At 31.5% G+C, this 115,343-nt stretch carries 102 protein-coding genes, 2 tRNA genes and 1 pseudogene (1 of these 105 running past the window's edge); 63 read left to right on the top strand and 42 right to left on the bottom strand.

Annotated elements, in window-relative coordinates:
- Both ABD771_RS12715 and ABD771_RS12710 read right to left on the bottom strand, forming a co-directional pair.
- A protein-coding gene (locus ABD771_RS12715) for a GNAT family N-acetyltransferase (RefSeq protein ID WP_345095149.1) crosses the window boundary here: on the bottom strand, nucleotides 1–37 show its 5' portion. It extends 434 nt beyond the left edge of the window; only the first 37 of its 471 coding nucleotides appear in the window; its start codon is at nucleotides 35–37; the stop codon falls past the left edge of the window.
- Between the two features lie 90 nt (nucleotides 38–127).
- Nucleotides 128–991: pseudogene (locus tag ABD771_RS12710) on the bottom strand (M48 family metalloprotease).
- A gap of 135 nt (nucleotides 992–1,126) precedes the next feature.
- Here ABD771_RS12710 and fbp point away from each other — a divergent pair.
- The 5 genes from fbp (at nucleotide 1,127) to ABD771_RS12685 (ending at nucleotide 4,967) form a co-directional block, all read left to right on the top strand.
- Nucleotides 1,127–2,137 carry a class 1 fructose-bisphosphatase gene (gene fbp / locus ABD771_RS12705; RefSeq protein WP_345095147.1) on the top strand — a complete coding sequence of 337 codons (1,011 nt, stop codon included), beginning with the start codon at nucleotides 1,127–1,129 and terminating at the stop codon, nucleotides 2,135–2,137.
- 95 nt (nucleotides 2,138–2,232) lie between these two features.
- Nucleotides 2,233–2,595, top strand: a complete 363-nt coding sequence (locus ABD771_RS12700) for a fructose 1,6-bisphosphatase (RefSeq protein ID WP_345095145.1) — start codon at nucleotides 2,233–2,235, stop codon at nucleotides 2,593–2,595.
- A gap of 9 nt (nucleotides 2,596–2,604) precedes the next feature.
- Nucleotides 2,605–3,396 carry a cell envelope biogenesis protein OmpA gene (locus ABD771_RS12695; protein WP_345095144.1) on the top strand — a complete coding sequence of 264 codons (792 nt, stop codon included), beginning with the start codon at nucleotides 2,605–2,607 and terminating at the stop codon, nucleotides 3,394–3,396.
- A complete protein-coding gene (locus tag ABD771_RS12690; protein WP_345095142.1) occupies nucleotides 3,389–3,883 on the top strand; it encodes a Rab family GTPase in 495 nt (164 codons plus the stop codon). The genes ABD771_RS12695 and ABD771_RS12690 overlap by 8 nt, the downstream gene beginning before the upstream one ends.
- A complete protein-coding gene (locus ABD771_RS12685) occupies nucleotides 3,876–4,967 on the top strand; it encodes a sensor histidine kinase (protein ID WP_345095139.1) in 1,092 nt (363 codons plus the stop codon). Before ABD771_RS12690 ends, ABD771_RS12685 begins: the two co-directional genes overlap by 8 nt.
- A 52-nt stretch (nucleotides 4,968–5,019) precedes the next feature.
- Here the strand turns inward: ABD771_RS12685 and ABD771_RS12680 are convergent, their stop codons facing one another.
- Nucleotides 5,020–5,451, bottom strand: coding sequence for a tellurite resistance TerB family protein (locus ABD771_RS12680; RefSeq protein WP_345095137.1), 432 nt, complete (start codon nucleotides 5,449–5,451; stop codon nucleotides 5,020–5,022).
- Between the two features lie 144 nt (nucleotides 5,452–5,595).
- Here ABD771_RS12680 and ABD771_RS12675 point away from each other — a divergent pair, with 144 nt between their 5' ends.
- The 3 genes from ABD771_RS12675 (at nucleotide 5,596) to ABD771_RS12665 (ending at nucleotide 8,476) form a co-directional block, all read left to right on the top strand.
- Entirely contained in the window at nucleotides 5,596–6,189 is a 594-nt protein-coding gene (locus ABD771_RS12675; protein WP_345095135.1) for a HupE/UreJ family protein, read from the top strand.
- Nucleotides 6,190–6,375: 186 nt separating this feature from the next.
- Nucleotides 6,376–6,804: a deoxycytidylate deaminase gene (locus ABD771_RS12670; RefSeq protein WP_345095133.1), complete on the top strand. Its 429-nt coding sequence runs from the start codon at nucleotides 6,376–6,378 to the stop codon at nucleotides 6,802–6,804.
- A 91-nt stretch (nucleotides 6,805–6,895) separates the two neighbouring features.
- On the top strand, nucleotides 6,896–8,476 hold the full coding sequence (locus ABD771_RS12665) for a S41 family peptidase (RefSeq protein WP_345095131.1): 1,581 nt from the start codon (nucleotides 6,896–6,898) through the stop codon (nucleotides 8,474–8,476).
- A gap of 23 nt (nucleotides 8,477–8,499) precedes the next feature.
- Here ABD771_RS12665 and ABD771_RS12660 read toward each other — a convergent pair whose 3' ends face one another.
- Genes ABD771_RS12660 through ABD771_RS12650 form a run of 3 tightly spaced genes read right to left on the bottom strand, consistent with a single transcriptional unit; the run spans nucleotide 8,500 to nucleotide 9,928 of the window.
- On the bottom strand, nucleotides 8,500–9,108 hold the full coding sequence (locus tag ABD771_RS12660; RefSeq protein WP_345095129.1) for an FAD-dependent oxidoreductase: 609 nt from the start codon (nucleotides 9,106–9,108) through the stop codon (nucleotides 8,500–8,502).
- 4 nt (nucleotides 9,109–9,112) lie between these two features.
- Nucleotides 9,113–9,313, bottom strand: a complete 201-nt coding sequence (locus ABD771_RS12655; protein WP_345095127.1) for a hypothetical protein — start codon at nucleotides 9,311–9,313, stop codon at nucleotides 9,113–9,115.
- Nucleotides 9,314–9,349: 36 nt separating this feature from the next.
- Entirely contained in the window at nucleotides 9,350–9,928 is a 579-nt protein-coding gene (locus tag ABD771_RS12650) for a MarC family protein (protein WP_345095125.1), read from the bottom strand.
- A gap of 172 nt (nucleotides 9,929–10,100) precedes the next feature.
- On the opposite strand from ABD771_RS12650, the gene ABD771_RS12645 reads away from it, so the two are divergent.
- Nucleotides 10,101–10,673 (top strand): DUF3109 family protein, encoded by a 573-nt coding sequence (locus tag ABD771_RS12645; RefSeq protein WP_345095124.1) that lies wholly within the window; start codon nucleotides 10,101–10,103, stop codon nucleotides 10,671–10,673.
- Nucleotides 10,674–10,717: 44 nt separating this feature from the next.
- On the opposite strand, the gene ABD771_RS12640 is transcribed toward ABD771_RS12645, so the two are convergent.
- The 3 genes from ABD771_RS12640 to ABD771_RS12630 form a co-directional block, all read right to left on the bottom strand.
- Nucleotides 10,718–10,791 (bottom strand) — tRNA-Ala (locus ABD771_RS12640).
- Between the two features lie 5 nt (nucleotides 10,792–10,796).
- On the bottom strand, nucleotides 10,797–12,545 hold the full coding sequence (locus tag ABD771_RS12635; protein WP_345095121.1) for a DUF6029 family protein: 1,749 nt from the start codon (nucleotides 12,543–12,545) through the stop codon (nucleotides 10,797–10,799).
- 2 nt (nucleotides 12,546–12,547) lie between these two features.
- Nucleotides 12,548–13,024 (bottom strand): TlpA family protein disulfide reductase, encoded by a 477-nt coding sequence (locus ABD771_RS12630; RefSeq protein WP_345095119.1) that lies wholly within the window; start codon nucleotides 13,022–13,024, stop codon nucleotides 12,548–12,550.
- 102 nt (nucleotides 13,025–13,126) lie between these two features.
- On the opposite strand from ABD771_RS12630, the gene ABD771_RS12625 reads away from it, so the two are divergent.
- The 4 genes from ABD771_RS12625 to ABD771_RS12610 all read left to right on the top strand — a co-directional run bounded on the left by ABD771_RS12625 (nucleotide 13,127) and on the right by ABD771_RS12610 (nucleotide 15,492).
- On the top strand, nucleotides 13,127–13,969 hold the full coding sequence (locus tag ABD771_RS12625; RefSeq protein WP_345095116.1) for an Omp28-related outer membrane protein: 843 nt from the start codon (nucleotides 13,127–13,129) through the stop codon (nucleotides 13,967–13,969).
- Between the two features lie 87 nt (nucleotides 13,970–14,056).
- Nucleotides 14,057–14,230, top strand: a complete 174-nt coding sequence (locus ABD771_RS12620; RefSeq protein WP_345095114.1) for a hypothetical protein — start codon at nucleotides 14,057–14,059, stop codon at nucleotides 14,228–14,230.
- Nucleotides 14,231–14,263: 33 nt separating this feature from the next.
- Entirely contained in the window at nucleotides 14,264–14,716 is a 453-nt protein-coding gene (locus ABD771_RS12615; RefSeq protein ID WP_298308923.1) for a 6-pyruvoyl trahydropterin synthase family protein, read from the top strand.
- Between the two features lie 17 nt (nucleotides 14,717–14,733).
- Nucleotides 14,734–15,492 carry a UDP-2,3-diacylglucosamine diphosphatase gene (locus ABD771_RS12610; RefSeq protein WP_345095111.1) on the top strand — a complete coding sequence of 253 codons (759 nt, stop codon included), beginning with the start codon at nucleotides 14,734–14,736 and terminating at the stop codon, nucleotides 15,490–15,492.
- Here the strand turns inward: ABD771_RS12610 and ABD771_RS12605 are convergent.
- The 7 genes from ABD771_RS12605 to ABD771_RS12575 form a co-directional block, all read right to left on the bottom strand.
- Nucleotides 15,481–16,140 (bottom strand): peptidoglycan-binding domain-containing protein, encoded by a 660-nt coding sequence (locus ABD771_RS12605; protein ID WP_345095109.1) that lies wholly within the window; start codon nucleotides 16,138–16,140, stop codon nucleotides 15,481–15,483. The two genes, ABD771_RS12610 and ABD771_RS12605, sit on opposite strands and share 12 nt — an antisense overlap.
- Before the next feature lie 60 nt (nucleotides 16,141–16,200).
- Nucleotides 16,201–17,892: a single-stranded-DNA-specific exonuclease RecJ gene (gene recJ, locus ABD771_RS12600; RefSeq protein WP_345095106.1), complete on the bottom strand. Its 1,692-nt coding sequence runs from the start codon at nucleotides 17,890–17,892 to the stop codon at nucleotides 16,201–16,203.
- A gap of 455 nt (nucleotides 17,893–18,347) precedes the next feature.
- Nucleotides 18,348–18,668 carry a HopJ type III effector protein gene (locus ABD771_RS12595; protein WP_345095103.1) on the bottom strand — a complete coding sequence of 107 codons (321 nt, stop codon included), beginning with the start codon at nucleotides 18,666–18,668 and terminating at the stop codon, nucleotides 18,348–18,350.
- 16 nt (nucleotides 18,669–18,684) lie between these two features.
- Nucleotides 18,685–19,131 carry a hypothetical protein gene (locus ABD771_RS12590; protein WP_345095100.1) on the bottom strand — a complete coding sequence of 149 codons (447 nt, stop codon included), beginning with the start codon at nucleotides 19,129–19,131 and terminating at the stop codon, nucleotides 18,685–18,687.
- A 32-nt stretch (nucleotides 19,132–19,163) separates the two neighbouring features.
- On the bottom strand, nucleotides 19,164–19,601 hold the full coding sequence (locus ABD771_RS12585) for a hypothetical protein (protein ID WP_345095098.1): 438 nt from the start codon (nucleotides 19,599–19,601) through the stop codon (nucleotides 19,164–19,166).
- A 42-nt stretch (nucleotides 19,602–19,643) separates the two neighbouring features.
- The gene (gene rsmI, locus ABD771_RS12580) at nucleotides 19,644–20,315 is read right to left on the bottom strand and encodes a 16S rRNA (cytidine(1402)-2'-O)-methyltransferase (RefSeq protein WP_345095096.1); all 672 of its coding nucleotides are present in this window, start codon (nucleotides 20,313–20,315) and stop codon (nucleotides 19,644–19,646) included.
- Entirely contained in the window at nucleotides 20,316–21,269 is a 954-nt protein-coding gene (locus tag ABD771_RS12575; protein WP_345095094.1) for a hypothetical protein, read from the bottom strand.
- A 103-nt stretch (nucleotides 21,270–21,372) separates the two neighbouring features.
- Between ABD771_RS12575 and ABD771_RS12570 the strand changes: the two genes are divergently transcribed.
- From ABD771_RS12570 to ABD771_RS12545, 6 genes are all read left to right on the top strand, one after another.
- Nucleotides 21,373–21,999 carry a thymidine kinase gene (locus ABD771_RS12570; RefSeq protein WP_298116606.1) on the top strand — a complete coding sequence of 209 codons (627 nt, stop codon included), beginning with the start codon at nucleotides 21,373–21,375 and terminating at the stop codon, nucleotides 21,997–21,999.
- 6 nt (nucleotides 22,000–22,005) lie between these two features.
- Nucleotides 22,006–24,450 carry a bifunctional UDP-N-acetylmuramoyl-tripeptide:D-alanyl-D-alanine ligase/alanine racemase gene (locus ABD771_RS12565; RefSeq protein WP_345095092.1) on the top strand — a complete coding sequence of 815 codons (2,445 nt, stop codon included), beginning with the start codon at nucleotides 22,006–22,008 and terminating at the stop codon, nucleotides 24,448–24,450.
- A gap of 91 nt (nucleotides 24,451–24,541) precedes the next feature.
- Complete coding sequence (gene mscL / locus ABD771_RS12560) at nucleotides 24,542–24,943, top strand: large conductance mechanosensitive channel protein MscL (protein ID WP_345095091.1); 402 nt, start codon at nucleotides 24,542–24,544, stop codon at nucleotides 24,941–24,943.
- Nucleotides 24,944–25,178: 235 nt separating this feature from the next.
- Nucleotides 25,179–26,168, top strand: a complete 990-nt coding sequence (locus tag ABD771_RS12555; protein ID WP_345095090.1) for an aspartate-semialdehyde dehydrogenase — start codon at nucleotides 25,179–25,181, stop codon at nucleotides 26,166–26,168.
- 93 nt (nucleotides 26,169–26,261) lie between these two features.
- On the top strand, nucleotides 26,262–26,615 hold the full coding sequence (locus ABD771_RS12550; RefSeq protein ID WP_345095089.1) for a hypothetical protein: 354 nt from the start codon (nucleotides 26,262–26,264) through the stop codon (nucleotides 26,613–26,615).
- Between the two features lie 58 nt (nucleotides 26,616–26,673).
- On the top strand, nucleotides 26,674–28,881 hold the full coding sequence (locus ABD771_RS12545) for a TonB-dependent receptor (protein WP_345095088.1): 2,208 nt from the start codon (nucleotides 26,674–26,676) through the stop codon (nucleotides 28,879–28,881).
- A 45-nt stretch (nucleotides 28,882–28,926) separates the two neighbouring features.
- Here the strand turns inward: ABD771_RS12545 and ABD771_RS12540 are convergent, their stop codons facing one another.
- A complete protein-coding gene (locus ABD771_RS12540; protein WP_345095087.1) occupies nucleotides 28,927–29,730 on the bottom strand; it encodes a TIGR00266 family protein in 804 nt (267 codons plus the stop codon).
- A 175-nt stretch (nucleotides 29,731–29,905) separates the two neighbouring features.
- On the opposite strand from ABD771_RS12540, the gene ABD771_RS12535 reads away from it, so the two are divergent.
- The gene (locus tag ABD771_RS12535) at nucleotides 29,906–30,280 is read left to right on the top strand and encodes a DoxX protein (RefSeq protein ID WP_345095086.1); all 375 of its coding nucleotides are present in this window, start codon (nucleotides 29,906–29,908) and stop codon (nucleotides 30,278–30,280) included.
- A 32-nt stretch (nucleotides 30,281–30,312) separates the two neighbouring features.
- Here ABD771_RS12535 and mtgA read toward each other — a convergent pair whose 3' ends face one another.
- The gene (gene mtgA / locus ABD771_RS12530) at nucleotides 30,313–31,035 is read right to left on the bottom strand and encodes a monofunctional biosynthetic peptidoglycan transglycosylase (RefSeq protein WP_345095085.1); all 723 of its coding nucleotides are present in this window, start codon (nucleotides 31,033–31,035) and stop codon (nucleotides 30,313–30,315) included.
- Between the two features lies 1 nt (nucleotide 31,036).
- Nucleotides 31,037–32,149: an NAD(P)/FAD-dependent oxidoreductase gene (locus tag ABD771_RS12525; protein ID WP_345095083.1), complete on the bottom strand. Its 1,113-nt coding sequence runs from the start codon at nucleotides 32,147–32,149 to the stop codon at nucleotides 31,037–31,039.
- Nucleotides 32,150–32,303: 154 nt separating this feature from the next.
- Here ABD771_RS12525 and ABD771_RS12520 point away from each other — a divergent pair, with 154 nt between their 5' ends.
- The gene (locus ABD771_RS12520; RefSeq protein WP_345095082.1) at nucleotides 32,304–34,205 is read left to right on the top strand and encodes a S9 family peptidase; all 1,902 of its coding nucleotides are present in this window, start codon (nucleotides 32,304–32,306) and stop codon (nucleotides 34,203–34,205) included.
- 23 nt (nucleotides 34,206–34,228) lie between these two features.
- Nucleotides 34,229–34,669 (top strand): hypothetical protein, encoded by a 441-nt coding sequence (locus ABD771_RS12515; RefSeq protein WP_345095081.1) that lies wholly within the window; start codon nucleotides 34,229–34,231, stop codon nucleotides 34,667–34,669.
- 66 nt (nucleotides 34,670–34,735) lie between these two features.
- Here ABD771_RS12515 and ABD771_RS12510 read toward each other — a convergent pair whose 3' ends face one another.
- Both ABD771_RS12510 and ahcY read right to left on the bottom strand, forming a co-directional pair.
- Complete coding sequence (locus ABD771_RS12510; protein ID WP_345095080.1) at nucleotides 34,736–35,113, bottom strand: hypothetical protein; 378 nt, start codon at nucleotides 35,111–35,113, stop codon at nucleotides 34,736–34,738.
- Nucleotides 35,114–35,340: 227 nt separating this feature from the next.
- A complete protein-coding gene (gene ahcY / locus ABD771_RS12505) occupies nucleotides 35,341–36,657 on the bottom strand; it encodes an adenosylhomocysteinase (protein ID WP_345095079.1) in 1,317 nt (438 codons plus the stop codon).
- Between the two features lie 128 nt (nucleotides 36,658–36,785).
- On the opposite strand from ahcY, the gene ABD771_RS12500 reads away from it, so the two are divergent.
- The 6 genes from ABD771_RS12500 (at nucleotide 36,786) to ABD771_RS12475 (ending at nucleotide 43,796) form a co-directional block, all read left to right on the top strand.
- On the top strand, nucleotides 36,786–37,436 hold the full coding sequence (locus ABD771_RS12500; RefSeq protein WP_345095078.1) for a 4'-phosphopantetheinyl transferase family protein: 651 nt from the start codon (nucleotides 36,786–36,788) through the stop codon (nucleotides 37,434–37,436).
- Nucleotides 37,437–37,470: 34 nt separating this feature from the next.
- Nucleotides 37,471–38,184, top strand: a complete 714-nt coding sequence (locus tag ABD771_RS12495; protein ID WP_345095077.1) for a phosphoglycerol geranylgeranyltransferase — start codon at nucleotides 37,471–37,473, stop codon at nucleotides 38,182–38,184.
- A gap of 32 nt (nucleotides 38,185–38,216) precedes the next feature.
- The gene (gene pnuC / locus ABD771_RS12490) at nucleotides 38,217–38,834 is read left to right on the top strand and encodes a nicotinamide riboside transporter PnuC (protein ID WP_345095075.1); all 618 of its coding nucleotides are present in this window, start codon (nucleotides 38,217–38,219) and stop codon (nucleotides 38,832–38,834) included.
- Entirely contained in the window at nucleotides 38,798–40,918 is a 2,121-nt protein-coding gene (locus ABD771_RS12485; protein WP_345095074.1) for a DUF4301 family protein, read from the top strand. The genes pnuC and ABD771_RS12485 overlap by 37 nt, the downstream gene beginning before the upstream one ends.
- Nucleotides 40,911–41,312 (top strand): alternative ribosome rescue aminoacyl-tRNA hydrolase ArfB, encoded by a 402-nt coding sequence (gene arfB / locus ABD771_RS12480; protein ID WP_345095072.1) that lies wholly within the window; start codon nucleotides 40,911–40,913, stop codon nucleotides 41,310–41,312. Before ABD771_RS12485 ends, arfB begins: the two co-directional genes overlap by 8 nt.
- 267 nt (nucleotides 41,313–41,579) lie before the next feature.
- Nucleotides 41,580–43,796, top strand: a complete 2,217-nt coding sequence (locus tag ABD771_RS12475) for a TonB-dependent receptor (RefSeq protein ID WP_345095070.1) — start codon at nucleotides 41,580–41,582, stop codon at nucleotides 43,794–43,796.
- Nucleotides 43,797–43,858: 62 nt separating this feature from the next.
- Here the strand turns inward: ABD771_RS12475 and ABD771_RS12470 are convergent, their stop codons facing one another.
- On the bottom strand, nucleotides 43,859–44,278 hold the full coding sequence (locus ABD771_RS12470) for a Rieske (2Fe-2S) protein (RefSeq protein ID WP_345095068.1): 420 nt from the start codon (nucleotides 44,276–44,278) through the stop codon (nucleotides 43,859–43,861).
- 240 nt (nucleotides 44,279–44,518) lie between these two features.
- Between ABD771_RS12470 and greA the strand changes: the two genes are divergently transcribed.
- The 3 genes from greA to ABD771_RS12455 all read left to right on the top strand — a co-directional run bounded on the left by greA (nucleotide 44,519) and on the right by ABD771_RS12455 (nucleotide 46,608).
- On the top strand, nucleotides 44,519–44,995 hold the full coding sequence (gene greA, locus ABD771_RS12465; RefSeq protein ID WP_345095066.1) for a transcription elongation factor GreA: 477 nt from the start codon (nucleotides 44,519–44,521) through the stop codon (nucleotides 44,993–44,995).
- Between the two features lie 2 nt (nucleotides 44,996–44,997).
- Nucleotides 44,998–45,387, top strand: coding sequence for an HIT family protein (locus ABD771_RS12460; RefSeq protein ID WP_345095063.1), 390 nt, complete (start codon nucleotides 44,998–45,000; stop codon nucleotides 45,385–45,387).
- A 69-nt stretch (nucleotides 45,388–45,456) separates the two neighbouring features.
- The gene (locus ABD771_RS12455; protein ID WP_345095061.1) at nucleotides 45,457–46,608 is read left to right on the top strand and encodes a transglutaminase domain-containing protein; all 1,152 of its coding nucleotides are present in this window, start codon (nucleotides 45,457–45,459) and stop codon (nucleotides 46,606–46,608) included.
- Here ABD771_RS12455 and ABD771_RS12450 read toward each other — a convergent pair whose 3' ends face one another.
- A complete protein-coding gene (locus ABD771_RS12450) occupies nucleotides 46,609–47,754 on the bottom strand; it encodes a sensor histidine kinase (RefSeq protein ID WP_345095445.1) in 1,146 nt (381 codons plus the stop codon).
- Between the two features lie 151 nt (nucleotides 47,755–47,905).
- On the opposite strand from ABD771_RS12450, the gene ABD771_RS12445 reads away from it, so the two are divergent.
- The 3 genes from ABD771_RS12445 (at nucleotide 47,906) to aat (ending at nucleotide 49,934) form a co-directional block, all read left to right on the top strand.
- Nucleotides 47,906–48,781 carry a flavin reductase family protein gene (locus ABD771_RS12445; RefSeq protein ID WP_345095059.1) on the top strand — a complete coding sequence of 292 codons (876 nt, stop codon included), beginning with the start codon at nucleotides 47,906–47,908 and terminating at the stop codon, nucleotides 48,779–48,781.
- Between the two features lie 11 nt (nucleotides 48,782–48,792).
- Nucleotides 48,793–49,173, top strand: a complete 381-nt coding sequence (locus ABD771_RS12440) for a DUF3127 domain-containing protein (protein WP_345095057.1) — start codon at nucleotides 48,793–48,795, stop codon at nucleotides 49,171–49,173.
- 125 nt (nucleotides 49,174–49,298) lie between these two features.
- Complete coding sequence (aat, locus tag ABD771_RS12435; protein ID WP_345095055.1) at nucleotides 49,299–49,934, top strand: leucyl/phenylalanyl-tRNA--protein transferase; 636 nt, start codon at nucleotides 49,299–49,301, stop codon at nucleotides 49,932–49,934.
- On the opposite strand, the gene ABD771_RS12430 is transcribed toward aat, so the two are convergent.
- The 8 genes from ABD771_RS12430 to rplM all read right to left on the bottom strand — a co-directional run bounded on the left by ABD771_RS12430 (nucleotide 49,931) and on the right by rplM (nucleotide 58,697).
- Nucleotides 49,931–50,662 carry a YoaK family protein gene (locus ABD771_RS12430; protein ID WP_345095053.1) on the bottom strand — a complete coding sequence of 244 codons (732 nt, stop codon included), beginning with the start codon at nucleotides 50,660–50,662 and terminating at the stop codon, nucleotides 49,931–49,933. The genes aat and ABD771_RS12430 overlap by 4 nt on opposite strands.
- Before the next feature lie 62 nt (nucleotides 50,663–50,724).
- Nucleotides 50,725–51,285, bottom strand: coding sequence for a DNA-3-methyladenine glycosylase I (locus ABD771_RS12425; protein WP_345095051.1), 561 nt, complete (start codon nucleotides 51,283–51,285; stop codon nucleotides 50,725–50,727).
- Nucleotides 51,275–51,925, bottom strand: coding sequence for a queuosine precursor transporter (locus tag ABD771_RS12420; RefSeq protein ID WP_345095049.1), 651 nt, complete (start codon nucleotides 51,923–51,925; stop codon nucleotides 51,275–51,277). The genes ABD771_RS12425 and ABD771_RS12420 overlap by 11 nt, the downstream gene beginning before the upstream one ends.
- A 15-nt stretch (nucleotides 51,926–51,940) precedes the next feature.
- Nucleotides 51,941–55,705 carry a TraB/GumN family protein gene (locus ABD771_RS12415; protein ID WP_345095047.1) on the bottom strand — a complete coding sequence of 1,255 codons (3,765 nt, stop codon included), beginning with the start codon at nucleotides 55,703–55,705 and terminating at the stop codon, nucleotides 51,941–51,943.
- A 178-nt stretch (nucleotides 55,706–55,883) separates the two neighbouring features.
- Nucleotides 55,884–56,708 (bottom strand): translation elongation factor Ts, encoded by an 825-nt coding sequence (gene tsf, locus ABD771_RS12410; RefSeq protein ID WP_345095045.1) that lies wholly within the window; start codon nucleotides 56,706–56,708, stop codon nucleotides 55,884–55,886.
- Between the two features lie 139 nt (nucleotides 56,709–56,847).
- Nucleotides 56,848–57,678 carry a 30S ribosomal protein S2 gene (gene rpsB / locus ABD771_RS12405; RefSeq protein WP_345095043.1) on the bottom strand — a complete coding sequence of 277 codons (831 nt, stop codon included), beginning with the start codon at nucleotides 57,676–57,678 and terminating at the stop codon, nucleotides 56,848–56,850.
- A 177-nt stretch (nucleotides 57,679–57,855) separates the two neighbouring features.
- Complete coding sequence (gene rpsI / locus ABD771_RS12400) at nucleotides 57,856–58,242, bottom strand: 30S ribosomal protein S9 (RefSeq protein WP_298307776.1); 387 nt, start codon at nucleotides 58,240–58,242, stop codon at nucleotides 57,856–57,858.
- Complete coding sequence (gene rplM / locus ABD771_RS12395) at nucleotides 58,242–58,697, bottom strand: 50S ribosomal protein L13 (RefSeq protein WP_298307779.1); 456 nt, start codon at nucleotides 58,695–58,697, stop codon at nucleotides 58,242–58,244. The genes rpsI and rplM overlap by 1 nt, the downstream gene beginning before the upstream one ends.
- A 277-nt stretch (nucleotides 58,698–58,974) precedes the next feature.
- On the opposite strand from rplM, the gene ABD771_RS12390 reads away from it, so the two are divergent.
- Together ABD771_RS12390 and ABD771_RS12385 are read left to right on the top strand one after the other, a co-directional pair.
- Nucleotides 58,975–60,000, top strand: a complete 1,026-nt coding sequence (locus ABD771_RS12390) for a LacI family DNA-binding transcriptional regulator (protein WP_345095040.1) — start codon at nucleotides 58,975–58,977, stop codon at nucleotides 59,998–60,000.
- Between the two features lie 137 nt (nucleotides 60,001–60,137).
- Nucleotides 60,138–62,771 carry a DUF5916 domain-containing protein gene (locus ABD771_RS12385; protein ID WP_345095038.1) on the top strand — a complete coding sequence of 878 codons (2,634 nt, stop codon included), beginning with the start codon at nucleotides 60,138–60,140 and terminating at the stop codon, nucleotides 62,769–62,771.
- Here ABD771_RS12385 and ABD771_RS12380 read toward each other — a convergent pair.
- From ABD771_RS12380 to ABD771_RS12365, 4 genes are all read right to left on the bottom strand, one after another.
- Entirely contained in the window at nucleotides 62,763–63,494 is a 732-nt protein-coding gene (locus tag ABD771_RS12380; RefSeq protein ID WP_345095035.1) for a nicotinamide mononucleotide transporter family protein, read from the bottom strand. The genes ABD771_RS12385 and ABD771_RS12380 overlap by 9 nt on opposite strands.
- A 38-nt stretch (nucleotides 63,495–63,532) precedes the next feature.
- On the bottom strand, nucleotides 63,533–64,081 hold the full coding sequence (locus ABD771_RS12375) for a hypothetical protein (RefSeq protein WP_345095033.1): 549 nt from the start codon (nucleotides 64,079–64,081) through the stop codon (nucleotides 63,533–63,535).
- Nucleotides 64,082–64,162: 81 nt separating this feature from the next.
- The gene (gene polA / locus ABD771_RS12370; RefSeq protein WP_345095443.1) at nucleotides 64,163–67,027 is read right to left on the bottom strand and encodes a DNA polymerase I; all 2,865 of its coding nucleotides are present in this window, start codon (nucleotides 67,025–67,027) and stop codon (nucleotides 64,163–64,165) included.
- 6 nt (nucleotides 67,028–67,033) lie between these two features.
- Nucleotides 67,034–67,540 (bottom strand): hypothetical protein, encoded by a 507-nt coding sequence (locus tag ABD771_RS12365; protein WP_345095031.1) that lies wholly within the window; start codon nucleotides 67,538–67,540, stop codon nucleotides 67,034–67,036.
- A gap of 122 nt (nucleotides 67,541–67,662) precedes the next feature.
- Between ABD771_RS12365 and ABD771_RS12360 the strand changes: the two genes are divergently transcribed.
- Nucleotides 67,663–68,898, top strand: coding sequence for a metallophosphoesterase (locus ABD771_RS12360; RefSeq protein ID WP_345095029.1), 1,236 nt, complete (start codon nucleotides 67,663–67,665; stop codon nucleotides 68,896–68,898).
- 74 nt (nucleotides 68,899–68,972) lie between these two features.
- Nucleotides 68,973–69,269, top strand: coding sequence for a thioredoxin family protein (locus ABD771_RS12355; RefSeq protein ID WP_298116634.1), 297 nt, complete (start codon nucleotides 68,973–68,975; stop codon nucleotides 69,267–69,269).
- On the opposite strand, the gene ABD771_RS12350 is transcribed toward ABD771_RS12355, so the two are convergent.
- From ABD771_RS12350 to ABD771_RS12335, 4 genes are all read right to left on the bottom strand, one after another.
- Nucleotides 69,266–69,898 (bottom strand): polysaccharide deacetylase family protein, encoded by a 633-nt coding sequence (locus ABD771_RS12350; protein WP_345095026.1) that lies wholly within the window; start codon nucleotides 69,896–69,898, stop codon nucleotides 69,266–69,268. The genes ABD771_RS12355 and ABD771_RS12350 overlap by 4 nt on opposite strands.
- 68 nt (nucleotides 69,899–69,966) lie before the next feature.
- A complete protein-coding gene (locus ABD771_RS12345; RefSeq protein WP_345095024.1) occupies nucleotides 69,967–73,515 on the bottom strand; it encodes a protein O-mannosyl-transferase family in 3,549 nt (1,182 codons plus the stop codon).
- Nucleotides 73,516–73,627: 112 nt separating this feature from the next.
- Nucleotides 73,628–74,314 carry a response regulator transcription factor gene (locus ABD771_RS12340; protein WP_345095022.1) on the bottom strand — a complete coding sequence of 229 codons (687 nt, stop codon included), beginning with the start codon at nucleotides 74,312–74,314 and terminating at the stop codon, nucleotides 73,628–73,630.
- 4 nt (nucleotides 74,315–74,318) lie between these two features.
- Nucleotides 74,319–75,719: a sensor histidine kinase gene (locus tag ABD771_RS12335; protein ID WP_345095020.1), complete on the bottom strand. Its 1,401-nt coding sequence runs from the start codon at nucleotides 75,717–75,719 to the stop codon at nucleotides 74,319–74,321.
- A 195-nt stretch (nucleotides 75,720–75,914) separates the two neighbouring features.
- On the opposite strand from ABD771_RS12335, the gene ABD771_RS12330 reads away from it, so the two are divergent.
- Nucleotides 75,915–75,985, top strand: a tRNA-Gln gene (locus tag ABD771_RS12330).
- A 90-nt stretch (nucleotides 75,986–76,075) separates the two neighbouring features.
- Here ABD771_RS12330 and ABD771_RS12325 read toward each other — a convergent pair.
- Nucleotides 76,076–76,900 carry a universal stress protein gene (locus tag ABD771_RS12325; RefSeq protein WP_345095018.1) on the bottom strand — a complete coding sequence of 275 codons (825 nt, stop codon included), beginning with the start codon at nucleotides 76,898–76,900 and terminating at the stop codon, nucleotides 76,076–76,078.
- A 178-nt stretch (nucleotides 76,901–77,078) separates the two neighbouring features.
- Here ABD771_RS12325 and rimP point away from each other — a divergent pair, with 178 nt between their 5' ends.
- Genes rimP through infB form a run of 3 tightly spaced genes read left to right on the top strand, consistent with a single transcriptional unit; the run spans nucleotide 77,079 to nucleotide 81,632 of the window.
- Complete coding sequence (gene rimP / locus ABD771_RS12320) at nucleotides 77,079–77,546, top strand: ribosome assembly cofactor RimP (protein ID WP_345095441.1); 468 nt, start codon at nucleotides 77,079–77,081, stop codon at nucleotides 77,544–77,546.
- Between the two features lie 8 nt (nucleotides 77,547–77,554).
- The gene (gene nusA / locus ABD771_RS12315) at nucleotides 77,555–78,796 is read left to right on the top strand and encodes a transcription termination factor NusA (protein ID WP_344815561.1); all 1,242 of its coding nucleotides are present in this window, start codon (nucleotides 77,555–77,557) and stop codon (nucleotides 78,794–78,796) included.
- Between the two features lie 40 nt (nucleotides 78,797–78,836).
- Nucleotides 78,837–81,632 (top strand): translation initiation factor IF-2, encoded by a 2,796-nt coding sequence (gene infB, locus ABD771_RS12310; RefSeq protein ID WP_345095016.1) that lies wholly within the window; start codon nucleotides 78,837–78,839, stop codon nucleotides 81,630–81,632.
- Between the two features lie 48 nt (nucleotides 81,633–81,680).
- Here infB and ABD771_RS12305 read toward each other — a convergent pair whose 3' ends face one another.
- Nucleotides 81,681–82,073 carry an SPOR domain-containing protein gene (locus ABD771_RS12305; RefSeq protein ID WP_345095014.1) on the bottom strand — a complete coding sequence of 131 codons (393 nt, stop codon included), beginning with the start codon at nucleotides 82,071–82,073 and terminating at the stop codon, nucleotides 81,681–81,683.
- Nucleotides 82,074–82,289: 216 nt separating this feature from the next.
- Here ABD771_RS12305 and ABD771_RS12300 point away from each other — a divergent pair, with 216 nt between their 5' ends.
- From ABD771_RS12300 to queG, 11 genes are all read left to right on the top strand, one after another.
- Complete coding sequence (locus tag ABD771_RS12300; RefSeq protein ID WP_345095011.1) at nucleotides 82,290–83,639, top strand: c-type cytochrome; 1,350 nt, start codon at nucleotides 82,290–82,292, stop codon at nucleotides 83,637–83,639.
- 32 nt (nucleotides 83,640–83,671) lie between these two features.
- Nucleotides 83,672–86,758: a TAT-variant-translocated molybdopterin oxidoreductase gene (locus ABD771_RS12295; protein WP_345095009.1), complete on the top strand. Its 3,087-nt coding sequence runs from the start codon at nucleotides 83,672–83,674 to the stop codon at nucleotides 86,756–86,758.
- Between the two features lie 37 nt (nucleotides 86,759–86,795).
- Entirely contained in the window at nucleotides 86,796–88,205 is a 1,410-nt protein-coding gene (nrfD, locus tag ABD771_RS12290) for an NrfD/PsrC family molybdoenzyme membrane anchor subunit (RefSeq protein WP_345095006.1), read from the top strand.
- Between the two features lie 8 nt (nucleotides 88,206–88,213).
- Nucleotides 88,214–88,738, top strand: a complete 525-nt coding sequence (locus ABD771_RS12285; RefSeq protein ID WP_345095003.1) for a DUF3341 domain-containing protein — start codon at nucleotides 88,214–88,216, stop codon at nucleotides 88,736–88,738.
- Nucleotides 88,739–88,744: 6 nt separating this feature from the next.
- The gene (locus tag ABD771_RS12280) at nucleotides 88,745–89,308 is read left to right on the top strand and encodes a c-type cytochrome (RefSeq protein WP_345095001.1); all 564 of its coding nucleotides are present in this window, start codon (nucleotides 88,745–88,747) and stop codon (nucleotides 89,306–89,308) included.
- Between the two features lie 27 nt (nucleotides 89,309–89,335).
- Nucleotides 89,336–90,826, top strand: coding sequence for a quinol:cytochrome C oxidoreductase (locus ABD771_RS12275; protein WP_345094999.1), 1,491 nt, complete (start codon nucleotides 89,336–89,338; stop codon nucleotides 90,824–90,826).
- A 19-nt stretch (nucleotides 90,827–90,845) separates the two neighbouring features.
- On the top strand, nucleotides 90,846–92,024 hold the full coding sequence (locus ABD771_RS12270; protein WP_345094997.1) for a cytochrome c oxidase subunit II: 1,179 nt from the start codon (nucleotides 90,846–90,848) through the stop codon (nucleotides 92,022–92,024).
- A gap of 24 nt (nucleotides 92,025–92,048) precedes the next feature.
- Nucleotides 92,049–93,854, top strand: a complete 1,806-nt coding sequence (locus tag ABD771_RS12265) for a cytochrome c oxidase subunit I (RefSeq protein ID WP_345094995.1) — start codon at nucleotides 92,049–92,051, stop codon at nucleotides 93,852–93,854.
- Nucleotides 93,855–93,935: 81 nt separating this feature from the next.
- Entirely contained in the window at nucleotides 93,936–94,958 is a 1,023-nt protein-coding gene (ruvB, locus tag ABD771_RS12260) for a Holliday junction branch migration DNA helicase RuvB (protein WP_345094993.1), read from the top strand.
- 103 nt (nucleotides 94,959–95,061) lie between these two features.
- The gene (locus ABD771_RS12255) at nucleotides 95,062–95,415 is read left to right on the top strand and encodes a four helix bundle protein (protein ID WP_345094991.1); all 354 of its coding nucleotides are present in this window, start codon (nucleotides 95,062–95,064) and stop codon (nucleotides 95,413–95,415) included.
- 1 nt (nucleotide 95,416) lies between these two features.
- Complete coding sequence (queG, locus tag ABD771_RS12250; protein ID WP_345094989.1) at nucleotides 95,417–96,352, top strand: tRNA epoxyqueuosine(34) reductase QueG; 936 nt, start codon at nucleotides 95,417–95,419, stop codon at nucleotides 96,350–96,352.
- Here the strand turns inward: queG and ABD771_RS12245 are convergent.
- Entirely contained in the window at nucleotides 96,336–97,361 is a 1,026-nt protein-coding gene (locus tag ABD771_RS12245) for a LacI family DNA-binding transcriptional regulator (RefSeq protein ID WP_298307876.1), read from the bottom strand. The genes queG and ABD771_RS12245 overlap by 17 nt on opposite strands.
- A 157-nt stretch (nucleotides 97,362–97,518) precedes the next feature.
- Here ABD771_RS12245 and ABD771_RS12240 point away from each other — a divergent pair, with 157 nt between their 5' ends.
- The 10 genes from ABD771_RS12240 to ABD771_RS12195 all read left to right on the top strand — a co-directional run bounded on the left by ABD771_RS12240 (nucleotide 97,519) and on the right by ABD771_RS12195 (nucleotide 115,188).
- Nucleotides 97,519–100,155 carry a TonB-dependent receptor gene (locus tag ABD771_RS12240; RefSeq protein WP_345094987.1) on the top strand — a complete coding sequence of 879 codons (2,637 nt, stop codon included), beginning with the start codon at nucleotides 97,519–97,521 and terminating at the stop codon, nucleotides 100,153–100,155.
- Nucleotides 100,156–100,252: 97 nt separating this feature from the next.
- Entirely contained in the window at nucleotides 100,253–100,582 is a 330-nt protein-coding gene (locus tag ABD771_RS12235; RefSeq protein ID WP_345094985.1) for a glutaredoxin family protein, read from the top strand.
- A gap of 3 nt (nucleotides 100,583–100,585) precedes the next feature.
- Complete coding sequence (locus tag ABD771_RS12230; RefSeq protein ID WP_298307885.1) at nucleotides 100,586–101,896, top strand: MFS transporter; 1,311 nt, start codon at nucleotides 100,586–100,588, stop codon at nucleotides 101,894–101,896.
- 1 nt (nucleotide 101,897) lies between these two features.
- A complete protein-coding gene (locus ABD771_RS12225; protein ID WP_345094981.1) occupies nucleotides 101,898–103,073 on the top strand; it encodes a glycoside hydrolase 100 family protein in 1,176 nt (391 codons plus the stop codon).
- Entirely contained in the window at nucleotides 103,074–104,000 is a 927-nt protein-coding gene (locus ABD771_RS12220; protein ID WP_344815547.1) for a carbohydrate kinase family protein, read from the top strand.
- 159 nt (nucleotides 104,001–104,159) lie between these two features.
- Nucleotides 104,160–106,457, top strand: coding sequence for an NADP-dependent malic enzyme (locus ABD771_RS12215; RefSeq protein WP_345094979.1), 2,298 nt, complete (start codon nucleotides 104,160–104,162; stop codon nucleotides 106,455–106,457).
- Nucleotides 106,458–106,523: 66 nt separating this feature from the next.
- Complete coding sequence (gene ruvA, locus ABD771_RS12210) at nucleotides 106,524–107,105, top strand: Holliday junction branch migration protein RuvA (RefSeq protein ID WP_298307896.1); 582 nt, start codon at nucleotides 106,524–106,526, stop codon at nucleotides 107,103–107,105.
- A gap of 36 nt (nucleotides 107,106–107,141) precedes the next feature.
- Nucleotides 107,142–114,374 (top strand): T9SS outer membrane translocon Sov/SprA, encoded by a 7,233-nt coding sequence (gene sov / locus ABD771_RS12205; protein WP_425556496.1) that lies wholly within the window; start codon nucleotides 107,142–107,144, stop codon nucleotides 114,372–114,374.
- A 78-nt stretch (nucleotides 114,375–114,452) separates the two neighbouring features.
- On the top strand, nucleotides 114,453–114,833 hold the full coding sequence (gcvH, locus tag ABD771_RS12200) for a glycine cleavage system protein GcvH (protein WP_345094976.1): 381 nt from the start codon (nucleotides 114,453–114,455) through the stop codon (nucleotides 114,831–114,833).
- Nucleotides 114,826–115,188, top strand: a complete 363-nt coding sequence (locus tag ABD771_RS12195) for a VanZ family protein (protein ID WP_345094974.1) — start codon at nucleotides 114,826–114,828, stop codon at nucleotides 115,186–115,188. The genes gcvH and ABD771_RS12195 overlap by 8 nt, the downstream gene beginning before the upstream one ends.
- The last annotated feature ends 155 nt before the right edge of the window (nucleotides 115,189–115,343 follow it).

The raw sequence follows: 115,343 nt of genomic DNA, 5'->3' as shown, positions 1-115,343 counted from the left end.
ATGGCATGTCGTTAGGAGTTCCTTTTCTTATTATCATAGCAAAAATAGTATTTCCCAAAAATACAAATTCCAAATTCCAACTGCAATAGTGGAATTTGGAATTTTAAAAAATATCAGTTTTAAGAAGTTATTTCTTTTTCTTCTTAGTAGTAGCTTTTTTAGTAGTAGTTTTTGTTACAACCACTTTGTTATTGATTGGTTTTTGAACATATGCTTTGTATAGTCCATCAGTAATTGCTCTCTGTTTAGCAGTTTCTGCTCTATCTTTTGGATCTGGGTGTGAACTCATCATTCTTGATAAAAAATCGGCTGATGCACCACCACTTTGAGAAGCTAATAAATTAAAAGCCTATTCAACTGCGTTTACATCATAACCATGTTTCTTCATAAAATCATATGAAAAAGTATCTGCTTCAGATTCTTGTTTTCTGCTGTGTTTACTGTCTAACATTGCGTTTCCAATTTGACCTAATTGGCTGTCTGTTAATTTGGCAACTTTATCAGATTGCGATGAAACAGCATCAATCAATGCAGCTTTTCTTAACGCAGCTTTCATAGCATCTTTTGTATCTTCATTGGCAACGTGACCAATTTCGTGACCAATAACGGCAAGCAATTGATTGTCATCCATAATGTCCATTAAACCTGAATAAACACGAACACTTCCATCTGCAGTTGCAAATGCATTTACATCTTTTGTTAGATATACTTTATAGTTTAATGCTAATCCGTTTTCGCTTGCATGTTTTCCAAAAATTCTGTTTAGTCTAAGGGTATAACCATCTTTTGGTCCAGCTACAACATTAGTTGAATCCATTTTTCTAACAGCTTCTTTAGATAATTTTGCTGCATCTTCATTTGAAAATGTAAAGCTTGCAACTCCATTTTGTAAAGCACCAAGAGCTTTTTCTCCTAAGTTAATTTGAGCATTTGCTGTAGAAATGTTTAAAATAACTAATAAGGCAATTGCTAAAAATGATTTGATTTTCATTGTATTATGATTTAATAAATTAAAGAACAAAGATAAAATAAGTTTGATAATAAATTTGTAGTATTAATTCGTTTAATTGATTTGAAATTTAATAAAATAAACGATATTTGCACAAATAACTACAACGATTTCGTAATGGAAGAACGCAATAAAACCTTAGGTGAATTTATCATTGAAAATCAGAATGCTTTTCAGTATTCTTCAGGTGAATTATCAAGAATTATAAACTCAATTCGACTAGCAGCAAAAGTTGTTAACTACAAAGTAAATAAAGCTGGATTGGTTGATATTGTTGGAGCTGCTGGAGAACAAAACGTTCAAGGTGAAGACCAACAAAAGCTAGACGTTTATGCCAATGAAGTTTTTATTCAAACGCTAATTAATCGTGAAATTGTGTGCGGAATCGCCTCTGAAGAAAATGACGATTTTATCACGGTTGCAGGTTCTGATAATTCACACAGTAATAAATATGTAGTTTTAATGGATCCTTTGGATGGCTCTTCTAATATTGATGTTAATGTTTCTGTTGGAACTATTTTTTCTGTTTTTAGAAGAAAAACACCTGTTGGAACACCTGTAACAAGCGAGGATTTTCTTCAACCAGGAACACAACAAGTGGCTGCAGGATATGTTATTTATGGAACTTCAACCATGTTGGTTTATACAACTGGTCACGGTGTAAATGGTTTTACTTTAAATCCAGCCATAGGGACTTTTTACCTTTCACATCCAAACATGCAATATCCAAAAGACGGAACAATTTATTCGATAAACGAAGGAAATTATGTGCATTTTCCCCAAGGAGTGAAAGATTATATAAAATATTGTCAGCTAGAAGAAGGTGACAGACCCTATACATCGAGGTACATTGGAAGTTTGGTTTCAGATATGCATAGAAACATGATTAAAGGTGGAATTTACATTTATCCAACAAGTTCAAAAGCTCCAAATGGTAAACTTAGATTGTTGTATGAATGTAATCCAATGGCTTTTATTGCTGAGCAAGCTGGCGGAAAAGCAATTGATGGTTATAGAAGAATAATGGAAATTCAACCAACAGAATTACACCAAAGAGTACCTTTTTTCTGCGGTAGTTACAACATGGTTAGCAAGGCAGAAGAATTTATGAAAACTTCTGATTCGTAGTACAAATTCTACAAACATAAATACTGAAAAGTAGTGTAGTTGAAAGAAAATTATTAGATTTGCAAACATTTTTTCCAACAAAACTACTTACTTATATGTCTAAAAATCAATCAAAAGAAACAGAAACTCCAGCAGTAAACCCACTAGAATCTGCTCAAAGATTGGAAGCTATCAAAAATCTGATTTTTGGTGAAAACATTCAGCAAATCGATCAGGAATTTCAGGCGATTAAAAATCACATTGAAAAAAGAAAAGAGGAATTAGAAGACTTCATTGCTGAAACTCGTAAGGATTTAAACAGCACTATCGATAATTTAGCTACCGATTTAAATATCAGAATTACTGATTTAGAGAACAGTATGAATGATAAAACGGACGAATTAAACCACAAAAAAGTCGATAGAAACTTACTAGGAACACTACTAGTTTCTGTGGGTGAAAAGATAATGAAGGACTAATTCATTATTATGACAGATTCAGAGAAATTAATTAAGCTCAAAGAACTTCTTCTTAGTGAGGACAGAGATTTTGCGCAAAATATTCTACAAAAATTAGATTCTCTAGAAGATACGGTTAACACACACGAAAAACTTTCTGAAAAAGTAAACCCAATTATTGATAAAAAAATAGACACTTTTGTGGATGAAATTCCAACAAAATTAGGTCCAGTTATTGCTGATGCTTTGACCAAATCCCAGGATAAAGTTGTTGAAGCATTATTCCCTATCATTGGTAAAATGATTAAAAAATACATTCAGCAAGAAATAAAAGCACTTTCAGATTCTATTAATAGTCAAGTTCAAACCACTTTTTCAATTAAAACTTGGCAACGAAAAGTGAAAGCTATTTTCATAGGAGTTTCCGAAAAAGAAATCATTTTGAGCGAAATGAATCAGACTTCTGTTGAACAGATTTTTGTTATAGAAAAAGGTTCAGGACTAATCATTTCAAGTGCATCCAAACAAGAAAGTATCGATGAAGATATGATCGCTGGAATGTTAACCGCAATTAAAAGTTTCGTTGAAGATGCTTTTAAAAAAGACCAACAAAGCTTAGAATTAATTCAATATGAATTATTTGAAATTCACATTCAAAATTTCACTGCGTATTATTTTGCTGTAGTAATTTCAGGTGGATTTGATGCTTCTTTCAAAAACAAATTAGAAAATAAATTGTTCGACTTTGCATCACAGATTAAAACAGACGCCATTGATAAAGAGCAAATTACAATAAAATTAACTGAGTTTATAAATGAATAGTTCGAAAAAAGTTGTTTTAGTAGGACATTTTGGTGTTGGTAAATCTTCGTTGATGAGAAGATTTGTTCAAAATACTTTTTCAGATAATTATATAGTTACTATTGGTGTTCATATTCTCAAAAAAGAAATTAAAATTGAAGAACTAAATCTAACTTTAGTAATTTGGGATATTGAAGGAAAAGACGATATTCAAAAAGTACGTTCGTCATATCTTTTAGGTACTTCAGGATTTATTTATGTTATTGATCCAACGCGTTCACAAACCTATGAACGATTTAATGAAGAGATTGATTTTATAAAAACAACCTATCCAACTTCAAAAATTGTTTCTGTTGCCAATAAATCAGATTTAATTGACATTGAGGAATTTAAAAACTTATTAGAGCAAGAAAACATTTCAATTGACTATTTTGCTAGTGCTAAAGAAGGAATTGAAGTTGAAAATTTGTTTCAAAAAATTGGACTGAAAATGGTAAAAAATGTTTGAGCAAATTAGAAATAAATATCTCTATAATAAAACTCAAATTGTAGTTTTAGACAAGCAAGGAATTGTTTTACATTCCGATGATTTGCTTTATAAAATTCAGAAACAAACTTCAATTTCTAATTTTCATCCTTTTTTTGAGACCATTATTTTTTTGATTGATTCAGAATACAACGAGTTTACATTTAGCTGTATTCACATTGATTATGAAGGTGTTAAAAAAACTATTGACATCATTTTCAATTCAGGTTCAAAGAATGAAAATCATTTTCTGATTTTTATAGATTTCACAGATCACTACGATAATTTTCAAAGCATTGCTCAAGAAAAAAACGAATCTGTTTTGAATTTTCATCTTTCAGAATTGAGAAATCAACAATTAGAATCGGAGAAGAATTTTAAAAATAAATTCTTGGCGAATGTTAGTCACGATTTGAAAACACCAATTTGGGGTTTGAAGTTTTTTTTAAATTTTTTAGAAAAAACAAATCTTACAGACGAGCAATTAGATTACGTTAAAACACTAAAAGACACAACAAGTCACATCCATCATTTGGTTCAAGATTTATTAGATTTATCTAAAATTGAATCAGGACAAATGAATATTGTCTACGAAAAATTTTCTCTTAAAGAAGGTATAAATAATTTACTATCAGTAATTAAACTTAAAGTTGAAAAGAAAAATTTAGAGTTTAGAGTTAATATTCAAGAAAAAATTACTGATGAATTAATTGGAGACAAAATTCGATTGAATCAAATTCTAATTAATCTTTTAGATAATTCGATTAAGTTTACAAAAAAAGGAAGTATTACATTCGAGATGAATTTAAAAAGTAGTGATTCAGATTTTTTAACGTTGCAAATTATAGTAAAAGACACAGGTTCTGGTATTGAAGCACCTCAAAAATCAGATGTTTTTAAAAGTTTTAAAAAACTCCACAATTTCAAAAAAATAGAAGGTTTAGGACTTGGTTTATCTATTGTTTCAAACTTAGTAGAACTCATGGATGGTAAAATCGACTATCAAACAGAGCCCGGAAAAGGAACTACATTTGAAGTCATTCTTCCTTTTGAAATTGCTAAATAAAAAAAGTCCTGATTTCTCAAGACTTTTTTTTCTATAAATTTATTTTTTGAAATTATTTATTCATGTGCGTCATTTCAAAAGTAAATGTGTCTAAATCAACACCCATTACTAATAATGACAATGCTTTATCAACGATGTGATTTACATTTCCAGGAGTAAATCCTAATGCTAAAGCAAAACGAGTTAAAATTTCTTTTTGTTTTGGTCCAAGAACGTGATCTGCATAAACCATTCTCGATAAATCATACAAACGTTCCAATCTGTGCGCATAAGAATAAGGCGGATTGATAGGGTATTTCAATGGGTTTTCAAGAATTTCTTCATATTCAGCTTTTGAAATTTCTAATCTCACAGCTAGTTTATCTAAAAATTCTTTTTCTTCTTTGCTCAAATCTCCGTCAGAAGTGGCAACACGAACTATAGCCGAAAAATGACCCTTATTTCTCGTTTTAAATTCGCTATCAAATAAATCTGAAAATGACATAATTATAATGGTTTTATTATGCAAATATAATTCAAATTCCTCAAAAACCGAAAATGTTTTTCATCGAATTTAAGAGAATCTTTTCTGCCAAATTCAAAATAAATTGTAAGTTTACATTCCTAAAAGTTGCTAAAAACACAACCTATGTCAGATTTTTGGATTTATTTCAAAATTGGTCTCAACCATGTTTTAGATATCAATGGCTACGATCACGTTTTATTTCTAATAGCTCTAACCGTTCCTTATGCTTTCAAAGATTGGAAAAGAATACTCTTGATGGTAACTATTTTTACTATTGGGCACACACTGGCATTGATGCTTTCCGTTTTTAATATTATAACAGTACAAGCCAATATTGTAGAATTTCTGATACCAATAACAATTCTAATAACAGCATTTTTCAACCTTTTTACCGTTGGAAAATCCTCCAAACAAGAAAGTATAACCTTCATTGGAGCAATAACTATATTCTTTGGAATCATTCACGGATTAGGATTTTCTAACTATTTTAAAGAAATTCTTCCCGGAAAACCAACCGACAAATTATGGCCATTACTTGAATTCGCAACTGGAATTGAATTCGCGCAAATCATTGTAGTATTAGTAGTTTTAATTTTATCATTCATCGTTCAGACCCTATTCCGATTCAGTAAACGCGATTTTACATTAACCATGTCAGCATTCGTTATAGGCGTTGTAATTCCGTTAATCATTGAAAGTCCAATTTGGAAAAGATAAAGTTTGATTTGGCGCGAATCAGTAGCTATATTTGTAATTGTAATTCCTGCTTTCCTCTAGTCTCAAAAGACGAAATAAAATCAGGGCTAAATTATATACCATCTAAATAGAGCTCAGAATTTAATAAAAAAAACTTTGTGCCTTCGATAAATAATAAAAAGATACTGAAACAAGTTCAGCATAAACATGAAAGACAAGAAACAAAATAAATACGATAAAGCTTATTTAAGAATCGCTTCAGAATGGAGCAAACTTTCTTATTGCAAACGCAAGCAAGTAGGCGCAATAATAGTTAGAGACCGAATGATAATTTCCGATGGATACAACGGAACACCATCAGGATTTGAAAATTGCTGCGAAGATGACGAAGGATTAACACAATGGTATGTGCTTCATGCTGAGGCAAATGCTATTTTAAAAGTGGCACGTTCTACACAATCTTGCGATAACGCTACTTTATATATTACGCTTTCTCCTTGCAAGGAATGTAGTAAACTAATTCACCAATCAGGAATCAAACGAGTGGTTTATCAAAATGGTTATCGCGATACATCAGGAATTGATTTCCTTGTAAAAGCAGGTATTGAAGTTTCTCAAATTGAAGAATTAGAGTAGGTCTCATTAAGTTTTAGGAAATAATAGGATATGTTTAACGTTCCTATACTATAAACCTTTGTAATTTTGACAAGCTAATTAATTGTTTTTAATGAAAATTAATAAAATCTACATACCAATACTTTTTTTCTCGTGCGTGGCGCTAGGCATTGTCATTGGGGGTTTGATTAATTATCCTGTGGCAAAACCTTCTTTATCTAAAAATGATTACAAAACAAAACTCAATAAATTAATCAATTTCATTGATAATGAGTATGTTGATGATGTAAAAACCGATTCCATTGTAGATTTAACAGTCAATAATATTTTAGCTAATCTTGATCCACATTCGGTTTATGTTCCGCCAAGTGAGCAAACTGCTGTTGCTGAGAATATGAAAGGAGATTTCGTGGGAATTGGAGTAAATTTCTATAATTATAACGATACCATTGCTGTAATAAAACCAATAGAAAATGGTCCTGCAGAAAAAGCTGGAATCAAGTCAGGAGATAGAATTTTGTATGCTAATAATTTCAAACTTTTTGGTAAAAAACTAAAAAACGAAGTGCTTTATAGCAAATTAAAAGGCGAAAAAGAATCGGAAGTTACCTTGACAGTTTACAGAAAATCGGAAAATAAAAATCTGAAGATTAAAGTTATACGTGATGTTATTCCAATAAAAAGTGTAGACATTGCAATTCTATTAAATAAAACAACAGGTTATATAAAAATCAATCGTTTTGCTGAAACTACAGCCGATGAATTTCATACAGCATTATTAAAATTAAAGAAAAGCGGCATCAATTCACTTGTAATAGATTTGCGTGAAAACGGTGGTGGATTTATGGAAATGGCAGTTGAAATAGCCGACGAATTATTAAAAGATAAAGAATTAATAGTTTTCACTAAAAACAAAAAAGGAAGTATCGACAAAACTTTTGCTACCGAAGAAGGCAATTTTGAAACTGGGAAAGTAGCTGTTTTAATAGATGAAAATTCAGCTTCAGCAAGTGAAATTCTAGCAGGTGCCATTCAAGACAACGATAGAGGTTTAGTTTACGGAAGACGTTCTTTTGGAAAAGGATTGGTGCAACGCGAAATGGGTTTTGATGACGGTTCAGCAGTGAGATTGACCATTGCTAGATATTACACACCAAGCGGAAGAAGCATTCAAAAGCCTTATGTAAAAGGTCATACAGAGGAATATTACAAAGAATCTCAAACGCGTTTTGAAAGTGGCGAATTATATGAAAAAGGTAAAATAAAAATTGCGGATTCCTTAAAATTCAAAACCAAAAAAGGAAGAACAGTTTATGGCGGTGGCGGAATTGTTCCAGATATTTTCGTACCTCTAGAAGTAGAACACGGACAGGAAAGTTTAGAATACATACTTCAAACAGGAATTGTTGGACATTTTGTTTTTGAACAGTTAGATCAAAACAGAAATGCTTTCAAAGGTGATGATTTTCAAAAGTTTCAAGCTAAAATGCTAAACAATGAAACCTACATTAGTTTGTTTGAAAAATACCTTTCTAAAGCTGGTTTAGACATTAGTTTGAACAAAAGTAGAGCATTAGTTAATCGTTACATCACTGCAGAATTTGCTCGTCAATTGTTTGGAGAAAATCAATATTATCAAATTATTTTGAAAGAAGATAAAATGGTGAAAACGGTTTTGAATGGTAAAAATTAATTTTTCACATTAAAAGGAAAATACTACTTCCTTATAGAATCATGCGCTTGACTCGAAATCCCATCATTCCATAACGTTAGAATATCGGTTGCTACTGAAGCGCCACTTCCGGCAGCGATTGCTAATTGGCTTCTGTGTCCGGCAAGAGTTCCGGCTACATAAATTCCTTCAGTAACTTTGTGGTCATCGTTTTTTAATTGGATGCGTTGTTTTTCAGCAATTGTTTTTTTGTGAGGTTCTACAAAGTGCATTAAACCTTCAATTGCAAACGTATTTGCAGAACCAATTCCAACAACAATATTTTTAGTTTGATACGATTTTTTGTTTGTAATCACATTGAAATTTGGATATTCACCTTCAATTTTTAAAACTTTTTCGCCTTCAATTTGCGTAACATGAGGATATAAATCTTGAAGTTGTTCCAAACTTTCAGTTAAAAGTTCAGAGCCTAATTTTCCAGCGGGAATTCCGTAAGCGTTATTGAATAAGGCTTCTTGTAAAGAAGAGGTTTTTTGATGAGTAATAATCCCGATTTTTTTATCTTGAGCAAAGGCTTTTTTGTAAGCCGAACCTAATACTAGTGCACAAGAAACTCCAGAAACGCCACCGCCAATTATTAAAACATCAAACATGAATTTATTGATTTTTTAATTTTTCTTCAATTTTTTTAGACATTTTGAAGATAAGTAAAATTAATACAGCGCAAAAAGCAGCAGCAATTCCAACTAAAGCAATCAAACTATCACCTTCAAATGGATTTTGAAAATCAAGCAAAGTAATGTTGAAAGCGATTAATCCAACTGCAACCAAAATCAATATAGTAGTAAAAATTTTCATTGATAAATATTTGATACAAAAATAGTAAAAATCAGATTAAATGAATAATCCTTTAACATTAGCTGCAAATAATTTAACAGCAATTGCTAGAAGCACTACACCAAAGGTTTTCCTAATAACACCAAGTCCATTTTTGCCTAATAATTTTTCAATTTTAGCTGAAGATTTTAAAACAGCGTAAACCAAAATGATGTTTAATACTATTGCAATTATGATATTTATCGTTGCGAATTGCGAACGTAATGAAAGTAATGTAGTCATTGTACCTGCTCCTGCAATTAATGGAAATGCTAAAGGAACAATAGATGCTGATGAATTAGCTTCTTCTTTGTAAATACGAATTCCGAGAATCATTTCTAATGCTAAAAAGAACAATACAAACGAACCTGCAACGGCAAAAGAGTGGACGTCAATTCCAATTAATTTTAATAATTCTTCTCCAACAAAAAGGAAAACAATCATAATAACTCCAGCAACAATCGAAGCTTTTTCGGATTCAATATGACCAAATTTTTGACGTAATTCTACAATAATCGGAATTGTTCCTACAATATCAATTACTGCAAAAAGCACCATTCCAATGGTAATAATTTCTTTAAAATCTAATCCAAACATAATTTCTCCCTTTAGAAAGTGCAAAACTACTCCTTTCCAAATTCTTAAAATCAAAACGTTACGTTAATTTTAGGATATTTATCAAAACCATAAAATCATTTGTACCTTTGCCCAAAATTTCAGATAAGAGAAAACATCTAATATCTAAAATTTAATATCAAATATTTGACATATGTTTCAGTTAGGAAAAACGATAGTTTCGGAAGATATTTTAGAAAAGGATTTTGTTTGTAATCTTTCAGCGTGTCATGGTGCTTGTTGTGTTGATGGAGATGCTGGTGCGCCGTTGAGCGAAGAAGAAACTAAAATATTGGAAGAAATTTATCCAAAAGTAAAACCATTTTTACGCAAAGAAGGAATTGCAGCCATCGAAAAATTAGGAACTTGGGTAAAAGGTACTGAACAAGATTTAGAAACACCTTTAATAGATAATAAAGATTGCGCTTACGTAATTTTTGACGGAAAAACTGCTTTGTGTGGAATTGAACAAGCTTACAATCAGGGAATTATTTCTTGGAAAAAACCAGTTTCTTGTCATTTATATCCAATTCGTGTAAAAGATTTCACCGAATTTGCTGCTGTAAATTATGATCGTTGGGATATTTGTGATGATGCTTGCTCACTTGGAAAAGAACTACAAGTACCAATATATAAATTTGTAAAAGAAGCTTTGATTAGAAAATTTGGCGAAGATTGGTATCAAGAACTAGAAAAAGTTGCAGAAGATTTAAAAAATGGAAAATAAAATAAAGAATGCCTTGATATCAAGGCATTCTTTATTTTTAAAAGTGGAGAATATCGGAGTCGAACCGATTACCTCTTGCCTGCCAGGCAAGCGCTCTAGCCAAATGAGCTAATCCCCCAAAAATTAAAATGAAGTTGACAAAGATAAAGTAACTCCTGTACTTTGTGGCACAAATCTACATACACCTCCAGCACATACTAAGCCTCCTCTTTGACGGCCGTAGTTTAAAGCAATTCTTGAGCTCCCTTTTTTATATGAGCCACCAAGATTATAAAAATGAATCTTAAAAGCATCAACACCTCTAGAAATCTGTTCTTCATTTATATCATATCCATAATTGTACATATCATTTAAGTACACAGACCAATTAGCATTGTGATTGTATTCTATTGATGAAGAAAACCAATTTTTTCTATCAGTATCAGCCCACATATGTTCTAAACCAAAAGTTATAGATTTAGATTTACCAAATTTAACTGTTGATTCTGCTGCTATGATATTAGTCTTGATTAATAAGTTTGCTGCTCCAGTAATGTATCTATTATTATAATATTGATTTATATAAGACAAACTTCCATTGACTTTAGAACTAAACTTTTTAGAAATTTCGATATTATAATCAGAGTAATATTTTTGTTTGGATGATAAAAAATCTGTTTTGTAATTTGGTGCGTAGTTTCCAAATTGATCTTCAAAAGTATATGTACCACCTAAATTATACCAGTTTGAAAAGTTCAAAGCGATTTTAGTACCATATTTTCCTCCTAATAAAGACCCTTTTTTCAAATCATAGAAAAAATCAACTTGGCCTCCAATTTCTCCTGCTTTTGCAATACCATTAGTTGGATCGATATTAACACCTCCTTGTGCTTGGTATACATAAATATTTGATAGGTTGGAGTGATTTTGTTTTGTTAAACTAGGTAAAAAATTCATTATTCTGTCGTTAAAAAACAAACTAGTTCTTTCAATTCCAATAAATTGAGGTTCTCTTTCCGACAGAAAAGTCATGTTTTCTAATCTTCTTAAAGTGGTGTCAAAGCCTAGTCCTTTTTTGGAGTAACCAAAATTTATTAAAGCAGCTGAGCCTGGCTTTATTATGTCATTAGTGATTTTATTAGTTGCAACGATTAATAAGGCATCTTTTGATTTAATGTTGTATTCTCCATTAATGTAAAAATTACTTTTGCTGAAATTTATTCTACCAGAGTAAGCATTAGTTAATTCTGAGAAATTTGGTTTTGCAAAATAACTTTCTTCATATCTTCCAACATAACTTAAGCCAAAAGATAACTCATAGTTAGTTTTTTTTAACAATGAGCTGACATTAATATTAGAATCAAATCCAAAAACACTTCCTTTACTAACATCAAAACCACTTCTTTGTTTTCCATACAATGCAGTTAGTGAAATATTATCATTTGGCCTGAAATTAATTTTTCCACCTCTAAGAGCATTATTTATTCCCAAAGAACGATCTTCAAAACTTCTCAATAATAATCCACTACCAAATTGCTCATAAAAGTGACCTAAGGTAGCATCAATTTTTTTTGTTTTATAATTTAAAAAATAAATTCCTAAATTGGTTTTGGTAAATTTAGGGTTATAATTCAATAATGCTTCTGAAGTGTATGATTCTGCTTGAACTCCAGCTGTAAAACTACCATAGTTATAATTTAATGAAAGATAACTATTAGAACGTAATGGTATAGAATCTTGTTCTAAATTTCTTTCTTTATCGTTTAAGTACCATTGACCTGTAGATTCAAAAGAACCAGATAATAGACCTTTAATTGGTGCTTTTTCTTGTTCTTGTGCTTGAAGAAGTGAAGAGAAAAATAAAGAAAATACGACTAATAAATAGTTTTTCATGACTATAAGCTTTTTAATTTTTCAAATAATTTATCTTCATTTCCTGGAGTATGACCATTCTCAGTAAAGACAATTTTACCGTTTTTAATTACAATTAAATAAGGAATATTTGAAATACCTAAACTTCTTTTAAACTCTTGATTAGTGTCTAATAAAATAGTATAGTTCCAACCTTTTCCGTTTACCAAAGGCTTTACTCTTTTTTGAGTTCTAGAATCATCAGTAGAAACAGCAATTAATTCAACATTTAGATTTTTTTTCCAATCTTCATAGACCTCATTTATTGCATCTAATTCTTGAATACAAGGTGAACACCAAGTTGCCCAAAAAGAAAAAAGATATAATTTATCTTTTTCTAAAAAATCTGTTTGAATTGAAACGGTTTTACCATCAATACTTGTGGTCTTAATATTTGGAACATTTTGTTGGGAATAGCTTAAGAAGCCAAATAATAAAAGTAGTAAATGTAGTTTTCTCATTTTTTCTTAATTTGTTGTGCAAATAAATAAAAATTAATGTATTGTTTTGTGTTTTTTTTTATTTATTTGCATTACTATTAAACAAACCAACATTTTTTAATTATGAAGAATTTCAAATTTTTAAGTTTTCTTTTAGCTGCAAGTTTTTTTATTTCTTGTAGTAAAGATGATTCATCTGACTCTGGATCTAATCAACCACCTGCTGTAGACAATACACCAATATCTGGTCAATTTCAAAAAAGAGTTTTAGTTGAGGATTATACAGGAGCATGGTGTGGATATTGCCCAAGAGTTGCTTATGGTATAGAGAAAGTATTAGAGCAATCAACAAAAGTCGTTCCTGTGGCTATTCACCAACAATCTGGTAGCGGTTATGATCCTTATCATTTTGCTGGAGCTACTCCACTAAAAACACTAATCGATTTACAAGGGTACCCAACAGGTAAATTAAACAGAATGTTAACTTGGAGTTATCCAGAAAATTCAAATATCAATCAAGTAAAAAATTTAGCTCTTAACAATGTTGGACTTGGACTTGCTTTAAACTCTACAGTTTCTGGCGGAAATATTAATCTTGATGTTAAAATTAAATTTGCTAAAGACTATACTAATTTAAAATTAGTAGTTTATGTTCTTGAAAATAATTTGATTTACGATCAAGTAAATTATACAAGTTTTTATGGTGGAGGAAGTGTTATTTCAAATTTTGAACATGATAATGTTTTGAGAGATTGTCGAACTAATATTTTAGGTGATGCTATTACTGAAAACACAACTAATGGACAAACCATTACTAAAAACTTTACGTTTCCAATTCCAGCAAGTGTTTCTAATGCAGCAAATTTAAGCTTTGTTGCTTTTGTAGTGGATGGAGCTGATAATAAAGCCATCAATGTGAGAGGTGCTTTACCTAACGAAAATCAACAGTTTGAGATTAATCCATAAAGAAAATAAATATAAAATTTATACAGGTCGCTCGAAAGGCGACCTTTTTTTTTCAGTAAATTTGTGTAATAATTTAAAATATTTGAAATGAAATTTATTTCTTTAATTCAGCAAGTCAATATTGATGATAAAATCAAGAATGCACCAGATAATGGTTACTTAATTGGCGTATGGATTGGTTATGTTTTGCCATTTGTAGTGCTAATAGGACTTGCTTATTATATGTATTATCGTGCAAAAAACAGAAAAGACTTAGAGTAAAATTCCTTAAATTTGCATTCTAAAATCTAAATGATGAGTAAAATCAGAATTACCAAACAGTTTTCTTTTGAAACAGGTCATGCGCTTTATGGCTACGATGGAAAATGTAAAAATGTTCACGGACACAGTTACAAACTCTCTGTAACCGTAATTGGAACACCAATATCCGACTCGAATAATGTAAAATTCGGAATGGTAATTGATTTTTCTGATTTAAAAAAAATTGTACGCGAAGAAATAGTTGATGTTTTTGATCACGCCACAGTTTTTAACAAGAATACACCACATGTTGAATTAGCTGAAGAACTAAAAAATCGTGGTCATCATGTGATTTTAGTAAATTATCAACCTACAAGTGAAAATATGGTGATTGATTTTGCTAAGAAAATTCAAGACAGATTGCCAAATAATATTCAATTACATTCTTTAAAATTACAAGAAACAGAAAGCTCGTTTGCCGAATGGTATGCTTCTGATAATATGTAATTTACTACTTTTACAAAATGTCAAACAAAAAAATCTATTTTGCATCCGATCAACATTTTGGAGCTCCAACGCCTGAAGCTAGTTTTCCACGTGAACAAAAGTTTGTAGCTTGGTTAGATGAAGTAAAAAAAGACGCTGAAGCCATTTTTCTACTTGGTGATTTGTTTGATTTTTGGTTCGAATATAAAACCGTTGTACCAAAAGGATTTATAAGAGTTCTAGGAAAGTTAGCAGAAATTCGTGATAGTGGAATTCCTATTTACTTTTTTGTTGGAAACCATGATTTGTGGATGAATGATTATTTTCAAAAAGAACTAAATATTCCGGTTTATCACGATAATAAAGAGTTTACTTTCAACAATAAAACGTTTTTAATTGGTCATGGCGACGGAAAAGGACCTGGTGATAAAGGTTACAAACGAATGAAAAAAGTATTCGTTCATCCGTTTTCAAAATGGTTGTACCGTTGGCTTCATCCAGATATTGGAATGAAATTAGCACAATATCTTTCTGTAAAAAATAAATTAATTTCTGGAGCAGAAGATGTAAAATACCTTGGAGAAGACAACGAATGGTTAATTTTATATGCTAAGAAAAAATTAGAAACCAAGCACTATAATTACCTAATTTTTGGTCACAGACATTTACCAATGACTTTAAAAATTGGTGAAAACTCGGAATACGTAAATTTAGGTGATTGGATTGGCTACTTTACTTACGGAGTTTTTGACGGAGAGAATTTTGAATTGAAAAAGTTCGAATACTTATCTAAGTAAATAATCTAAAGTTACAGCATCTAGTTTTCCATCAGGAAACAAACCATTTTTTTGTTCAAATGCACCTAATGCTTCAATAGTTGTTTGTTTAAAAAGACCATCAACAGGAATATTGTAACCTTTTTTAACCAAAATCTTTTGCAATTCATACACGAAAGAACTGAAATCGCCTACTTTCAAACTATACTTTTCCGGATTGCTTTTAAAAGTTTCCATCAGGAATTTTCTTTTGATGAATTCGTTGTAATCTTTTGCTTTATAGCCACTTTCTTCAAAGGCAATTACATCTTTATCGTTTAATCCTTCACTTTTCATTTTGGCAGATTGAATCAAACGTTTTTCATACATTTTAACGACACCTAATTTTTTAGCGTATTCGTTTACCAATGCTTTTGTGTCATCATCGTCATCATCAGGATTTCTTACATCAACATCATTATTTACCCAAGATAATCTAACAAAACCATTCACATCTTCAATGGCTTGATGGTAATTCTGCAAAATCGTTTCATCATGATAATTCAAATCAATCTTTTGATTACTAACATAATCACTTCCTGGAGAATGAAAACGATGGTAGTCACTATATAAATTATAGCCCAAAATCAATACAATAGCTGCTAAAAGCACAATGATAATCTGCTTCATAATAAGTAGAGGTTATTTTGTAGACAAAAATAGACAAAATTCACGTTACAATTTGTAGTATTAATTCTTCAAATCTTTCAAACGTAATTGAATGGTTACATTTCCATTAAACTCATTTTCATCAATACAATAGACTGCATCAAATGGTTTCTGATTTTTAGTAGATTCAAGTTTATTTCCTAATCCAAAACCAATTGCGCCAAAACCTTCACTTCCATTTTGCTTTACAAATAACTTCAAATGTTCATTGTCTTTACCTAATGGCTTTGCATAACCCGTGTCTTTTACATTTTTAGTCATAAAAACAGGTGTCATATTTTGGGGTCCAAAGGGTTCAAATTGACTCAATAATCGAATCAACTTCGGATTAATATCTGAAAAATTGATTTCCAAATCCACAGAAATTTCAGGAATTAATAAATCAGGGTGAATCGTTTTTTGAACTTCCTTTTCGAAAGCATCTTTGAATTTTTGGTAATTCTCTTCTTTCAAAGTCATTCCTGCTGCATACATGTGTCCGCCAAATTGTTCCAAATGTTCTGCGCAAGCTTCTAAAGCATTGTAAACATCAAAATCTTTTACCGAACGCGCCGAAGCTGCTAGTTTATAACCACTTTTTGTAAAAACAATAGTTGGTCGATAATAAGTTTCGGTTAATCTAGAAGCTACGATTCCGATTACGCCTTTGTGCCAATTTTCTTGATAAAGTACTGTTGTAAAGTTCTCTTTTTCGTTATTGTTTTCAATTTGAGCCAACGCTTCAACTGTGATTTGTTTGTCTAAATCTTTTCGGTCGGCATTGTGTTGCTCAATTTCGGAAGCAAAAATTTCGGCTTGTTCCAAATCAAATTCGGTTAATAAGGCAACTGCTTCGTTTCCGTGTTTGATTCTTCCTGCAGCGTTAATTCTCGGAGCGATGATAAAAACGACATCCGTTATGGTCAATACTTTTTTCTTCACATTTTGAACCAATGCCTTAATTCCTGGACGTGGATTTGAATTAATCACTTCCAAACCAAATTTGGCTAAAACTCGATTTTCACCTGTAATCGGAACAATATCTGCGGCAATAGCTGTGGCTACCAAATCTAAATAAGGAATTAAATCAAAAATAGATTGATTTCTGTTTTCGGCTAATGCTTGAATGAGTTTGAAACCAACGCCACAACCGCAAAGTTCGTCATAAGGATAAGTACAATCATCACGTTTTGGATCTAAAACCGCAATAGCATTGGGCAATTCATTTCCAGGGCGATGGTGATCGCAAATGATAAAATCGATGTTTTTTTCGTTTGCGTAAGCGACATGATCGATGGATTTTATACCACAATCTAGCGCAATTATTAAAGAAATTCCGTTGTCGTCGGCGTAGTCAATTCCTTTATAGGAAATTCCGTAACCTTCGTCGTAACGATCTGGAATGTAAGTTGCAATATTCGGATAATAACTTTTTAAATAGGAGGAAACCAACGAAACAGCAGTTGTTCCATCGACGTCATAATCTCCAAAAATTAGAATATTTTCTCCGTTTGCAATAGCTTTTTCAATACGTGAAACCGCTTTGTCCATATCTTTCATCAGATACGGATTATGCAAATCGTCTAAAGTTGGCCTGAAAAATGTTTTGGCTTGGTCGTAGGTTGTAATACCTCTTTGTACTAATAAAGTCGCAATGATTTCATCGACTAGAAGTTCGTTTTGTAGTTTCTGAACTTGTTCTTTTTCTGGCTTCGATTGTAATGTCCAACGCATAGGATATTAGATATTAGATTTTTAATATTAGATTTTGGCTTGTAAATGTTTTGCAAATATATGAAAAAATATTTTTTATTTTAAAATTTTATATACTGAAAATCAATACATTGTAATTTAATTTAAAAAAACATTAAAATATTTTGCAAAACATTTAATGCTTTTCGTTATATAATTGTAGATAAATTTTTAAAACAGAAATATGGAATATTTGTACTTAATAATCATAATTGGTTTGCCTTCAATATTTTTAATTATTAAGGCTTTCGTCTTAAAAAAGATTTTTCCTGAAATGAAAATAAAAGATTTTATAGAATATGTCAAACATTCAAAGAAAGTTAACATAAATGTATCCATATTTCCAGAAAAGAAAAGTAATGAATGATAACTACTTTATATTGTTTTCATAAACAAAAGCATAAAAAATATTTTTTTAACTTTTAATCTACAGTGTACTAGAACTTCAACTCCAAAGCTTCACCATCAAATGAAATTCCATCCCAACCAAATGTCATAAAATTTCTGATATTTTGATGATCATTTCCCTCAGGATTTTTTAAAACATCATCAAAATAATAACTTCCAAAAAGTGATAAAGTTTCATCTTTTTCTAAATTATTTATTTTAGCGAAAGCGAAAATTTTGCAAGAACCATTATTTTCGTTTGCATTGTTAAATTGATTTCCATTTTTAAAAGCGGTTGGCGTGAAATTATATTTTTCATCGATATAGACGATGGTTGCTTGAAACGATTTTTGGTTTATTAAGTCTTGCATAATTTAATTATTCATTTTATAATGGTGCTTTTCTATCGTAAATTCTCGTATAATGAAAATATTCTCTTAAATTTAAAATTTCTAGTTCCATTTTTATTTTAAAAATACTATCATTCAAAATTTTATTATCATCTTCTCTTATAAATTTTAAAGGAACTCCAAACAAAACTGCAACTGAATCTCTAAATTTTAAAACTTTTTTATGATTAGAAAAATCTAATTTTTTTAATTTACTATCTACAGAAACAGATATTTTATATAAGCTATCAAATCTTTTTTGTTTAGTAACATCATTTTTAATTTTATAATAGTTTTCTAGATATGTTCCAACTGCAGCACTATGATCTCTTTTTGACAATTGATCAAGTTTGTTATATAAATAGTTATAACTATCATCTTTCTCCTCTTTTTTACAAGAAAATAGGATTATAGATATTACGAAAAGAATGAAATATTTTTTCATAAAGAAATTACATTAATTAAAATATTACAATATTATTTAATTGTATAAAGATATCTACCACCTTCTTTTAGCTCAAAACTTGTACTTATTTCAAGGCCTTTTATTTCTGTTATTTGATTGTTCGAATTAATAATTTCTATTTTTTCAATTTCATTAAAATCTTTCAACCGAAATACGCCACCCCAAATTACAAAAGAATCTTTAGGACTTAATTTAATTAATGTTGATTTTTCAATTGAATCATTGATTAAATCTTTTTTGAAATTAAAATTGTTATATTTTATGATAAATTTTGAAAAATTTTCGAAATTTTTGTGCTGGACTATATAATCTTTTACTGTTTCAGAATCGGCATTATAATAAATCTTTAGATTGCAAAGTTCATTTTTTTGATTTGTTACAGATGCAGATATTGCTCTATCACAAGATGAAAATGATATCATAAAAAGTAATAAAACAATTTTTTTCATTTACTTATAATTAACTGAACACTGACAACCGAACACTGAACACTATTTCTTCCCACCAACTACAGCCACAATCTCACCTTTCGGAGCTTTTGCTTCAAAGTGTTTTAAAACTTCTTCGGCTGTTCCACGAATGGTTTCTTCGTGTAGTTTTGATAATTCTCTTGAGATAGAAACTTGGCGTTCGGCTCCAAAATATTGTACAAATTCGGCTAAAGTTTTTACCAATTTGTGTGGCGAAACGTAGAAAATCATCGTTCGCGTTTCTTCTGCTAAAGCTAAATATCTTGTTTGTCTTCCTTTTTTTTCTGGTAGAAATCCTTCAAATATAAATCTATCGTTGGGCAAACCACTGTTTACTAATGCTGGTACAAAAGCAGTTGCGCCTGGCAAACAATCGACTTCAATATTATTTTCAACACAAGCTCGCGTCAATAAAAAACCAGGATCAGAAATGGCTGGTGTTCCTGCATCAGAAATTAAAGCAATGGTTTCACCACCTTTTAATCGAGCAATCAAATTGTCAACGGTTTTGTGTTCGTTGTGCATGTGATGACTGTGCATGTGTGTGGAAATTTCGAAATGCTTCATTAGTTTTCCACTGGTGCGTGTGTCTTCAGCTAGAATTAAATCGGCTTCTTTTAAAACTTTTATGGCTCTAAAAGTCATGTCTTCAAGATTGCCAATAGGCGTTGGAACTATATAAAGTTTAGACATTTATAAAAACTTTTTCTCAACCAATTCAATAAATCTATCAGCATAATCGTCAGCGCCAACCCAATTGTTATAATCGGGTTTGATGATTTCGTCAATAAAATCTTTCGCCTCTCTAAAAGTGCTGAACGTATTTAATTGTGATAAAACACGATTGTAATCTTCATTGCTGTCAGCAAAAAGGAATTTTACAAATCCCATTCTGTCGTTCAATCCAATATTGATGGTTTTAGAAAGTTTATCATTCAACGAAGGTGTTTTTCCTTCAAATCTATCTACAATAATATCATCCGATTTTTCAAAAACCTCTTTTTTAGAAGTTGGAAGCGTTACATCATTTGGTTTTACAAAAACAGGTTCAGTATAATTTTGACCTAATAAATCTTCAAAAGAAATTTGCTGTGTTTCTTTCTTAGGTTCTTCTACTTTTGGTTCTTCAATTTCTTCAGTTTCAACTGGAGTTTCTGCTGCTAATTCAAAAATAGGTTCAAAATCTAAGTCGCTTTTAGCTTCACCAACAGGAACTTCTTCCTCTTCAATTTCCTCTTCTTCTTCAAGCGTGATTTCGCCAACAATAACAGGTTCTTCTTCAATGGCTTCTTCTTGAACTTCTGTTTCTTCAGATGCAGTAACAATTTCTTGTTCAACAACTTCTTCAACTTTGGCTACAATTTCTTCCTTTTGTTCTTCAACTTCTGAAGCAATTTCTTCAACAACTACTTTTGGGGTTGAAACAACCGTTTTATTTTCAACAAAACTTTCAATTTTTTCTTCGATATCTTCGTTAGAAATATCCGATTTTACTTGTTCATAATTGTCGCCATAAAACTTCAAAACCGTTAATGCTTCGTATAATTTTTGGGTTTCATGATACAATTGATCGATTTCCGATTTGTTTTTTAGCTTCAAAACTCGATGTGCAATGCTGATTAATTCGGCTTCCAATCTTTTTTTCATAACTTTTTGAAATTATAGTGACTAGCTTATCTTATTTTATAATAAATTTGTTTCGATACAAAGTAATAAAAACAATTCCTTTTTTAAGGTCTAAAAATACAAAATGTTTCTCGAAAATACAGTAAATCATAAAGAACAATTTGGTTGGATTGAAGTAATCTGCGGTTCGATGTTCTCAGGAAAGACCGAAGAACTCATCAGAAGACTCAAAAGAGCGCAATTTGCAAAGCAAAAAGTGGAGATTTTCAAACCTGCCATCGATACTCGATATGATGAAGAAATGGTGGTTTCTCACAATAAAAACGAAATTCGCTCAACGCCTGTTCCTGCTGCGGCTAATATTGCAATTTTGGCACAAGGTTGCGATGTGGTTGGTATTGACGAAGCACAGTTTTTTGATGATGAAATTGTAAAAATTTGTAACGATTTAGCCAATTCAGGAATTCGCGTTATCGTTGCTGGTTTGGATATGGATTTTAAAGGAAATCCTTTCGGACCAATGCCTGCGCTGATGGCAACCGCTGAATATGTTACTAAAGTTCATGCTGTGTGCACGCGTACAGGAAACTTAGCACATTATAGTTTCAGAAAAGCAGATAGTGATAATCTAGTTTTGCTTGGTGAAACGGAAGAATACGAACCATTAAGTAGAGCTGCTTACTACAAAGCGATGCGCGAAAATATGGAAGTAAAAGATGCTGAACATTTGTCGGAAGACACAAATCCATAGTCTAAATTGACACTTTCCATAAGAAATATCATCCCAATCATTAAAGCACAATTTGTTGGCGTTAATGAAATAGCTGTAATCGATTCGGTTTCTATTGATAGTCGTTCGCTTCAAAATTCTGAAAGCACTTTATTTTTCGCTATTGTTGGTCCAAATCACGACGGACATAATTATATTTCTAATTTAATTTCAATTGGTGTTTCTAATTTTGTGGTTAATCATGTTCCAAAAGAATTTGAAAACAAAGCCAATTTTTTATTGGTTGAAAATACGCTAGAAGCACTTCAAAATTTTGCATCAGCCTATAGAAGCAATTTCGATTTTCCAATAATAGGAGTTACAGGAAGTAACGGAAAGACCATCATCAAAGAATGGTTGAACTTTTTGTTAAGTCCGGATTATAATATTATTCGTTCTCCTAAAAGTTATAATTCCCAAGTTGGAGTGCCACTTTCGGTTTTAGGGATCAATGAAAAACACAATCTTGGAATTTTTGAAGCTGGAATTTCTACCATAAATGAGATGGAAAATCTTCAGAAAATTATCCAACCAACCATCGGAATTTTATCTAATATTGGTTCGGCTCACGATGAAGGTTTTCATGATATTGGGGAAAAAATCAAAGAAAAACTAAAACTTTTTACCTCGGTTGAAGTTTTGATTATGAATAAAAATAAAACCATTGAAGCTTTTTTAAATCCAAAAATAAATACATTTTCTTGGAGTTCTGAGGATGGAAAAGCAGATGTTTTTGTGATTGCAAAAGAATATTCAGATCAAACGGAACTCAAAATAACTTACCATAAACTTTGTTTTAAAATAACAATTCCGTTCAACGATCAAGCGTCTATTGAAAATGCTATTCAATGTTTGATGGTGCTTTTGTATTTCAAATACGATCAAGATACTATTCAAAATCGTATGCAGTTGCTTTATCCAGTTGAAATGCGTTTGAAAGTTAAAAACGGAAGCAACAATACAACACTTATTGATGATAGCTATAGTTCTGATTATCAATCGTTAAAAATAGCATTAGATTTTCTTGAAAGTCAGAAACAATACAAAAAGAAAACTTTAATTCTGTCGGATATTTTTCAATCAGGATTGGTTTTGGAAGAATTGTATTCTAAAGTTTCTCATTTAATTGTTTCCAACAAAATAAATCGTGTTATTGCTATTGGAGCAACAATTTCAACGTTTAAAAATAAGTTTCCAAATTGTATCGCATTTGAAACAACCGAAAAATTTATTCAAAATATCGATACCATTTCATTTGAAAATGAGACTATTTTGATAAAAGGTGCACGTCATTTTCACTTCGAAGAAATCGTTTCTTTATTGGAAGAGAAAACACATGAAACAGTTTTAGAAATCAATCTGAATGCCATTAGTCATAACTTGAATTATTTTAAATCCAAATTAAGTCCAAAGACCAAATTGATGGTTATGGTAAAAGCTTTTGGATATGGAAATGGTGGTTATGAAATTGCCAAATTGCTGTCGCATCATAAAGTAGATTATCTCGGTGTGGCTTTCGCCGACGAAGGGATTTCGCTAAAAAATGCAGGAATTGACTTGCCGATTATGGTTTTGAATCCTGAAAACACCAGTTTTTCTGCGATTATCCAACATCAATTGGAACCCGAAATTTATTCGATAAAAGGATTGAATGCTTTTTTGAAAATTGCGGAACAAAAAAAGTTGAAGCATTTCCCAATACATATAAAATTGGACACCGGAATGCATCGATTGGGATTTGAAGAAGAAACGATTGATGAATTAATTGCCAAACTAAAAGACAACAAAACGGTTGAGGTAAAAAGTATCTTATCACATTTGTCAGCAAGTGATGATAGGATGTTTGTTGACTTTACACTTTCGCAAATTAAGTTATTTGAAAAATTATCTTCCAAATTAATTTCAGAATTACAAATAAATCCGATTCGTCATATTTTGAATACCTCAGGAATTTCTAATTATTCTCAGGCACAATTCGATATGGTTCGATTAGGAATTGGACTTTATGGAGTTTCCAACGATGAAGAGGAACAAAAATTATTAGAAAATGTTGGTACATTAAAGTCTATAATTTCTCAAATCAGAACTATTGAAGAAGGAGAAAGCGTTGGTTACAGCCGAAGATTTATGGCAACCAAAACCACAAAAGTAGCAACGATACCAATTGGATATGCTGATGGAATTTCAAGACATTGGGGCAATGGAGTAGGTTATGTAACCATAAAAAATAAAAAAGCACCGATTTTAGGAAGTGTTTGCATGGATATGCTAATGGTTGATATTTCGGATATTGAATGCAAAGAAGGAGCTGAAGTCACTATTTTTGGAGACAATCCAACAGTAAGTTTTATGGCAAAACAACTAGGAACAATTCCGTATGAAATTATGACAAGTATTTCACAAAGAGTGAAGCGAGTTTTTTATAGAGAGTAGTAATAATTCTACAAAATGTTAAATATTATGTTAAAATTTTATTTATCTTTGAAACTCAAAACAAAAATATAACCTTAAAAACTAATCAATTATGTTAAAAGAGTTTAAGAATTTTATAATGACAGGAAATGTTATTGAATTTGCTGTCGGTGTGATTATGGCAGGCGCTGTTGGTGCTGTTGTAAACGGATTTGTTGCAGATATCGCAATGCCTTTAGTAGGAATGTTAACTGGAGGAGTTGATTTTTCTGCTTTAAAGTATGTGTTATCTCCAGAAGTTAAAGATGCAGCTGGAGTTGTAACAAGCCCAGAAAATGCATTGAGATATGGTGCATGGATTAACACTTTAGTAAGTTTAGTGGTAATCGGTTTTGTAATGTTTATGATTATTAAAGCATACAACAAAATGAAAAAACCAGTTGAAGCTCCAGCTCCAGCAGGACCATCTCAAGAAGAATTGCTTACTCAAATTAGAGATTTATTGAAAAAATAATAAACCGCTACAGTATATATTCTAACCAAACCGCTTCTTAATTGAGGCGGTTTTTCTTTTTCAAAAAACAACTTCAACTTCAAAAAACAATTTCAACTTCAAAATTTTCTCAAATCTGTGTTTCAAAAATAATCAAATTCAATTTAAAAATTTTAATTATTAATTCATAATTTTTAATTTAATTTCTACCTACTTTTGTACTTCCAAATTTTTATTAAAATTTAAATATATTTATATGAGAGTTGCTGTAGTTGGTGCAACCGGAATGGTTGGCGAAGTAATGCTTCAAGTTTTAGCAGAGAGAAATTTTCCTGTAACTGAGTTAATTCCTGTTGCTTCAGAGAAATCTGTTGGTAAAGAAATTGAGTTTAAAGGAACGAAATATAAAGTAGTTGGTTTGCAAACTGCTGTAGAAATGCGTCCTGATATTGCTTTGTTTTCTGCTGGAGGTGAAACTTCTTTAGAATGGGCTCCAAAATTTGCCGAAGTAGGAACAACGGTTATCGACAACTCATCAGCTTGGAGAATGGATCCAACTAAAAAATTAATAGTTCCAGAAATCAATGCGTCTGAATTAACTAAAGAAGATAAAATTATTGCTAATCCAAACTGTTCAACAATTCAAATGGTTTTGGTTTTAGCACCTTTACATAAAAAATATAAAATCAAACGTGTTATTGTTTCTACTTATCAATCTATTACAGGAACAGGTGTAAAAGCAGTGCAACAATTAGAAAATGAGTATGCTGGAATTCAAGGTGAAATGGCTTATAAATATCCAATTCACAGAAATGCAATTCCTCAATGTGATAGTTTTGAAGAAAACGGTTACACTAAAGAAGAAATGAAATTGGTTCGTGAAACTCAGAAAATTATTGGTGATAAAACGATTGCCGTTACAGCAACAGCTATTCGTGTGCCAATTGTTGGTGGACATAGCGAAGCAGTGAATATTGAATTCGCAAACGATTTTAATGTAAGCGAAATCAGAGATATTCTTCATCACACCGATGGAGTTGTTGTTCAAGATAATACTGATACTTACACTTATCCAATGCCTTTGTTTGCTCAAGGGAAAGATGAGGTTTTTGTAGGTAGAATTCGTCGCGATGAAAGTCAGCCAAATTCCTTAAACATGTGGATTGTAGCTGATAATTTAAGAAAAGGAGCTGCAACAAATACTATTCAAATTGCAGAATATTTAGTTGCTAATAAATTAGTTTAATTAAATTCAAGTATACAAACCATTTGAGTTTACAAATCTTAAAATTTGTTAATTCAAGTGGTTTTTCATTGTTACTAGTATATATTTGCCCTAATGAAAGGAAAATACTCTGTAGTTAGTTTGTTTTTTGGTTTGGCAATATTGTTAGCAATATTGTTACAATCGTTGCATTCTTATCACCACATAGAAGTTGCACTTTCAGAAAAACATTGTAATCACAAATACGCTGTTAACAAGACTGAAATAAGTCATAGTCATCACGATTCTGACCATTGTTTTGTTTGTGAGTTTACTTTTAGTACTTCCATAAAATCAGATTTTTATACTTTTAATTTCAAGAAAGTTGAGATTCCTGTTTATTATTCTTATTTCTATTCCAGAGAAATAACCCAATCCTTTAGAGGAAGTCTTTTTGCGCTTCGAGCACCACCGAGTTTTATTGTTTAGCCATTATTTATCCGAAAAACATTCGGATTATATTCTATTAACAATAAAATCATTTTACATGAAATCATTTTTTATAGCCCTATTTTTAGGGTGTTCTATATTTGCCAGTGCGCAAAACAAAGTCGTTGGAGTTGTATCTGACAAACAAAACTTTCCAATTTCTGCAGTGAATATTTCTATTCCTGAGCTTCACAAGGAAACAATATCTGATGAAAACGGAAAATATTTTTTTAGCAACTTACCATCAGGAAATTTCAGGATTGTTTTTTCATTTATTGGATATGAAACTCAGTCAAAACCATTTTCTGTCAACCAAAAAGAAATTAGAATAGATGTAACTCTTGAAGAAACTATTCACCAAATGGATGAGGTTATTGTTTCTACAGCATTCAACAAATTACAATCTCAGAATGTAATGAAGGTTGAGCACCAATCGGTGAAATCACTTCAACAAAAAGGAACTTCTACATTGATTGAAGGTTTAGCAACAATTCCTGGAGTATCTCAAATTTCTACAGGAACTTCTATTGGAAAACCTGTAATTCGAGGTTTAAGTGGAAATAGAGTTTTAGTTTATTCTCAAGGTGTGCGTATGGAAAACCAACAATTTGGAGAAGAGCATGGATTGGGCTTGAACGATGCTGGTGTAGAAAGTGTTGAGGTCATCAAAGGACCAGCTTCGTTGTTGTATGGTTCTGATGCTATTGGTGGTGTTTTATATTTTAATCCAGAAAAATTTGGTAAACCCAATACTTCACAATTAAATTTTAATCAAAAATATTTTTCAAATACAAACGGAACTAATACTTCGCTTGGATATAAATTATCTGGCGAAGATTTAAAGTTTTCTACTCGCATAAGTAATAACAGACATGCAGATTATAAAATTGCAGATGGTGATAAAGTTACCAATACAAGATACAACGAATTGGATTTTAAATCAGGTTTAGGGTATTCCAATTCCAATTTCGCAACAACTTTTAGGTATAATTACAATAAGTTATCACTTGGAATTCCTGAGGAAGGCATTGCAGAACAATCGAATTCAAAAAAACCAGAGTTTCCTAGTCAAGGTGTTATAAGTCAGATATTGAGTTTAAATAATACAATATTTTTCAAAAACTCTAAGTTGGATGCCGATTTGGGTTACATCAATAACGACAGAAGTGAATATGAAGATAGTGATGTTGCAATTTTACAAATGAAATTGAAAACGTTGAATTATAATGTGAAATATTATTTACCAAAATTCGGAAAATTTGAATCTATAATTGGAACGCAAGGAATGCATCAAACCAACAAAAATTCTGGTGAAGAATTGTTAATTCCGGATGCTACAACTACTGATTTTGGCGTTTTTGGAACTATAAATTATGAATGGAATAAAAATGTAATTCAAGCTGGAGTTAGATTTGACAACAGAAATATAACATCTGAAACTAATGGAACAGAAGGTGATGAAGGTTATTTTGCAGCCATTGATAAGAAGTTTCAAAGTTTTAATTCTTCTTTAGGATTCAAAACTAATTTGAAAGAAAATGTTATTTTAAGATTAAATGTAGCTTCTGGATTTAGAGCGCCAAATTTGGCTGAATTAACTTCCAACGGTGTTCATGAAGGAAGCAATCGCTACGAAATTGGAAACTCAAATTTAGAAAACGAACAAAATTTTCAAACGGATTTGAATTTAGAATATAGAAATCCGCACTTTGAATTGTTTGTAAATGGATTTTATAATCACATCAATAATTATATTTTTATTTCACCTAACGGAACTTTAATTGATGGAAACGATGTTTATGATTACGTTCAAGCTAATGCTAACTTGTTTGGTGGTGAAGCCGGAATTCATTTTCATCCACATCCTTTAGATTGGTTGCACGTAACAAGTAGTTTTGAAAGTGTTACTGGGAAAAGACAAAATGGCGATAATTTACCATTGATTCCTGCTAACAGATGGAACAATGCTTTAAAGACAGAGTTTAAATCATCCAAATATTTTAAAGATGGTTTTGCTGTTTTAAATGTTGAATATACTTTACGTCAAAATAATCCAAGTCAATTTGAAACAATGACTAATGATTATACATTATTAAATATTGGTTTTGGTGGAAAAGTCACACTAGGTAAAACCATTTTTGAAATTAATTTGAATGCAAATAATATTTTTGATAGAAATTACGTGTCTCATTTATCAAGACTAAAAACAGATGGAATTCCTAATATTGGAAGAAATATTGTTTTAGGAATCAATTTTAATATATAGATTTATAAACCAGACAGACTTGTAAATCTGTCTGGTTTAATTTTTTTAAAATCGATTATCTCCGTCTAATAATCTGCCAATTCCGCCAAGCAAACTTCCTTCTTCTTTAGAACTTCCTCCAGCTCTAGGTGCTGAAGCAATAATTCTATCGGCAAGACGACTAAAAGGCAATGACTGAATATAAACTGTTCCAGGTCCACGAAGTGTTGCGTAAAACATTCCTTCTCCTCCGAAAATCGTATTTTTAATTCCGCCGATAAATTCAATATCGTAGTCAACATCTTTTGTAAATCCTACAATGCAACCTGTATCAACTTTTAAAATTTCTCCAGCAGCTAATTCTCTTTTTGCTAAAGTTCCGCCCGAATGTACAAAAGCCATTCCGTCTCCTTCTAGTTTTTGCATAATAAAACCTTCACCACCAAAAAGACCACGGCCAAGTTTTTTAGAAAATTCAATTCCAACAGAAACACCTTTTGCAGCACATAAAAAAGCATCTTTTTGACAAATGAATTTTCCTTGAAATTGTCGTAAATCTATCGGAATAATTTTCCCGGGATATGGAGAAGCAAAACAAACTTTACTTTTAGCATTGTTCTGATTTAAATATGCCGTCATAAAAAGACTTTCGCCAGTCAAAACTCTTTTTCCTGCAGAAAGTAATTTTCCAAAAACACCACCTTGATCTTGACCTGAACCATCGCCAAAGATAGTTTCCATCTTGATTCCGTTGTCCATCATCATAAAACTTCCAGCTTCTGCAACGACAATTTCTTGCGGATCGAGTTCTATTTCTACATATTGCATTTCTTCACCAAAAATTTGGTAATCTATTTCGTGAGCTTGCATAATTTCAATTTTTAAGATTATTACTATTAGATAATTATTTAAACAAAAAGTTACAATGAAGATACTAAAAACACATCAAATACAGAAATGTTTAAAAAATTAAGTTTTAAAATATTTATTATATAAAAAATTAATTATATTTTTACCATATTACTAACCAATAAAATAAATATTTATGAATTCAATGTTTACAAAAATTGTTAGAATACTGTTAGGAATTATACTTGTTTTATTTGGTACGAATAAGTTTCTTGGCTTCATTCCCTTACCAGAATTACCAGATCAAGCAAATAGTTTTATGACTTCTCTTGGCTCAACTGGTTACGTGTTGAAAACTGTTGGCGTATTAGAAATTGTTATTGGAGCTTTACTTCTTATGAAAAAATGGGTTGCTTTTGCATTAACATTATTAGCGCCAATATCAATTAACATTCTATTATTTCATTTGTTTTTAGATGTGAATGGGATAGGAGGAGCACTATTAGTGGCCATTTTAAATGGAATTTTAATTTATAAATATTGGACACATTATAAATCGTTATTTCAATAAATTAAAAAGCTTCCATTTATTGGAAGCTTTTTTTAGTACTCTAGTTTACCAACATGATTCATTACCCTTACAATTTTCCCTTTTCTTTTTTCAATGTAAGAAGAAGAATTCGTGGCTTTATATTTTCTTGGATTTGGTAAAATGGCTGCAATTCCAGCGGCTTGAATTTTAGTTAAGTTTTTTGCGTCTGTTCTGTACCAATGTTCGGCTGCAGCTTCTGCACCATAAACACCTTTGCCCATTTCTATTGAGTTTAGGTAAACTTCCATGATACGTTCTTTTCCCCATACAATTTCAATCAAAAATGTGAAATATGCTTCCAAACCTTTTCTGATATAACTTCTACCTTGCCACAGAAATACATTTTTTGCGGTTTGTTGTGAAATGGTGCTTCCTCCTTTAAGTTTTTTTCCACGATTATTGTTTTTAAAAGCTTTTTGCATCGCTTTAAAATCAAAACCATTGTGTTTTAAAAAGTTACCATCTTCACTTGCAATCACAGCTTTTTGAAGATTAATAGAAATATCCTCTAAAGGAACCCAATCATGACTGCAAGTCATTTCTTGCCCATCTATTTTTTGTTCAATTGCTCTTGTAATCATTAATGGAGTGAAAGGAACAGGAATCCATTTAAAAAGAACAACCAATAAAATGGATATTCCAAAAAACCAAAGCATAGATTTCCAGAGAAATGTTTTAAGCTTTTGAAAGAAGGTTTTGTTTGTAGATTTTGAAGTGTTCTTTTTTGTTGCCATTTTATATTAATTCTGCTAATTCTTGTCCTATTAAACTTCCAATTGCCACACCCATTCCGCCAAGACGAACACCACAATAAACATTTTCAGAAAGTTGAGAAACAATTGGGTTTTTGTGTGAGCCAATTCCCATAATTCCACTCCAACGATGTGCGATTTGAAATTCTTGATTTGGTAAAATTACATTTTTTAATAACTCTTCCAATCGATTTTGAATTTTTTCTGTTTGAGATAAATCGGTTGTAGTTTCTCCATCAAAATCTAAATTCCTCCCGCCACCAAGTAGAATTCTATCTTCAAAATTTCTAAAATAATAATAACCTTTATCTAAATGAAAAGTACCGCGAATGTCTAAATTAGGAATTGGCTCCGTTATTAAAACTTGTGCCCTTGCAGGTTTTACTGCATTATTTGTTAATTGCGATGCAAATCCATTTGTTGCAAAAAGTAATTTTTTAGTTTCAAATGAATAATCATTTACAACAATTTCTACAGAATTATTTTTTTCAATATGTGAAGTAACTATGGCTTGATTCAGAATTAAAATTTCTTTAGAAATGGCTTCCTTAATAAGTGCTTGCATCATACTTCCGGTATCAATCTGACCTTCATAAGGATTGAAAATAGAATATTCATGTATATTTTGAAAATTGAATCGATCAAATTCTTTAGAAAAAACGTCTGATTTAAAAAGTGGTTTTATGACATCATTTATAAATGGTAATTTTTGTAAACATTCATTATAAGTGTTTTCATCTCCTTTCAAAAATAATTCATAACCTCCATAGGGTTTGAAATCAATGGCTTCATCACCAAGTCGTTTTCTTAAAAGTTGCAATCCATTCCAACGTTTTTGAATCAATTGAATGACTTCTTCTTCTGAATGGGATTTTAAGTCGTCAATAATTTCTGATAGACTACCAAAACAAGCAAATCCGGCATTTTTTGTACTTGCACCTTGAGGAAGAATCCCCTTTTCAAGAATTAAAATCTTACTTTTTGGAAATCGTTCACGAAGATTTAAAGCGCAATGTAAACCTACAATTCCACTGCCTACGACAGTTAAATCAATATTTGAAAACCAATTTTTTATTTCCCAATAACTTAATTTCATTTTCTAAAATTTCTATAAAAATAATTTTTTTTAATCAAATATTCTTTCTCATAAAATTAATAATTACTTTTAACGAATCATTAAATAAATTATTTCAGTATTCAAAGATACTGAACTCTGAAATAAATTCAGAGAAATCTAAATTCACAATAAAATGAAGAAAATATTTTTTATAATCGTTAGTACAATGAGTATAGCAGCATCAGCGCAACAAGTTTTATCTCCAGAATTACTTTGGAAATTAGGAAGAGTTTCTGTTTTAGGAATTTCAAAAGATGGAAAATCGGTAGTTTATAAAGTTGTCATTCCATCAGTAGAGGAAAATAAATCGAATTCTAAATTTTATACCATTCCAGTAAATGGAGGAAATGCAACCGAAGTAAATGACACTAAAGATTTAGTTTACAATAAAAATGTTTCTCCAGATGGGAAATACATTTTGTCTTCTCAAGAAGTAAAAATCAACAAAGTTTTAGGTAAAGATATTTATCCAAACCTTGATAAATCAAATGCACAAGTATACAACTCGTTAGATTATCGCCATTGGGATACTTATAACGATGGAAGTCACAACCACGTCTTTTATGCTGAAAATAAAGAAAGTGCTACACTAATTGATATTATGCCAAATGAACCTTACGATTCACCCCAAAAACCTCACGGTGGTGATGAAGATTTCATTTGGTCACCAGATTCAAAAAGCATTATTTATGTTTCTAAAAAGAAATTCGGAACAGAATATGCTATTTCTACAAATACTGATTTGTATGAGTACAATTTAGAAACAAAAACTACCAGAAATTTAACAGAAGCAAACAAAGGATATGATACCAATCCAACGTTTTCTCCAACAGGAAATCTAACTTGGTTGCAAATGAAACGAGACGGATATGAAGCCGATAAAAATGACATCATCGTTCGTTTCAAAGGAGTGGACTTGAATCTTACAGCCAATTGGGACGGAAGTGTAGATAATTACTCATGGAGCGCCGATGGTAAAAAAGTATATTTTGTTGCTGCTGTTGACGGAACCAAACAATTATTTGAAGTAAATTTTCCAGGTTTAACCAAAATTGCTCTTATGGTTACTCAGGTTACTAATGGTGATTTCGATGTATCGGATATTGTGGCGTTCTCTGGCGATAATGTAATCGTTACAAGAACCGATATGAATCATGCAGCTGAGGTGTTTTCATATAATTTAAAGAAAAAAACTTGGTTGCAATTGACTAAAATCAATGATGAAACTTACAGCAAACTAGTTTTACCAAAATACGAAAGAAGATATGTTACCACAACCGACGGAAAGAAAATGTTGGTTTGGGTAATTTTACCTCCAAATTTTGATAAAAATAAAAAATATCCAACACTTTTATATTGCCAAGGCGGACCACAATCGCCATTGACTCAAAGTTATTCTTTCCGTTGGAATTTCTCTTTGATGGCTTCACAAGGTTATGTTGTAGTTGCTCCAAACCGTCGTGGAATGTACGGTCATGGACAAGAATGGAACGAACAAATCTCTAAAGATTGGGGCGGACAAGTAATGGACGATTATCTTTCTGCAATTGATGATGTGGCTAAAGAAAGTTATGTTGACAAATCAAGACTTGGTGCTGTTGGAGCAAGTTATGGTGGCTATTCTGTGTTTTACTTAGCAGGAATTCACAACAACAGATTTAAAACATTTATTTCGCATTGTGGTGTTTTCAATTTAGAAAGCATGTACGGCACAACCGAAGAAGTATTCTTCAACAATTGGGATCATGGTGGCGCATATTGGGAAAAAGACAACGCTGTAGCACAAAAAACTTATGCCAAGTTTAACCCAATCAATATGGTTGATAAATGGAATACTCCAATATTAATTATTCAAGGAGGAAAAGATTACCGTGTGCCAATAGGACAAGGACAAGAAGCCTTCCAAGCTGCACAATTACGCGGAATTAAAAGTAGATTTTTATTATTCCCAGACGAAAACCACTGGGTGCTAAAACCACAAAACGCTCAAGTATGGCAAAGTGAATTTTATAAATGGTTGAAGGAGACGTTGTAGTTTTATTTGGTAAAAAAATATTTATGAAAGTAGTTTTTATTAAATTTTTTTCGATTTTGATATTTATTTGTTGTATTTCATGTGATACACCTTATGTTTTATTTGTAGAAAATAATACAAATAAAGATGTTGAAGTGTTTGTGAAATCTAAAATAAAAATCAACTTTGATTCATTACGATATAGTGAACGGAAAATATCAAGAAAAGAGGTAAGTTTATTTAATCTCAGAAAAACAGAATCGCTTAATTTTATACATAAAAGTAAAATTAAAAAAATAGACAGTCTATCTTATTCTTTAATAATAAAATCAGGAACAACTTCAATCATTGGACCAAATCCATTGAAGAATCCATTTGAAACAATCCATTATTATAATTCAAAAAAGAAAATTTACTTTTCAAGTAGTAAAAGTGATTCAACAGAAATTCTCTATCCTAGAAGAACGATATTAGAAATAAAGTAAGTTTCTATTCCAAACAAAAACCCCGACTTCAATTGAAATCGGGGTTTAAATTTTATTAAGTAAATCCTATTTGAAATACTCCTCAAAACAAGCAACAGTATCGTCATCACTCATTTTAGTAGAAGTACTATCAGACGATTCAACGTTTTTATATTGCGCTGTATCGGCTAGAAACTTCATAAATTGCTCCTGAATTTGTCCAGTTCCGGTAATATGAATTTGGTCAATATTCGGCATTTTCATAGCAATTTCCTTAAAGAACTTTTGCGTTAAAGTAATCTCCTGATTATTCTCGGCATTTTCACTAGTGTTTTTATCGGGACCATTATTTGTAACGTGATCTAGCACCACAAATTCGCCTGTATCAACATCTTCTCTTCCAATAATTGTAGCGTTATGCGTATCCATCCAAACACCAAACTGTTTTTTGTTTTTTTGTGACATTTTTTTTAGTATTTAATATTTCATTAAAAGTTATTATCTCATTTTCTTTAAAATCAGAGATAAACTAGTTTGTAAAATTCACTCTTTCCTACTAAAATAAGTTACATATTTTAAAAATAATATTACATAGTAAACACATTTATAAAATCAACAAAAAACCCCGACTTCAATTGAAATCGGGGTTTAATTCTTAAATCAAAAATCGTTATTCAACAATCTTCAATCAATTAATATCTGTAATACTCAGGTTTGAATGGTCCTTGAACTTCAACACCTATGTAATCTGCTTGGTCTTGACGTAAAGTTTCCAATTCAACTCCTAACTTTGCAAGGTGTAAAGCAGCAACTTTTTCATCTAAATGTTTAGGTAACATATAAACTTCATTTTTGTAAGCTGCGCTGTTAGTCCATAATTCAATTTGAGCTAACGTTTGGTTTGTAAAGGAATTACTCATTACAAAACTTGGGTGACCAGTTGCACAACCTAAGTTTACTAAACGACCTTCAGCTAAGATAAGAATATCTTTTCCAGCGATAGTATATTTATCAACTTGTGGTTTGATTTCAACTTTAGACACACCATGGTTTTTGTTTAACCAAGCCATATCAATTTCGTTATCGAAGTGACCAATGTTACAAACGATAGTTTTGTCTTTCATTTGCTCAAAGTGAGAACCAAGAACGATATCTTTATTTCCTGTAGTTGTGATGATAATATCAGCATTAGCAATAACTGTGTTTAATTTTTTTACTTCGAATCCGTCCATTGCAGCTTGTAAAGCACAAATTGGATCAATTTCAGTTACAGTTACAATTGAACCAGCACCACGGAAAGAAGCCGCAGTTCCTTTTCCAACGTCTCCATACCCACAAACAACAACTCTTTTTCCAGCTAACATAATATCTGTTGCTCTTCTTACAGCATCAACAGCCGATTCTTTACAACCGTATTTGTTGTCAAATTTCGATTTAGTAACCGAATCATTTACGTTAATTGCCGGCATGAACAAAGTTCCGTTTTTCATTCTTTCATACAAACGGTGAACACCAGTTGTAGTTTCTTCTGATAAACCTTTAATTCCAGGAATTAATTCTGGGTAACGGTCAAAAACCATATTTGTTAAATCACCACCATCATCAAGAATCATGTTCAATGGTTTTCTATCTTCACCAAAGAATAAAGTTTGCTCAATACACCAGTCAAACGACTCTTCGTCAAGACCTTTCCAAGCATAAACTTGAATTCCAGCAGCAGCAATAGCAGCAGCAGCTTGATCTTGAGTTGAGAAAATGTTACAAGATGACCAAGTAACTTCGGCACCAAGAGCAATTAAAGTTTCAATTAAAACAGCAGTTTGAATAGTCATGTGAAGACATCCTGCAATTCTTGCACCTTTTAAAGGTTGAGTTGCACCATACTCAGCTCTCAACGCCATTAATCCTGGCATTTCAGCTTCAGCCAATTCAATTTCTTTTCTTCCCCAAGCTGCAAGGTTAATGTCCTTAACTTTGTAAGCTACAAATGGTAATGTTTGTGTACTCATCTATTATGTATATTTGTGTTTTTAAAATTTGGTGCAAAATTACAACATAGGTTTTGATTTTAATAATTTATTTTAAAATTTGTGAAATGTTTAAATGTTTAATCTTTTGAAAAACAACAAAATACTAAATGCCATTACTTAAAGTAGTCTATTTGTCTAACAATACTAAACTGTATCTTTGGAAGATTACAGAAGATTTTGATATGCTTTTCAGTCAAGTAAAATTGAAAGATTCATCTTTAGCACGATTGGAAAGTATGAAATCTGAAAGTCATCAAAAAGGATTTTTGGCTGTTCGAATGTTGTTACAACACAATGATTATTCGGATTTCGATTTATTTTATGATGAATTCGGAAAACCGCATTTAAAGCCGCAAGGTTGTAGTATTAAAGATGTCGAAATTTCGATTTCTCATTCCAATGATTTTTCCGCTATCGCAATTAGTGATTCAAAAGTTGGATTAGATTTTGAACGATTAAAAGAAAAAACACTCCGAATTGCACCAAGATATATGGATGTTTCGCATTTAAAAAATCTATCCGAACAAGAAAAAATCAAAAAAGCAACGGTCGTTTGGGGAATTAAAGAAAGTATTTTCAAAATCAAAAACGAAGAAGGAATAAGTTTTCTAAACCATATTTTTGAAGAAGATTTTTCTTTTGAAGATAAAAAAGCAACAGCAAAACTAATATTTAATAATAAAGAAGAAAAGTTCCAAATTCAATTCGATTCCGTAGAAGATTATATCTTTGTTTGCGCCTTTGAAGATGTAAAATAGATTTCTTAAATTTCTAAAATCTGTGTTCAAAAAAATGTCAATATACCAACAAATATTAAATTCAAAAGCTAAAGGTGAAAAACTCCTTGCCATTCTTTTCGATCCAGATAAGTTAGCGGTTGAAAACCTTTCGGATTTGATTCAAAAAATAAACCATTCACCAGCAACACATATTTTTGTCGGTGGAAGTTCCTTTGATGGAACACATTTAGATGAATTGATTATCGAATTAAAATCAAAAATCAACTTACCATTTTTATTGTTTCCCGGAAATCCATCACAAATTTCAGATAAAGCCGACGGAATTTTATTTTTAACTTTATTATCAGGCAGAAATCCAGATTATTTAATTGAACACCAAGTAAATGCTGTCCCAATTATTAAGAAAACAAATTTAGAAGTTATTTCAACAGGATATATTTTAATAGAAAGTGGAAATGAAACGGCTGTTGAAAGAGTAAGTCAAACCAAACCATTAGATAGAAACAACCACGAATACGCATTGCAAACCGCACAAGCAGGCGAATTTATCGGGAATAAATTAATTTATCTCGAAGCTGGAAGTGGAGCAAAATTATCCGTTCCCAAAGAAATGATTACATTAGTTTCGCAAAATATAAACGTTCCTTTAATCGTTGGTGGAGGCATTCGTTCCAAACAAGAAATCGAAAATGCTTACAATACAGGTGCAGATTTAGTTGTAATCGGCACTGCATTTGAAAATGACACTGATTTTTTTAATTTATAATCAAGCTTTGGAAATCAACAACCGTTAATTACATGCTAGACTTTTTAATATCACAATATAAAAACGCCACATCCCTTCAAATTATATTGGAGTCATTCGCATTTGTATTTGGAATTTTGAGCGTTTATTTTGCAAAAAAAGAAAACATTTGGGTGTATCCAACAGGATTAATCTCAACAATTATTACGGTTTATTTGTTGTATCAAGCCAAATATTTTGGCGATATGACTATGAATTTTTACTATTCTATAATGAGTATTTATGGTTGGTATAAATGGGCTTCTAAGGACAATGAACCCGAATTGGAAATCACTAGAACTTCAAGAAATGAGAAAATTATTGGTGTAGGATTATTCATTTTAACAATGATAATTACTTATTTAGTATATCTTTTTTTCGATTATAAACTTGAAATTCCTAATTATATTGATATTTTTACATCAGGAATATTTTTTACAGCTATGTGGTACATGGCCTTAAAGAAAATAGAAAATTGGACCTTGTGGATTATTGGTGATTTGATAGCTGTTCCTTTATTTGCCCATAGAGGCTTAGGTATGTTGTCATTACAGTATTTAATTTTCACAATATTAGCTATTTTAGCATACATTCAATGGAAGAACATCTTAAACAAGAACATACAGAAATAATAAAAATTGCTTTTGTAGGACCTGAATCGACAGGGAAAACCACATTAGCATCGCAACTTGCAGAAGAATTCAATACCAATTGGATTCCAGAGTTTGCACGCGATTACCTTCAGGACAAATGGGATTTAAAACAAGAAATTTGTGTTAAAGAAGATTTAATGCCAATTGCAATTGGACAAACACAACTTGAGAATAACGCTCTGAAGAATGCTAATAAAATCCTTTTTTGTGACACTAATGTTTTGGTTACCAAAGTGTTTTCCGATATTTATTACAAATCTTGCGATGCTCTAATTGAGAAAGCGGCCAAAAAACACAAATATGATTTGATTTTTCTTACCGACATTGACGTTCCTTGGGAAAAAGACGATCTAAGAGATAAACCAGACGATAGGGAAGAATCAATTGCTATTTTTGAACAAGCTTTGGTTGAATTCAAAAAACCATATATTAAATTATCGGGAACTAAAGAAGAGCGTCTCGAAAAAGCAACCAAAATAATTTCAGATTTTCAAAAAGCAAAAGAATTAGGTTTAAACTCATTAGACTTTATAAAAATTTACCAGAGAAATACTAATTTAGATATTATTGAAGAACAATTTCAAATTTTAAAAAGCGGAATTCCAAAGATAAATTTGGAACGACCAGCCATAATTAATGACGGAATTCTAAGAATAACAGATGACGAAGCTAAGTATTTTTCAAATTTTTTTGATGAAAAGAAGAATAATCTCAAATTGAAAAAATTTGTGCCAGCTTCTGGAGCAGCAAGTAGAATGTTTAAGTTTTTAAACGAATTTTTGAATGAATTTAAACTGGGTGAAGAAAGTATAAACGCCTACATAAATAGAAAAAAGGATAAAAATTTACCTATTTTTTTGGTTGCCAAAGAAAAACTTCCATTTTACAAAGAAATTTTAGAGGCAGCTAAATCTTCATTGCCAGAATATGAAACTTGGGAAAAAGACACGCAAGATTTTGGTTTTATAAAAACAATGCTTTCGCCAAAACAGTTTGATTTTTCAAACAAACCAAAAGGCGTTTTACCTTTTCATAAATACGATAATCATACTGCTACAGCAATTGAAGAACATTTAAATGAATGTGCATTTTATACTACTTCAAACGGAAAATCTAATCTTCATTTTACGGTTTCAGAGGAACATCAAAATGATTTTGAAACCATTATCAATGAAGTAAAACCTAGAATTGAAAAGCAAACCAATACAGAAATTAATGTAAAATATTCTTACCAAAATAAAGCTACAGATGTTATTGCAGTTGATTTGGAAGGAAATCCTTTTAGAGATGAAAATGACAATATTGTTTTTAGACCCGGCGGACATGGTGCATTGATTGAAAATTTGAACAACTTAATTGCAGACGTAATTTTTATTAAGAATATTGATAATGTAATTCAAAATCATATTCAAGAAATAGCACTTTATAAAAAAGCTTTGGCAGGAATTTTAATTCAATATCAAGAAACTATTTTTAAGTATATGAAAATGCTTAATTATGAAAATGTTTCTAACGAAGATTTGAATGAAATTGTAAATTATATAAAATCAAAATTGAATATTGATATAAAAGATGATTTTTCAAAATTCACCAAAGAAAGTAAAGTAGATCATTTAAAAACGATTTTAAACCGTCCAATTCGTGTTTGTGGAATGGTTAAAAATGAAGGCGAACCTGGTGGTGGACCATTTTGGGTAATCGATAAAAAAGGAAAGACATTTTTACAAATAATAGAATCTTCTCAGATTGACTCGAAAGATACAAGGCAAAAAGAAATCTTTGAAAGCGCTACACATTTTAATCCAGTTGACCTTGTTTGTGGAATAAAAGATTACAATGGACAAAAATTTGATTTAATGAAGTTCATAGATAAAAATTCAGGCTTTATTGTTGAAAAAAACAACAAAGGAAAATCATTAAGAGCATTCGAACTACCGGGACTTTGGAATGGAGCAATGGCAAAATGGTTGACAATTTTTGTTGAAGTGCCACTTATTACTTTCAATCCAGTAAAAACCGTAAACGACTTATTAAAACCTGCTCATCAATCAACTAATGGATAAGGAGAAAATCATTTCAGAACTTACCTATAAAGCAGTAAGAAGTTCAGGTGCTGGCGGACAAAACGTAAATAAAGTTTCGTCTAAAGTGGTTTTGACATTTGATTTAACCAATTCACAATCACTTTCTGAAGAAGAAAAAGAATTATCTCAAAAGAAATTAAAATCTAAATTAACTACAGAAGGAATTCTAATTCTAAATTGCGACGAAGACAGAAGTCAATTAAAAAACAAAGCAATTGTAACAAAAAGATTTTTTGAAATTATAGAAAAATCATTAATCGTACCAAAACCCAGAAAAGTCACAAAAATTCCCAAATCAGTGATCGAAAAACGATTAAAAGAAAAATCCACAAATTCTGAAATAAAACAAAACAGAAAAAAACCAGAGTTGTAAAACTTTTTGATCGAAATTGAATTTTGATATTGCAATTGTCATTTATATTGACTTACCTTTGTAATGTCTCAAAAGGGGTGCAATTATTAATTTATTAATGAAAGCTGAGATTATACCCAATGAACCTGGGCAGGTAATGCTGCTAAGGGAAAAATGACAGATTATTTTGTGGTGTGTACGCTACAAAAATGTCATAGGAAACAACTAATTAATTTTTTAATCCAAAAGAATAATTACCTCTTTTTATTCGTATAATTTATTTTACGAATGGAAATTTTATTAGCTACGCTCAGTTCGCCAAAAGCTCGAGTCAAACAAATTTGCCACAAAGGCACAAAGACTCGAAATGTTTCGCTGTCTATTTTCTTTTCTCTATTTTCTTTTTTCTCTGTCAGTCAAGAGAAACCCAAGGACACAACAAAAGTTACAACTCTTGATGAAGTTTTAATTGCAGGAGTTCGAGCCCAAAAAAACAATCCAGTTACTTTTACCAATGTAAGCAAAGAAGAAATTGCTCCTAGAAATCTTGGGCAAGACATTCCGGTGCTACTTAATTATTTACCTTCTGTAGTCTCAACAACCGATGCTGGAAACGGAATTGGTTACACTTACATGAGAGTAAGAGGAACAGATGGTTCTAGAATCAATGTCACTTTAAACGGAGTTCCATTCAATGACAGCGAAAGCCAAGGGACATTTTTTGTAAATCTACCTGATTTTGCATCTTCACTGCAAAGTATTCAATTGCAACGAGGAGTTGGAACATCTACAAATGGTGCTGGTGCTTTTGGAGCAAGTTTGAACATGCAAACCAAATCTTTTCAAGAAAAATCTTATGCAGAAATTGCTAATTCTGTTGGAAGTTTCAACACAAGAAAACACACATTAGCTTTCGGAACAGGTTTACACGATAATTTTGAATTTAACGGAAGAATTTCTCAAATCGCTTCTGATGGTTATGTCGATAGAGCTGCTACCAATATGTTTGGTTATTTTTTCAATGCCAATTATATTTATAAATCAACTCAAATTAAGGCATTGTTTTTTGGAGGAAAAGAAAAAACCTATCAAGCATGGTATGGAATTGAAGATTTGGATAAATTAAAAAACGATAGAACTTTCAATCCAGCAGGAATGTATTTTGACGCTGATGGAACAATGCTTTTTCACGATAACGAAACCGATAACTATTGGCAAAATCATTTTCAGTTGCATTGGTCAGAAAATTGGTCAGAAAATTGGTCTTCTAATGTTGCTCTTCACTATACAATTGGTAAAGGATATTTTGAACAATATAAAGAAGACGAAACTTTATCTGATTATTATTTACCCGATTTTCAAGGAAATTCAACTTCAGATTTAATTAGAAAACGATGGTTGGATAATGATTTTTTTGGAACAACATTTACATTAAATTACAAAAAAAATAAAACAAATATTTTATTTGGTGGTGCTGCAAATCGATATTTAGGAAAGCATTTTGGTGAAGTCATTTGGACACAATATTATGTTCCAAATTCAAATAGATACTACAATAATATTGGAAACAAAGATGATGTGAATGCCTATGTAAAAGCATCACAAACTTTTGGAAAATTGAACTTATTCGCAGATTTACAATATAGAATGGTTTTTTATGAAGCCAATAGTGTACGATTTGATGATGTAAATGATACGTTTAGATTTTTTAATCCAAAAGTTGGTTTAAATTATCAATTGAACAGCAAAAATGCTTTTTACACTTTTGCTGGAATCGCAAATAAAGAACCAAGAAGAGACGATTATGAAAACGGAAGCACAAAATCGGAGCGCTTATTTGATTTTGAATTGGGTTGGAAATATACTTCCAAAAAAATGCTTGTCAATGCAAATGCTTTTTACATGCGATATAAAAATCAATTGGTCTTAACAGGGGCTTTGAATGATGTAGGTTCGCCAATTTTTACAAATAGTGGTTCAAGTTACAGATTGGGATTGGAGTTAGAATCTACCTTAAAATTGGGAAGCAAGTTTACGCTTCAACCTAATGTGACTTTAAGTCAAAACAAGAACGAAGATTTCTTTTTTCAATGTAATGGAGTTCTTCAAAACTTAGGTAATACTAATATTGCTTTTTCACCAAATCTTGTAATTGGTAATGCAATAACCTATTCGCCAAAAAAGAATTTGAATCTAACAATCCTAAATAAATTCGTTGGAAAACAATATATGGGAAATATTGATACGGAAAAATCTGTATTAAAAGCTTACAATGCACACGATTTGAATATTACTTATCTGTGGACCATTAACAAAGGACTTAAATCAATTCTATTCTCAGGATTGATTAATAATGTTTTGGATAATAAATATGAGTCGAATGGCTATTTCTATACTTATGATGATGATTTTTCAAATCCAGGAACTATTACAACAATTGAAGGTGCAGGATATTTTCCGCAAGCAACAAGAAACTTTTTAGTCGGTGCAAAATTAACTTTTTAATGATAATCTAATTCTTAATAAAAAAGCCAAGATAGAATTTTTCCGACTTGGCTGTTTTTTTATTAGTTGTAAACTCTTATCACATCTCCATTTACTTCAACACGATATTTTTTTAAATCATAGGATTGTCCTGAAGATTGTCCTGTAAATAAATTGTAGTTTTCACTTCCACATGAGCAATTAGCATTGGATCCACTAATGTTTAAAGTAGAGCAAGTCGTTAAATCCTGATTTGGACATGCACCATCATAAGCATTAAATCCGCTTCCAGTATTAAATACAATGATTCCTCTTGAAGGACCTGAAGGATAAGCTTTTACAGCATTTCCTGTGAATTTTAAACTAGCATAAGTTGGCAAATTTGTATTCAAATCTATAGAGAAATTGTAATTTGGAAGATAAGGATTGTCATTATTAAACCGGTCTTTACTGCATCCAAAAATGAAAGTAGCGAAAAGAATTAATAGAGTTGTTTTTTTCATTTTAAAAATTTTACAAAAAGATTAGTTCAAAAAAAATTAAATTAGTTAACTTTGTACAACATTACTAGACAAAAATAGGAATTTAATAAACAAAAAAATATATCTTTGAAAAAAGAAATCCCGTTCCGATGGGATTTTTTCTATTTTATGATAACGATGAAATAGTAACTTTCGGTATAAAATTAACAGAAAAATAACTTCATTTAAGTTAAAAAGTGAAGCTTAATAAAGAATAAAATTATGAGTACAGTATCGTATTATACAGCTGAAGGATTAAAAAAATTAAAAGAAGAATTAGATCACTTAAAAAGTGTGATGCGCCCAAAAGCATCAGCAGATATAGCAGAAGCAAGAGATAAAGGTGATTTGTCTGAAAATGCAGAATATGACGCAGCCAAAGAAGCTCAAGGAATGTTAGAAATGCGTATTTCAAAATTGGAAGAAGTATATTCTAATGCAAGGTTAATTGACGAAAGTAATTTAGACTTATCTAAAGTGCTGGTTCTTTCTAAGGTGAAAATTAAAAATCAAGCCAACGGAATGGAATTGAATTATACATTGGTTGCTGAAAGTGAAGCCGATTTAAAAACAGGAAAAATCTCAGTGACTTCTCCAATAGGAAAAGGATTACTTGGTAAATCTGTTGGAGAAATAGCAGAAATCACTGTGCCTAATGGGACTATAAAATTTGAAATTGTGGAAATTTCACGTGATTAATTATGAGCAGTATTTTCACCAAAATAGTAAACGGAGAAATTCCTTGTTATAAAATTACGGAAGACGAGAATTTTTTAGCTTTTTTAGACGTAAATCCAAATGCTAAAGGACACACTTTATGTATTCCCAAACAAGAGATCAATAAAATATTTGATATTGAAGATGATTTATATTTAGGATTGATGGCTTTTTCAAAAAAAGTTGCCGTTGCTCTAGAAAAAACGGTTCCTTGCAAAAGGATTGGAATGGCTGTTATTGGTTTGGAAGTTCCTCATGCGCATGTTCATTTGATTCCTTTAAACGAAATGGATGAAATGCGTTTTCAAAACAAGGTTTCGCTAACTAAAGATGAGTTTGAAGATTTAGCGAAAGCGATTCAAAACAATTTATAAAGCAATTTATCGTTTCTTAAATACAAACCTGTTACGTTTATGGCTTAACGGGTTTTTTATTTTTATACTATGAAATTTAATTATCATATAATATTCTTATTTTTTTTCTCATCTGTAGTAGCTCAAGTAAAAAATGAATATGCTACAATTGATGCAGTTATGAATAAAATTCCAGCTGAAAAAACAACATCCACGACAGATATAGCTGATTATATCAACCTTAATTTTAAATCAGAATCGGATAAAATTAGAGCCGCATTTTATTGGACAGCTACCAATATTAGTTATGATATTGAGAATATGAATGAACCAAATTTTGTTTATTCCTCTTCAGAAAAGATTGCAAGTGCTTTGCAAAACAAGAGAGGCGTTTGTATTCATTATGCTGAGGTTTACAATGAAATAGCAAACAAACTGGCTATAAAAACTGTAATTGTGGTGGGTTACACCAAACAAAATGGTGTTGTTTCTCCTATTGGTCACGCATGGAATGCTTCTAAAATTGAAGGTAAATGGTTTCTTTTTGATCCAACTTGGGGTGCAGGTTACGTCAATAATTTGAAGTTTTATAAAAAACTAAATAATAATTTTTTTAAAACATCAGCTGCTAAAATGATTCAAACGCACATGCCATTTGACTATTTATGGCAATTTTCTAATGAGCCGATTACAAACCATGAGTTTTTTAGTGGAATTGTGCAAAAAGACAAACCTAAAATGAATTTTAATTTCGATTCAGAAATTGAAAAATATGAAACACATCCTAAGGAAGAGCAAGCATTTGAAGCAGCTGAACGCATCGAAAAAAATGCTGTAATTAATAATCTAATTGCTGAATATTTAGCTTCAAAAAAAGAGGAATTTAATGTGATTCGTCAAAATAAAAACATTGAAAAAGTAGCACAAATTGTATTAGACTACAATAGTGCGGTGGCTTCTCTAAATGATTTTATATTGTATAGGAATAAGAACTTCAGACCACTTTTCTCTGACGAAATTATTAGTGAAATGATAAATACACCTTTGGATGCATTAAAAAAATGTCAAGATGCCATTTATGGTGTAGGTTCTGTTGGAAAAGATAACACATCCAACTTGAAAACGCTTAAATCACAAATGGCTCAAAACATTAAAATAGCAACAGAACACGCACAGTTTGTTAAAGATTATTTGAGTAAAAACAAAGTGCAAAGAAAATTGATGTTTACAAAAACTAGATAATTATTTAGCTTTTTTATAAAGAATTTGCATTGTAGTTCCTTTATCAATCTCTGAATGGGCAACTTTTATTTTTCCATTATGATATTCCTCAACAATTCTTTTGGTTAGTGATAAACCCAATCCCCAACCACGTTTTTTAGTAGTAAATCCTGGTTCAAAAACACGTCTGTATTGATTTTTTGGAATACCTTTTCCAGAATCAATTACATTGATTTTTATGTTTTGACCTTCTTTTTCAATCAAGATTTTCAATTTGCCTCTGCCTTTCATAGCATCAATAGCATTTTTCATCAGATTTTCAATAGTCCAACTGTGTAAAGCCGGATTGATAGAAACCAAAATCGGATTTTTTGGAGCAGAAAAGGTAAAATCAACTTGTTTCGAAAAACGTGATTTTAAATAATCAAACGAATTTCTAGTTTCTTCAACAATATCTTTAGTTTCTAAAACAGGTTCTGAACCAATTTTAGAAAATCTTTCGGTTATAGTTTGCAATCTGTTGATGTCTTTTTCAATCTCAGAAACAGTGGTTTCGTCAACATTATCGGCTTTCATTATTTCTAACCAACCAATTAAAGAGGATAAAGGAGTTCCAATTTGATGTGCGGTTTCCTTCGCCATCCCTGCCCAAAGCTTATTCTGGGTGGCCATTTTAGTGCTTTTATAAAAATTGTAAACAACTGCTCCAAACAAGAAAATGATGAACAATAAAGCGATTGGGTAATACTTTAGTTTATTCAATAAAGAGGAATCACCATAATATAAATTGTGCGTTCGACCTTCAGAAATTTTCATCACAATTGGATCATTCTGGTTTTTTAGTCGCTGCAAAAAGTCTCTTAATTTGGTTTTGTCATTTACAATATCATCATCAATATTTATCTTATTTATAATAGAATCCTTTTCGGTAACTATGATAGGAATATTGGCAGTTTGAATAATTTGCAAAGGCAATTCCAAATCGGCATCTAAATCATCTGTATTGATTTTTTTTTGAGATAATGCCCAATGTTGCATTTTGACACGCTCTTCTTGCTTAAAAATTTGGAAAAAAGAATACGTATTCCACAAAATAAGAGAAACAATCACAAATGAAGTGATGATGATAATCCAACGCGTTGTGTTTCTTCTATCGGAGAATTGCATATTTAAAATTTGTTTAAAAGTAATGATTTTTTTCAAATTGAAATTGATTTTTGCACTTCGACAAGCTCAATGTGACAATTGCCTTTTGAAGTTGCCTTTTGAAATTGACTTTTGTCTTCGAATTCTTATCTTTGTAAAAATTCCAAATTTTATGCTAACAATTGATCCAAAAGAACTTTCTCCTATGAAATTGCAAGGTTATTTGCAAAGTGCTATTGCGCCAAGACCAATTGCATTTGCAAGTACAATAGACAAAAACGGAAAACCTAATTTATCACCGTTTAGTTTTTTCAATATTTTTAGTTCTAATCCACCAATTTTGGTTTTTTCACCAGCGCGAAGAGTTAGAAATAACACAACGAAGCACACTTTAATTAATTGTGAAGAGACACGTCAAGTAGTTATAAATGTTGTGAATTTTGATATTGTGCAACAAATGTCTTTATCAAGTACAGAATATCCTGATGGCGTTAATGAGTTTGCAAAATCGGGTCTGACTCCAATCCCATCAGAAATGGTAAAACCTTATCGCGTTGCCGAAAGTCCGGTGCAATTTGAATGTAAAGTCAATCAAATTATTCCATTAGGAACTGAAGGTGGAGCCGGAAATATGATTATTTGCGAAGTGGTTAAAATGCACATTAATGAAGCTGTTTTAGACGTTGAAGGTAATATTGATCCAATGAAAATTGACTTGGTTTCAAGATTAGGAGGAAATTGGTATTCGAGAGCCAATCAAGGACTTTTTGAAGTAGAAAAACCATTGGCAACTTTAGGAATAGGAGTAGATGTAATTCCAGAATTTGTGAGAGAAAGCCCTATTTTTAATGGGAATGATTTAGGAAAATTAGGAAATGTAGAAGCATTGCCAACCAATGAAGAAATTACTATATTTGTAAAACAAAATTTTGAAGTGAAAGGTGTTTTGAGTGCTGATGATGAGGTTAAAAAACACCAATTAGCCAAAGAATATTTAGATAAAAACGAGGTGCTTACCGCTTGGAAAGTGCTTTTAGCAAAACAATAAACAATAATATTATGGAAGTTTCAGGAAAAGTAAAAGTAGTAAGCGCAGAAATTCAAGTTAGTGCTACTTTCAGAAAAAGAGAATTAGTGGTAACTACAGATGAGCAGTATCCACAACACATTATGATTGAATTTACTCAGGATAAAAGTGATTTATTGAATAATGTTGCCGTTGGTGATGCGGTAAAAGTATCTATTAATTTAGGTGGAAGAGAATGGGTGAATCCTCAAGGAGAAACTAAATATTTTAATTCAATAAGAGGTTGGAGAGTTGAAAAAATTCAAACAGAAGCTCCAGCAGCCGCTCAACAAATGCCTCCAATGCCTGCAGCAGAAGCATTTGCTCCAGCAACTGATTTTAAAGAAGAAGAACACGACGATTTACCTTTCTAATAAGAGAATAGAGTAAAGAGAAAAGAATAAAGACTGCCATTCTAATTTTATATAAATTTTAGAATGGCTTTTGCTTATTTTATCTTTTCTCTTTCTTCTTTTTTCTATATTCTATTCTCTAAAAAATGTATTTCCTAACCAAAGAACTTTATTTTCCACCAGTTGAAGAAGCTTCCTATGAAGGAATTCTTGCTGTTGGTGGTGATTTGTCAATAGAACGATTATTACTTGCCTACAATAATGGAATTTTTCCTTGGTTTGATGTAGACGAACCCATTCTTTGGTGGTCGCCAAGTGATCGAATGGTTGTAAATCCAAAGGATTATAAAGTTTCTAAAAGTCTTCGAAATATTATTAATCGGAATATTTTTGAAGTTACTATCAATAAAGATTTCGAATCGGTTATTAAAAATTGTCAAGAAATTGAAAGAAAAGATCAAGATGGAACTTGGATTTCTAATGATATAATCGAATCTTACACAAAATTACATCAATTAGGAAAAGCAAAATCATTTGAAGTCTGGCAAAATAGTGAACTCGTTGGCGGATTGTATGGCGTCGATTTAGGTCATGTTTTTTGTGGTGAAAGCATGTTTTCTAAAGTTCCAAATGCTAGTAAAGTAGCTTTTGTAAAATTGATTGAATACTTAAAACAAAACAACTACAAACTTTTGGATTGCCAAGTTCATAACGACCATTTAGAAAAATTAGGAGCTTTTGAAATTTCAAGAAATGCTTTTATGATGATTTTGAAGTCTTAGTTTTCTTCTTCATGAAAACTTGATTTTATTTTTCTTTTTGTAAGATGATAGTAGATAATAATATTATCGAATAGCAGCGCAATTATTAGTGAAAGTGCTGCGAAAAGAAGGATTTTCAGTTCATATTTTTTATAGAAAATTCCTCCAAGAACACCTCCAAGAAAAAAGCATAAAATAATTGAAAGTCTAAGAAAAATACTTCTACGCAATCGCGATTTTTCTACTGGTTTTCTATAGAAAAAAAGTTGCGATATTTCAATTCCTAAATCAGTAAATAATCCTGTAAGATGAGTTGTTCTTACTACAGATTGTGATATTTGAGTTACCAAAGCATTTTGAATTCCCATTGAAAAAAGTAATAAATAAGCAATGTATTCTTGATGTTTTACAAATCCTATTCCAATAAGTAGCAAAATAGCAACTTCAATTATCATTGGAAACGCATGTGCAATTTTAGGTTTTCTTAACGAAGTGATTTCGATTAATGCATTACAAGTAAAAGCTCCAACTAAAAAAGATAAAATGAATAGGAGGAAAGTAATTGCTTTTGAATAGTTTTTCAAAGAAATTTCTTCTGCAAAAAAAGCAAAATGACCAGTTACATTAGTTGTTAAAGTCGCTACAGAAAGTACGCCTGCAATATTCACAATTCCAGCAATAAATGAAAGATTGGATGCAAGTCGTAAATTGTGTATAAACGTTCTTCTACTTCCTTTGTGACGAAACATGTTTTTTGTTTTAACTAAAGGTAGTGATTTTAATCATCAAATAGCGAAAATAGTTTAGTAATCTACTTCTGCGTCCAACAATCAGCAACGTGATCATTTACCATTCCTGTAGCTTGCATGTGAGCATACACGACAGTTGAACCTACAAATTTGAATCCGCGTTTCTTTAAGTCTTTACTAATTTCATCGGAAAGTGGCGTAGTTGCTGTAACTTCTTTTAAGGATTTTCTGTTGTTTTCAATGGGTTTTCCGTCAGTGAAATTCCAAATGTACTTAGAGAAACTTCCAAATTCTTTTTGCACTTCCATAAAGGCAATGGCGTTTGAAATTGTTCCTCTTATTTTCAATTGGTTTCTAATAATTCCGGCATCTTGAAGTAATTCTTGCACTTTTTCTTCACCATAATTTGCAACTTTTTTGTAATTAAAATTATCAAAAGCAGCTCTGAAGTTTTCTCTTTTCTTCAAAATGGTATACCAACTCAATCCTGCCTGAAAAGTTTCTAGAATTAAAAATTTAAATAATTTATCGTCATCGTAAACAGGTTTTCCCCATTCATTATCATGATAATCTCTATATAAATCGTCTTTTTCGCACCAGGCGCAACGTACTTTATTTTCCATCTTTGGCTAAATATTGTTCTATCAAATAATGTCCTAAATAGATCATTGGCGTCATCAAAATTGCAATCACTAATTTAACAGAATATCCAGTGAATCCTGAAATAATATAGGTTTTTCCATCCATAATTCCAGGTAAGTAAAACGCAATTCCGAGTACAATAAAACTATCAAACAGTTGTGAAATTACAGTAGAACCAGTACTTCTCAACCAAATCATTTTGTTGCCAGTTCTGTTTTTTACAAAATGAAAAATGGTTACATCAATTAATTGTGAAACCAAAAAGGCTGCAATACTTCCAATAATAATCAATTGACTTTGTCCAAAAACTGCTTGAAATTGCTCAGTAGTAACCGAACTAATTCCTGTTGAAGGAATTTTGATTGCAAAAAATAAAATGATAAAGGTATATGCAATTAATCCTGCAGTAATAAGCGAAAGTTTCTTAACGCCTTTTTCACCAAAGTATTCGTTGATTAAATCGGTGGTGATAAAAACAATAGGCCAAGGCAGAATTCCAATACTCATCGGAACACCAAAAACGTCAATCAATTTTCCGCCAGTTAGTTCAGCAACAATAGCATTAGTGATAAAAATTCCTGCTAGAATTACATAAACAATATCTTTTCTTTTTTGAAACATAGTTTTTCTTGAAGTTTAGTATTCATCATACAAATGTAAATTCATACGATCAATATTTTTTTCAAATGTTGCTCTTCCGTGCTCTTCATTCAATGCTTTGTTTGTTATAGCATCGATACGTTTTGTTATATCCTCATCGTCCTCAAGCTTCTTTTTGTCATAAATTTTGTATGCTAAAGGATTGATTTTTCCTTTTTCACTTATAAAAGCTATAGTGTAGATATAGGTGTTTTTAATTTTTTGATAACCACTTGTTTTATCAAATTTATAAAAATAAAGGCTAATCTCCTTGTTGTTTTTAGTTTCAATTCGTTTTTCAATAAATTCAATAGAATCTTTGGTTTTAAGATTTTCAAAACTTAAAATTGCAGATTCAACAATTTCTTCATCTTTTAAGGTAGGTAGCAGATTGAATTTGTCTTTGAAATTTAACAATAGAATTGTAGCAAATTTTGTCTTTTCATTTTCTAATGTTAATAAAATTTCTTCTTTGCTAATTTTATCGTTTACAACACCTAAACGTAATAATTCGACATTTAATTCTGGTATATCTAATCCTTTTATTTTCTGAAATAAAGCATCGGTGTCTTTATCTGATTGAAAATTGTATAATAAATCAATATAGTTTATCAAGTCATCAACAGGAGCTGAAGTTTCCTCGGAATTGTAATCTTCTTCCTCTCCATCTATTGCAACTGCAACAGTTGTATCAACAGCGGTTTCATAAGAGATTTCATCTGCTAAATCTATTTCTTCTTCTGGTTTGATGTTTTTTTCTTTCCAGCTCACGACTCTTTTGTATTCTAACTTGGCATTTGTTAATACCATTTTCTTGAAAGAACTGATTTTCTTTGGAGAAATTAAATTTTTGTCAAATAATGAGTTACATAAACTCAATGTAGGTTTGTTGTATTCCTTAATGCTATAAAATTGGAATATTTTCGGGAACAGTTCTTTACTATTTTCTAAATCTGAATCAAATAGGCTGAACAAACTAGTAATATCATATTGCTTGTCGGTTATAGGTAAATCATATTCTAATAATTCAATTATTTTCTGATAAGCAGCTTTAGATTTTTGACGAGTTAGAGCTTTTAAAATTTCAATTTGAGTATTGGTTTTTGTTTTTTCGTCTTTATATTTTGTTTCCAAATACGGAATTGTCTTAGGATTTTTTAAGGAACCAATACGCATCAATAAACTCGAAGGTGCTTCTTTTTCAGATTCTTTAAACTTGAATGTGTCTATGAAATTAGTTACAGCATCAAAATCTTTATCGGCAATTTTTAATTCATCAATAGATTCCATTGCTGAGAATCGAATAGTGTCTTTTTTACTATTGATATCATTCAAAAACAAATCGAATTTGTCTTCAAAAATAGAAGTAGTATCTTTAGAAGTAGGTTCTAAGGAATTAAATGTTTTTTCTATAAACGTATCGTCATTTTTATATTCCCTTTCAATTAAAGTTTCCATTTTGTAGTAGGCATTCCCTTTAACCAAGGTCTTGTATTTAATGGCTTGAGTTGCATTTGCCTTGGATACAACGGCTTCAAAAATATGAGTATTATCTTCTTTATTGAAATTGTAGGATTTTGATAGAAATTCATATTTTTCATCATTTTTCTCTAATAAATCAAACCACTTTGAATTTGAAAATCCTTTTTTGTTAATAAAATTATAAATCAAGGATACATTAGATTGATAATCATAGTCTTCATCATAATCTGGAACATAATCATCTTCATAATTATTAAATCTACCCTTTAAGTCCATCAATGAGTTATAATCTTTAGTATAACCTTTAAAAAAGTAATTTTTAAGTGAATCTAAACTTTCAAAAGATTCATATTTGTGAAATTTATTGTATTCCAAATCAATAGCTTTACCATTGTCAGTATAAAAAGTGTAAATTTTGTTTTTCGACATAAATGAGTTTTTGGTTTTAAACTCATAATCTTCAAGATTTAAAAATGTTTTTTTATTTATTTTTTCTGGAATCTCAACTTTAAAATCGTTTACAGTATCGTTATAAACTTTATTAATTACAATTCGTCCATTTTTAGTAAAATCAAATGATTGGAAGTAATTATCTGTGTTTTTGTCTGACGCATTTACAGTTCCAAGAAGGAAATATTTGTTGCCTTTAATAAAGGTTTTTAGTCTAATTTTTTTTTCGCCAATCTTTGAAGATGATTCGTTTGTTGTTGCGTTGTGTGTTACATCATCTAGCTCATTTTGCATGTAAAACTCTGCTTGTATTTGTTCGTGTTCATAGTCAGTATTTTCAAGCTCTGCAGTTCCGTTAAACGATTCTTCGGTTAAAAAATAAAAAGCATTTTCAGATTTATCATAAGATTGAATCGTGATATCGTTATCAATTTTATCAACTTCATTACCATGTATAACGCTATAAGAAGGTATTTTTATACTAAATCCACCCTTTAACGGAGTAAAACTATCCCATGAGCTTTGTAGATTTTTAATTTCAATTTTGTCAAATAGTTGGTTTTCATATTGTCTTACATATTCACCAGTACCTGTCATTGAAACAGCAATAATTTCTAAAGGTGTAATGTAATATCTATAGCGTTGTGCATTTCCAGATTTTGTTTTGTTTTTTATGTCGTATCCTTTGTAGTTTTCTGTTTCAAAAAACTTTTTTTCAATGATAGTTCCTGCAATATTCTCAAAGAAAAGGCTGTCTAATGCTTTTGGATTGAAAGTGTCATCTTTTTTCTTTAAAAAATAATTCAGTGGTAATCTGTTTATATTGACAGAGCCACCATTTGTCAAATCAATACATGCTGTTACTTCGTTTATAGTTCTCGGATTTTTAAAAAGAGGCATTTTTAAAATTCCATCTTTAGTAGTAAAAGGATTCAATACTGGATTTGGAAAATACTCTTCAATTGTTTTTTTCTGTTTTTCTCCGAAAGGTGTTAGCACATCTATTATTGGTTTTACACTATATCCTTTTTTGATTAAAAGTTGTAAAACACCTTCATTTCCTGCCAAATGCGCAGCACCAACAGCAGCAAATAAACTTCCAGTTTTAGCAATTGAATCAATGCTGTTTGCCATAGTAACATTTCTTTCGGTAATTAAAATGCCATGCGATTTTTTAGAGTAAATCAATTTATAAATAGAGTCAAGCATTACGATGTCTTTCTCTCTATAAAAATCATTTGAAACTGTTTGGAAGTTTCTATTTTTTAATATTTTCATTAAAGCCATTCTCACTTCTTCTTTTGGCTCTTCCATATCGTTTTGCATTTTCATCACTTTAAGAAACGACTCTTGAGCATCTTCTAAACCAGTTACTTTTTTGTTGTATTTTTTACCAGTTTGATGTATAAACATATCAAGAACTGTGTTTTCCTGAAAATCAGCTTGTTCGCTGTTGTTTCCAGAAGTCATCGTGTTGTAGATATTTACATTTGAAAACAACGGATACAATGCTTCTTTTTTTAATGGAGCTAAATTGAAACGACTATAAAGTTTTTGTGAATTGCCATTTTCTTGGTTGGTCATCAAATCAAATAGTACTTCCCAGCTTTCAGGATTACTTTCATTACTTACAATATCAGCTTCTAGTAAGTGTTTATAAAAAGCGTCGGAGAGATGATAAGAAATCTTTTCATTTACATGCATGGTGCCATATAAATAAGACTTTTTAGTCAAACCGTTTCCAGAAATTTCCCAAAGCAAAGTTTTTTCAGTTTGAGCAATAGAAGTAAAACTCAATAATAATAAGAAGGCAGCGAATATCTTTTTCAAAGTGTGTGATTTTTAAACAAATATAATTAGAAAATAATCATTTTAACACAACGACTAATTTTTTCATATATTTTTTGTGAAGATAAATAAAATAAAAAAACCTCGATTCAATTAAGAACCGAGGTTTATATTGTTTGAATTACTTTGTACTTCGTACTTCGTAAATCGTACTTTATATTTATCCTAAAGCAACTCTTCTGAAACCTATAACAGTTAAACCACCGTCAACAGATTTAATGTAAGAAGCAACGCTCATAGAACCATCTTTAATGTAATCTTGGTTTACTAAAGTGTTGTCTTTGTAGAAACGTTGGATTTTACCTTTAGCGATATTGTCCAACATAGCTTCTGGTTTTCCTTCTTGACGTAATTGATCTTTAGCGATTTCAATTTCTTTTTCAATGATTGATGCATCAACACCAGCTTCATCTAAAGCAATTGGATTCATTGCAGCAGCTTGCATTGCTACGTTTCTTGCAGCTTCTTCAGCGCCTTCAACATTAGCAGATAATGCAGTTAAAACAGCAATTTTGTTTCCAGCGTGAATGTAAGAACCAACGAAAGCACCACTTAATCTTTCGAAAGAAGCGATTTCGATTTTTTCTCCAATTACACCAGTTTGCTCAATTAATTTGTCAGCAACAGTGATACCATTAAAATCTGAAGCTAAAAATGCTTCTTTAGTATCATAGTTTAATGCTTGGTTAGCTAAATCAGTAGCTAATTTTACGAAACCTTCATTTTTTCCAACGAAGTCAGTTTCGCAATTTAATGTGATAACAACACCAGATGTTTTGTCAGCGTTAACAACTGCGATTGCAGCTCCTTCAGTAGATTCTCTGTCAGATCTGTTAGCAGCAACTTTTTGACCTTTTTTTCTAAGGTTTTCGATTGCTAAATCAAAATCTCCATCAGCTTCTACTAATGCTTTTTTGCAGTCCATCATACCTGCACCTGTGATTGTTCTTAATTTATTTACGTCTGCAGCAGTAATTGTTGCCATTTTGTTTTTATTTTAAGATTAAAAATTCTTGTAAAAAAAGAAATTCCAATTGACAAATCCCAAATTCCAATTTTAATAAATTATCAAATTTTGATAATTATTTGGAACTTGGAATTTACCTATTGGAATTTAAGTTTATTTATTCTTCTGATTTAGTTTCTTCTGTAGCTTCAACTTCTGCAACTGGAGTTTCTTCAACAACAGCAGCTTCTGGAGCAGCAACAGCTTCAACAACTTCAGCAGTTTCAACTTCAGCAGTATCATCACCTTCTTTTTCAGAAGTTCTGTTAGCTAATCCGTCTTTTACAGCGTCAGTTACTAAAGTTAAAATTTTATCAATTGATTTAGAAGCATCATCATTTGCAGGGATAACGTAATCTACCTCACGTGGGTCAGAGTTGGTATCAACCATTGCGAAAACTGGAATGTTTAATTTTTGTGCTTCTTTGATTGCGATGTGTTCAGCTTTGATATCAACTACAAATAATGCAGCTGGTAATCTAGACATGTCAGCGATAGAACCTAAGTTTTTCTCTAATTTAGCACGAAGACGATCAACCTGAAGTCTTTCTTTTTTAGAAAGCGTCATGAATGTTCCGTCTTTTTTCATTCTATCGATTGTTGCCATTTTTTTAACAGCTTTACGGATAGTAACGAAGTTTGTTAACATACCACCAGGCCATCTTTCTGTGATGTAAGGCATGTTACAAGCTAATGCTTTTTCTGAAACGATATCTTTTGCTTGTTTTTTGGTAGCTACGAAAAGTATTTTTCTACCTGATGCTGCAATTTTTTTCATAGCTTCACCAGCTTCTTCAATTTTTGCAGCAGTTTTATATAGGTTAATGATATGAATACCATTACGCTCCATATAAATGTAAGGAGCCATGTTTGGATCCCATTTACGAGTCATGTGTCCGAAGTGAACACCTGCTTCTAATAATTCTTTAACGTCAATTTTGTTTGCCATTGTGTAATAGTTTACGTTCCGTGTTATAGCAATTTTCAAGTAGTCACTTTCGGTATGTCTTGAAAATTTAGATGCTAAACTAATTCCCTTTTTATAAGGAATATCGACAACTTTGTTTTAAATTCAATTTTAATTGTAAAAATGTATCTGAAAAAATATTCTGATAAATATCGAATATTAACGTTTCGAGAATTGGAATCTCTTTCTCGCTTTTTTCTGACCGAATTTTTTACGTTCTACCATTCTTGGATCTCTTGTAAGTAATCCTTCTGGTTTTAAGATAGCTCTGTTTCCTTCGCCAACTTCACACATTACTCTTGCTAAAGCCATTCTTACAGCTTCTGCTTGTCCTGTTGAACCACCACCGTAAACATTTACTTTTACGTCAAAGTTGTTTACATTTTCTGTCATAGACATTGGTTGTAATACTTTGTACTGTAAAGTAGCCGTTGGGAAGTAAGTTGCAAATTCTTTTTTGTTTACAGTGATTTTACCTGTACCTTCAGTAACATAAACACGTGCAACTGCACATTTTCTTCTACCGATTTTGTGAATAACTCCCATTACTTTAAGTCGTTAAGGTTAACGGTTTTTGGTTGTTGAGCGCCATGTTTGTGCTCAGTACCAACATTTACATCTAAATTACGGAATAATTGTGCTCCTAATTTGTTTTTAGGCAACATTCCTTTTACAGCTTTTTCTACTAATAATGCAGGGTTTTTTTGTTGCATTACTTTAGCAGTTAAACTTCTTTGTCCTCCTGGATAACCTGTGTGTCTGATGTACGTTTTGTCATCTAACTTGTTTCCAGTTAAATTAATTTTCTCTGCGTTGATAACAATTACGTTATCTCCACAGTCAACGTGTGGTGAATAACTTGGCTTGTATTTACCTCTTAAAAGCATCGCGACTTTTGAAGCAAAACGACCTAAGTTATGACCTTCAGCGTCTACAACAATCCACTGTTTTTCAGCTGTGGCTTTGTTGGCAGAAACTGTTTTGTAGCTTAATGCGTCCATAATATTATTTTAATTAAACATTCCATTCCCAATTAAGGGAGTGCAAAAGTACAATTATTTATTATATATGCAAAAAGGATTTTGAATTTTAATTATTATTTTGAATTATAACGATTTATAGTATCCAAATTGATGGCTAATTAGCCCTGATTGTAGAGGAAATCCTTGTCTTTTTAGACAAGATTGGAACGTAAAGCAGGAAAATGGATTACAAAAATGCGCAAACCATTCGCTACTATCCATAATTTTCTTAAATTTACACCTTATATATAGTAAGATGAAATCGAAAGCCACTTTAAAACAAATTGCTAAGGAGCTAGGAGTCTCTGTTTCGACAGTTTCTAAGGCGTTGAATGATAGTCCGGAAATTAGTGAACCAACAAAGATCCGTGTTCAAGAATATGCGAAGTTGAAAAATTATAAACCAAATGTTATTGGGTTGAACTTAAAAAATCGTTCTACCAAAACGATTGGTGTAATTATTCCGAATATTCTAAATCAGTTTTTTGCAAAGGTTTTTACCGGAATTGAAAAAGTTGCCGATGAGAAAGGTTATAAAGTGATTACCTGTATTTCTAACGAATCTATAGAAAAAGAAATTAGTGCCTTAGAAATGTTGAGTAATGGTACGATTGATGGATTTATTTTATCCATTTCGGAAGAAGCTCAAAAGTTGCAACAATTTGGTCATTTCAAATCGATTATCAACGAAGGTACGCCAATTGTGATGTTTGATAGAATTGCAGATGAAGTAAATTGCGATAAAGTTATTGTTGACGATTTAGATTCAGCCGTAAACGTAACAGAACATTTGATTAAAACTGGATGTAAAAAAATCGCCTTATTTTCATCTATTGATAATTTGAGTGTTGGAAAATTACGTGCTAAAGGTTTTTACAAAGCACTAGAAAATAACGGAATTAAAATCAATGAAAATTTAGTCATTTTAACAGAAACTGCTGAAGATTTTGATGCCAACTCGGCAAATTTCTTTGATAAAAACAAAGTGGATGCTGTATTTGCACTAGATGAACACGCTTCTGTTATGGCAATGAAACTAGGAATTAAAAAAGGATTGAAAATTCCGGATGAACTTTCTATTATTGGTTTTGCTGATGGTGTTTGGTCAAGAAGATTAACGCCAAGTTTATCAACCGTAAGTCAGCATGGTCCTGAAATTGGTGAAGTAGCTACAAAAATGCTTATTGAGAAATTGGAAAGTAAAGAGGAAGTTTACAGTCACAAAACAACCATAGTAAAAACAGAATTACGTCAAAGAGAATCGACTAGGAAGATTAAATAGTTTTTAAATTATATTTATAAAGCCATCATTTAAAGTGATGGTTTTTTTATGTCTAATTGTTAAAGTTTGAAATAAGTGTAACAATTGTTAAAATTCGATGTCTATTTATATAATCATCAATCAAAAAACGAACAATCATGCACTTACACAGACTTTTACCAATGCTTTTTGGTGCTTTATTCTTTTGTAGTTCTTATGCTCAAGAGAATGAAAGTTTAACTAAGAAAGTGTACACAACAAAATTCCTAAATGAAAACGAAGCTCCTACCATTGACGGAATAATAGATGAAAAAAGTTGGGATATTGTAGATTGGACTGGTGATTACATTGAAAATGAACCCGACGAAAATACACCACCAACTGAGCAAACGAAATTTAAGGTGGTTTATGACAAAAACTACTTATATTTTGCTTTTAAATGCTACGATAAAGACCCGAAAGGAATAGTAAAGCGATTGTCTCGTCGAGATGGTTTCGAAGGTGATTGGGTTGAAATCAATATCGATAGTTATAACGACAAACGAACAGGTTTTTCCTTTACAATTTCGGCATCTGGTGTGAAAGGCGATGAGTTTATTTCAGACAACGGAAACAATTGGGATGGAAGTTGGAACCCAATTTGGTATGTAAAAACAAATGTTGATGATGAAGGTTGGACAGCCGAAGTAAAAATTCCTTTTAGCCAATTAAAATTTGGAAATAATAAAGAACAAGTTTGGGGTTTACAATCTACTAGACGTTATTTTCGTGCAGAAGAACGTTCGGTTTGGCAACGTGTAAAGCGTGACGCACCTGGTTGGGTAAGTGAGTTTGGAGAATTAAGAGGTTTGGTTGATATCCAACCGCAAAAGCAACTTGAAATTCAACCTTTTGTTGTAACACAATTAGAAACGTATGAGAAAGAACCTGGAAATCCTTTTCGTGATGGTTCAGACGCTAAAATTAATGGTGGTTTAGATGCCAAAATCGGATTAACCAATGACTTAACTTTAGATTTAACCATTAATCCTGATTTTGGTCAGGTTGATGCCGATCCTGCTGCTATTGCTTTGGATGGTTTTCAAATATTTTTTCAAGAGCGAAGACCATTTTTTGTTGAAAATAAAAATATTTTTAATTACCAATTTGCCGATGGACAAGACAATCTGTTTTATTCTAGAAGAATTGGAAGAAGTCCACAAGGTTATCCAAATACTTCTAATGGTGAATTTGTTGATGTTCCAAATAACAGTACAATTCTTGGCGCAGCAAAGTTTAGTGGAAAAACTAAAAACGGATGGTCTATTGGAATTTTAGAAAGTTTAACCGACAATGAATTTGCCAAAATTGATGACAATACCAATACAAGAGAAGCACTTGTAGAACCACTTACCAATTATATTGTAACACGTGCTCAAAAAGATTTTAATAATAGAAATAGTTTTATTGGTGGAATTTTTACAGCAACCAACAGAAATCTTCAAGGTGATGAATTGAATTATCTGAGAAAATCTGCCTACACGGCTGGTTTTGATTTTATGCACAATTGGAAAAATAGAAAATATTATTTTAGTGGAAACATAGTTGCGAGTCATGTAACAGGTAGCAAAGAAGCTATTGCAAATACGCAACAAGAATTAACGCATTTATTTCAAAGAGTTGATGCTGGTCATGTGGAAGTTGATCCCAATAGAACTTCATTGACAGGAACAGGAGGAAAGTTTGAATTAGGAAAAAACAGCATTGGAAATTGGCGTTATTATGGAATTTTCACTTGGCGTTCACCTGAATTAGAATTGAACGATGTTGGTTTTTTAAGACAAGCAGATGATATTAGACAAATCGGAATTTTGAGCTATCAAACCTTAAAACCAATAGGAAGTTTTAGAAGAATCAATGCTCGTTTCGAACAATTTACGTCTTATGATTTTGATGGAAATCACAACAGAACACAATATTCTATAAGTTCAAATGCTAATTTTAAGAGCAATTGGGCAATTTATTATCAGTTTACGCACAAGCCAAAAATATTTACTAATACTATTTTACAAGGTGGACCAAGATTTAGATATTCTGAAGAAGTTATAAATACTTTAAATTTTGCCACGGATTCACGAAAAAAATTGCGTTTTGATTCCGGAATTGTAGTTTCTCAAGGGAAAGATAATTCGTTTTCTTACACCGAATTTACCACCGGAATTACGTATCAACCCATAAATGCCTTTACGGTTTCGTTATATCCTGGTTATACTATCAATAAAAGCAAAACCCAATATGTAACCGAAACGAGTTTTGGGTCAACTCCTAGATATATCATGGCCAATATTGATCAAAGAACCTTAAGTGCTTCAATCAGAATGGATTTTAATATTAATCCAAATTTGACCATTCAATATTATGGAGAGCCTTATATTTCTAGAGGAAAGTATAAGGATTTCAATAGAGTAACCAATCCGATTGCTAAATATTATGGTGACAGAATTTCGATTTTTGATAGTAATCAAATAGCTTTTGATGCTTCAAATGATTCTTATTCAATTGATGAAGACGCCAATGGCACTGTAGATTATAGTATTGGAAATCCTGATTTTGCGTATGTTCAATTTCGTTCGAATTTGGTTGTTCGATGGGAATATATTCCAGGTTCTGAAATTTTCTTGGTTTGGTCACAAGGAACAACAGGTTTAGGGAATCCAAATGATGATTTGTTTAGGAGTTTAGATTCCCAAATATTGGGCAAAAAACCCGAAAACATCTTTTTGATAAAAGCTACTTATAGATTTTTATTTTAATGCTCTTTTCTTATCATCATCCCAAGTGATATAACCAATAATTGCATTAAAAAGATAAAAAACATATTTAGCAGTATTGGCTATATTCATTTGCAATATGTTTTGAACTAATTTAGTGATGTTGTAAAACTGCCACATAAACCAGTTGTCAGGATACATTCTGGCGGTATTGAAAGTAGCACCAAAAGTTATTCCGGCAGGAATTGCTATAGCAAAAAACAATCTCCAATCAATTGGTTTTTCAGAAAGATATTTGAAAGCAATATAATTAAGAACCAAAGAGAATACAAAACCAAGAACTAAATTGCGGTAAAATATAAAGTCGATAGAACGCAAAACGGTGCTTTTTTTCCAAGCTTTGAAAACCAAATAATTTCCAATAAAAGTTACAGGATAAGTTAAAATCGCACCAACATTTCCAAGTAAATAATCAATTGAACCACTCAAAAATGTATTGCAAGTTGCTAGAAAATTACCAAAGTTATTTTTCTTAGTAACCAATCGATTACCAATCATTGACAATCCTGTGTTGATAATTGAAACGTAACCCAAAAAGAAAACATAGTTTTTGCCTTTAAAAGTAAATTTGTATTCGGTGTTTTGGTAGCCTAAAACAATTGAAGCCGTGATAACGATTATCAATCCAATAATATCTAAATAGGTACTATTTGTTATTGATTTTATGGTTTTTATAGTTTTTTCTGAAAGCGAAAGTATTGACATTCAAATAAATTTCGACAAAGATAGATAAATTTAAAAGATTACTTGTTTTCGAGACAACTTAAACACCACAATCCACTTTGACCAAAACATTGAAAAGTAATATTTATTATTAAATCTCTTTTTGTTAATAAAAGGGCATACAAGTTTTCTTTAAAATTCATATCTTCTAAATCTAAAAACCAATTTTTTTTAGTTTTTATATCGTTAACAATTTTATCAATATTTACATTTTTTTTAAACTCATTGATTTCATTTTCAGAATAATAATATTTGTTTAAAATAGTAATTGCATCTATATTCTTAAACTCAAAATATCGAGATTTATAATTTTCTAATTTTGTGTGAGCTTCATTTTCAGAAATAGTATGTTCATAGGCTAAAGCATCTCTTAAATCACTCTTCTGAATACATATTTCTTTAGTCAAACTACTATTCAAATCTTTAAAATTAATTAAAAGATAAATGTGTTCTTCTCCATTCCAAGTATTTACAGATGTAATAAAATTATTATGCAGAGTTTTTTCATCTACTTGACTATAAATCAAATTTGACAAACTAAAAAAGAGGAAGAGAATTATTTTCTTCATTTAAAACTATTTATTTCGATATTCCCACAGAATGACAAAGTTCCTTAAATGCCAACTGCAACTGCCAACTGAATACTAAAATCAATGCGCTTCCAACCAATTTTTTCCAACGCCAATTTCAACATCTAATGGAACATCCATTTTGAAGGCGTTTTCCATTTCGTGTTTTATCATTGGTTTGATTTTTTCTAATTCAGAGTTGTGAACGTCAAATACAAGTTCGTCATGAACTTGCAATAACATTTTTGATTTCCAATTCTCGGAAGTTAGTTTTTTATGAATATTAATCATTGCAATTTTGATAATATCGGCTGCGGAACCTTGAATTGGTGCGTTAACGGCATTTCGTTCAGCACCACTTTTTACCATCATATTAGCTGAATTGATGTCTTTTAAATAACGTCTTCTTCCTAAAACCGTTTGAACATAACCATGTTCTCTAGCAAAATCAACTTGATTTGACATATAAGATTTCAATTTTGGATACGTAGCATAATACGCATCAATCAACTCGGCACTTTCTTTACGAGAAAGCGATGTTTGATTAGAAAGTCCGAAGGCTGAAACTCCGTAAATGATTCCAAAGTTCACGGTTTTGGCATTACTACGTTGTTCTTTTGTAACTTCTTCCAAAGGAACATTGAACACTTTTGCAGCCGTACTTCTATGAATATCTTCGTTATTTTGAAACGCTTTAATCATGTTTTCTTCACCAGAAAGTGCTGCTATAATTCGAAGTTCTATTTGCGAATAATCGGCAGAAACCAAGGTATAATTTTCATCACGAGCAATAAATGCTTTTCTAATTAATCTTCCGCGTTCGGTACGAATCGGAATATTTTGCAAATTTGGATTATTAGAACTCAAACGACCAGTTGCAGCAACAGTTTGCATGTAATCGGTGTGCACGCGACCTGTTTTTTTATCAACTTGGTTAGGTAAAGCATCAATATAAGTACTTTGCAATTTCACCATTTGACGCCAGTCCAAAATATCTTTTACAATTTGATGTTCGTTTGCTAAGTAACTTAAAACTTCTTCGCCAGTGGCATATTGACCGGTTTTGGTTTTCTTTTGTTTTGTTCCGCCAATTTTCATTTTGTCAAATAAAACGTCGCCCAATTGTTTTGGTGAAGCCAAATTGAATTTCTCGCCAGCGGTTTCGTATATTTTTTGTTCCAATTCAGAACTTTCTTTTGCCATTTCCACCGACATTTCTTTCAAAAAAGGCACATCGAGATTGATTCCTTCCAATTCCATTGCGGCCAAAACTGGAATTAACGGAATTTCGATTTCGTCAAACAACTTTTTGGTCTCGGCTTTGTCTAAAATCGGACTGAAATTTTGTTTCAATTGAAACGTCACATCGGCATCTTCGGCAGCATATTCTTTAATTTCTTCCAAAGCAACATCGCGCATTGACTTTTGATTTTTACCTTTTTTACCAATTAAATCTTCAATAGATTTTGGTGAATATTTTAAGTATGTTTCACTTAAAACGTCCATATTGTGACGCATATCTGGATTTATCAAATAATGCGCAATCATCGTATCGAATAATTTTCCTTTAATTTGAACTCCATAATTGGAAAGAATTTTCAAATCATATTTAATATTTTGACCAATTTTTTCGATGGTTTCACTTTCAAAAAATGGCTTGAATTTATCTACCAAAATCTGCGCTTCTTCTTGATTTTCAGGAATCGGAACGTAAAATGCTTCGCCTTTTTGCCAAGAAAATGATATTCCAACCAATTCGGCATTCAAAGCATCAATTCCAGTTGTTTCTGTGTCAAAACAGACCGAAGTTTGATTGTTTAAATTTTGCAAAAACAATTTTGTACCCAAATCACCTTGAATTATTGTGTAATTATGATTGGTGTTTTCTAACGTTGCATAATTAGAATTGGTTTTTACTTCACCACTTTCTTCATCAGAAAATCCGAACAAATCAAATTGGTCTTCGTTAGATTTTTTAGTGATTTGCTTTTTTAAAGTAGTTTGACTTGCACTTGCTTCATTTGAATTTCCATTCGTATCGATTTCGTCGTATTCTTTTCCAGTTCCAAAGTATTTGTCAAACTGTGCTTTCATTTGACGGAATTCCAATTCTTGAAATAAAGCATCAGTTTTTTCAACATCAGGTTTGGAAAGTTCAAAATCTTCAGCATTAAATTCAACTGGACAATCGAGTAGAATAGTGGCTAATTTTTTAGATAATAATCCCAATTCGGCATTGGCTTCAATCTTATCTTTAATTGCACCTTTTAATTGATGAGTATTTGCTAAAAGATTTTCCATCGAACCATATTCTGCCAAGAATTTCTTCGCTGTTTTTTCGCCAACGCCAGGTAATCCCGGAATATTATCGGCTGCATCGCCCATCATTCCTAAGAAATCTATAACTTGTTCTGGTCGTTCGATTTCAAATTTTTCTAACACTTCTGGAATTCCCCAAATTTCAATGTCATTACCCATTCGTGCCGGTTTGTACATAAAAATATTTTCGGAAACCAATTGAGCAAAATCTTTATCTGGTGTAACCATGAATACTTGATAATTCTCTTTTTCGGCTTGTTTTGCCAAAGTTCCGATTAAATCATCAGCTTCAAATCCTGCTACTTCTATTATAGGTATGTGCATCGCCTTTAATAATTCTTGAATATAAGGAACGGCAATTTTTATCGCTTCTGGAGTTTCATCACGATGTGCTTTATATTCTTGGTACATTTCGTAACGATACGTACTTCCGCCTTTGTCAAAAGCCACGGCTAAATGATCGGGTTTTTCACGTTTGATAACATCCATTAAGGCATTCATAAATCCCATGATGGCCGAAGTATCCATTCCTTTAGAATTGATTCTTGGATTTTTTATAAAGGCAAAATAACCGCGAAAGATTAGTGCGTAAGCATCAAGAAGGTAAAGACGTTTTTGTGACATGATTATTGTTTAAAATGTAATAGAAAATCCAACTCCATTAGAATTAGAAATAAATGAGGTTGATTCGATATTAAAACTAGTTTTTGGAGTTTTTAAATCTTCATTCATAAGTAAAACTGCTTTTTTTATTTTTCTAGAAAAACCGATTTTTATTGGAATTGCTATTAAAACAGCACCAGCTCCAATAAAATATAATGCATTACTAGTTTTTTTTATTGTTGGATATCCATATTGATTGTTTACTATATTTGAATCACTAATGTTAACTAAATGCTTTGTTATAACGGTAGACAAGCCTCCATAAAGTAAAATATTCCCAATAGTTTTTTTTGTCATTCCAACATTATACAATTTCAATGCTTCTGGATTAGTTGCAAATAAATCACGAACTTCTGTTGAAGTAAGCTTTACATTATCAGAGTTAAAAACTCTACTGGTGCTTTTGAAAGTAAGAACGTCTTGGCTAAAACAAAAAAATGAAGATGTCAATAATAGTAACAAGATAATATGTTTCATGGTTTAAAATTTATATTCAAAACAAAAATAGTTTTATTATAATTAATATTAAAGGAAAGATTAACTAAAATTTATGCTTTATCGAATCATTAGATTTTTACTTTTGTTAAAAATTTTTAAAAATGGCTTTTCGCTGGGTTGTCCTTCTTTTAATAATTCTAATCATTGAAATTTATGCATTTCAAGCTGTTAAAACATTTACTAAAGTTAGATGGGTGCAGCTTACTTATATAGTAATTTCTTTTGCTGCAGTTGCTTTTGTTTTTTATGGTTTTTCTAAATTTGACAGAGGTGTTGGTCAAACCCAAATGTTTATGATGACCATTGGAGTTATGTTACTAGTTTTAGTTCCAAAATTATTGATAACTTTTATAATGCTTCTTGAAGATATTCTTAGATTGTTGTTAGGAACTAAGAATTATTTTGCAAATTATGGCAATGATACTTTTTTGCCTGAAAGAAGAAAGTTTGTTAGTCAAGTTGCGCTTGGGATTGCCGCCGTTCCATTTTTATCATTGATTTATGGAATGACGATTGGAAAATACAATTATAAAGTTTTAAGACAAACGTTATTTTTTGATGATTTACCAGATGCTTTTGACGGTTTTAAAATCACTCAAATATCAGATATACATAGTGGTAGTTTTGACAACCCTGAAAAGATAAGTTATGCAGTTGATTTAATCAATGAACAAGAATCAGATTTGTTATTGTTTACTGGTGATATTGTAAATACTCATGCTACAGAAATGCATCCATGGATTGATACTTTTAAGAAGATTAAAAATTATGAGTTTGGGAAATACTCTATACTTGGAAATCATGATTACGGAGAGTATGTAGATTGGAAAAAAGATGATGCGGCAAAAAATAAAAATTTTGAAGATATTAAAGATTTGCACAGACAAATAGATTTTAAATTAATGTTGAATGAAAACACGAAAATCAAAAAAGGAAACGACGAAATTGCATTAGTTGGTGTTGAAAATTGGGGTGTGAAATTCAAAAAAGTGGGAGATTTGAATAAAGCTTCAGAAAATTTGAATAAAGATGATTTCAAAATTTTAATGAGTCACGATCCAAGTCATTGGGATGCTGAAGTAAAAGACCATCCTAAAAATTTCCATTTAACGCTTTCTGGACACACACATGGTTTTCAATTTGGGATAGAAATTCCAGGTATAATTAAATGGAGTCCTGTGGAATATGTTTACAAACAATGGGCTGGTTTATATGAAAATGTAGGTAAATATATTTACGTAAATAGAGGTTTTGGGTTTCATGCTTACCCTGGAAGGGTAGGAATTATGCCTGAAATTACTGTAATTGAACTAAAAAAAGGCAAAAATGTAGTATAATTAGTTAAAAATGCTACATTTGTATTACTAATACTTTCTTTTTTATAAAAAGAATATATAAATAACTAGGTTTTATGTCAAAATTTGGCGAACTTATAAATGCTCAAGTTCCTGTGTTAATTGACTTTTACACAGAGTGGAACGAGTCATCAGTCTCGATGCATCCAGTTATTAGAGATGTTGCGGCAGCGCTTGGCGATAGAGCAAAAGTGATTAAAATTGATGTGGATAAAAACCAAGAATTAGCAGAAGCACTTCGAATAAAAGGTTTACCAACACTTATGATTTATAAAGAAGGTCAAATGGTGTGGAGACAATCAGGTGAATTGGACGCTAATACTATAATTGGTTTAGTTCAAGAGCAGGTTTAATCAATTTTTTCACAAACATATCCTTTTTCTTTTAAGAATTCTAGCGTTCTCGGAAGTACATACTCCAAGTTTGCAAACGCTTTTTTGCTATCGTGAAAAACGATAATACTTCCTGGTTTTACATTTTTTAAAACATTTTCTAAACAGTGTTCTTTAGAAATTTTAGTATCAAAATCGTAAGCAATGATGTCCCACATTATTATTTTGTATCCAAATTTTCGAAGAATTTTTGATTGCGTAGGTTTTATTTTACCATAAGGTGGACGGAATAGTTTGCAGTGTTCAGTGTTCAGTTTGCAGTGTTCAATTTCGTATAATTTGACATTTTCAATATAATCTTTTGTAGATGTTTCCCATCCATTTAAATGATTGAAGGTATGATTTCCTATAGAATGTTCTTCGTTGATTACTTTCTGAAAAATTTCCGGATATTTTCTAACGTTATCTCCTATGCAGAAGAATGTTGCTTTGGCATTGTATTCTTTCAATTGATTTAGAGTCCATTCTGTGATTTCTGGTGTTGGTCCATCATCAAATGTTAAATAGACTTTATTCTCATTGTTAGGAAGATCCCAAATATAGTTTGAAAATAGTTTCTTAATTATCCAATGTGTTTTTACCCAATTCATAATTCAAATGTAAATAAAAAGTGCCGATAAATTACTCTATCGACACTTTGTTCTATTTATAAAATCAATTATTCCATATCGCGTTGAAATCTTGGGAATCGATTATTATAACTATTAAATTCATTTCTGTTTTTGTTATAAAATTCAATATCACCATTAGCTTTCATTACTTTTAACAAACTTCTATAACGTTCTATATCAGTAACAATATCTGTAGCCATAAAACTCTGGTCAGAAGAATTGAAAGTACTATAATATTTTAAATTGTCTTTGTATTTAGCGGTAAGTTTAGTTATTAAATCTCTAGCTTTTTGTTTTTCACCTGTTTTATAATAACCACCAACAAATGGTTCAAGTGTTAAATAATAACCATAGTAATCTATCGGTGTCTTAGTAATTGCCAAATCAATAACTTTTTTAGCCTTATCAATTTTACCTTCTTTTATCAATAATTCCATTAATCTAGAAAGATTAGTTCTGTATGAAATACTATTTCTTCTGGTCTCAGGATCATGATATATTTTAGTGCTTTCTCCATTACCCCATTTCCAATTGGTTGCAAGTTTATACATTTTTTCTGTATCGATTTGCCCCATATCTGGATAGTTTTCTTCAATTACTGGAGTTTTTATTGGCACTAATTTATAAACCATACCATCAAGCTGAAGATAATCTTTCATCCATAGGTAATCATCATCTCCAAAACTTCCTGGGCTAAAATAAATAGGTCTTTTCCAATTATTGTTGTTTAAAATGTCAAACATAATTAAACGGTTTTTGTATAAAGCACCACCTTTTAAGTCTATATCAATATAAGGAACAATTGAATCATTTAGAGCCGGATTAACAACCTTATTTGCAATCACAGCATTTTTATCAATAGGAATTCTAACTTTATTTGTTGGAAAGAAATGAAGTTTGTGTCCGCTTTGCATCTCAACAGTGGTTATTGTGTCTTCACTTTTTGCAAAGTTTATAAAATCTTTAAGTAACCATCTGTTTTCAGTTTGCTTATTAAATAGAATAGCGTCTCTGTTGTCTGCTACATATTGTTGATGTTCGAATGAAATTGGTAAACCATCTGATTTATAGGTTTTAAGTTTCATTTGATCAATATACCAATCGGTCATTAATAAGCTAGTATTTACAATTTTCACATCGGTTCTGTATCCTTCAATCTCTTGTGCATACCATAATGGGAATGTATCATTATCACCAATTGTAAATAGTATAGCATTTGGATCACAAGAGTCAAGATAATTTTTAGCCATTGCTAAAGCTGTATATTTTCCTGAACGATCATGGTCGTCCCAGTTTTGTGATGCCATTAAGACAGGAGCAGCCAATAAACTTGTAGCAACTACTATTGGTCCAGCAATTTTTGCAGCTACTTTTTCTTTTATCATTTCATAGATTGCATAAACTCCAAAACCAATCCAAATTGCAAATACATAAAATGATCCCACTAAAGCGTAATCTCTTTCACGAGGTTCAAATGGTCTTTCATTAAGATAAATTTTTAATGCTAAGCCAGTGAATAAGAACAAAGCTAGCAAAACGTAGAAACTTTTTAAATCTCTTTGTGCATGGTACATCAAACCAATCAAACCTAAAAATAAAGGTATAAAATAGTATAAGTTTCGACCTTTATTATTTTCAATATCTTTAGTTAAATTTTCTTGAGAACCTAAATGAATTTCATCAATGAATTTTATTCCACTTAACCAGTTTCCATCTAAATTGTCATATCTACCCTGATTGTCGTTTTGTCTTCCAACAAAGTTCCATAACAAATAACGACCGTACATATAACCAAATTGATATTCAATCATAAAACTAAGATTGTCAAAAGTTGATGGTTTTTCAATGTCAAGATAATCACCATAAGCTTTTAAGAAAGATACATAACCATCGTTGTCAATTTTACCACTCGCATAGGCTTGTCTGAATTCGGCAACAACATCGGTCAATTCTTTTTCCTCAACATAATCAGATTTTACTTTGAATTTTGGAACTCCAGTAAAGTTCATATATCCTTCAATGTTGTCTGTACTCCACATTCTAGGAAGAATTGCTTTATGATTGTCATCGGTGTTTTGCTCTGCATTTTTATAATCATTAACAATTACATATTTTCCAGAAGCTTCGTCTCTCTCATAGTTAGGAGCTTTGTCTAAATAAGGATTATTCTCATCCAAACCAGCAAAGGCATCAGTATATTGTGGGCCATAAAATAATGGATTGATTCCGTATTGTTCACGATTGTAATAAGCCAATACCTCTGCAGCATCTGATGGTTTATTTTCGTTTATTGGTGTGTTTGCATTAGCTCTAATAGGTAACATCATCCATGTTGAAAATCCTATTAATACAAATAGAATGCATAATAATATTGTATTGTAATTTATACCAAATTTTATTTCTTTAGTTTCAATCATTAAAGGGTCATTTCCGTACTCATTTTTCCCTGGATTTCCTTTATCAAAAATTAAACACCAAAAAATTAAATATAAATTATAGACAGGAATAAATTGATAAAATCCACTTTTACCTATATCATGAAGTCTTTTAGAAGTTTGAAAAATAAAAAATATTATGGGTAATCGAATCAATATTTTTGGAAAAAAACCAATTTCAGAAAAATTTGAATTGATAAAAAGAATGTATAGGATTAGTAAAATCAAACTAATAATATATTCTGTTCTAGAAATTCTACCAATATAACTACTAGGGTTTTTGAAAATACTTTCAAGAAATAGATTGTTTTTTCTAGTGTATCTCAATCCAAAATAAAAGAAAGCTACAATTAGAAGTATAGCAAAAATAGTTCCTGAGTTAAAAGGTAACCCAAGGTTGTTTACCATGAATATTTCAGTTTTACCAAAGAAAGCTAATGTGTAAGGCAAAAGAAGTTTAAAAATAAAAAGTAATACTGCAATAATAATTATATTGGCTAGAATGAAATTTGTAACAGTTACTTTTTTGTAGTTTTTAAAGAAGTATAAAAAACCAATTGAAGGAATTGTTAATAAAGCCATGAAGTGAACACCAAAAGATAAACCGACTACTAAACTAATTAGTAATAACCATCTGTTTCCTTTTGGCTCATGCATTTCTTGTTCCCATCTTAAGCCAAGCCAAAAAAGTAGTGCAATAAGTAAAGTTGCCATTGCATAAACTTCTGCTTCAACAGCATTAAACCAAAAACTGTCTGAAAAAGTGAATGCTAATGCTCCAACAAATGAACTTCCTAAAATAACTTTGATGTTATTATTGTCTATTTCTGTGTATGATGAAATGATTTTTTTCAATAAAATTGTAGAAGACCAAAACATAAAAAGAATGGTGAATGCACTAGAAAAAACAGACATCATGTTGACCATAAAAGCTACTTTGTCGCTACTAGTTGCAAACATTGCAAAGAAGGCTCCAAGCATTTGAAATAATGGTGCGCCTGGTGGATGTCCTACCTCAAGTTTAGCAGCTGTTGCAATATATTCTCCACAATCCCAGAAACTCATTGTGGGCTCTACTGTTAATGTATAGGTTATCAGTGCAATTGAAAAAGCAGCCCAACCTAAAATGTTATTCCACTTTTTGAAATCAAATGTTGTCATATATAATTATGATGTTAATTCAGATGCAAAGAAACTATTTTTTTATCGAAACCACATAAATTGAGGTTGATAAAATTTTCTTAATTACTTGCTGCTAAAAGTTTTTTATTAATTATTCTTTAATTTTAAATTCTAATCCAATAAATCTTGTGCTTTCAATGGAGATGTTTTTGTCTTCTTGAAAATACTTTCTAATTTTAGTTATAAAAACATCCATACTTCTTCCTGAAAAGTAATCGTCATTTTTCCAAATATTTTTTAAGATAGCCTCTCTTTTAATTAATTGATTTCTATTTTGATAAAGATATTCAATTAGTAGTGCTTCTTTTTCGGTTAGTTGCTGTGTACGATTGTCTTTTTTTAAACATAACCTTTTGGTGTCAAAAATATACTTGCCTATTGCAATTTCTTGAATAGTAGTTGTTTTAAAATTTGCCTCACTTCTTTTTAAAATATTATTTAATCTTAAAATTAATTCTTCAACTTCAAATGGTTTGACTATATAATCATCTGCGCCAAGTTGTAGTCCTTTTATTTTGTCTTCTTTTAATTGCTTTGCTGTTAGAAAAACGAAAGGTATTTCAGGGTTTATTTTTATTAATTCTTCGGCTAGTACAAAACCATCCATTTTTGGCATCATAACATCTAGAATACAAATGTCAAAACTATTCTTTTTAAAAATTTCTAATGCTTTAACTCCGTTTTCTGCCCAAACAACATCAAAATTATGCAGTTGCAGGTATTGAGTTAAGACATTTGAAAAATCAAAATCATCTTCGGCTAAAAGTATTTTTTTCATAATACTAAGATGGAATTGATAAAATGAATTGCGTTCCTTTTCCTAATTCGCTTACCAAATTAATAGTTCCTTTGTGTGCTTTAATAATTTGGTCAACATAATACAGTCCAAGTCCTAAACCTTTTGTGTTATGAAGGTTTCCTTGTTCCACTCTATAGAATTTGTCAAAAAGTAACGATTGTTTGTTTTTCGCAATTCCTATTCCGTCATCTTCAATACAGATTTTGAATTCATTATTTTGCAAATTTGTAGTTACGAAAATGGTTTTGGTTCCATATTTTACAGCGTTTTCTAAAACATTAATTATTGCTGTTGTAAGATGAAATTTGTCTAAGGTTAATTGTGTTTCTGAATTAAAATTTGTTTTAAAATCAATTGCAGGATTAGCCATTTTGAAATCATTTACTATGGTTTCCAAGAAAGCATTAATTTTTGTTTTTTCTTTTTGCAATTCAATTTCTTCAAAGCCTAATGAGTTACTCATCACCTGATCTATCAAACTTTGTAAACGCTCATTTTGACGGTTTATAGTTTGAATCAATTGGTTGTAAACTAAATCATTTTCTTTTACCTCTTTTCGCTCCAATATTTTTGTAGATACCGATAAAGTTGTAAGTGGTGTTTTTAGTTCGTGAGTAATGTTATTTATAAAATCTGTTTTAATATCACTAATTTTCTTTTGTTTTATTAATGATTTTATTGTTACTACAAATATCGAAATTAAGGTAATTATTGAGGCAATTGCAAAAAATAGCAATAACGACATTCTTTTAAGAATAATTAATTCCCAATTTTTTACAGAGACATATAAGCTATCTTCTGTAAGCAATTTATAATTGGATTTTGATGTATTTGAACTTGTTGTTCCAACATAGTTTCTAACTAAGAAAGCATCTTCTAGTGAAGCTAGATTTCCATACATTTTATTTTCAATAAATGGTTTGGCTGAAAATATAGTGTCCGCTTTTTTGGTGTTGTTATAAATTACAAATTTGTTTAAGATTATAGCAAAATCGATTTCGTTATCTGGAAACTCTTTTTCAAACTTCTTTTGAAGTAAATCGGTTAATTGTTTTCTGTAATGATTTTCTATGAATTGTTTCTTTACTTGACTTCGATAATTTCTATCGATTAGATAGTTTTCTGCTAGCTCTTTGTATATAAAATCTTTATTATTGAATAATGTACTGTCTATATCACTGTAATCATTTGTTATTTCAGCAAGCTTTTCTTTTACTTCAAGACGAAATTGCGCGACTTTGTAGTTATAAGTGGTTTTTACCAAATAATATTGCATAACGCAAAGCGCTATAAGGACTAATCCTGATAAAAGAGTTAATATGTTTATTTTTTGCTTCATAATAAAATTAGATTCAAAAATAGCACGATTTATTGTAAAAATCATTTTTTATTCTTCCTTTAACCTACGATTAACTTTCAAACATATTATATTGAAGAAATGATAGAATTGTAATGCGAATAAAATTAGCACATTAGGTTTTGTATTAAATTCATTTTTCAAAATTTTAAATAAAAGTTGAACAAATATTTGCTTAAAATAAAATTTATATTAAATTTGCACCCGCATTCAAGCACTTATTGGTCTATGGTGTAATGGTAACACAACTGTTTTTGGTGCAGTCTTTCAAGGTTCGAGTCCTTGTAGACCAACAAAAAATCCCAACAGAAATGTTGGGATTTTTTATTTTAAAAAGTAAAAAAACCATCTATTTCTAGATAGTTTTTTATTTAATACAATTATTATATCTTAAAAGTAATAACAGGTCTTGTTGCATGATTAACTAAGTCTTCACTGATACTTCCATTAAAGAAGTGAGAAAGACCTTTTCTTCCGTGTGTACTCATTCCAATTAAATCAGCATTAATGCTATTTGAAAAGTTCAATATTCCTTTTTCAACATTAGTTTCATTGTAAACATGTGTCTCAACTTTTTGAACATTGAAGTTAGAAAGGAATTTTTTCATAGTTTCTTCAGATGTAGAAGTTGATTTAAAATTGTTAGGTGTATTAACCATAACTAAATGTAAAGTTGAATCAAATTTGTTTGCAAAATCAACTACTTTTTCAAATGGTTTTTTTACTTCGTCACTAAAGTCAGAAGCAAAAACAAAATTATTAACTGTAAAATCGTTTTCTTCTTTTTTGATAATTAGGACAGGAACTTCAGAGTTACGAACTACTTTTTCAGCATTAGAACCAATAAACATTTCTTTGTAGCCACTTGCACCATGCGAACCCATTACAATTAAATCTACATTGTTTAGTTGGCTAATTTTTAAGATACCATCAAAAGCCAATTCAAATTGCACAATTTCAGAAACTTTTAAACCATCAAGATAATCTTCATCCATAAGGTCTTCTAATTTTTTTATAGCGGCATTTTTGAAAAACATGATTTCTGGAATAGCTGCGCCAGATCCAATAGCATCACTTGCTTGATTTGGAAATTCTAACATGTGCAATAAAATAATTTCGCCATTATTTTTCTTTGCAATTTGTGCAGCAACTTTTAAAGCATATTCAGCATTTTGAGAAAAGTCTGTAGGGATTAGGATTTTTTTCATGATTGTTTGTAAATTATTGGTTTTATTCAAATTAAATTTCAAAGGTTAAAGGTAAGAAAATTTTTTAAGATTTCTAAATGATATTTGTCATATAAAAAAAAAGACTATATTTGCACCATTATTTATTAGTACAAACTAAATAATGAGGGAAGCACTGCTTCCCTCTTTTTATAAGAATATGACATTTAGAGAACAAGTTACAAAACTTTTAGAAGAAGGTTTGTCTGAAAAACCAGAAATGTTTTTGATAGACTTATCAATTTCAGATAATTACAAAATTATTGTAACTTTGGATGGTGATAAGGGTGTTAATCTTCAAGATTGTATAGATGTAAGTAGAATTATTGAAAATAATCTAGATAGAGAAGAGCATGATTTTGAGCTTGAAGTAGCGTCCGTTGGTGTTGGTTCGCCATTAAAATTAAAAAGACAATACATAAAGAATATAGGAAGGACTTTAAAGGTTAAAACCGGAAAAGAAACTATAGAGGCAGAATTGATTGATGCAGACGAGCAAAAAATAGTTTTATCTTGGATGGCAAGAGAGCCAAAAAAAATAGGAAAAGGTAAGGAAACAGTTCAAAAAAAATTAGAATTACCTTACTCAGAAATAATAGAAGCAGTTGTTACAATAAATTTTAATTAAATAGAATAATGGAAAATATTGCATTAATCGAATCATTCTCAGAGTTTAAAGATGATAAACTTATTGATCGAGTAACGCTTATGGCGATTTTGGAAGATGTTTTTAGAAATGCTTTAAAAAAGAAGTATGGTTCTGATGACAATTTTGATATTATCATAAATCCTGATAAAGGAGATATGGAAATCTGGAGAAGAAGAATTGTTGTTGCCGATGATGATTTAGATTTAGAGAATGAAGAAATTACACTTACAGAAGCTAGGAGAATAGAACCTGATTTTGAAATTGGGGAAGAAGTTTCCGAGGAAGTTAAATTAATTGATTTAGGAAGAAGAGCTATTTTAGCTTTGCGCCAAAATTTAATTTCAAAAATTCACGAACACGATAATACTAACTTGTACAAACAATTTAAAGATATTATTGGGGAAATCTATACAGCAGAAGTACACCATGTTCGCCCAAGAGTTGTAATTTTGGTTGATGACGAAGGAAATGAAATTGTATTACCAAAAGAAAAGCAAATTCCATCTGATTTTTTCCGTAAAGGAGATAATGTCAAAGGAATTATTGAAAGCGTTGAACTAAAAGGAAATAAACCTCAAATTATCATGTCAAGAACTTCTGAGAAGTTTTTAGAAAAATTATTTGAACAAGAAATTCCAGAAGTTTTCGACGGACTTATTATGATTAAAAAAGTAGTAAGAATTCCTGGTGAAAAAGCAAAAGTAGCTGTTGATTCTTATGATGATAGAATTGATCCAGTTGGAGCTTGCGTTGGTATGAAAGGATCTCGTATTCATGGAATTGTTCGTGAATTAGGAAATGAAAACATTGATGTAATAAATTATACAACTAATGCGTCTCTGTTAATTACAAGAGCATTAAGTCCTGCAAAAGTTTCTTCTGTGAAAATTGATGAAGAAACAAAACATGCTGAAGTGTTTTTGAAATTAGAAGAAGTTTCTAAAGCAATTGGTCGCGGAGGACAAAATATTAAATTAGCAGGTCAATTATCTGGATATGAATTAGATGTTATCAGAGAAGGAAGCACAGCAGAAGATGATGATGTTGAATTAACAGAATTCTCAGACGAAATTGACGGTTGGATTATTGATGAGTTTGCAAAAATTGGGTTGGATACTGCAAAAAGTATATTAAAACAAGATGTTGCTGATTTAGCAAGAAGAACTGATTTAGAAGAAGAAACAATACAAGAAGTAATGCGCATATTGAAAGAAGAGTTTGAAGACTAATTTTTCACCCCAATAAAAAAAAGAATTTATAAAAGATTTTATGTCTGAAGAAAGAAATATTAGAATAAACAAAGTTTTAAGGGAATTAAACATTTCGTTAGAAAGAGCTGTCGATTATCTTAAGGATAAAGGGATTGCTATTGATGCAAACCCAAATGCTAAGATTTCCGATAAAGAATTTGATATTCTACAAAATCAATTTGCCGGAGACAAAGGCAATAAGGAAGCGTCTAAAGGTGTTAGCGAAGAAATTAAAAAAGAAAAAGAAGCGCTTCGTCTTGAAAGAGAAAAAGAAATAGAAGACAAAAGAAAACAAGAAGAAGAACGTCATCGTCTTGAAGTAATCAAAGCTAAAGCTGTCGTTTCTGGGCCAAAACAAGTAGGTAAAATTGATTTAGAACCTAAAGCGGTTCCGGCTAATAAACCTGAAAGTATAAAATCTGAAGCAAAAGTTGAAGAAAAACCAGCTCCTGTAAAAGAGAAACTTGTTCAATCTAAAGAAAAACTTACAGTAGCAGAAGAAAAACCTATTCAAAAACAGATTGTTGTTGAAGCAAAAGTTGAAGAAGCAAAAGTTGATAAAATAGTTGACAATCTTCCTGTTGAGGATGAAACACACACAACTCAATATCAAAACCTTTCTGGGCCAACTTTAACAGGTCAAAAAATTGATTTATCTCAATTTAATAAACCTAAAAAGACTACTCCACCTAAAATCAATAGTGCTAATAAGGTTGATCCAAACAAAAATAAGAGAAAAAGAATTCCGCCAAAACCAGGTGAAGCTCGTCCAGGGAATGCTGGAGGAAATGCTGCTGGAGGTCAAAATAAACCAGGAGGTACAGGTGGTAATAAATTTGTTGCTAATAAACCAGGTGGAGGAGGTTTCCAAAAAGGAAATAGACCAGCAATAGTTCAAAAAGTTGAGCCTACAGAAGAGGAAGTTAAAAACCAAATCAAAGAAACTCTTGAAAGACTTCAAGGGAAAGGTTCAAAATCTAAAGCTGCAAAATATAGAAGAGATAAAAGAGATACGCACCGTCAGCGCTCTGATGATGAACAAAGAGCATTAGACGAAGGAAGCAAAACTATTAAAGTTACAGAATTTGTTACTGTAGGTGAAGTTGCTACAATGATGGATGTGCCTATTACTAAAGTAATTGGTACTTGTATGTCTTTAGGAATTATGGTTACAATGAATCAACGTTTAGATGCTGAAACATTAACTATTGTTGCTGATGAGTTTGGTTATGAAGTTGAATTTATTACAACTGATCTTGAGGAAGCAATAGAAATTGTTGAAGATAGACAAGAAGATTTAGTAACAAGAGCACCTATAGTTACTGTAATGGGTCACGTTGACCACGGTAAAACCTCTTTGTTAGATAATATCCGTAAAGAAAATGTAATCGCTGGAGAATCTGGAGGAATTACACAACATATTGGAGCTTATGCCGTACAATTAGATAACGGACAAAAAATAACATTCCTTGATACACCTGGTCACGAAGCATTTACCGCTATGCGTGCTCGTGGAGCTCAAGTAACCGATATTGCAATTATCGTAATCGCTGCCGATGATGACATCATGCCACAAACTAAAGAGGCAATCAGTCACGCACAAGCAGCTGGTGTTCCAATGATATTTGCTATTAATAAAGTAGATAAGCCACATGCTAATCCTGAAAAAATTAAGGAAAAATTAGCAGCAATGAATTTACTTGTTGAAGATTGGGGTGGTAAATACCAATCGCATGACATTTCTGCTAAAATGGGAATGGGAGTAAAAGAGCTTTTAGAAAAAGTATTGTTAGAAGCCGAATTATTAGATTTAAAAGCAAATCCTAATAAACCTGCTGTTGGTACTGTTGTGGAAGCACAATTAGACAAAGGTAGAGGATATGTTTCTACTATTTTAGTACAATCTGGAACTTTAAGAGTTGGAGATTATGTATTGGCTGGTAAAAATCATGGTAAGGTTAAGGCAATGTATGATGAAAGAGGAAACAGTGTAAAAGAAGCCGGTCCTTCAACTCCAATGTCAATTTTAGGTTTGGATGGTGCGCCAACTGCTGGAGATAAATTCAATGTTTTTGAAGACGAAAGAGAAGCTAAACAAATCGCTGTTAAACGTACGCAATTAATGCGTGAACAATCGGTTAGAACGCAACGTCATATTACACTTGCAGAAATTGGTCGTCGTATTGCGCTTGGACAATTTAAAGAATTGAACATTATCCTTAAAGGAGACGTTGATGGTTCTGTTGAAGCATTATCGAATTCATTCTCTAAATTATCTACCGAAGAAATTCAAATCAATATTATCCATAAAGGTGTTGGAGCAATTACTGAAACTGACGTTATGTTGGCTTCTGCTTCTGATGCTATTATTATTGGATTTAATGTTCGTCCAGCTGGAAATGCTCGTCAACTTGCAGATAAAGAAGAAATTGATATCAGAAATTACTCTATCATCTATGATGCAATTGATGACTTGAAAGATGCAATGGAAGGAATGTTGTCTCCAGAAATGAAAGAAGAAATTACTGGAACTGCTGAAATCCGTGAAACATTCAAAATTTCTAAGGTTGGAACAATTGCAGGATGTATGGTGACCGACGGTAAGATCTTTAGAAATTCTAGAATTAGAATTATCCGTGAAGGTGTCGTAATATTTACAGGAGAGCTTACAGCTTTAAAACGATTTAAAGATGATGTTAAAGAAGTTTCTAAAGGTTATGATTGTGGTATTCAAATCAAAAATTACAACGAAATAGAGCAACTAGACATAATCGAAGCGTTCCAAGAAGTAGAGGTTAAGAAAAAACTTAAATAATTATAATTTTACAGATTAAAAAAATCCCGAGAAATCGGGATTTTTTGTTTATTGTTTTGAAGGCTTGATTAGAATTGCGGAAGGATATTTTTTCTTTAATAAATTTAAGTTTCTTTCAGCTTCAATTCTTGTTTTAAAATTGCCTACCCACACTTTATATAAAGGTGTGCTAAATATAATCGTTGCATCATAGTTTTTGTTCTCTTTTTTAAATTGTATTAGAGTTTTCTTAGAGGCATCGCTCGTACCATTAAATATTTGTATTTTATATCTGTTATTTATTGTTATTGAAGAGTTTACCTTTCTCTTTTCGTTTAATAATTGTTCAAATTTTGGGTCTTGATTCACATTCGTATTCTGTGCTTTTATGGTGTTAAAATTGAAAAATAAAAAAATAAATAGGAAGAGATTTAAAGGTCTTTTTTTTGTTAAATATTTCATAATGGTTTGATTTTAATGCAAATGTAGTTGAAAAAATATTTGTTGAAATATAAAAATTATTTAGAATTAATATAAATTGATAATTAAGATATATTTAAGGTTTTGAGAATAGTTCATAAATCGTATTTTTGCTCAAGTTTTAAAAAAAGTGTATTGGTAATTTGTTTAATCATAAGAAAAAACCATACCAAAATTTAGTCGATAATCATTTATAATATGAAAAAAGTGGGTAACCATAGTTCGATTTCTAGAATTTATTCATTTGGATTAGCTTTAATGCTAACTATCTCCTTGTCTTCATTTGCTCAAGAAACTGCTGCTCCGGCTGCAACAGCTATGCCAGCTGCTGCTCCTGCTGCAACTACTCCTGCTGCAACTGCTGGAGGAGATGCTGTGAAAGGAAAAGAATTATTTAATGCAAATTGTGCAGCATGTCATAACTTAGATAAGAAAATGACAGGTCCGGCACTAAGAGGTATTTCTGCAAAATATGATATGCCTTGGTTGTACAAGTGGATAAACAATAGTTCTGCATTAATCAAATCTGGTGATGCTAAAGCTGTAAAAGTTTTTGAGGAAAATAATAAATCAGTAATGACTGCTTTTCCTCAATTGTCAACTGCTGATATTGATAATATTATTGCTTACACTTCTGAGCCTAAAGCTGAGCCTCCAGTAAATGTAAGTGCTGGTCCTCCGGGAGAAACTACTTCGATTAACGAAGGTATTTCAAATGATATTATCCTAGGTGCTTTGGCTCTAGTGATGTTGATGTTGGTAGTGATGTTGTTCTTAGTGAATAATGTTCTAACTAAAATCGCAAAAGCTAATGGAATTGAAGCTTTAGCAAAACAACCATCAATGCCAATTTGGAAAGCATTCGCTAAAAATCAGTTTTTAGTATTGGTTTCTTCTATATTTTTATTGTTAGCTAGTGGTTATTTTGTTTATGGTTTCTTGATGCAAGTTGGTATTGACCAAGATTATGCTCCAGTTCAGCCAATTCATTATTCTCACAGAATTCACGCGGGTAGTAATGGTATAGATTGTAAATATTGTCACTCTTCAGCTAGAGTTAGTAAAAATGCTGGTATACCATCTTTGAATGTGTGTATGAATTGTCATAAAAATATTGCTGAAGTTTCTGATACTACTGCTACAGAAGATTACTCAAAAGCATTCTATGATAAAGAAATTCAAAAATTATACAAAGCTGTGGGTTGGGATCAAAGCACTCAAAAATATACTGGTAAAACAGAGCCGGTGAAATGGGTTAGAATTCATAATTTACCTGATTTTGCTTATTTCAATCATTCACAACACGTAACTGTTGCAGGTATTGAATGTCAAAAATGTCATGGTGAAGTTCAAACTTACGAAATACAAAAACAATTTGCTACTTTAACTATGGGATGGTGTATAGATTGTCACCGTAAAACTGATGTTAAAATGGAAGGAAATGCTTATTACGATAAAATTCATAAAGAACTTTCTAAAAGATACGGTGTAGACAAATTGACTGCAGCACAAATGGGAGGTTTAGAATGTGGTAAGTGTCACTATTAATCAAATTATTAAGAAGCTAATATTTATATACGATGTCATCTAACAAAAAATACTGGAAAAGTGTTGAGGAACTAAACGGAAATAGTTCTATTGTTGAGACGCTTAGAAATAATGAGTTTGTAGAACAAATCCCAACGGATGAATTCTTATCAAACGAATCATTATCATCTTCATCAACTACTCGTCGTGATTTCTTAAAGTACGTTGGTTTTACAACTGCAGCTGCTTCGTTAGCTGCATGTGAAGGACCAGTTCATAAATCAATTCCATACGTGGTTCAACCAGATACAATCATTCCTGGTGTTGCTGATTTTTATGCAACATCTATGTTTGATGGTTTTGATTTTGCAAATCTTTTAGTGAAGACAAGAGAAGGTCGTCCAATTAAAATTGAGAATAATACAATTGAAGGAGCTAAGTTTGCTGCCAATGCAAGAGTTCATGCTTCAGTATTATCTTTATATGATAGTATGCGTCTTACTTCTCCAAAAGTTGATTCTAAGTCAGCAACATGGAATGAAGTTGATGCAAAAGTTAAAGTTAGTTTAGCTGATGCAAAAGCATCTGGTAAGCAAGTTGTTTTATTGACTAACACTTTAGCGAGTCCTTCTACTGAAAAATTAATTTCAGACTTTATCTCAAAAAATCCTACTGCTAAACATGTGGTTTATGATTCTGTTTCTGAATCTGCTGCTTTAGATGCTTTTGAATCGGTTTATGGAGAAAGAGCTTTAGTAGATTATGATTTTTCAAAAGCAAATACAATTGTTTCTATCGATGCTGATTTCTTAGGTGATTGGCAAGGTGGAGGTTTTGATAAAGGATATGCACAAGGAAGAATTCCTCAAGCTGGAAAAATGTCAAAGCATTTTCAATTTGAAGCAAACATGACATTGTCTGGAGCTGCAGCTGATAAAAGAGTTCCAATGACTATCTCTAATCAAAAATTAGCCTTAGTAAAAATATATAACATTATAACTGGTGCTTCTGTTTCAACAGGAAAAATTGAAAATGAAGCTGAAGTTGTAAAAGCTGCAAATCAATTAAAAGACGCAGGAAGTAAAGGTCTTTTGGTTTCTGGTATTCAAGATAAAAATGCTCAGTTATTAGTTATTGCTATCAATCAAGTTTTAAAAAGTGAAGCTTTATTAACTGCTGGTGCAAGGCTAATCAGAAAAGGATCTAACGAAAAAGTTGCTCAATTAATTTCAGATATGAATGCAGGTTTGGTTCACACTCTTATCATGAGTGGTGTTAACCCTGTATACACTTTGGCAAATAGCAAATCTTTTGTTAGTGGTTTGAAAAAAGTAAAGACATCTGTTGCTTTTTCTCTTAAAGAAGATGAAACTGCGGAGCTTACTACAATTGCAGCTGCAACGCCTCATTATTTAGAATCTTGGAACGATTTAATGTTGACAAAAGGAACTTATTCTTTAGTTCAGCCAACTATTCGCCCATTATTCAATACAAAACAATTCCAAGAATCATTAATGTCTTGGAATGGAGTAGCTGGAAATTACTACGATTATATAAAAGCAAATTCTGCGAGTTTTATTTCAGGTTCATCTTGGAATAAAGTACTTCATGATGGTGTTTTTGTTTCAGGAGTTAGCACTTTAGCTGGTGGTACTGCTGATTATAATGGAGCTGCATCAGCTTTATCTCAATCAAAACCTGCACAAGGTTTTGAATTAGTATTATATACTAAAGTTGGTTTAGGTGATGGTCAACAAGCAAATAACCCATGGTTACAAGAATTCCCAGATCCTATTACAAGAGTTTCATGGGATAATTATGTTACTGTTTCTCAATTTGATGCTAATAAATTAAAAATAGAAAACAAAATTGTTGCTAATGGAGGTCTTAACGGAAGTTATGCTACTCTAACTGTTAATGGAGTAAAATTAGAAAATGTACCTGTAATTGTTCAGCCTGGACAAGCTAAGGGGACATTGGGTTTAGCTCTTGGATATGGTAAAAAAGCTGCATTAAAAGAAGAAATGCAAGTAGGTGTTAATGCTTACGCTTTATATAATAATTTCAATAATGTTCAATCTGCAACTATCACTAAAGGTGATGGAGAGCATGAGTTTGCATGTGTTCAGTCACAAAAAACTTTAATGGGTAGAGGAGATATTGTTAGAGAAACTACACTTGAAATTTTCAGAACAGCTAAAGATAGTAGAGAATGGAACCCAGTTCCTATGGTATCTTTAGATCACAAAGAAGTAGAAGCTACTAAAGTTGATTTATGGGAATCATTTGATCGTTCAACCGGTCACCATTTCAATTTATCAATTGACTTGAATGCTTGTACTGGATGTGGTGCTTGTGTTATAGCTTGTCACGCTGAAAATAACGTGCCAGTTGTTGGTAAGTCTGAGGTAAGAAGAAGTCGCGATATGCATTGGTTGCGTATTGATAGATACTATTCTTCTGAAGACACTTTTGCTGGTGACAACAAGAAAAAAGAAGAATTTGACGGTTTAGATTTGGGTGGATTTATTGTTGGGGATGAAGAGACCAAAGGTTCATTAGGCGGATTCAGAAAAATGGAAAATCCTGCAGATAATCCTCAAGTGGCTTTCCAACCAGTTATGTGTCAGCATTGTAATCACGCTCCTTGTGAAACTGTTTGTCCAGTTGCTGCAACTTCTCACGGTCGTCAAGGTCAAAATCAAATGGCTTATAACAGATGTGTTGGTACTCGTTACTGTGCTAACAACTGTCCATATAAAGTACGTCGTTTCAACTGGTTCTTATACAACAATAACAGCGAATTTGATTTCCATATGAATGATGATTTAGGTCGTATGGTTGTTAATCCAGATGTAAATGTTCGTTCTCGTGGAGTTATGGAAAAATGTTCTATGTGTATTCAAATGACACAAAAAACTATTCTTGATGCAAAACGTGAAGGAAGAGAAATAAAAGATGGTGAATTCCAAACCGCTTGTTCAAATGCATGTTCTTCAGGAGCAATGATATTTGGAGATGTAAATGATAAAGAATCTAAAGTAGCTGAGTTACTAGAAGACAAAAGAATGTATCATTTGTTAGAGCATGTTGGAACTAAGCCAAACGTTATCTACCACGTAAAAGTTAGAAATACCTAGTTTAAAAAAGATTAATTAAGAAACAAGATAAAGGATTATGTCGTCTCACTACGAAGCACCCATTAGAAAACCATTAGTTATTGGTGATAAAAGTTATCACGATGTGACTGTCGATGTTGCTGCTCCTGTTGAAGGAAGAGCAAACAAACAATGGTGGACCGTTTTTTCAATCGCATTAGCAGCTTTCCTTTGGGGAATAGGTTGTATCACATATACCATTTCAACTGGTATCGGAACTTGGGGTCTTAACAAGACTGTAGGTTGGGCTTGGGATATTACCAATTTCGTTTGGTGGGTTGGTATCGGTCACGCAGGAACACTTATTTCTGCAGTACTTTTACTTTTCCGTCAAAGATGGAGAATGGCTATTAACCGTTCTGCGGAAGCAATGACAATTTTCTCAGTTGTTCAAGCAGGATTATTCCCAATCATCCACATGGGTAGACCATGGTTAGCTTATTGGGTTGTTCCAATTCCTAATCAATTTGGTTCTCTTTGGGTTAACTTTAACTCACCTCTTCTTTGGGACGTATTCGCAATTTCGACGTATCTTTCAGTATCATTAGTTTTCTGGTGGACTGGTTTACTTCCTGATTTTGCAATGTTAAGAGACAGAGCTGTTACTCCTTTCAACAAAAAGATTTACTCTATTTTGAGTTTCGGATGGAGCGGTAGAGCAAAAGATTGGCAACGTTTTGAAGAAGTTTCTTTAGTATTAGCTGGTTTAGCTACACCTTTGGTTCTTTCTGTACACACGATTGTATCATTTGACTTTGCTACTTCGGTAGTACCTGGTTGGCATACAACTATATTCCCACCTTACTTCGTTGCCGGTGCAGTATTCTCAGGGTTTGCAATGGTTAATACCTTGTTAATCATCATGAGAAAGGTTTCTAACTTAGAAGCATATATAACAATTCAACATATCGAATTGATGAATATTGTAATCATGATTACTGGTTCTATCGTTGGTGTTGCCTATATCACAGAGTTATTCGTTGCTTGGTATTCAGGTGTTGAGTATGAACAATATGCTTTCTTAAACAGAGCAACTGGTCCTTACTGGTGGGCATATTGGTCAATGATGACATGTAATGTATTTTCTCCACAGTTTATGTGGTCTAAGAAATTAAGAACTAGTATTATGTTCTCTTTCATAATCTCAATTGTTGTAAATATTGGAATGTGGTTCGAACGTTTTGTAATTATCGTTACTTCATTACACAGAGATTATCTTCCGTCATCTTGGACTATGTTCTCTCCAACATTTGTTGATATTGGTATCTTCATTGGAACTATAGGATTCTTTTTTGTTTTATTCTTATTGTATGCTAGAACTTTCCCAGTTATTGCTCAAGCAGAGGTTAAAACAATCTTGAAATCTTCTGGTGAGAATTATAAGAGAGAGAGAGAAAAAGAAGGACATAATCATTCAGAAAAACATTAGTATTTGTTATGAGTAATAAAGTTATATACGCAATATACAATGATGATGATATTTTAATGGATGCTGTAAAGCAAACTAGAAAAGCACATCATCATATTGAAGAAGTTTTCACTCCATTTCCTGTTCACGGATTGGATAAAGCGATGGGATTGGCACCAACCAGACTTGCAATATGTGCATTTATTTATGGTTGTATAGGTATCAGTGTTGCAACAACAATGATGAATTACATTATGATACAAGATTGGCCTCAAGATATTGGAGGAAAGCCAAGTATGAGCTACATACAAAATATGCCTGCTTTTGTGCCGGTAATGTTTGAAATGACAGTTTTCTTTGCAGCTCACTTAATGGTAATTACTTTTTATATGAGAAGTAAATTGTGGCCGTTTAAAAAAGCAGAAAATCCTGATGTGAGAACAACAGATGATCACTTCTTAATGGAAGTAGCTGTAAATAATAATGAAGAGGAATTGACTTCTTTCTTAAAAAATACAGGTGCAGTTGAAGTTAAAGTAATTGATAAGCACTAAACAGACATGAAAAGTATAATAAAAATAACATTAGTATTAGGTATAATAGTATCTCTTTCTTCATGTAAAGATAATGCATCACCTAATTATCAGTATATGCCAAACATGTACGAGTCAGTTGCATATGAAACATATTCTGAATCAAAAGCATTTAACTCAGTTAATGGTTTAAAAGGTAAAGAAGGTCAATTACCAGCTGTTGGTTCAATTAAAAGAGGTTATGTTCCTTATGAATATGCAGATACGCCAGAATCTTTTGCAGCTGTTAAAGCAGCAAATCTTAAATCTCCTTTAGATCCATCTAAAATTGATATGAAAAAGGCAGAGGAACTTTATGTGATATATTGTGGTATTTGTCATGGTACTGCTGGTGATGGTAAAGGTAAATTAGTTACTCAAGGTAAATTTCTTGGAGTACCAAGTTATGTAGATAGAGTTATTAATGAAGGTAGTATTAATCACGTAATTAACTATGGTTTAAATTCAATGGGTTCATATGCTACTCAATTAAATCAAGAAGAACGTTGGATGGTTGCTGCTTATGTGATGAAGCTTAAAAGTGAATTATAATTGTAGAACAAACAGATTGTTAAAGATATGTACACATTTTCAAAAGGTTTAAAAAACACAGCGCTTGTTCTAATGATTTTAGGATTAGTTGGTATAGTGTATGGTTTTTTATCTACTCCAAAGACTATAGAAGAAGTTGAAAAAATAGTTGCCGCGAGTCATCATGGTAATCATGATACTAAGGCTGACGCTCACAATACACATGAAGTAGTAGCGAATCATCATGAAGTAAAAGAAGAAGCAAAAAATGATGAATCTAAAACAGACACTACTTCTGTAGTTCATGAAATGGATTCGGTAAAAGCTGAAGTTGCTCCTTTAGCAAAAGATAATCATCATGATAATCATGCTGCTAGCAATGTTTCAGAATCTAAAGTTGATGCTGAAAAAGAGCATAAAGAGCATTTAGAACATGTTTTACACCAATTACAAAATAAGCCTTGGTCGGCTTTATATGTTGCTTGTATTTTCTTCATGTTAATTTCATTAGGAGTTTTAGCTTTTTATGCAATTCAACAAGTAGCACAAGCAGGTTGGTCTCCAGTATTGTTTAGAGTTATGCAAGGAATCACGGCTTATTTACCAGTGGGTTCTATTATATTTTTCGGAATATTAGTTATGTCTGCTTTACATTTAAATCATATTTTTGTTTGGATGCAAGATGGAGTTACAGAAGTAGGTAATCCTAATTATGATAAATTAATTGCTGGAAAATCCGGTTATTTAAATCCTACATTTTGGTTAATTAGAGCTGCAGTTTTCTTAATAGGATGGAATTTGTATCGTTATATGTCAAGAAAAAATTGTTTGGCACAAGATGAATCAAATGATAATACTTTTTATAAAAAGAATTTCAAACTTTCTGCAGGATTTTTAGTTTTCTTTATTGTAACTGAATCTATCATGTCTTGGGATTGGTTGATGTCTTTTGATCCTCATTGGTTTAGTACACTTTTTGGATGGTATGTATTTGCTAGTTTCTTTGTAAGTGGTATTACAACAATTTCAATGGTTACTCTGTATTTGAAATCTAAAGGTTATTTAGAAAATGTAAATTCAAGCCATATTCACGATTTATCTAAATTCATGTTTGGTATTAGTGTTTTTTGGACTTACTTATGGTTTTCTCAATTCATGCTTATTTGGTATGCAAATATTCCAGAAGAGGTTACTTATTTTATAACTAGAATTGAGCACTATAATTTACCATTTTTTGGTGCAGTTGTTATGAATTTCGTTTTCCCATTGTTAGTTTTAATTAATACTGACTTCAAACGTATAGCACCGATTATTGTAGGAGCAGGTGTTGTTATTTTATTAGGGCACTATGTAGATTTCTTTAATATGGTTATGCCTGCTACTGTTGGGGATCAATGGTTCATAGGTGTATCTGAAATCGCTTCTGTATTATTCTTTTTAGGATTGTTTATTTTTGTTGTATTTACTGCTTTATCTAAAGTTCCACTTACTCCAAAACGTAACCCTTTCATCGAAGAAAGTAAACATTTTCATTATTAATATTTAAAGAAAAGAACAAATGACAAGTTTATTAGTACTTCTTGTTTTAGTTTTATTATCTGTTGCCCTTTGGCAATTGACTAAAATTTTTGACCTAACGCAAGTTGGTAAACAATCTGATAACAATCAGATAGCCGATGATAACGACAATAATGTTAATGGGTATTTATCTTTTGCCTTTTTAGCGTTCATTTATTTAATAACAATATTTTGTTTTGCTAATTATGGAAAATTTCCATTAATGAGTAATGCTGCTTCTGTTCATGGAAAAGAAGTAGATCAATTGATGTGGATTTCAATGATTCTAATATTTATTGTTCAAACTATTACTCAAGGGTTATTGTTTTATTTTTCTTATAAATACAGAGGTAAAAAAGGACAAATAGCTACTTACTTTTCTGACAATAACAAATTAGAGTTTATTTGGAGTTCGATACCCGCATTAGTATTAGCGGTATTAATCTTTTTCGGATTGTATTCTTGGACAGATATAATGTTTGTAAATGAAAAAGAAGAAAAGCCAATTGTAATTGAAGTTTATGCTCAGCAATTTAAATGGTCTGTAAGATATGCAGGTGATGATAATGTTTTAGGTAAAGCTAATGTTAGATTAATCGAAGGAGTTAATACTTTGGGTGTTGATTTAGCTGATCCAAATGCTCAAGACGATATTGTTGCCGACGAATTACACTTACCGAAAGGTAAAAAAGTAATTTTCAAAATTCGTTCTCAAGATGTTTTGCATTCTTTCTATATGCCTCACTTTAGAGCTCAAATGAATTGTGTTCCTGGTATGGTAACTCAATTTGCTTTTACTCCATCAATGACTACCTCAGAAATGAGAGATACGAAAGATATGACAGAAAAAGTTGCTAATATTAATAAGATTAGAGAAAATAAAAGCAAACAATTAGTTGCTGAAGGGAAAACTGCTTTAGATCCATATCAATTTGATTTCTTGTTGTTATGTAATAAGATTTGTGGTTCTTCACATTACAATATGCAAATGAAAGTTATTGTAGAAAGTGAAACTGATTACAATAAATGGTTAAAAGAAAAAACGAAACTGGTACAATCAGTAAAAACTGCTGTAGCAGAAGAAGCTGTCGCTAAATTAGCTGAATCTAATCCAACTAAAATTGATACTACTTTGCTAAAGAAAGATACTACTTTAGTAGCTGAAGCCCCAACTAAATAATAAAAATATAATATATTTTATAATATGAGTCACGCACACGATAATCACACACACGATCACCACGAAGATCATCATGAACACCACCATAAAGATACTTTTATTACTAAATATATATTTAGTATAGACCATAAGATGATTGCTAAACAATATCTTTTGACTGGTATATTTATGGGTATCATTGGTGTTGGTATGTCATTGCTTTTTAGATTGCAATTGGCTTGGCCTGAACAATCTTTTAAAGTTTTTAGTTTTTTCTTAGGTGAAAGAATGGCACCAGAAGGAGTTATGACTAATGAAGCATATTTATCATTAATTACTATACACGGAACTATAATGGTTTTCTTTGTATTGACTGCTGCTCTTAGTGGTACTTTTAGTAATCTATTAATTCCTTTGCAACTTGGCGCAAGAGATATGGCTTCTGGATTCCTTAATATGGTTTCTTATTGGTTATTCTTTTTATCAAGTGTGATAATGGTAGTTTCATTATTTGTTGAATCTGGACCTGCTTCTGCCGGTTGGACAATTTATCCTCCATTAAGTGCTTTGCCACAAGCAATTGCTGGTTCTGGTTTAGGTATGACATTATGGTTGGTTTCAATGGCAGTATTTATTGCTGCATCATTGATGGGTTCTTTAAATTATATAGTAACTGTTATTAATCTTAGAACTAAAGGAATGACAATGACAAGAATGCCTCTTACAATTTGGGCTTTCTTCATCACAGCTATCATTGGTGTTATTTCTTTCCCAGTTTTATTGTCAGCTGCTTTGTTATTAATTATGGATAGAAGTTTTGGTACTTCTTTCTTCTTGTCGGATATATATTTAGCTGGAGAAGTATTAAATTATCAAGGTGGTTCACCTGTATTATTTGAACACTTATTTTGGTTCCTAGGTCACCCAGAGGTATATATCATCTTATTGCCAGCTTTAGGGATTACTTCTGAAGTTATCGCAACAAATGCCCGTAAACCTATTTTTGGTTACAGAGCAATGATTATGTCTATTCTTGCTATTGCATTTTTATCAACAATTGTTTGGGGACATCACATGTTTATATCTGGTATGAATCCTTTCTTAGGGTCAGTATTTACCTTTACAACATTATTGATTGCAATACCATCTGCGGTGAAAGCATTTAACTATATTACAACTTTATGGAAAGGTAATTTACAACTGAATCCAGCTATGTTGTTTTCTATTGGTTTAGTTTCAACGTTCATTACTGGTGGATTAACAGGAATTATTTTAGGTGATAGTACTCTTGATATTAATGTTCATGATACTTATTTTGTTGTTGCTCACTTTCACTTAGTAATGGGTATTTCTGCTCTTTACGGAATGTTTGCTGGAATCTATCACTGGTATCCAAAAATGTTCGGTAGAATGTTAAACAAGAATTTAGGGTATGTTCACTTTTGGGTAACTGCAATATGTGCCTACGGAGTTTTCTTCCCAATGCACTTTATCGGTATGGCAGGTCTTCCAAGACGTTATTATACAAATACTAACTTCCCATTGTTTGATGATTTACAAGACGTAAACATTATCATTACTGTATTTGCTTTAGTAGGTGGTGCATTCCAATTAGTATTTATTTATAATTTCTTTTCTAGTATTTTCTACGGAAAAAGAACAGTTCAGAATCCTTGGAGATCAAATACTTTAGAATGGACAGCTCCAATTGAGCATATTCATGGTAACTGGCCTGGAGAAATTCCAGAAGTTCATAGATGGCCATACGATTATAGTAAGCCAGGTCACGATGAAGATTTTGTTCCACAAAATGTTCCTATGAAACCAGGTGAAGAAGTTTTACATCACTAAGATTTTTAAAATAAAATATAAAAAAGCCTTTCTTATGAGAGGCTTTTTTATTTAGATATAACTTTGTTATATATTTGTAGTATGAATGAAAATTTAGACCCAACTAACTTTAATTATAATCCGGAAGAGCTAGACCTTGAAAAGAAATTAAGGCCTTTATCTTTTGTTGACTTTACTGGACAAGAACAAGTTTTAGATAATTTAAAAGTCTTTGTTGAAGCGGCAAATCAAAGGAATGAAGCATTAGATCATACCTTGTTTCATGGTCCACCAGGATTAGGTAAAACGACTTTAGCTAATATTTTAGCGAATGAACTAGGTGTTGGAATTAAAATTACTTCAGGTCCAGTTTTAGATAAACCTGGTGATTTAGCCGGATTATTAACCAATCTTGAAGATAGAGACGTTTTGTTTATTGATGAAATACATCGTCTAAGTCCTGTAGTTGAAGAATACTTGTATTCTGCTATGGAAGATTTCAAGATTGATATTATGATTGAGTCTGGACCAAATGCAAGAACCGTACAGATTAATTTAAATCCTTTTACTTTAGTAGGCGCAACAACTAGATCAGGTTTGTTAACAGCACCAATGCGTGCTCGTTTTGGTATTCAAAGTAGATTACAATATTATAATACAGAACTATTAACTACTATAGTCCAACGAAGTTCTGCCATTTTAAAAATGCCTATAACAATGGAAGCCGCAATAGAAATTGCAGGAAGAAGTCGAGGCACACCAAGGATTGCAAATGCTCTTTTAAGACGTGTTCGTGACTTTGCTCAAATTAAAGGTAATGGTAAGATTGATATTGAAATTGCACGATATTCACTACAAGCATTACATGTAGATGCACATGGCTTGGATGAAATGGACAATAAAATACTTATAACAATTATTGATAAATTTAAAGGAGGTCCTGTTGGTCTTTCTACTCTTGCAACAGCGGTTTCGGAAAGTGGTGAAACCATAGAAGAAGTTTATGAACCTTTCTTAATTCAAGAAGGTTTCATTATTAGAACTCCAAGAGGAAGAGAAGTTACCGAAAAAGCCTATAAACATTTAGGTAAAATCAAAACAAATATTCAAGGAGGATTGTTTTAGAAGTTGGAGGATGGAAGCTGGGAGGATGGAAGCTGGGAGTTTGAAGCTGGAAGTTTGAAGATGGAAGTTTGAAGATGGAAATTAACATAATATATTTATTTTTATGAGTTTTAAATTTGAAAAGTTAATTATTTGGCAGAACGCAATGGATTTTGGCGAAAAAATTAATAGCATGTCTCAGAATTTTCCAAAAAGTGAAATCTATAATTTAACTTCGCAAATTAATAGAGCTGTAGATTCTATTGCTTTGAATATTTCAGAAGGTTCAATCGAACAAAGTAATCCCGAATTTAGAAGGTTTTTAGGTTATTCAATTCGTTCTTTAGCAGAAGTTGTAACTTGCTTACATAAAGCAAAGCGAAGAAATTACATTGATACAACAATTTTTGAAAGTTATTATTTAGAGTCATATAATTTGATGAATATGATGATTGCTTTTAGAAATAAATTGAACTAATATGTCTTCCAACTTCCAGCTTCTAACTTCCAACTATTCTAAACTCATCAAATCCGAAGCAACTCGTCTCGGCTTTCTTTCTTGTGGTATTTCTAAAGCAGAATTCTTAGAAGAAGAAGCTCCAAGATTAGAAAGTTGGTTGAATAAAAACCAACACGGTCAAATGTCATATATGGAAAATCATTTTGACAAAAGATTAAATCCAAAACTTCTAGTTGATGATTCCAAAAGCGTTATTTCATTACTATTAAATTATTTTCCTTCAGAAGAGCAAAATAGTGATAGTTATAAGATTTCTAAATATGCTTACGGACAAGATTATCATTTTGTAATCAAAGAAAAACTAAAGGAACTATTAAATACAATTCAATCTCAAATTGGTGATGTTTCTGGAAGAGCTTTTGTTGATTCTGCTCCTGTTTTAGACAAAGCTTGGGCTGCAAAAAGTGGATTAGGTTGGATAGGAAAAAACAGTAATCTAATTACTCAAAAAGTAGGGTCATTTTATTTTATTGCCGAACTGATTATAGATTTAGAATTAGAATATGATTATCCAACAACAGACCATTGCGGAACATGTACTGCTTGTATAGATGCTTGTCCAACCGATGCCATTGTTGCTCCTTATGTAGTTGACGGAAGTAAATGTATTTCTTATTTCACAATTGAATTAAAAGACAATTTACCAATTGAAATGAAAGGTAAGTTTGACGATTGGGCATTTGGTTGCGATGTTTGTCAAGACGTTTGCCCATGGAATCGTTTTTCAAAACCTCATAATGAACCATTATTTAATCCAAATCCTGAACTTTTATCTTTTTCTAAAAGAGATTGGGATGAAATTACAAATGACACCTTCAACAAGGTTTTTAAAAACTCAGCAGTTAAAAGAACAAAATTTGAAGGTTTTAAGAGGAATATCAATTTCCTGAAGTAGATTCTCTTTCTATAATTGAAGTTTGTAATTCTATGGTCTTAGGTTTGAATTCTAGTAATTCTTTTCTCTGATTAATTTCTTCCAACAATAAATTAAAAGAATTTACACCCATTTCATAACTAGGTTGATCTATAGTACTTAACTTCGGAGTTATAACTTGCGACATAAACCAGTTACTAAATCCAATTACTTTTATCTGATTAGGGACATTTATATTATTTTCATTGAAATAAGCTATAACTCCTACAGCTACCAAATCTGTTATCACAAAAATACCATCAACATCAGGATGATCTTTAATAATTTGAGCAGCAAATTCTTTTCCCTCGTCAAAAGTTACGTTTTTACATGTATAAACTAATTTTGAATCAAAATTTAAGTTATTTTTCTCAATAGCTTTTTTATATCCAAGAAATCGGTCAATTGAATTTTGTGGATTTACTGGTCCTCGAATATGAGCAATTTTTTTACAACCTTTACTTATTAAGTGTTCTACAGCTTCAAACGCAGCTTTTTGATCATTTATAATTACTTTAGAACAATTGATAAGCTTGGAAATTTTATCAAACATTACAAAAGGAATTTCACGTCTTATAATATCTTTTATATGTTCATCATCATTAGATTCATTTGAAAGGGACATTATTATCCCATCAACTCTTTTGTTTATCAATAAATCTACTTGTTTCTTTTCTAATTCTAAAGATTCATTAGATTGGAGGATAATAACTAAATAACCATTCTTCTCAGCTTCAGCAATAATTCCATTAATAACATTAGAAAAAAAGTGATGAACTACTTCTGGAATAATTAAACCTATGGTTCTAGATTCTCTAGTTCTAAGATTTACTGCAAAACTATTTGGTGTATATTGTAAGGTTTGTGCAAGTTCTAAAACCTTTTTTTTAGTCTTTGCACTTACATCCGGATAGTTTTTTAAAGCTTTTGATACCGTAGTTATAGAAATTCCTAAAGTTTCAGCTATTTGTTTTAAAGTTGTCTCTTTCATTTAACAAATATGATAAAAAAAATCTAAAATAAAAATCGAAAACGTTTTCGGAGTTTTCGAAAACGTTTTCGATAATAATTCTCTAATATATTAATAACAAAAAATATAATTTCGGAATTATTATTAACTAAATTTACTAATCAAACAATTATTAAAAATGAAAAAAAGTACTTTATTTTTGAAGAACTTACTATTCTTAACAGCATTATTGTTGTTTAATAGTGCTTTCTCACAAAGTAGCTTGAGCGGAAAAGTAACAGATGACAAAGGAAATGTCGTTTCTGGCGCTAATGTATCTGTTGCAAAAAAGGCTACAACTACTGATGCTGATGGTAATTATGCAATATCAGGACTTTCTGATGGAGCTACAACTGTTACCGTTTCTTACATTGGTATGAAAACTTCTAAAAAAGAAGTTGTAATTAGCGGAGCTACTACTGCTAATGTTCAACTTGAGCAAGAAGCTACTTCACTTGAAGAAGTTGTTGTAACCGGTGTAATCAATCCACGTTCTAAGCTGCAATCAAGTGTTTCTATCAGTTCTGTGTCAGTGGCACAAATTGAGCAAGGAGCTCCAAGAGCAACAGCAGAATTATTTAGAATGCTTCCTGGTATAAAATCTGAATCAACAGGTGGTGAAGGTAACGCTAACATAACTGTTCGTGGTATTCCAATAGCATCTGGTGGAGCAAAATTTTTACAATTGCATGAAGATGGAATGCCAGTAATGCAATTTGGAGATGTTGCTTTTGGTAATGCAGATATTTTTGTAAGAAATGACCAAACTATCAGTAAAGTTGAAGCTATCCGTGGAGGTTCAGCATCTACTTTGGCAAGTAATTCACCAGCAGGTATCATCAACTTTATCAGTAAAGATGGTAAAAAAGAAGGTGGTTCGTTAATGCAATCTATTGGTGTTGATTTCGGAAGCAACAGAACAGATTTTGAATATGGTTCACCAATTTCAGAAACATTACGTTTTCACGTAGGTGGATTTTTCCGTCAAGGTGAAGGACCTAGAAATGCAGGTTACACAGCAAATTTAGGAGGTCAATTCAAGGCTAATATGACTAAAGAATTTGAAAAAGGATATGTACGTCTTTATTTCAAATATTTAAATGATAGATCAATTGGTTACTTACCAATGCCAGTAAAAGTTTCAGGTACTAATGCAAATCCAAATTGGAGTTCATTATCAAACTTTAATATTTTGCACGATACTCCTCATAGCCCTTACTTTTTAGATAACCTAACTGTTGGTGCTGATGGAGAAAGAAGAAGAAGTAATTTAGCAGACGGAATGCGTCCTATGGCAACTTCTTTCGGTGGTGAAATGAAATTTGATTTAGGTAATGACTGGAAAGTTGAAGAACGTTTCAGACAAAACTATCACAATGGTAGATTTGTTTCTCCATTTCCTGCTGAAGTTGCAACTGCTGCTTCATTTGCAACAGGATTTGGAGTTCCAAATTTAACATACGCTAACGGACCATTAGCTGGTCAAAACTTTGCTAGTAATGGATTAGTAATGAGAATTCATACATTTGATACTGAAATAAACAATTTCAACAACTTTACAAATGATATGAAATTGACAAAAAAATTCGGAAACTTTGATTTGACTTTAGGATATTACAAAGCATTCCAAAATATCAATATGTCATGGTTGTGGAATTCTTACTTACTTGAAGTTAAAGGAGAAAATGCAGCGTTATTGAATGCAGGGCCTAATTCTGTAAACGGATTGTATGCATATGGTGTTCCAGCTTGGGGTAACTGTTGTACAAGAAATTATGATGCAAATTATGAAGTAACTGCTCCTTATGTTGCAGGTCAATTAAAAGTAAATGATAAATTTAATGTAGATATGAGTTTGCGTTTTGATTCAGGAAAAGCAAGAGGATCTTATGCAGGTGCAACTCAGGCACTAAATTTAGACGTTAACAATAACGGAACAATTGAAGGTCCAGAAGCAAGTGTTTCTGTAGTTGATAATGCTAATAGAAAACCAATTAACTATGATTATGATTATGTATCTTACTCATTTGGTGGAAACTATTTATTAACTGATAATCAATCTGTTTTTGCAAGATACAGTCGTGGTGGTAGAGCTAATGCTGATCGTTTATTATTTGGTCCAAATGTATTAAATGATGGATCTGCAGTTCCTGGTTTAAGTGCTGATATGGTTAACCAAGCTGAATTAGGTTTCAAAAGAAAAGGTCAAAATTCATCAATTTATGCTACAGCTTTCTATGCTAATGTATCTGAACAAAACTGGGACTTTGGTGGTTCTGGTGGAGGAATTAGACAAATTCAAAGAAAATATAATTCTTATGGTTTAGAATTAGAAGGAAACTATAAAGTTAAAAATTTCTCAGTAAATGGTAGTGTAACTTACACAAAAGCTGAAATTGCAGATGATGTAGTAACACCAGCTTTAAATGGAAACAAACCTCGTCGTCAAGCAGATTTTATTTATAACATTGTTCCTGCTTTCAAATTTGGTTCAAGCAAGCAACATAATTTTGGATTCTCTGTAATAGGAACTACAAAATCATATGCTCAAGATGATAACAAACTAGTTATGCCAGGTTATGCTTATGTTAATCCTTTTATCAATATTGAATTAACTAAAGGACTTTCAGCTTCTTTAAATGTAAACAACGTTTTTGATACAATTGGTATTACTGAAGTAGAAGAAGGAAGTATTACTGAAAATACAGATAATATTGTTAGAGCTAGATCAATTAATGGAAGAACAACTTCATTAACTATTGCTTATAGATTCTAATAAAAAAGTTCATGTTTAATTTTGATAATTCCTATATCAGTCTGAAGCTGATATGGGAATTATTTTTAAAACACTAAACTATTTAAAAACATTAAAAATGAAAAAAATACTACTTTTACTTTTCTTTTTTACGGCTTTTATTCCTTCACAATTGCACGCACAAGAAACATCAAAAAAAGCGATTATCGTATACGGAAGTGATGATTGTCATCATTGTATTGATACAAAAGCTTACCTAAAAAAAAACAATATTGAATTCGTTTTTTTTGATATTGACAAAAATGCTGTTGCACTAAAAGAAATGCTCGCCAAATTAAAAAATGCTGGAATAAGTACTTCCAATTTAGGGATTCCAGTAATTGATAAGCAAGGTATAATTTTTACAAATAATGGTGTTTTCGAAGAGTTTTTAAAAAAACTAAATTAAAAGATGTCTAACAAACCTTCATTAAGCTTTTGGCAAATTATAAACATGAATGTTGGATTTTTCGGAATCCAATACAGTTTTGGTTTGCAACAAAGTGCCGTAAATCCTATATACGATTTTCTTGGTGCAAGTCCAGATGAATTGCCTTTGCTTAATCTTGCAGGACCACTTACAGGTTTACTGATTCAACCTATTATTGGCGCTTTGAGTGATAAAACCTGGTTGCCAAAATTTGGTGGAAGAAGAAAACCATACTTTTTTATTGGTGCATTGGTTTGTAGTATTGCTTTATTTTTATTCCCATTTAGTAGTTCTTTATGGATGGCCGCTGGATTACTTTGGATTTTAGATGCAGGAAACAACACTGCAATGGAACCATATCGAGCTTTTATTGCTGATAAACTCGACGAATCGCAACAACCAATGGGTTTTCAAGCGCAAAGTTTTTTTACTGGTTTTGGACAAACGTTAGCGAATGTCTCCTTATTTATTTTTCCATTAATTTTTATTGGCACAACAGGAAAATTGCCTACTTGGGTATTTGCGTCATTCTTTTTAGGAGCAGTTTGTTCTATTGCATCTGTTTGGTGGAGTTCACACACTACTAAAGAAATTCCTCCAACAGAAGAAGAATTACAAAAAATCAAAGCAGAAAAAATTAATCTTCTCACACCATTCATTGATATTTTTTCGGCAGTAAAAGATATGCCAAAAGTGATGTGGCAATTAGCTTTAGTTTATTTATTTCAATGGTATGCCTTGTTCTGTTATTGGCAAAACTCATCTAAAAGTATTGCGCTATCAGTTTGGAATACTTCTCCAGAAAAGGATATGAAATTATATGGCGAAGCTGTAAGTTGGACAGGTTTAGTAAACGGTTGGTACAATATTGTTACCTTTTTAGTTGCCTTTTTACTAGTAGGTTTTGCTAAAAAATATTCTGCAAAATATGTCCATTTCACTTGTTTGATTCTTGCTGCTATCGGATTTTTATTGTTTCCACATATTGAAAATAAATATTTATTATTTCCAGCAATAACTGGTTTCGGAATTGGTTGGGCAAGTATGATGGGAATTCCTTATTTGATGGTTGTTGCTAACATTCCAAAGGAGCGATATGGTGTTTATATGGGAATTATAAACATGATGATTGTAATTCCAATGTTTATTCAAACGTTGACTTTTGGTTATGTTTTAAAGAATTTTCTAAATAATGATCCAAGACAAGCTATAACTTTTGCAGGGATTTTATTAGTAATTAGTGCCATTTGCACTCTTTTTATTAAAGTTAAAAATAGTAATCAAAATACTTAATTTGAGAAATATAGCATACAATAGAGCCATTGAATTATTGCATAAAGTCGCTTCACCAAATGGCTTTTTAGCAAGTGCGGAAAAAACAACAAATTATCAGAGGGTTTGGGCTCGTGATGGAGTTATTTGTGGTTTAGCAGCTTTGGCATCGGGTGATGAAATGCTAATTGAAACATTCAAAAAAACATTAGAAACATTAGCAAACAATCAACATAGTAACGGAACAATTCCTTCAAATGTATTAATTGATGGTAGTTTTAAAGAAGTGAGTTATGGTGGATTAGCTGGAAGAGTAGATGCTGTTACATGGTTTGTAATTGGAGTTTGTCAATATGCTAAGCAAACCGATAATGCCGAGTTTGTTACAAAATATAAATCTCATATCGAAAAATGTTTGTCATTATTAGAAGCATGGGAGTTTAACAATAAGCATCTTATGTATGTGCCTTTATCAGGGAATTGGGCTGATGAATACATCACCGATGGATATGTGTTGTACGATCAATTACTCCGAATTTGGGCTTTAAAAAGTTACAATTATTTTCAAAAAGATGGGGTAATTTCAAATAAAATAGACAAAATTGTTGAGCAAGTAGAAATAAACTTTATACCAAAATCAACTGGAGAAAAATACCATCAAAGAGCTTATGATGAAATGAATTTTCAAGATTTCATGCCTTGTTCTTTTTCTCCTTCTGGATATAAAACACAATTTGATGCTTTTGCAAATTCATTAGTTTTATTGCTAAATATTGGATCAAAAGAGTTTCAAAAGAAGATTATTGATTTTTCAAATTCGTTAGCATCTGAAACTAATTTAGGTTTGATTCCAGCTTTTTGGCCTCCAGTTTTTCCAAATGATGAACATTGGAATTTATTGAAGAACAATTGCAAATATGAATTTAGAAATTATCCGTATGAATTTCACAACGGCGGAAGTTGGCCAATGGTCAATGGCTTTTTTGGATTAGCATTGCTTTCAAATGATAAAAATGCTGATGCTGAAATTATTTTAGAGAGAATAAACCATGCAAATGCAAAAAGCGAGTTTTCGTTTTATGAAAATTTCAATACCACAACTCAAGAGCCAAATGGTGTCGCCTTTTGTGCTTGGAGTGCAGCAGCTAGTGTTCTAGTTCATCAATCATTATATAATAATTTTAAAATATTTTTTTAATTGAAATCTATAGATATCATAAGTATAGGCGAAGTTTTAATCGATTTTATTGGTCATGAGGTGAATACTTCTATCAATAGAACCAAAGATTATCATCGTTTTTTAGGAGGTTCTCCTACAAACGTTGCAGTTAATGCTTCTCGTTTAGGATTGAATGCAGTATTAGTAGCATCATGCGGACAAGATGGTTTAGGAGATTATGTTGTTAGAAAACTAAAATCGAATAATGTAAATACATCACAAATTAGAAAGTCAGAATCGGCTCCAACATCTGTAATCTTTGTTTCAAAATCAACCGAAACACCCGATTTTATTCCTTACAGACAAGCCGATTGCGAAATTTTTGAAACTCAACTTCCAGATGAGATTATTGCTGATGCTAAAATTTTCCACACAACTTGCTTTGCATTAAGTAAAAATCCGGCTAGACAAACAATTTTAAATAGAGCAAAAAAAGCTAAAGAGTTAGGATTAAAATTAAGTATTGATATTAATTTTTCTGAGAGAATTTGGCCAAATAGAGAAGAGGCAAAACAGGTTTTAAAAGAATATTTAGCAAATGATCCATTAGTTAAATTAAGTGAGGATGATTGTTACCGATTATTTTCAGAAGTAAAATCAGAGGACTATATATTCGAATATTTTCATAATCTAGGAGCAACAACAATTTGCTTAACTAAAGGGAAAAATGGCGTAGTTGTCTCTGATTTAAATCAAGGTTTGTTTTTTCAAAAAGCTATTCATATAGATGAAATAAAAGATACAACAGGTGCTGGAGATGCTTTTTGGACAGGTTTTTTATATGCTCAAATAGAAGGTAAAAACCTTAATGAGAGTATCACAATTGCACAAAAATTAGCAACGATAAAGCTTCAAAATGTTGGACGATTGCCTGACAATATAAATATAAAAAGCATAATAGAATAATAGAGTTAGTTTGAGTTTTGTTTAATGTAAAGCTGTGGTTTTAAATCACAGCTTTTTCTATTTGTATCAATTTGAAATTTATTTAAAAGAAAAGCTATAATTGTTTCCATTTTCCATTCAGACTTTTACCTTTGTAGGTCAGAATAAAAAGAAAAGAAAATGCATAAAGACAATAAACGTAGAGAAGCACTTTTATATCACGCTAAACCCACTCCAGGTAAAATTAAGGTTGTTCCAACTAAAAAATACGCAACACAAAGAGATTTGTCTTTAGCTTATTCTCCTGGTGTTGCAGAACCATGTTTAGAGATTGCAAAAGACGTTAATAACGTTTATAAATATACATCCAAAGGGAATTTAGTCGCTGTTATTTCCAACGGAACTGCTGTTTTAGGATTAGGAGACATTGGACCAGAAGCTTCAAAACCAGTAATGGAAGGAAAAGCATTATTGTTTAAAATCTTCGCAGACATAGATGTGTTTGATATTGAAGTAGATACTAAAAACATAGATGAGTTTATAGCTACTGTAAAAAATATTGCTCCAACTTTTGGCGGAATTAATCTAGAAGATATCAAAGCGCCAGAATCTTTCGAAATAGAAAGACGATTGGTTGAGGAATTAAATATTCCTGTAATGCATGATGATCAACATGGAACCGCAATTATATCTTCTGCAGCATTATTAAATGCTTTAGAATTAGCAGAAAAAGATATCGAAAAGGTTAAATTAGTTGTTTCTGGAGCTGGTTCAGCTGCATTAGCTTGTGCCAACTTATATGTTTTGTTAGGAATCCAACCTCAAAACATAATTATGTTTGATAAAGATGGTGTTTTATCAAGTGACAGAACCGACTTGTCTGAACTACAAAAAAGATATTCTTTCGGTAAAAAAGGAACTACACTATCAGAAGCATTGAATAATGCAGATGTTTTTTTAGGACTTTCAGCAGGAAATATTCTAACTCCAGAAATGCTATTGGGAATGGCAAAAGATCCTATTGTTTTTGCAATGGCAAATCCAACTCCCGAAATCGATTACAATCTTGCAATAGATACTAGGAAAGATATAATTATGGCAACTGGTCGTTCAGATCATCCTAATCAAGTAAATAATGTTTTAGGTTTTCCTTATATTTTTAGAGGCGCGCTAGACGTTAGAGCAACTAAGATTAACGAAGCTATGAAAATGGCAGCAGTTAGAGCTTTAGCAGCTTTAGCAAAAGAAATGGTTCCTGAGCAAGTTAATATTGCTTATGGTGAAACTAGATTAAATTTTGGTAGAGATTATATAATTCCAAAACCATTTGACCCAAGGTTGATTACTATGGTTGCTCCGGCTGTAGCAAAAGCCGCAATGGATAGTGGTGTAGCTTTAAATCCAATTACGGATTGGGAAAAATATGAAAGTGAATTGTTAGAACGAATGGGTTCTGATAATAAAATGGTTAGATTGCTTACCAACAGAGCTAAAACAGATCCAAAGAGAATTGTTTTTGCAGAAGCTGACCAACTAGATGTATTAAAAGCAGCCCAAATTGTTTATGAAGAAGGTATCGGACATCCAATTTTATTGGGAAGAAAAGAAGATATTTTAGAACTGAAAGAAGAAATTGGTTTTGATGCTGATGTGCCAATTTTAGATCCTAAAACAAAAGAAGAAGATAAAAGAAGATTAGAATACGCCGAAATCTTTTGGAAAGAAAGAAGAAGAAAAGGAATATCACAACTCGATGCTCAAAAGTGGATGCGCGAGCGAAATTATTTTGCTGCAATGATGGTCAACCAAGGTGATGCTGATGCTATGGTTTCAGGATATTCAAGAAGTTATCCTTCAGTAGTAAAACCATTAATGCAATTAATAGGAAAAGCACCTGGAATATCTCTAATTGCTTCTACCAATATGATGATGACTAATCGTGGACCTATGTTCTTGTCAGATACTGCAATTAACCCAAATCCATCTGCTGATGATTTAGCAAAAATTGCTTTAATGACAGCAAAAACCGTTAGAATGTTTGGTATTGAACCTGTAATTGCTATGGTTTCGTTCTCAAATTTTGGTTCGTCAAACTATGAAAGTGCTAATAAAGTTAGAGAAGCAGTAGCTTATTTACATCACTATTACCCAGATTTGATTGTAGATGGTGAAATTCAAACTGATTTTGCATTAAATCCTGAAATGCTTCAAAAGAAATTTCCATTTTCTAAATTGGCTGGAAAAAAAGTAAATACTTTGATTTTTCCTAATTTGGAAGCAGCAAATATTACTTACAAACTTCTTAAAGAATTATACAAAGTTGATTCTATTGGACCAATTGTAATGGGAATGGATAAGCCAGTTCATATCTTCCAATTGGGAGCAAGTGTTGAGGAAATGGTTAATATGGCAGCAGTTGCAGTTGTTGATGCACAAGAGAAAAATAAACGAATTAAGAATTTTGACGTAAAAAAATAGCAGAAAATCGGCATTAGTTATGCCAATTAAACTTTTTTGTTATATTTGGAAAGCATAATAAAAACTATGATAGCACATATTCAAGGTAAATTAGTTGAAAAAACACCAACAGAAGTTGTAATCGACTGCAATGGTGTAGGTTATCATATTAATATTTCACTACATACTTATTCCTTATTACCCAATGCCGATTTTGTAAAATTATTTACGCATTTGATGGTAAAGGAAGATTCCCATTCATTGTATGGATTTGTAGAAAAATCGGAGCGTGAAATATTTAAAATGTTACTTTCAGTTTCTGGTATTGGAGCAGGAATTGCAAGAACAATGCTTTCCTCATTAGAACCCAAACAAATTATTCAAGCATTAGCCAGCGGAGATGTTGCAACTATTCAGTCCATTAAAGGGATTGGAGGTAAAACAGCACAACGTGCCATCCTTGATTTGAAGGATAAAGTGTTAAAAATTTACGATTTAGACGAAGTTTCTATGTCACAAAGCAATACAAATCGAGATGAAGCGTTATCTGCTTTGGAGGTTTTAGGTTTTGTTAGAAAAACTTCCGAAAAAATAGTAGATAAAGTGATAAGTCAAAATCCCGATGCTACCGTTGAAGTTATTATTAAACAAGCATTAAAAAATTTATAATTGTTGAAAACATATTACCAAAAATATACTTCATTTATTTTTAAAACAGCGTGCTTTCTAAGTTTGCTGTTATCAGGGCAACTTTCTTTTGCTCAAGACGATGAAGTTAACGATTCAATAAAAGGATATAATACAGGAGCTATTAATCTGGCTAATCCTAAAAGTGTGGTTGAGGCATATACTTATGACCCAATAACTAATATGTATGTTCTTACAAAAACTTTTGAAGGTTTTAATATCAATTATCCCATCATTCTTACTCCAAAAGAATATGAAAAATTGGTATTAAAAGAGTCTATGCATGAATACTTCAAGAACAAATCAAAAGCAGTTGATGGCAAAGGTAGCGAAGAAGATAAAAAGAATTTATTACCAAGATATTATGTGAATTCAAGTTTCTTCGAAACCATTTTTGGTGGAAATACTATAGATGTAAAACCAACAGGTTCTGTCGAAGTAGATTTAGGTTTTAGACATACTAGACAAGACAACCCATCCTTTTCGCCAAGAAATAGAGCTACAACAACCTTCGATTTTGACCAAAGAATTAGTATGAGTTTGATGGGAAAAGTAGGTACAAGATTAAATGTAAATGCCAATTATGATACCCAATCTACTTTTGCATTTCAAAATCTTATCAAATTAGAATACGCTCCAACAGAAGACGATATTATTCAAAAAATTGAAGTAGGTAACGTAAACATGCCTCTTAATAGTTCATTGATTAGAGGTGCACAAAGTTTATTTGGGGTAAAAGCACAATTACAATTCGGAAAGACTACAGTAACAGGAGTATTCTCTGAACAAAAATCACAAACAAAAACCGTTACTTCTCAAGGTGGTGGAACCATTCAGAATTTTGAACTTTTTGCTCAAGAATATGATGCCGATAGACACTTTTTCTTATCACAATACTTCAAAAATAAATATGATTATTCTTTAAGAAATTATCCTCAAATTGATAGTAGAGTCCAAATTACACGTATAGAAGTTTGGATTACCAACAGACAAAATAGAGTTACAACCAACAACAATAACTTAAGAAATATTATTGCCTTACAAGATTTAGGAGAAACATCTTTGAATGAATCTGGGACTTTAACACCAATTCCAGCATCAGAAATTGTTGCCATTAATCCTTTAGATAATCCCGGAAATACTTTTTTCTTGGCTCCAACTGATACACCTTCAAATAACAGTAATAACAGATACGATCCAGCTTTAATAATACCTTCAACACCACCAAATCCAAATTATCCTGGTTTGTTGAATCCAAATATTAGAGAAATTGTAACTTCTAATTCAGGTTTTAATAATTCGCAGCCAGTAAGTGAAGGAATTGATTATTCAAAATTAGAAAATGCAAGAAAACTTAGTCCAAACGAGTTTACTTATCACCCACAATTGGGATACATCTCTTTACAACAGCGTTTAGCAAATGACGAAGTTCTTGCTGTAGCTTATCAATATACTATAGGAGATCAAGTATACCAGGTAGGTGAATTTGGTAATGATGGAGTAGAAGCGACGCAAGTAGACCCAAGTGGAGTACCATCATCACAAGCATTAATATTGAAAATGCTTAAAAGTAGTTTGACCACTGTTCAAAAACCAATTTGGGGATTGATGATGAAAAACATTTATCAAATTCCAGGTGGCTATCAGTTGCAAAAAGAAGATTTCAAATTCAACATTTTATATACTGATCCATCGCCATTAAATTACATTACACAAGCCAATCCAGCTTCACCATTACCTGCAGATGTTGAACAAACTCCTTTATTGAAAGTTTTTGGTGTTGACCAATTGAATTATAACAATGACCCACAAAATGGAGGTGACGGATTTTTCGATTTTTATCCGGGATTGACAGTCGATCAACAAAGTGGTAGAATAATCTTTACTTCGGTTGAACCATTTGGTAAGTACTTATTTGAAAAATTAAGAACCGGTTTAGCAGAAGACTATGACGGCGATCCAACGTTGGTTTACAATGCCAATCAAGCCAAATATGTTTTTAGAACGTTATACAAAAGTACACAAGCAGCGGCTTTGCAAGATAGTGAGAAAAACAAATTCCAACTTAGAGGTAAATTCAAATCCTCTGGTGGTGATGGAATTCCTATTGGTGCTTTCAATGTGCCAAAAGGTTCTGTTGTAGTTACTGCTGGAGGAAGAGTTCTTGTTGAAGGTGTTGATTATACTGTAAACTATCAAGCCGGTAGAGTGCAAATTCTTGACCCAGCATTATCAGCTTCGAATACTCCAATTGAAGTTTCTGTAGAGAACAACTCTGTTTTTGGTCAACAAACAAGACGTTTCTTTGGTGTGAATGTAGAGCACAAATTTTCTGAAAAATTCATTTTAGGAGCTACTTTCTTAAAAATGACAGAAAGACCTTTTACTCAAAAATCTAACTACGGACAAGAATCAGTAAACAATTCTATTTACGGAATAAATACTAGTTATTCTACTGAAGTACCTTTCTTAACTAGATTGGTAAATAAACTTCCAAATATAGATACGGACGTTCCTTCTGTGGTTTCTTTTAGAGGTGAAGTAGCTTACTTGCAACCTAATTCTCCAAAAGCCGATCGTTTTGAAGGTGAAGCAACTATTTATGTTGACGATTTTGAAGGTTCACAAACAACCATTGATTTAAAATCGCCTTTTTCTTGGTATTTATCTTCTACACCTGAAAGACCAACTACTGGAGTAGCGCCAGATTATCTAGATTTTGGTGGAACTTCTAATGGTTTAGAATATGGTTTTAAAAGAGCAAAATTGGCTTGGTATTCTATTGACCCAGTTTTTTATACACAAAGACCATCCGGAATTTCTGAAGATGATTTGTCTCTTAATTCAACAAGAAGAATTTTCAGCCAAGAGCTGTTCCCTAATACAGTAATTGCTCAAGGACAAACTCAAGTTGTAAATACTTTAGATTTAACGTATTTTCCAAATGAACGAGGTCCTTACAATTTTAATACGGCAACAGCTCCAGATAACACGATACCTAATCCAAAAGATAATTTTGGTGGAATAGTTCGTGCTTTAAATTCAACCAATTTTGAACAATCTAACGTTGAATACGTGCAATTTTGGATGCTAGATCCTTATTTTACTGGTCCAGGAAGGCCAATTGAAACAGCTCCAACAAACATTGGTAAAGTTTATTTAAATCTTGGTGAAATATCAGAAGATGTTCTAAAAGACGGAAGGAAATTCTATGAAAATGGTGTTGGTAATAATCAAATAGTAGTTAATCCGCAACCGCTTTGGGGAGATGTTCCAGCTTCACAATCATTAATCTATGCTTTTGATTCTGATCCAGGAAATAGAACGGCTCAAGATGTTGGATTTAATGGATTAAACGATAGTCAAGAAGCAGCTAAATTTCCAACATTCTCATCATTTGCCGACCCAGCAGTTGATAATTATACTTACTTCTTAAATACTACTGGAAATGTTTTTGATCGTTATAAAAATTATAATGGAACAGAAGGCAATTCACCAATTGATGTTACAGATACCAATCGTGGTTCTACAACGGTTCCAGATGTTGAAGACATTAATAGAGATAATACTATGAATACTATCAATGCGTATTATGAATATGGTATTGATGTTAGGCCAGGAATGGCAGTAGGAAATACTAGATATGTTACCGACGTAAGAGAAACTACGGTAACATTATCTAATGGTGAAACTACTCAAGCAAGATGGATTCAGTTTAAAGTACCAGTTTCGCAACCTGAAAATACAGTTGGAAGTATTTCAGATTTTCGTTCTATAAGATTCATGAGGCTTTTCATGACAGGTTTTACAAGTCAAGTTACGTTGCGTTTTGGAGCTTTAGATTTAGTTCGTGGGGAATGGAGAAGATTTGAAAACACATTAGATCCTACAGATACAGATACATCTGATGATGGTACCGATTTTGATTCTCAAGCTATAAATATTCAAGAAAACGGAGATAGATTGCCAATTCATTATGTAACACCTCCAGGGGTTCAACTAGAAGAATTGTATTTTAATAATACTTTAATTCCACAAAACGAGCAATCGTTAGCTTTACGTGTTGATGGTGATGGTTTAGAGCCAGGAGATTCAAGAGCTGTTTTCAAAAATGTAAGTGTAGATATGCGTCAGTTTAAAAAACTGAAGATGTTTGTTCATGCAGAAGCACCAGCTGATGATGTTGTTGCTTTAGAAGATGACGAAATGGTGGCCTTCATTCGTTTTGGTAATGACTTTACAGAAAACTTCTATCAAGTTGAAATTCCATTAAAGAAAACTCAGTTTGGTGATCATTCACCAGAAGGAGTTTGGCCAGAATCTAATAGAATTGATATTTCTACGGAATTACTAACAAAACTAAAAATTTTAGCCTTAAATTATGTTTATACACCAGGTGAAATTTTTTATAGAAATGAAGATGATCCAGACATGAATCCTTCAGCTTCTGGTAAAGTAAATAAATTAAGATTAGGTATTCGAGGAAATCCTAATTTTGGATTAGTAAGAACATTGATGGTTGGGGTAAAAAACCAAACCGATGATTTAAATACACCACAACATCCATTAAATCCAAGACGTATTAAAGGTGAAGTTTGGTTCAATGAGCTTCGTCTTGCCGAAATGGATAACAAAGGTGGTATGGCAGCAGTTGCCAATTTAGATGGTAATCTTGCCGATTTTGCTAACGTTTCTGCTACAGGTAGAATGAGTACTATTGGTTTTGGAACTTTAGAACAAGGTCCAAACGAAAGAAGTCGTGAAGACATCCTACAATATAACGTAGTGACCAACATGAGTTTAGGAAAGCTATTGCCAAAAAAATGGGGTATAAATCTTCCATTTAATTATGCTATTGGTGAAGAGTTTATTACGCCAAAATACGACCCATTCAATCAGGATATCGAATTGCAACAATTAATTGATGTAACGGCGGATGAAGCAGAAAAAAGAAATATCAAAAATAGAGCGATTGATTATACTAAGAGAAAAAGTATCAACTTTATCGGAGTTAAGAAAGAACGTGGTGAAAAACAAAAACCACATTTCTATGATCCAGAAAACTTGACACTTTCTTATTCTTACAATCAAGTTGATAGACACAATTATGAATTAGAAAATTTCACAGATCAACAAGTAAATACTACTGCTGATTATACATTTGCATTCCAATCTAAACCAATTGAACCTTTCAAAAAAGTGAAAACGTTTAAGAAAAGTAGCTACTGGAAGTTGTTGAGCGATTTTAATTTCAATTATTTACCTGCAAATATTTCTTTTAGTTCTAATATCATTCGTCAATTTAACAGACAGCAATTTAGATTAGTAGATGTTGAAGGACTAGGTTTGGATGCTTTATACCAAAGAAATTTCTTGTTCAATTATCAATATGGATTTAATTACAACCTAACTAAATCGTTAAAGCTTAATTTTAATGCAACTTCCAATAATATAGTTAGAAATTACATGGACGAAAATAATGTTCCAGATAATTCTTATACAATTTGGACGGATTACTGGAATATTGGTTCACCAAACCAACACAACCAACAATTAACTGTAAATTACGAATTGCCATTAAACAAAATCCCATTCTTGAATTTTGTGAAATCTAGTTACACTTATACAGGTAATTTTAGTTGGCAACGTTCTTCATTGGCATTTTCATCTGTTATTTCTAACGGAGTTGAATATAGTCTCGGAAATACAATTCAAAATGCTGGTTCTCATAAACTGAATACCCAATTCAATATGGAATCTTTTTACAAGTATTTAGGATTGAATAAAACCAAAAAACAAACCAAAACGACACAAGTTGGTCCGCCAAAACCTGGTCAAAAAGTAACGAGTCAAGCAACTGCTCCAGCTAAAGATAGTAATCCTTTTGTAGATGGTTTAATAGGTGTTTTAACTAGTGTGAAAAACATTCAAATCAATTACATCGAAAATCAAGGAACTGCTTTGCCAGGATTCCTTCCAAGTATTGGTTTCTTTGGAACAGCTAAACCTTCGTTAGGATTTGCATTTGGTTCGCAAGATGATATTCGTTTTGAAGCCGCTAAAAATGGTTGGTTAACTTCTTATCCGGAATTCAACTTAAATTATACTCAAATTCTAACTAGAACACTAGATTTTACAGCAAATATTGATTTGTTTCCAGATTTCAAAATCGACTTGAGTGGTAATAGAACTTATGCTAATAACTTCTCAGAACAGTACGATGTTTCTTCTGATGGAACTTACAATTCAAGATCTCCATACAGCACAGGAAATTTTGCAATATCAACTGTTATGATAAAAAATGCATTTAAAGCAAGCGACGAGATTGAGTCATCAGCTTTTAACGACTTTAGAGGCAATCGTATTATAATTGCACAAAGATTAGCATCCAGTTATTATGGTTCTAACACTTATCCATTGGATGCTGAGGGTTATCCTGTAGGATTTGGTAAGAATAGTCAATCGGTTTTAGTGCCAGCTTTTTTAGCTGCCTACACTGGGTTTGGGATAAAAGATCATAAAAAAGGTGAATCAGCAGGAAATGTTTCTTTTTCTCCATTTCGCGACATTCCGATTCCTAACTGGAATATAAAATATAATGGATTAATGCGTTATAAATTCTTTAAAGATAAATTCAAACGATTCTCTTTACAGCACAATTATAAAGCGTCTTATACTATCAATTCATTCCGATCTAATTTAGATTATAAAGAAGGTGTAAATCCACTAAATGGGAATTTATATGAAAAAACTCTTGTTGGAAATGTGAATTTAGTAGAACAGTTTAATCCTTTAATTCGTTTAGATTTAGAAACTAAAAGTTCTTTCAAGTTTCTTGCTGAAATGAAAAAAGACAGAGCATTATCTTTAAGTTTCGATAATAATCTATTGACAGAAGTAAAGGGAATTGAATATGTAATTGGAACTGGTTATCGTTTTAAAGATGTAATTTTTTCAACTAAATTAGCTGATGATCCTTCTGGGGTTATAAAAAGTGATATCAATTTGAAAATAGATTTCTCTTACAGAAACAATAAAACAATTGTACGTTATTTAGATTATAACAACAATCAATTAGGTGGAGGACAAAACATTTGGTCAGCAAGATTAACAGCCGATTATTCGTTTAGCAAAAACCTAACTGCGATTTTCTATTACGATCATTCATTCTCTAAAGCAGTAATTTCAACATCATTCCCATTGACAAATATTAGAGGTGGATTCACTTTAAGATATAACTTTGGAAATTAATTGAAATAGTGATAAAAATCATTTTAAAAATTTAAGAATAAACAATACATTTGACCTGAATTTAAACTTACAAACAAAATGAGCATACCAACTAATTTAAAATACACAAAAGACCACGAATGGGTTTCTATGGATGGTGATGTAGCAACTATCGGAATTACACATTTCGCTCAAAGCGAACTTGGTGATATCGTTTATGTTGAAGTTGAAACACTAGACCAAACACTTGAAAGAGATGAGGTTTTTGGTACTGTTGAAGCTGTAAAAACAGTTTCTGATTTATTTTTACCAATGTCTGGTGAAATTATCGAATTCAACGAAGACCTTGAGCGCAATCCAGAAACTGTAAATTCTGATCCTTATGGATCAGGATGGATGGTGAAAGTAAAAGTGTCTGATGTTTCTCAATGGGACGAATTATTAGATAGCGAAGCTTACGCAAGTTTGATAGGTGCATAATAAAAAAATATTTTTCCTACTAGCCATTCTTTGGACACTTGTTGTTACATATTTGAGTTTGGCAACGTTTGAAGATGTTAGTAGCGACATAAAAGTTCCTTTTAAAGATAAATTCGTCCATTTTACATTCTATATGATGTTTGTAATATTGTGGTCGTTGTTTTTCAAACAAAGTAAATACAATTATAAGATTCTGTTTGCAGCAATCGGCTACGGAATAGTAATGGAAATTTGCCAAAAACTATTCACCACAACTAGAAGCGCAGATATTCTTGATGTTATAGCCAATACAACAGGAGCAATAGTAGGATTACTAATAATTACTAAGATATTTAATAACAAAACCACTCATTGAGTGGTTTTGTTATTTTATTGCAACAATTTAAATATACTCTTATAAATAAGTTTATTTAACGTGAGTTCGACATAAAATTATTGAAAAAGAATTAATTGTTTAGTATCTACAAAGTTGTTTTTTAAAGATGGTTTTTTCTCAGCAAAATTGTAAGC

This window comes from Flavobacterium chungnamense (genome assembly GCF_039539165.1).
Lineage (GTDB): Bacteria > Bacteroidota > Bacteroidia > Flavobacteriales > Flavobacteriaceae > Flavobacterium > Flavobacterium chungnamense.
Note: the sequence above shows the minus strand (reverse complement) of the source record. Positions and strands in the feature narration are given on the sequence as shown.

Excerpts from the sequence above, each read along its gene's own strand:
- fbp (WP_345095147.1), top strand. The coding sequence starts at position 1,127 with ATGGAAGAACGCAATAAAACCTTAGGTGAATTTATCATTGAAAATCAG.
- ABD771_RS12700 (WP_345095145.1), top strand. The coding sequence starts at position 2,233 with ATGTCTAAAAATCAATCAAAAGAAACAGAAACTCCAGCAGTAAACCCA.
- ABD771_RS12695 (WP_345095144.1), top strand. The coding sequence starts at position 2,605 with ATGACAGATTCAGAGAAATTAATTAAGCTCAAAGAACTTCTTCTTAGT.
- ABD771_RS12690 (WP_345095142.1), top strand. The coding sequence starts at position 3,389 with ATGAATAGTTCGAAAAAAGTTGTTTTAGTAGGACATTTTGGTGTTGGT.
- ABD771_RS12685 (WP_345095139.1), top strand. The coding sequence starts at position 3,876 with ATGTTTGAGCAAATTAGAAATAAATATCTCTATAATAAAACTCAAATT.
- ABD771_RS12680 (WP_345095137.1), bottom strand. The coding sequence starts at position 5,451 with ATGTCATTTTCAGATTTATTTGATAGCGAATTTAAAACGAGAAATAAG.
- ABD771_RS12675 (WP_345095135.1), top strand. The coding sequence starts at position 5,596 with ATGTCAGATTTTTGGATTTATTTCAAAATTGGTCTCAACCATGTTTTA.
- ABD771_RS12670 (WP_345095133.1), top strand. The coding sequence starts at position 6,376 with ATGAAAGACAAGAAACAAAATAAATACGATAAAGCTTATTTAAGAATC.
- ABD771_RS12665 (WP_345095131.1), top strand. The coding sequence starts at position 6,896 with ATGAAAATTAATAAAATCTACATACCAATACTTTTTTTCTCGTGCGTG.
- ABD771_RS12660 (WP_345095129.1), bottom strand. The coding sequence starts at position 9,108 with ATGTTTGATGTTTTAATAATTGGCGGTGGCGTTTCTGGAGTTTCTTGT.
- ABD771_RS12655 (WP_345095127.1), bottom strand. The coding sequence starts at position 9,313 with ATGAAAATTTTTACTACTATATTGATTTTGGTTGCAGTTGGATTAATC.
- ABD771_RS12650 (WP_345095125.1), bottom strand. The coding sequence starts at position 9,928 with ATGTTTGGATTAGATTTTAAAGAAATTATTACCATTGGAATGGTGCTT.
- ABD771_RS12645 (WP_345095124.1), top strand. The coding sequence starts at position 10,101 with ATGTTTCAGTTAGGAAAAACGATAGTTTCGGAAGATATTTTAGAAAAG.
- ABD771_RS12635 (WP_345095121.1), bottom strand. The coding sequence starts at position 12,545 with ATGAAAAACTATTTATTAGTCGTATTTTCTTTATTTTTCTCTTCACTT.
- ABD771_RS12630 (WP_345095119.1), bottom strand. The coding sequence starts at position 13,024 with ATGAGAAAACTACATTTACTACTTTTATTATTTGGCTTCTTAAGCTAT.
- ABD771_RS12625 (WP_345095116.1), top strand. The coding sequence starts at position 13,127 with ATGAAGAATTTCAAATTTTTAAGTTTTCTTTTAGCTGCAAGTTTTTTT.
- ABD771_RS12620 (WP_345095114.1), top strand. The coding sequence starts at position 14,057 with ATGAAATTTATTTCTTTAATTCAGCAAGTCAATATTGATGATAAAATC.
- ABD771_RS12615 (WP_298308923.1), top strand. The coding sequence starts at position 14,264 with ATGAGTAAAATCAGAATTACCAAACAGTTTTCTTTTGAAACAGGTCAT.
- ABD771_RS12610 (WP_345095111.1), top strand. The coding sequence starts at position 14,734 with ATGTCAAACAAAAAAATCTATTTTGCATCCGATCAACATTTTGGAGCT.
- ABD771_RS12605 (WP_345095109.1), bottom strand. The coding sequence starts at position 16,140 with ATGAAGCAGATTATCATTGTGCTTTTAGCAGCTATTGTATTGATTTTG.
- recJ (WP_345095106.1), bottom strand. The coding sequence starts at position 17,892 with ATGCGTTGGACATTACAATCGAAGCCAGAAAAAGAACAAGTTCAGAAA.
- ABD771_RS12595 (WP_345095103.1), bottom strand. The coding sequence starts at position 18,668 with ATGCAAGACTTAATAAACCAAAAATCGTTTCAAGCAACCATCGTCTAT.
- ABD771_RS12590 (WP_345095100.1), bottom strand. The coding sequence starts at position 19,131 with ATGAAAAAATATTTCATTCTTTTCGTAATATCTATAATCCTATTTTCT.
- ABD771_RS12585 (WP_345095098.1), bottom strand. The coding sequence starts at position 19,601 with ATGAAAAAAATTGTTTTATTACTTTTTATGATATCATTTTCATCTTGT.
- rsmI (WP_345095096.1), bottom strand. The coding sequence starts at position 20,315 with ATGTCTAAACTTTATATAGTTCCAACGCCTATTGGCAATCTTGAAGAC.
- ABD771_RS12575 (WP_345095094.1), bottom strand. The coding sequence starts at position 21,269 with ATGAAAAAAAGATTGGAAGCCGAATTAATCAGCATTGCACATCGAGTT.
- ABD771_RS12570 (WP_298116606.1), top strand. The coding sequence starts at position 21,373 with ATGTTTCTCGAAAATACAGTAAATCATAAAGAACAATTTGGTTGGATT.
- mscL (WP_345095091.1), top strand. The coding sequence starts at position 24,542 with ATGTTAAAAGAGTTTAAGAATTTTATAATGACAGGAAATGTTATTGAA.
- ABD771_RS12555 (WP_345095090.1), top strand. The coding sequence starts at position 25,179 with ATGAGAGTTGCTGTAGTTGGTGCAACCGGAATGGTTGGCGAAGTAATG.
- ABD771_RS12550 (WP_345095089.1), top strand. The coding sequence starts at position 26,262 with ATGAAAGGAAAATACTCTGTAGTTAGTTTGTTTTTTGGTTTGGCAATA.
- ABD771_RS12545 (WP_345095088.1), top strand. The coding sequence starts at position 26,674 with ATGAAATCATTTTTTATAGCCCTATTTTTAGGGTGTTCTATATTTGCC.
- ABD771_RS12540 (WP_345095087.1), bottom strand. The coding sequence starts at position 29,730 with ATGCAAGCTCACGAAATAGATTACCAAATTTTTGGTGAAGAAATGCAA.
- ABD771_RS12535 (WP_345095086.1), top strand. The coding sequence starts at position 29,906 with ATGAATTCAATGTTTACAAAAATTGTTAGAATACTGTTAGGAATTATA.
- mtgA (WP_345095085.1), bottom strand. The coding sequence starts at position 31,035 with ATGGCAACAAAAAAGAACACTTCAAAATCTACAAACAAAACCTTCTTT.
- ABD771_RS12525 (WP_345095083.1), bottom strand. The coding sequence starts at position 32,149 with ATGAAATTAAGTTATTGGGAAATAAAAAATTGGTTTTCAAATATTGAT.
- ABD771_RS12520 (WP_345095082.1), top strand. The coding sequence starts at position 32,304 with ATGAAGAAAATATTTTTTATAATCGTTAGTACAATGAGTATAGCAGCA.
- ABD771_RS12515 (WP_345095081.1), top strand. The coding sequence starts at position 34,229 with ATGAAAGTAGTTTTTATTAAATTTTTTTCGATTTTGATATTTATTTGT.
- ABD771_RS12510 (WP_345095080.1), bottom strand. The coding sequence starts at position 35,113 with ATGTCACAAAAAAACAAAAAACAGTTTGGTGTTTGGATGGATACGCAT.
- ahcY (WP_345095079.1), bottom strand. The coding sequence starts at position 36,657 with ATGAGTACACAAACATTACCATTTGTAGCTTACAAAGTTAAGGACATT.
- ABD771_RS12500 (WP_345095078.1), top strand. The coding sequence starts at position 36,786 with ATGCCATTACTTAAAGTAGTCTATTTGTCTAACAATACTAAACTGTAT.
- ABD771_RS12495 (WP_345095077.1), top strand. The coding sequence starts at position 37,471 with ATGTCAATATACCAACAAATATTAAATTCAAAAGCTAAAGGTGAAAAA.
- pnuC (WP_345095075.1), top strand. The coding sequence starts at position 38,217 with ATGCTAGACTTTTTAATATCACAATATAAAAACGCCACATCCCTTCAA.
- ABD771_RS12485 (WP_345095074.1), top strand. The coding sequence starts at position 38,798 with ATGGAAGAACATCTTAAACAAGAACATACAGAAATAATAAAAATTGCT.
- arfB (WP_345095072.1), top strand. The coding sequence starts at position 40,911 with ATGGATAAGGAGAAAATCATTTCAGAACTTACCTATAAAGCAGTAAGA.
- ABD771_RS12475 (WP_345095070.1), top strand. The coding sequence starts at position 41,580 with ATGGAAATTTTATTAGCTACGCTCAGTTCGCCAAAAGCTCGAGTCAAA.
- ABD771_RS12470 (WP_345095068.1), bottom strand. The coding sequence starts at position 44,278 with ATGAAAAAAACAACTCTATTAATTCTTTTCGCTACTTTCATTTTTGGA.
- greA (WP_345095066.1), top strand. The coding sequence starts at position 44,519 with ATGAGTACAGTATCGTATTATACAGCTGAAGGATTAAAAAAATTAAAA.
- ABD771_RS12460 (WP_345095063.1), top strand. The coding sequence starts at position 44,998 with ATGAGCAGTATTTTCACCAAAATAGTAAACGGAGAAATTCCTTGTTAT.
- ABD771_RS12455 (WP_345095061.1), top strand. The coding sequence starts at position 45,457 with ATGAAATTTAATTATCATATAATATTCTTATTTTTTTTCTCATCTGTA.
- ABD771_RS12450 (WP_345095445.1), bottom strand. The coding sequence starts at position 47,754 with ATGCAATTCTCCGATAGAAGAAACACAACGCGTTGGATTATCATCATC.
- ABD771_RS12445 (WP_345095059.1), top strand. The coding sequence starts at position 47,906 with ATGCTAACAATTGATCCAAAAGAACTTTCTCCTATGAAATTGCAAGGT.
- ABD771_RS12440 (WP_345095057.1), top strand. The coding sequence starts at position 48,793 with ATGGAAGTTTCAGGAAAAGTAAAAGTAGTAAGCGCAGAAATTCAAGTT.
- aat (WP_345095055.1), top strand. The coding sequence starts at position 49,299 with ATGTATTTCCTAACCAAAGAACTTTATTTTCCACCAGTTGAAGAAGCT.
- ABD771_RS12430 (WP_345095053.1), bottom strand. The coding sequence starts at position 50,662 with ATGTTTCGTCACAAAGGAAGTAGAAGAACGTTTATACACAATTTACGA.
- ABD771_RS12425 (WP_345095051.1), bottom strand. The coding sequence starts at position 51,285 with ATGGAAAATAAAGTACGTTGCGCCTGGTGCGAAAAAGACGATTTATAT.
- ABD771_RS12420 (WP_345095049.1), bottom strand. The coding sequence starts at position 51,925 with ATGTTTCAAAAAAGAAAAGATATTGTTTATGTAATTCTAGCAGGAATT.
- tsf (WP_345095045.1), bottom strand. The coding sequence starts at position 56,708 with ATGGCAACAATTACTGCTGCAGACGTAAATAAATTAAGAACAATCACA.
- rpsB (WP_345095043.1), bottom strand. The coding sequence starts at position 57,678 with ATGGCAAACAAAATTGACGTTAAAGAATTATTAGAAGCAGGTGTTCAC.
- rpsI (WP_298307776.1), bottom strand. The coding sequence starts at position 58,242 with ATGGGAGTTATTCACAAAATCGGTAGAAGAAAATGTGCAGTTGCACGT.
- rplM (WP_298307779.1), bottom strand. The coding sequence starts at position 58,697 with ATGGACGCATTAAGCTACAAAACAGTTTCTGCCAACAAAGCCACAGCT.
- ABD771_RS12390 (WP_345095040.1), top strand. The coding sequence starts at position 58,975 with ATGAAATCGAAAGCCACTTTAAAACAAATTGCTAAGGAGCTAGGAGTC.
- ABD771_RS12385 (WP_345095038.1), top strand. The coding sequence starts at position 60,138 with ATGCACTTACACAGACTTTTACCAATGCTTTTTGGTGCTTTATTCTTT.
- ABD771_RS12380 (WP_345095035.1), bottom strand. The coding sequence starts at position 63,494 with ATGTCAATACTTTCGCTTTCAGAAAAAACTATAAAAACCATAAAATCA.
- ABD771_RS12375 (WP_345095033.1), bottom strand. The coding sequence starts at position 64,081 with ATGAAGAAAATAATTCTCTTCCTCTTTTTTAGTTTGTCAAATTTGATT.
- ABD771_RS12365 (WP_345095031.1), bottom strand. The coding sequence starts at position 67,540 with ATGAAACATATTATCTTGTTACTATTATTGACATCTTCATTTTTTTGT.
- ABD771_RS12360 (WP_345095029.1), top strand. The coding sequence starts at position 67,663 with ATGGCTTTTCGCTGGGTTGTCCTTCTTTTAATAATTCTAATCATTGAA.
- ABD771_RS12355 (WP_298116634.1), top strand. The coding sequence starts at position 68,973 with ATGTCAAAATTTGGCGAACTTATAAATGCTCAAGTTCCTGTGTTAATT.
- ABD771_RS12350 (WP_345095026.1), bottom strand. The coding sequence starts at position 69,898 with ATGAATTGGGTAAAAACACATTGGATAATTAAGAAACTATTTTCAAAC.
- ABD771_RS12345 (WP_345095024.1), bottom strand. The coding sequence starts at position 73,515 with ATGACAACATTTGATTTCAAAAAGTGGAATAACATTTTAGGTTGGGCT.
- ABD771_RS12340 (WP_345095022.1), bottom strand. The coding sequence starts at position 74,314 with ATGAAAAAAATACTTTTAGCCGAAGATGATTTTGATTTTTCAAATGTC.
- ABD771_RS12335 (WP_345095020.1), bottom strand. The coding sequence starts at position 75,719 with ATGATTTTTACAATAAATCGTGCTATTTTTGAATCTAATTTTATTATG.
- ABD771_RS12325 (WP_345095018.1), bottom strand. The coding sequence starts at position 76,900 with ATGAAAAAAATCCTAATCCCTACAGACTTTTCTCAAAATGCTGAATAT.
- rimP (WP_345095441.1), top strand. The coding sequence starts at position 77,079 with ATGACATTTAGAGAACAAGTTACAAAACTTTTAGAAGAAGGTTTGTCT.
- nusA (WP_344815561.1), top strand. The coding sequence starts at position 77,555 with ATGGAAAATATTGCATTAATCGAATCATTCTCAGAGTTTAAAGATGAT.
- infB (WP_345095016.1), top strand. The coding sequence starts at position 78,837 with ATGTCTGAAGAAAGAAATATTAGAATAAACAAAGTTTTAAGGGAATTA.
- ABD771_RS12305 (WP_345095014.1), bottom strand. The coding sequence starts at position 82,073 with ATGAAATATTTAACAAAAAAAAGACCTTTAAATCTCTTCCTATTTATT.
- ABD771_RS12300 (WP_345095011.1), top strand. The coding sequence starts at position 82,290 with ATGAAAAAAGTGGGTAACCATAGTTCGATTTCTAGAATTTATTCATTT.
- ABD771_RS12295 (WP_345095009.1), top strand. The coding sequence starts at position 83,672 with ATGTCATCTAACAAAAAATACTGGAAAAGTGTTGAGGAACTAAACGGA.
- nrfD (WP_345095006.1), top strand. The coding sequence starts at position 86,796 with ATGTCGTCTCACTACGAAGCACCCATTAGAAAACCATTAGTTATTGGT.
- ABD771_RS12285 (WP_345095003.1), top strand. The coding sequence starts at position 88,214 with ATGAGTAATAAAGTTATATACGCAATATACAATGATGATGATATTTTA.
- ABD771_RS12280 (WP_345095001.1), top strand. The coding sequence starts at position 88,745 with ATGAAAAGTATAATAAAAATAACATTAGTATTAGGTATAATAGTATCT.
- ABD771_RS12275 (WP_345094999.1), top strand. The coding sequence starts at position 89,336 with ATGTACACATTTTCAAAAGGTTTAAAAAACACAGCGCTTGTTCTAATG.
- ABD771_RS12270 (WP_345094997.1), top strand. The coding sequence starts at position 90,846 with ATGACAAGTTTATTAGTACTTCTTGTTTTAGTTTTATTATCTGTTGCC.
- ABD771_RS12265 (WP_345094995.1), top strand. The coding sequence starts at position 92,049 with ATGAGTCACGCACACGATAATCACACACACGATCACCACGAAGATCAT.
- ruvB (WP_345094993.1), top strand. The coding sequence starts at position 93,936 with ATGAATGAAAATTTAGACCCAACTAACTTTAATTATAATCCGGAAGAG.
- ABD771_RS12255 (WP_345094991.1), top strand. The coding sequence starts at position 95,062 with ATGAGTTTTAAATTTGAAAAGTTAATTATTTGGCAGAACGCAATGGAT.
- queG (WP_345094989.1), top strand. The coding sequence starts at position 95,417 with ATGTCTTCCAACTTCCAGCTTCTAACTTCCAACTATTCTAAACTCATC.
- ABD771_RS12245 (WP_298307876.1), bottom strand. The coding sequence starts at position 97,361 with ATGAAAGAGACAACTTTAAAACAAATAGCTGAAACTTTAGGAATTTCT.
- ABD771_RS12240 (WP_345094987.1), top strand. The coding sequence starts at position 97,519 with ATGAAAAAAAGTACTTTATTTTTGAAGAACTTACTATTCTTAACAGCA.
- ABD771_RS12235 (WP_345094985.1), top strand. The coding sequence starts at position 100,253 with ATGAAAAAAATACTACTTTTACTTTTCTTTTTTACGGCTTTTATTCCT.
- ABD771_RS12230 (WP_298307885.1), top strand. The coding sequence starts at position 100,586 with ATGTCTAACAAACCTTCATTAAGCTTTTGGCAAATTATAAACATGAAT.
- ABD771_RS12215 (WP_345094979.1), top strand. The coding sequence starts at position 104,160 with ATGCATAAAGACAATAAACGTAGAGAAGCACTTTTATATCACGCTAAA.
- ruvA (WP_298307896.1), top strand. The coding sequence starts at position 106,524 with ATGATAGCACATATTCAAGGTAAATTAGTTGAAAAAACACCAACAGAA.
- gcvH (WP_345094976.1), top strand. The coding sequence starts at position 114,453 with ATGAGCATACCAACTAATTTAAAATACACAAAAGACCACGAATGGGTT.